Origin of the sequence: Paraherbaspirillum soli, from assembly GCF_042654985.1 — a bacterium.
GTDB lineage: Bacteria > Pseudomonadota > Gammaproteobacteria > Burkholderiales > Burkholderiaceae_D > Paraherbaspirillum > Paraherbaspirillum soli.
The window spans coordinates 473,473-588,815 of record NZ_JBHSMT010000013.1; the positions used below are offsets into that span (position 1 = coordinate 473,473).

Genomic DNA, 115,343 nt, shown 5'->3' on the forward strand with positions numbered 1-115,343 from the left:
GCAGGTTACGCCGCAGCTGACGCGCTTGCTGCCGGGCTGCGCGGTCGAGTTATTGCTGCCCGCGGCGTATTTCGCTGCTTGCCGCGAGGCCGACCTGCAGATCCGACCTGCGTCGCTGCGCGCCGCAAGCTATTACCTGTCACACACGCTGGGGATCGAGTCGAAAGATTTACACGCCAGCATCGGCCGTTTTAGCGAACAACCGGAAAGCGGCCGGGTCGATGAATATCGCATCGGTTTCTCTGTCGGCCAGACTGACGATGTCATCTATGGCGTGGTGTGGCCGCTGTACGGGCCGGAAGACGCTGCGGAAGAAGTCATCTCCCAAACCGGCAGCCGCAACACCGGCGCAACCGAACCGGAGACGCCGCTGGAACAGATTCTGAGCTTGTTGCGCGAGTGCGGCATCAGCGACATTCAGCGTCACGCCGAACTGTATGCGATGGAGTTTTGCGACGACTGCGGCACCCCGCTCTACCCGGATCGGGAAGGCGACCTGGTGCATCCGGAAATGCCTGAAGACACGCCGAACGAGCCAGCCCATTTCCATTAAAGCCGCGTTCTTTAAACCAGGGCTGCACTGAGTGGCAGCCCTGGTCTTCAAGCTAACAACTATTCAACCGCGGCCAAAATCGGCTGCAACACAACCGCCCCCAGGCGAGCGCTGCGCGCGCCATCCCATCCGGTTTGCTGATCGGGCAGATTGGCATTGTCCTTGAACGGCAACTCCAGTGTCAGCGACACGCATTTGAAAGTATGGCCAATGTATTTGGATGCCAGCGTCAACACGTCGCTACTGTATTTGCTTGCGGCATAACCGAACTCGGTTTGGAAATCAGGGCTGGCGCGCTGAAAATTGTCGATGAATGCTTGCTGCTCGACCGCCTGCTGCGGACTGAAGTCTTCCAGCATTTCAGAACCCGCCACGAACACGTACGGCAATGCTTCGTCGCCATGCACGTCCAGGAACAGATCGCAGCCGATTTCGTGGATCTTGTTTTTGACCGCGAACACTTCCGGACTGCGTTCCATCGACGGCGTCATCCATTCGCGATTCAGGTTGGCGCCGGCTGCGTTGGTACGCAGATTGCCGCGCACCGAACCGTCCGGATTCATATTCGGCACAATATAAAACACAGCATGTTGCAATACCCGCGTAGCCAGTGGATTGGCGCGGTCGAGCAACGCATCGATCATGCCCTCGACAAACCATTCCGCCATGGTCTCGCCCGGGTGCTGCCGCGCAATGACCCAGACTTTCTTTTTGGCGGCCGGATTGCCGATCACCACCAGATTCATATCGCGGCCGTCGACCGTGCTTCCGATGTCCTGCACCCGCGCCAATGGTGAGTTTTCCACACGTCCCAACAGCGACAAATGACGCTCCCACGAATACGGCTCGAAATAGGCGTAATACACGCTATCGCGCTCCGGCGTATGGTTTATTGTCATTACCTCGCCGTCATAGCTGGTAGGCACGCGAAACCAGTTTTCGCGATCGTAACTGGCAACCGCCTGATAATCCACCCAGCCCTTGGGATAGGTAGTCGCACCCGCATTCACAAAACGAATACGGCATGCCTCTCCGCGCGCGCCCTGCAAACGGAAATAAAACCACTGCGTGAAGTCCGCATGAGAATCGGCGCGAATTTTTAACTCAATATGCTGGGGATCATCGGCGCGCAACACTTCTATCGCTGCGGCATCAAACTGCTGGCTAATTTTTATCGACATAAGATTATTTGGTGGAGGATTGCGGTCAAGCTGAACAGCACGCTCATTGCAAACTTGCGAACCTGAGCGCGCCGTCACCGGGCAGGCAATCGGTGGACGATTTTTATGCAATTCTCTGTATCCGGACGGAAGCAAAGTAATTTTGCTCTGCTATAATATCAGGCTTGTCGGGGCGTAGCGCAGCCTGGTAGCGTACTTGCATGGGGTGCAAGGGGTCGGAAGTTCGAATCTTCTCGCCCCGACCAATTGAATCAAAGACTTACGGCGCGAGCTGTATGTATGAACAGCACTGTATATTATAGAATCTGTAATATTAATGAAGAAGCCCACTTGTACTGTGGGCTTTTTTGTATCTGCTCAATACGTCGAAACGTGATCGAGACGCCTCACTTCATTGCGTCAAGCAGCCCACGGACGATTGCGGGCGAAGTGAACGGGTAACGGATACCCCCGACTATTCCGGACGAACTGGCCGGACGCCAAAGACAGTTCGATGCAACAACGGATTATGCCTCTGCGTCGCACCCTACCCTTTTTCTGGCATCGCAGATGAATGGTGAGTCGTGATTAACCACTGTCTTCCGTCCCATTTATACGTAAACGTATACCGAGCCTTCACCGGGAGGCCAGTCGTCCCAAAAGTGAATGTGTATAGCCCTATGTCAATCGCCGTAGTGCAGTCGATTTTGATCGTTCGTGAATCAATACGCCCGAACGGCTTGTTCTCCAGGAAATGGTGAAAGTAATCTTCCTGCTCTTCGGGGGTTACTCGCGGTTTGTTCGACAGCGTGGGCAGCAATACGGATTTCGCTGCGTAGTTGGTGACGACTACTTTATGAGGATCACCAGTCTGCAATGAGCTATTCCAACGATCGAACAACGACGCGATTTCTTGTTCGCGGACCGCAACGCAGACTTCCGTGCGGTGCGGGTTTGAGATTTCGGCCATTTCCGGACTCGTTGCGCAGCCCGAGACGGCAAGAGCAATAGCCGTAAGCAGGAAAGTAGAGCCTTTTATCATGATCACTCCTCAGTGGTGGTTTCGAAAGTAAAACCAAGCAACTGTAATTTCCTTATATCAATATGTGTACCTGCACACTGATACAGGGGAGCTGATCACAACTATCCGCATGTTCGATGCTCAATGGCATGCCGGTATGGAGCATGCGACCGTCAAATCATTCTATTTTGATGCGATCAGCAGGTGATGTGACTGCTAACCGGTACACCCGAACATTTCCCTGTTGTTAAAAATCGTGTATGACGAAAATCAAATTTCGGCCGGGTTCTTTGGTCGGCTGGCGCGGATTGCGCGGGTACATCAGGAGGACTCGTGAATGAGACCTGCGCCACTTTTGCAGATCCTGTACCATTAAAAAATTATCCAACTGCAACATTCTTCTTACATATGAATACACAAGCAGATCTGGTTAAAGCAAATCTACGGCCTCCGCTCTCGTTTTTTTTCAAGCGATACGCGTTGACCATTGCGATATCCGGCCTGTTAAGCACAGCGATTGCCGTCGGCATTGCCGTCATGCTGCCAAAGCAATGGCCCGCTACCTTGTTATTCCAAATTGGCCAAGTTGGTCCGAACCAACTGGTCGACCCTAATAATGTCGTTCAGCGCATTAGATTTCCTGGATTTGCCCTGCAGGTTATCCAGGCGCGAAATTTACCGACGGAAGCTACGGATAGCGAGCGCGCAAGACTTATCAGGACCTCGCTTTCCGCGAGCATTGCAAAGGGCAGCAATCTGATAGAGATGTCGGTAAAAGGATATTCGCCGGAAGAAGCCGTCGCCAATTTGGACACTGCATTCAAGATTCTCGAAAACGAACACGCGCAACTTCTGACGCCGTCCATCACCAGATTGAAGAAGAATTTGGATGATACCGCCAGCTCACTAAAAAAAATCGAAGACGAACGGCTGGCAATTCTGGAACCGATTGCCAAAGCGAACAGCGCCACTAATATCGAGAAAAAGTTTTCTGAAAGCATACTGCTGACCAGCATGCTGAAATCAAACGATTCCGAAGCACGCAGCTTGAAGGACCAGAAAACCGCTATTGAAGAGCAATTGAGTCCCTATCGCACTTTCAATACACAAGCCGTTACCTCAATCTATGTCCCAAAAAAACCAAGCTATCCAAACAAAATCAGCGCTGCGATCTTAGGGTTCATGCTTGGCGTATTGGGCGCCGGAATCTGGGCCATGCGTCGCGATGAAGAATTGAGATCGACGTTTGGTCATTTTTTTAAATAGTTCGAATAATCAAAGAAAAAGCCGCTAATGACTATATTCACTAGCGGCTTTTTTACATCTGAGGCGGCAAATAACAATTGCCGTCTCTTGCCTTGATCAGATTTAAAACGCCTTCTTCAAACCGACTTGGAACGAGTGCGATTTATTGCTGCCGCCAAATTGTCCGCTATAGCCGGCATAGGCGCTGAAATCGGTTGCCAATGCAATATTGGCACCGAGATCGAGACGAGCACTGTTGTCCGGCGCCCGATACGCAGGTAAGCCGAAACTCCCTGCCATGTCGAGAACGTGGGCACGCACATCGCGTTCATCATTCTCGTACTCTTTTTCCCATGCGAGCTTGGCAAAAGGCTGAACCGTATATTTGCCGACCGGTAGCGAGGTGGTCATTTGCACGCCCAGGCTGGAAATCAGGGATTTGCGGGTCTGCTGATCGAAATGCATGGTGGTGCTATTGCTGTCTTGCTCAGTGTAAGCGTCGACATTCACTTTCTGCCAGGCCAGGCTTGCCACCGGGCCGGCGGTGATCGCGCCAAGATTGAAGTCATATTGACCACCAACGCGGAACAGCAGTTGATGGCCGTTGCTGTCGCCTTGCTCGGTACGGATGGTCTGGCCCAAGGTGATGTTGCGCTTGACGTCGTCGAAGGCAAGCGAACCGGCGAGCGCCACACCGTTGATCGCCCATGCTCCGTTGCGATACTGGGTGTACGCAGAAATCATGGCCTGGTTCATCTTGAAGCCGCCGGTGTTGCCGCCAAAATCGGTCTTGTTATGGCCGTACCCAAACGCGCCGCCGACCAGCCAGTTTTGATTCATCGCATAATCGACGCCGATCGCAACGCTATTGGTGGAACCGTCCAGGCCCGGGTTGTTGTTGCCGTGATCGAATTTGAGTTCGGTGTTGTTCAGCACGGCATAAGCTTCCGCCTTCCCTGCCTGCGGGCTGGAACGGAAACGGTTATCCACCACCCGGGTCAATGCTTGCGCGCCGGACAACGGCGCTTCTGCCAGCAGGCCGATTTGCCCCGGCGCTTGCAGTACCGATCGCACGTATTGCGCGAGAATCGCGTGACCGGCGCCAGTAGGATGAACGCCATCGGCAAACAGATAAGTTTGATAGGCGTTCGGCGCCACCAGCGTCGCGCGAGTGCACAACGAAGAGGTGAGATTGTTACCGGCATCTCTCGAGGTACATGCCGGGGTGGTCACGTTGGTAAAGCCATACGGGGTTGGATTGGCAATCACCTCATTCAGCAGACCGAAGGCATTGAGCGCGACGATATTGCCGCCAAGGCTATTTAAGCCGGCATTCAGGGCCAGGTTGAAATTGCTCGAAGCAGCCGTCCACAAAGTCCCCAGGCCGGTTGCCGCAGCCTGTGGCGTATGGCCGACGTCGGGCAAATTCACCACCATGACGGTGCCGGCTCCGGCCTGTTGCAAGCGTTTGACAAGGCCGACCACATTGGCTGCCTCGCCGACCACTTGCAGCACGGTTTGCTGCGCGGTGGCGGCTTGCGTCGCCGGATTCATCAAGCCGGCGATATTCGCCTGGGTGTAGCCAAGGATATCGTTGGCGCCGGCCCAGACTGAATACAGCGCTTTGCTATCCAGCTTGGGATTCGCGGCCAGGTAGCCGTTGACCTGGTTCGACACAGTGGGGATGAATCCCGCTATAGCCGGGCTGGGAAAGCCATTTTGGTTGCTGACGCGGGCGCCGCCCACCGCGTAATCGGTACCGCCGGCAGCTTGTACGCCGGTCGGTGTCAGCACTGCCGCCGGGTTCGCATGCAAGCCATAGCCGCTGGCCAGGATTTGCGCCCAGACCGGATCCGGATTGGTGGTGAACGAAGCTTGCTGACCGATGCCGCGGAAATAACCGCTATCCGTCAGCGAGTCGCCAAAAAACACCATTTGCGAGAAATTGGCCGCGGTCGCCGGCAGGCTGACGCCAAGGCTTGCGCTAACAGCGGCTACCGCTAGTGCGTGCGCCATAGGGCGCAAACGAAATCTCTTAGGTGAAAGTGTCAAAATTAAATCTCCTCTAACAGTTATATGTGTTGTGTTTCGTTAATATCTGTCACATAAGCAACAATGTCAATCGAATACAACCGACCATTCAGTCAAATAACTGCAGAGGCTCTATAACGAAGCTTTAATCACCCATCACCAGCTTCGTTGACACTTTTACCGGGCTTGTGGACGCCTCTAGAAACCGTAGCGAGCGGCCCAAGGTCGGGGAGAGAAGCGCAGCCGTACGGAGGTACGGTGAGCATCGCAGCCCCGAGATTGAGCCGCGCAGTAGGTTTCTAGAGGCGTCCCCGCGGCATCAAGAGATTTCGGCTACCCGATGACAGGCAACCATGCGGCCGTCGAATGGCTGCAGCGCGGGAACCTCTTGGCGGCAACGTTCGATCGCATACGGGCAGCGATTATTGAAGCTGCAGCCCGGCGGCGGCGCCAGCGGTGAAGGCAATTCGCCGGGCAGCATCATCTTTTGCTGGCGTTGTGCCGGGTCGATGCGCGGCGTACTGGCCAATAGCGCCTTGGTGTACGGATGCAGCGGACGGCTGAAGACTTGCTGCTTGCTGCCGTGCTCCACCGTTTTCCCGAGATACATCACCAGCACGTCGTCGGCGATGTGTTCGACCACGGACAGGTTATGCGAGATGAACAGATAGGCGACCCCGCTAGCCTCTTGCAGATCCATCAGCAGGTTCAAGACCTGCGCCTGGATCGATACGTCCAGCGCCGACACCGGCTCGTCGGCGACGATCACTTTAGGATCGAGCATCAAGGCCCGGGCAATCGCCACCCGTTGCCGCTGTCCGCCTGAAAACATGTGCGGATAGCGGCCGTAGTGCTCGGGTCGCAAGCCGACCTTGGCCATCATCGCCCGTGCTTTTTCAGCTCGTTCCACCCGGCTCAGGGCGGTATTGATGATCAGCGGTTCTTCCAGCATCTCGCCCACTTTCTTGCGCGGGTTCAAGCTGGCGTAGGGATTCTGGAACACCATTTGCACCAGCGGCCGCACGCGCTTCAGGGTTGCTTTGTCGGCTTCCGCGATATTGACGCCGTCCATCCACAGCTCGCCGCCGGTCGGCGGTTCGATCATCGTGATCTGGCGCGCCAGGGTAGATTTGCCGCAGCCCGACTCGCCCACCACCGCCAGGGTTTTGCCTGGATTCAGGATGAACGAAACGCCATCCAGCGCACGTGCCGTCGCTTTAGGCTTGAGCCAGCCTTGCGCTACGCTGTAATGTTTGATCAGGTTCTTGGCTTCGAGTAAAACTTTCGGGGTAACGCTTGGACTCACGCTGGGGCTCACATTAGGGTTCGTCATCATGCAGCCTCGCTACTCAAGGTTGCGTTGGGCGACTGTTTGGCTATTTTTGACCAGCCGTTGGTCGGCTGCCCTGCCTGGTCGAGCGGGAAATGGCAGCGCACTTGTGCGGTGGCAGCGCCGATCAGCGCCGGCCGCTCCTGGCGGCAACGATCAACCGCATAGGCGCAACGCGGGCTCAACAGGCAACCGCTCGGACGATCGTACTGGCCGGGCACGACGCCAGGGATGGTTTGCAAGCGAGCGCGACCGATATTGTGCTCGGGCAGTGCCGCCAACAGGGCTTGGGTGTACGGATGCTGCGGTGCGTTGAAGATGTCCGGCACGCGGCCGGTCTCCACCACTTGCCCCGCATACATCACGACCACCCTTTGCGCGGTCTGGGCCACCACGCTCAGGTCATGCGTAATTAACATTAGCGCCATGCCTCGATCGCGCTGCAATTGCAGCAGCAGCTCCAGCATTTGCGCCTGCACCGTGACATCGAGTGCGGTGGTCGGTTCATCGGCAATCAGCAGGCGCGGGTTGCAGGCGATCGCAATCGCCACCATCACCCGCTGGCTCATGCCGCCTGACAGTTGGTGCGGGTAAGCGTCAAGCCGGCGTTCCGGGTCGGGAATGTCGACCTGCTTCAACAGCTCCAGCGCGCGTGCCCGCAGCTCCTTGGTGGAGCCGCCCTGATGCACGCGCAGGGTTTCGATCAGCTGATAGGCGACGGTGAAAGACGGATTCAGGCTGGTCATCGGATCTTGAAAAATCATCGCGATATCTTTGCCCAGCAAACTGCGCCGTTCTTTCTCCGACATCGACAGCAGATCGCGGCCATCGAACGCCATGCGCTCGCCTTTGACCCGGCCGGGATAATCGATCAAGCCCATCAACGCCAGCGAGGTAACGCTTTTGCCGGAACCGGATTCGCCGACGATGCCGACCACTTCACCGACCTCGACATTGAGATCGAGCCCATCTACCGCGGTAAAAGGCGATGCGGTCGAGCCGAACTCAACGCGCAGGTTTTTAATTTCTAGCAGTGCCATAGTTTTATCGCTTCAGTTTGGGGTCCAGCGCATCGCGCAAGCCGTCGCCCATCAAGTTGAACGCCAGTACCGAGATCAGAATCGCCAAGCCGGGAAAAGTCACTACCCACCAGGCGCTTTGGATGAATTCCATCGCACTGGCCAGCATCGATCCCCATTCCGGAGTCGGCGGTTGTGCGCCGAGGCCAAGAAAGCCGAGCGCAGCAGCATCCAGGATCGCGGTGGAGAAACCCAGCGTGGCTTGCACGATCAACGGCGCCAGGCAGTTCGGCAACACGCAGTTGAACATGATGCGCAGCGTGCCGGCGCCGGCGATCCGCGAAGCACTGACGTAATCGCGCGACATCTCGCCGATCACCGCGGCCCGCGTCTGCCGTGCATAGTGCGGCACCATCACAATCGCAATCGCGTACATCGCATTCATCAAGCCAGGGCCGAGGATCGCCACCACCGCGACTGCCAGCAACAGGCTGGGCAAGGCCAGCATGATGTCCATCAGGCGCATGATCGCGATCTCGACCATGCCGCGAAAATAGCCGGACAGCAGGCCGAGCAAGATACCGATGGCGAGCGAAAGCGTGACCGACACCAGGCCGATGATCAGCGACAGGCGGGCGCCGTGGATCAGGCGCGATAGCATGTCGCGTCCGACCGGATCGGTGCCCAACAGGAATTTGCTGCTGCCGCCAGCCTGCCATACCGGCGGCACCAGGGTCGCGTCGCGGAATTGTTCGATCGCGGAATGCGGCGCGATGAAATCGGCCAGCAGCGCCGTCAACACCATCAGGATGATGATGGCGAGGCCGATCACGGCGCCGCGATTCTGGCGAAAATAGGACCACAGTTCGAGCGCCGGATGCGGCGGCGCGCTGGGTGTACCGGCGCTTGCGGCCGCCGGACTGATTGGGGTGGAAGTGGCGTTATTCATGAGCTGTGCCGAATACGAGGATTGATCACGCCGTACAACACGTCGACGATCAGGTTGACGAAAATGATGATGGTGGCCGACAACAGAATGCCGCCCTGCACTACCGGATAATCACGGCGCTGGATTGCCGCCACCAGCCACTTGCCGATGCCCGGCCAGGAAAAAATGGTCTCGGTCAGGATCGCGCCGGCCAGCATCACGCCGACCTGCAAGCCGACCACCGTGACCACCGGGATCAAGGCATTGCGCAGCGCATGCACGGCAATCACCCGCGCCCGCGACAAGCCCTTGGCGCGCGCGGTACGCACATAATCCTCACGCAACACTTCCAGCATCGCCGAACGCGTCATACGGGCGATCACCGCCAGCGGAATCGTGCCGAGCGCAATGGTCGGCAATATCAGATGCGAGGCGGCCGATTTGAAGGCATCGGCATCGCCCGCCAGCAGGGTGTCAATCAGCATGAAGCCGGTCACCGGCGGCACATCGAACAGGATATCGATACGGCCCGACACCGGGGTCCAGCCCAAGGTCACCGAAAACAGCAGAATCAGCAACAGCGCCCACCAGAAGATCGGCATCGAGTAACCAGTCAGCGAGGCGCCCATCACAGAGTAATCCAGCACCGTGTTGCGTTTTAGCGCAGCCAGTATGCCGGCCGGCAAGCCGATCGCCAGCGCAAACAACATGGCGCAGAAAGACAGTTCCAGCGTGGCCGGGAACAATGTCTTGAATTCGGTCAGCACCGACTCGTGGGTCATGATCGACAGGCCGAGATCGCCTTTGAAGACGTTGCCCAGATAGTGCAGATACTGCATGTACAGCGGCTGATCGAGACCCAGGTCATGGACCAGTTGGGCGTATTGCGCGGCACCCATGCCGCGCTCGCCGGACATCGCCTCGACGGCGTTGCCAGGAATGAGGTGAATCAACAAAAACACCAGCAGCGTGATGCCGAGAAAGGTCGGAATGACCAATGCCACACGGCGCAGGAGGAATCCAAACATGGGGAAATACCTGTTAGAGGTTAAGCGGTGCGGCGGTCTGTGCGACCGCCGCGGATGCAGTCGGCTTGCGGCTGGCGACTTCGCCAACCGCGGGCAGCCTTACTTTGCCAAGTCAACCTTTTCAAAGTGGTGATGCGCGAACACGCCCATCTTGAAGCCGATCACTTCCTTGCGTACCGGTGTAAAACGTACCGAGTGCGCCAGGTTGATCCACGGTGCTTCTTCGTGTGCGATCACTTGCGCCTGCTCATACAGCTTGGCGCGTTCCGGCTGCTTCGGCGTCAGCTTGGCTTTCTGGATCAGGTCCTCGAATTTCTTATCGCACCAGCGTGAGACATTGGCGCCGCCTTTGACCGCTTCGCAACCCATCAAAGTCGCAAAGAAGTTATCCGGATCGCCGTTGTCGCCGGACCAGCCGAACATCATCGACTGTTGATCGCCCTGCTTGCTGCGCTTCAGGTATTCGGTCCATTCGTAAGTGGTGAGCTTGGTCTTGACGCCGATTTTTTCCCAGTCGGCCTGGATCAGCTCTGCCATCCGCTTGCCGTCCGGGTTATACGGACGGGTGACCGGCAGATACCACAGTTCAACCTCGACGCCATTCGGATAGCCGGCCTTGGCCAGCAAGGCCTTGGCTTTCACCGGGTCGTACACATAATCCTGGACCTTGTCGTTATAGGACCAGAGGGTCGGTGGAATCGGATTTTTTGCGAGCTGGCCTGCGCCTTGATAGACCGTCTTCAGGATGTTCTGCTTGTCCACCGCCATGTTGAGCGCCTGCCGCACCAGCTTATTGTCGAACGGCTTCTTCTCGACGTTAAAGGCGATATAGCCGATGTTCAAGCCTTCCTTGGTCAGCATGTTGATGCTCTTGTCGGCTTTCATCAACTCGATATCGGCCGGTTTCGGGAACGCCATGACCTGGCATTCGTTGGCCTTGAGCTTGGCGTAACGCACCGACGCATCAGGCGTAATCGCGAAAATCAGGTTATCCAGCTTGGGGCGGCCGCCCCAGTAGGCGTCGAACGCCTTGTAGCGAATGATCGCGTCTTTTTGGTAAGAGACAAACTGGAACGGACCGGTGCCGATCGCGTCGCGATCAACCACTTCCGGCGTGCCGGCGGCCTTCATTTTGTCGGCATATTCGGCCGACAGGATAGAGGCGAATTCCATCGCCACGTTGGCGATGAACGGCGCTTCCGGATGTTTCAATTTGAAGACCACGGTATGGTCGTCGACCTTTTCCACCTTGTCGATGATTTTATCCATGCCCATATCCAGGAAATAGCTGAATTTCTGGCCTGCTGGGAGCTTATGGAAAGGATGGTTGACATCCATCATGCGGTTGAACGTAAACAGCACGTCGTCGGCATTGAAGTCGCGGGTCGGCTTGAATTTGGCGCTGCTGTGGAATTTGACGCCCTTGCGCAACTTGAAGGTGTAGCTGAGGCCGTCGTCGGACGCGGTCCACGACTCTGCCAGCGCAGGAATCACCTTGGTGGTGCCGAGTTCAAACTCGACCAGGCGGTTGTACATCGGGATCGCCGACGCATCGAATGTGGTGCCGGTGGTGAACAGCTGCGGATTGAAACCCTCCGGGCTGCCTTCCGAGCAAAACACCAGTGTTTTAGCCGCTACCGCAAAGCCGGCAGTAGCGCATAAAACAGCGGCCAGTCCAACCTTGGCAATCAATTTTCTTTTCATCATTAGTCTCTTTCTTGATATCTATTAGGGTGTCGTGAAACTGATTTCATACTGATGCATCTCTCACATTGAGTGACAAAACGATCTCTCTTCAATCCGTCTGTACGCCACCTCCCTTTTCAGCGCCAGCCATCAACGCTTCAATCTCGGCACAAGTTTTTGGAATTGCCGGGCCCAACACACGTGCTGCCGACTCTGTCACCAGCACATTATCTTCAATCCGGATGCCGCCGAAATCCATGAATTCGGCAAACCGGGCGTAATCGATCAGCTCGCTGTGGCGGCCCTCAGTTTGCCAGCGTTTGATCAGTTCCGGGATAAAGTAAATTCCCGGCTCGACCGTCACCACCATACCGGCGCGCAAGGTTTTTGCCAGCCGCAGATTGCGCAGGCCGAACAGGTCGCTACGCTTAACGTGGACATCGTAGCCGACCTGGTTCTCGCCCAATGCTTCCATATCGTGGACGTCCAGACCCATTTGGTGACCAAGCCCGTGCGGGAAGCAGATGGCGTAAGCCCCCGACTCGACCACCTGCTCCGGCGTGCCGTGAAAGAAACCCAGTTCGGACATGCCGGCCACCAGGTACGCCGCGGCCAGCTTATGTATCTGCAAATATGGGACGCCAGGCCGCATGGCGTTAATCGCGTGTTGCTGCGCGCCTAAAACGATCTCATACAAAGCGCGCTGCAGCTCGCTGAAGCGGCCGCCGACCGGGATGGTGCGCGTAATGTCGCTGGCATAGCCGAGCGCGCTGGACGCTCCCGAGTCGTTCACCACCAGGTCGCCCGCACGCAGGCGTTGATGGTGGTCGCGGTTATGCAGGATTTCGCCGCTGCGGGAAAAAATCATCGGATAAGCGCTCTGCAAATCGTGGCTGCGCATGATGCCTTCCATCGCGGCCACGATCTGGTATTCAAACGCATCGGGCTTTGCCAGCCGCATGGCGGCAATATGCATGTCCCTGGTCACGGCCAGGGTGCGCTCTATCTCGTTGATTTCCTGCGCGCTTTTTATCTCGCGCAAAGCGACCACGGCTTGAATGAAACTTTGTGAAATGCCGGGTTTGATTTGCTCCGGCGCACAAGCGAACAGGCGCGCCAGTTCGAGTACCGATTCCCCGCGATACGGAGGCAGATAGTGAATAGTGCGATTCTGGCGTTGCGCCGCTGTGATCACAGCGGCTAGCTCCTGGTAAGGCTTGACCGTGTCGACGCCGACGGTACTGGCGCGCTCGGCAAAGGAAACTTGCGGGCCGACCCAAATCACGTCGTCGAGGCTGGCGTCATCGCCGAACAGGGTATCGAGATCGGCGTCGATATCGATTACCGCCGCCAGATCGGGTTGATTCAAGCCGAAAAAGTAAGAGAACGATGAATCCTGGCGGAACCAGTAATGATTATGCGGATAGTTGATGGAAACGTCGGTATTCCCCAATAGCAGCAGCAAGCCGGAGGAAAATTGCCGCTTCAGCTGGCGCCGGCGTTCCGCATAGGCTGCGCGCTCAAACATGGCGGCTCCCCGGATAGGAAGCGGATGGCAGGTCGCCGTTTACACCTTGACCGATTAAACCTGGATACAACGTGATTTGATACATAGTGAGTCCATCGCTCCGTCGTTACTGACAGCCATGCATTGAGGCCCATGATCCGCATGCCTCACTCCGTGGCGCATTTGAATTCGATCAAATTCTGCACATTAAAACACCGCTGCTTGGGTATTTCTGCGTCTTTTAACAAGCGCAAAAATCATGCCATGTATTTAATGCAAAACCAAACGCGATTTCTTTATTTATTGATGCGTTAATTGCTGCTTGATATCTACCTCCGACTACCAATGTGCCGGTTGCGAAATCAAGTTTTCAGTAAATGCGTCAATGGCTTTCCCGATGACTATCGGCGAGGTAAGCGACGTAATGGGCAGGCTGCGCTCCAGCTGTGAATGGAATGCCGCGCTCAGTCCGGTTTCCGCGATTGTGTGCATTCGCATCTTTTTAATCGCATGGCGACGCGCGGATGGCATTCTCCAGCTGTGGCATTGCCGTCGATCTGTCTCCTGCCTACCTGATATCAATCGTTCTCAAATTGATGTGCGTCTATCAATTCGACGATAACTTTTTATTTTTAATGTCATTACTTCATCGGTAAAGCGTGCGAGATTATAGTCAGACTAAAATCGTAGTCAAGCTTTATGGCCGCCAAGATCGGAAACCGGTGCATGGCGTTCAGTGCGGCTAGCTCCGCAAGCAACACTTGATTTCAACAGTTATTTCTTGCCGGCATTCCTATCCAATTCTCTTAGCCAGGCAAGTTTGTCGCCGATCTTGATTTCCATTCCGCGCGGCACCGGCCGGTACCAGCCAGGCTCCTGCATGCCGTCCGGAATATAAGACTCGCCGGCAGCGTAGGCATCCGGCTCGTCATGCGCATAACGGTAGGCATGGCCATAACCTAATTCTTTCATCAGCTTGGTCGGGGCGTTTCTCAAATGGACCGGCACCTCCCTTGACTTGTCTTTCCTGACGAACGCCATGGCCTGATTGAAGGCGTTGTAACCGGCATTGCTCTTGGGCGCCATCGCCAGGTAAATCACCGCTTGCCCAAGCGCCAGCTCCCCTTCCGGCGAACCCAGACGCTCGAACGTTGCCGCGGCATCGTTGGCAATCTGCATCGCCCGCGGATCGGCCAGGCCGATGTCTTCCCATGCCATTCTGACGATGCGGCGCGACAGGTATTTGGGATCCGCCCCGCCGTCCAGCATCCGGCACAACCAGTACAGCGCACCATCCGGGCTGGAGCCGCGCACCGATTTGTGCAGGGCCGAAATCTGGTCGTAGAAATTGTCGCCGCCTTTATCGAAGCGGCGCGCATTCAGGGTCAGTGCGTTCTGCAAAAACTCGGCGCTGACGGTAGTGGTGCCGGATGAGCTCAGCGCGCTGGCGCTCTGCTCCAGCAAGTTAAGCAGCCGGCGCGCGTCGCCATCCGCATAGCCGATCAGGGTATCGACCGCTGCATCGTCGAACCGGAGATGGGACAGCACCTGCTCTTGCGCCCGCGCCAGCAACTGCTTCAGCTCCGCCTCGGTCAGCGCCTGCAACACATACACTTGCGCCCGCGACAGCAGCGCCGAATTGACTTCGAACGAAGGATTTTCGGTAGTCGCCCCGATGAACGTCACCAACCCGGACTCGGCATACGGCAGCAAGGCATCTTGCTGCGACTTGTTGAAGCGATGAATTTCGTCCACAAACAGGATAGTGTGCTTGCCCTGCGCCAGATTCTGCTCGGCCTGCTCCATCGCCGCGCGTATGTCCTTGACCCCAGAAAACACCGCAGACAGTGCGATGAATTCGCAGTTGAATGCATTTGCCGTCAACCGCGCCAGCGTGGTCTTGCCGACGCCGGGCGGCCCCCACAGAATCATCGAGTGCGGCTTGCCCGACTCGAAAGCCAGCCTGAGCGGCTTGCCCGGACCCAGCAAGTGGCTTTGACCGATCACTTCATCCAGCGTAGTCGGACGCAATGCCTCGGCCAGTGGCGGGGTGGGCTCTACTTTGAAGAGATCGGACATGGCGGGAAAATCAAGTTGTTTGAAGAATAGATGCAGCGAGAGCTTTCAAGCCGCCAGTCCGAGCGCTAAAAACCGTACCGAACTGCCTAAGGCCAGGACGGCGATGTTGCAAATCTCCGCCGCAGATTTTTAGAGGTCGCCTCAATTTGAATTGAACACGTCCGCCCCTTTGGGCGCCACGAATTTAAAGTGGTTAGCCGGCAACGGCGGGTTCTTGACGATGTGCTTGAACGACAGTTGCGACACTTGACCGAACGAATCGCGCAACTCCATCGCTTCCGGCAAGCCATTGCGCAAGCCGATGCCGATGTGGTCGAAGGTCGTGTCCTTGGCTTTGGGAGTCGCTTCCAGCCACTCCACACCGTCCTTGGCCTTGCCCTCTTTCAGCGTGAAATTCTTTTCCAGGTCGTTGCTGCCGAACAGGATCGCCGCCGGTGAGGAGCCGAGCGCATTGCCCAGGCTTTTGGTCGTGACCTGGTTCAGGTCCTTGTCGTAGATATACAGTTTGTCGCCATCCGCCTGCAACACCTGTTCATACGGCTGCTGATAGGTCCAGATGAACTTGCCGGGCCGGGCAAAGATAAAGCTGCCGCTGGAATCGCTAGGCACTTTGGCGGTCTTGCTGGCGCTATCGGATTTAACCAGATGCTGGGTAAACTCGCCCTTGGCCGACTGCGTGCTGCTGACGAACGATTTGAATTGTTCCAGCGCACTGGCGTTGGCCAGCGACGGCAGCATCGCGATCGACAACGCCAGACCGGTTATTTTCACTGTAATTTTCTTTTGCATTTTTACTCCGTATTGGCATTGCCAGCCGGCACCAGGATCTCCCGGTTGCCGTTGGATTGCATGGTTGAGACCAGCCCGCTTTGTTCCATTTGCTCCAATAAGCGGGCCGCGCGGTTGTAGCCGATCCGCAGATGACGCTGCACCAGCGAGATCGAAGCCCGGCGATTTTTGAGCACCACGGCGACCGCCTGATCGTACAGCTCGTCGCCCTCGGTGCCGCCGGTAGCAGCGCCGCCGGCGCCATCGCCGCCCTCTTCGGCAACTCCGCCTTGCAGGATACCTTCGATGTAATTCGGCTCGCCTTGTTCCTTCAGGTAATCGACCACTCTATGCACTTCTTCATCCGACACAAAGGCGCCGTGGACCCGGATCGGCAGCCCGGTGCCGGGCGGCATGTACAGCATATCGCCCATGCCCAGCAAGGCTTCCGCCCCCATCTGGTCGAGAATCGTGCGCGAGTCGATCTTGCTGCTGACCTGGAACGCGATCCGGGTCGGCACGTTGGCCTTGATCAGGCCGGTAATCACATCCACCGACGGCCGCTGGGTCGCCAGGATCAGGTGGATCCCGGCAGCGCGCGCCTTTTGCGCAATACGGGCAATCAGTTCTTCCACCTTTTTGCCGACCACCATCATCAAGTCGGCCAGCTCGTCGATGATGATGACGATGGTCGGCAATTTTTCCAGCGGCTCCGGCGCGTCCGGCGTCAAGCTGAACGGATTCGGGATTTTTTCTTCGCGCTTCTCGGCATCGGCGATCTTCTGGTTATAGCCGGTCAGATTGCGCACGCCCATTTTCGACATCAGCTTGTAGCGGCGCTCCATCTCATTCACCGCCCAGTTCAGCGCATGACCGGCCTGCTGCATATCGGTCACTACCGGCGCCAGCAAATGCGGGATGCCTTCGTAAATCGACAGCTCCAGCATTTTCGGATCGATCAGGATCAGGCGCACCTGTTTGGGATCCGACTTGTACAGCAGCGACAGGATGGTGGCATTAATCCCCACCGACTTACCCGAGCCGGTGGTACCGGCGACCAGCAAATGCGGCATTTTGGCGAGATCGGCCACCACCGGATGACCGGCGATATCCTTGCCGAGCGCGATGGTCAGGCTGGACACGCCGTCGTTATAGACCTTGGAACCGAGGATTTCGGTCAGGCGAACTATTTGCCGCTTCGGGTTCGGCAGCTCCAGGCCCATATAGGTTTTGCCTGGAATCACTTCGACCACACGGATCGAAGTCAGCGACAAGGAGCGCGCCAGATCGCGCGCCAGGCCGACAATCTGGCTGCCTTTGACGCCTGTTGCCGGCTCGATTTCATAGCGCGTAATCACCGGCCCCGGATAGGCCGCCACCACCTTCACCTGGACCCCGAAATCGGACAGTTTCTTTTCGATCAGGCGGCTGGTGAATTCCAGCGTTTCGACGCTGACTGTTTCCTGCGCCGGCGGTGCTTCATCCAGCAAGCCCAGCGGCGGCAGATTGGTATCCGGCAAATCCTGGAACAAGGTGCTTTGCCTTTCTTTTTCGACCCGCTCCGACTTTTGTACCGCCACGATTTGCGGCTCGATCCTGATCGGCGGCGCGACCACGATTTTGGCGCGCTCCTGCACCACCACCTCTTCCCGCTTGACGGCGGCGACCTGTCCGGCTTTACGGTCTTCGCGCGCCAGATACAAATTCTTGAGCCACAGGGCGACGTTTTCCAGACCGGCGCCGATGCGCTCAGCCACCGTCAGCCACGACACATGAAAAAACAGGCTGATGCCGAGCGCAAACAGCAACAGCAGCAGCATGGTGGCGCCGGTGAATCCCAACGCGGTTTGCGCGCCGCTACCGATCAATTGCCCCAGCACGCCGCCCGGCGCCCGCGGCAACTGCATATGCCACGAATACATGCGGGTGTATTCGATCCCCATGCTGCCGACCAGGATCAATACAAAACCGATGCCGCGAATCCAGCTTTCGTGACGATGTTCCGGCTCCGCATCCTGCTCGACCAAAAAGCGATGCGAAATACGCTGGTAACCATTCCACAACGTGCGCAACAGCAGTACGCACCACCACCAGGTCGATGCGCCGAACACGAACAACATCAAGTCGGATACCCAGGCGCCAATCCGCCCGCCCCAATTGTGCAGGCGCGGCACCACGCTGGCATGCGACCAGCCCGGGTCGGTTTTGGAATAACTGGCAAAAATGATGATCAGGTAGACGGTCAGCACCGCAAAGACGATCCAGCGCGCCTCGTACAGCAGTCGAACCAGACGGCTCGGCAACGGCTGCGCGTCTCGCGGCTTGGTATTGCGGGTATAGGCTTCGGTGGTTTTAGTCATAAATTTGGTTGGCGATGCGTGTTTGATATTGCAATGCCAAGATGGTTGGCGTCGCTACAAACACAAGGCGAAATTATGCACTGAATCTCAGGCCAAACAGCTAAGTTCTTTACTTTGTCTTGCAGCGTGGTTTTTATATTAAAGACAGAAATCCGGTTCGCGATGGCGATAGTATTTTGCCCTGATTCGCACGCCTGGCCGGCAGCTCGTCTATAATCTTACGGAGTTTTTGGGCCTTATTTTGATGTTCCCGACCGTATTTATCCTCCGCAATTGACGATACAACCACATCAGACGCCCGCCCCAACATCTGTTCACCCGAGGCACTAATGACCACTACCAAACCCGCCAAGCATGCTCATGTATTAATTCTCGGTTCCGGCCCGGCCGGCTACAGCGCCGCTGTATATGCCGCGCGCGCCAACCTGAAACCGGTGTTGATTACCGGCGTCGAGCAAGGCGGTCAACTGATGACCACCACCGATGTCGAAAACTGGCCTGGCGATCCGCACGGGGTGCAAGGACCGGAACTGATGCAGCGCCTGCTGAAGCACGCGGAAGAGTTCAAGACTGAAATCATTTTCGACCATATCCACACCACCAAGCTGTCGGAAAAGCCATTCCGCCTGATCGGCGATTCCGGCGAATACACCTGCGACGCGCTGATCATCGCGACCGGCGCCTCGGCCCAGTACCTCGGTCTGCCGTCGGAAGAAGCCTTCATGGGCAAAGGCGTCTCGGCCTGCGCCACCTGCGACGGCTTCTTTTACCGCGGCCAGGAAGTAGCGGTGGTCGGCGGCGGCAACACCGCGGTCGAAGAAGCGCTGTATCTATCCAATATCGCCACCAAGGTCACGCTGATCCACCGCCGCGAGAAGTTCCGCGCCGAACCGATCCTGGTCGACCGCCTCAACGCCAAAGTGGCGGAAGGCAAGATCGAAATCAAATACAACCATACGCTGGATGAAGTGACCGGCGACGATAGCGGCGTCACCGGCATCAACATCAAGTCGGCCGTCGATGGCCGCATCACCCCGATCAAGCTGCATGGCGTTTTCATTGCCATCGGCCACAAGCCGAACACCGGCATTTTCGAGGGCCAACTCGAGATGCACAACGGCTACATCAAGACCAAGACCGGCCTCGAAGGCATGGCCACCGCCACCAGCGTGCCAGGCGTGTTCGCCGCCGGCGACGTTCAGGACCATGTCTATCGCCAGGCGATCACCAGCGCCGGCACCGGCTGCATGGCGGCACTGGATGCGCAACGCTTCCTGGAAGACTGAGTTTTCCGGCTTAAATGACGCGCTGATCAGGGGCAGAGTTTTTCGCAGCCTATTAACCCTGCCCCTGGTTATCGCCTAACGAAGCAAACCGGCCGCTCTCCAGAATTCATCGTCAATCAAGAAGATCCCCCATGTCCGGCCCGATCAAGGATTTCAGCGCCCTCAAATCGCTGCGCAAGGATTTAAAAGCGCAGGATGAAGCGCGCCAGGCTGCTGCCGCCGAACGCCAACGCCGCGAACAGGAAGCGCGGCGCGAAGCCGACCTGTTCCGCAGCAGCATCGGCGCGGTCAAACCGCTGACGCCGCCCGACAAACTCACGCCCAGCGTCCCACGCCCGCAACCCATTGCGCGCCAGCATCTGGCCGACGAACAAGCGGCCTTGCAGGAATCGCTGTCGGATGAATTCACCATCGACACCCTGCTCGACAGCGACGCGTCGCTCAGTTTTGCCCGCAGCGGCATCGGTCCCGACGTATTGCGCAAATTGCGGCGCGGCCATTGGGTGATCCAGCAAGAACTCGACCTGCACGGCATGCGCCGCGACGAAGCACGCGAAGCGCTCGCCGAATTCCTCCGGCTGGCCGCCAAACGCGGCTGGCGCTGCGTGCGCATCATTCACGGCAAGGGGCTCGGCTCGATCAACAAGGAGCCGGTCTTGAAAGCCAAGGTGCGTAACTGGCTGGTGCAAAAGGAAGAGGTGCTGGCCTTTTGCCAGGCGACTGCGGCCGAGGGTGGCGCCGGGGCATTGGTGGTGTTGCTGAAGGGACAGACTTAAGGCCGCCCTGAGGCAAGCTGCCGGCCCTCCTCCCGGGCAATATCAAACGCTTGCTGAAGCACGCCCAGATCGCCAATATGGTTGGCAAGCAGCAGGATCAAGGCCGCGTTTGCCGCCGCACTTTGCTGCGGCGAGAAATCACGATGCATGTCGATCAGTTGCGCATAGAAATCATCAGCTTGGTCGATGTTGGGGCGCGTATTTAATTCGGGTTTTGACATTTTTTCCTCACGCTACCGAAGTTTCTACCAGGTTTCGGGTTGCGCGCATGACGGCATCCCGCACCAATCCCGCGTCAAACTGCCGCCACCGCGCACATACGTGCTGGTCCGGACGAAGCAGGTAATAAGTCCCGGGAACGGCATCAAATCTTTTTGCCAGCAGTCCTTCGACATCTACTATCACGTCAAACCCTTCCAGCTTGAGTCCTGCCGATTGCGGCGGCACCACCACCAATTGTTTCAGGTGAATATCGCGGAAATCGAAAGAGGACAGCCTTGCGACACTGGCGGAATCGTAAAAATAGATGCCGGCAAACTCGTTGCCGACACAGGCGCTAAACCAGTGCGATTGGCCTTGAACAATGACAGGAGCGTCAGCGATAGCGGCCCCAGGCACCATCGCGCCATTGAACACATCCCGATCCTTGGTATTGAGCGAACTATCAAACAGCGTCGCCGGTTTTGAAAGACGGCCGCTGTTCACCAGTTGCCGGGCAAAATCGTATTTCTTCGCCAGTCGCAGCGTCGCATCCCGGAAGCTGCGGCTGATGTCGCTTTTTGGCGTGATGAAATCGGTCGCCCGGGTCGAATGCAGAATGTTTTCGTCGGCTGCGTATTCGCGCTCTTCCGCATAGCTGTCCAGCAGCGTCTGCGGAGCTTTGTTCTGCAGCACCAGCTTCAGCTTCCAGGCCAGGTTTTCGGCATCTTGCACGCCGCTATTGGCGCCGCGCGCGCCGAATGGCGATACGCCGTGGGCGGCGTCGCCGGCAAAGAAAACACGCCCGTGGCGAAACTTATCCATGCGCAAACAAGAGAAGGTATAGACGCTCACCCACACCAGCTCGAATTCGACATCGTTGCCAAGCAGCGCTTGCACGCGAGGAATGACTTTTTCCGCTTGTTTTTCCGCAATCGGATCGGCATCCCACCCAAGCTGGAAATCGATGCGCCACATATTGTCCGGCTGGCGGTGCAGCAACACCGATTGATTCGGATGAAACGGCGGATCAAACCAGAACCAGCGCTCGCTCGGAAAATCCGCTGTCATTCTGATGTCGACAATCAGGAAGCGATCACGAAAGGTGCGTCCCTTGCTTTCCAATCCGGATAAATGGCGTACAGAACTGCGTGCGCCGTCGGCAGCAACGACATAGTCGCATTGCAATTGATACGGGCCGTTCGGTGTTTCGATTGTCAGTTCGGCGTGCTCTTCGTTTTGCACTATGCCGGAGACTTTATTTTTCCAGCGCAAATCGATATTGGGCAATTCCTGAGCCCGATCCAACAGATATCCCTCAACGTAATACTGCTGGAGGTTAATGAAGGCAGGCCTCCGATGCCCGGATTCCGGCAGCAGATCAAAGGAATACACCATCTGATCCTGGAAAAAGACCTTCCCGACATTCCAGGAAACCCCTTTCTCAGCCATGCGGTCACCGCATCCCAAGCGATCAAAAATCTCCAGCGAACGCTTGGCAAAGCAAATCGCCCGCGACCCGGTCGACAGCGTGCAATCGTCATCCAGCACCACCGTTGCCACCCCTTGCTGCGCCAGGTCGATCGCGGTCGCCAGGCCGACCGGGCCGGCGCCGACGATAACGACCGGATGGTGCACAGGCGGTACCGGCGGCATGACATCCTCATCGGGCGATTTCACGTATGCAAACGACAGCTGCTGATATTCCTTTTCCATGGTCTCGCTCCGCATCGAAGAAATAAGTATTTTGCTGGTGTGGCTAACCCGGATCAGTCCTGCAACGCATGCCACATTTCCTGGTCCCGCTCCGCAGTCCAGATGCGCGGATGCTTGATGCCGCTGGCTTCATCCACCGCACGCGCCACATCGAACGGCAGACAATGCTCGTAAATAAACACATGACCGAACTTGGGGTCCATCTTGCTGCGGGTATGCGCCATCGCCTCTTTCAGCGATTTGCCGGCGGCAACCGCTTCCTTTGCGCTTTGCAGCAAGGTGGTGACGAAATCCTTGGTGTAATCGAGGCCCTGCTTGACCTGTTCCGGATTCATCAGCGCCGGACCGCGGCCCGGCACCAGTTTTTCCGCGCCCAGTGCGCGCAGCGCTTCCAATGTGGCAGGCCATTCTTCCAGCTGGGCGTCGCCGGTATAGGCAGCGGCTTCGTACTCGACCAGGTCGCCGGAGAAGCAAATCTTTTGCGAAGGAATCCAGGCAATCGTGTCGCCCTTGGTGTGTCCCATGCCGATGTGCATCAGCTTCACTTCCAGCCGCCCCATGAAAATGCTCATTTCTTTCTCGAACACCATGCTGGGCCAGGTCAGCCCCGGCACCGATTCGACACCCGCGAACAGACGTGGAAAGCGTTCGATCTCCGACTGCATGTCCTGCGCCCCGCGCTCGACGATCATTTCGTAGGTGCCGCGCGATGCGATCACCTGTTCGCAGCCCTCGTTGAAATACGCCGAAGCCCCCAGTACACGCACCGCGTGATAGTGGCTGAGTACGACATATTTGATCGGCAGATCGGTCACGCTACGGATATGTTTGATCAGCTCTTGCGCCATCAGCGGCGTGGCGGTGGTGTCAATCACCATCACACTGTCGTCACCGATGATGACGCCGGAATTGGGATCGCCTTCGGCGGTGTAGGCATAGGCGTTATCGGACAGCTTGATGAAGCTGGTTTTCTTCTGTTCGAGGTCGGCCTGTGAAGCAAATTTCTTTTCGCTAGTCATAATTTCCTTGAGAGTAGATCAACAAAATGTGTGAGTGGCAAAGGTCGCTTGCCTTATCTTCGTCCCCGGCAAAGCGATTGAAGAATACCATGATATTTAAACAATAATGAATCCGTTAGTTTATATCTAAATCCAATAATAGATGAATATCGGATATAAAATTGCCCAGGATATTTATGGAGTACGCATTGGAAAAACCGCAACGCAATATTCAGTCAATCGAAGTCGGCGGGCAACTCTTGCTCGCATTATTGAGGAACGGGGGCCAGATGCTATTGCGGGATCTTGCGCATGAAGCGGGAATGCCGCCGGGCAAAGCCCATCCTTACCTGGTGAGCTTCGGCAATTTGGGACTGGTGCAGCAGGATGACGTCACCGGTCAATACGAACTGGGGCCGCTGGCCTTGCAACTCGGCCTGGCCAGCCTGCGCCGACTCAATCCGCTCAAGGAAGCCGAAGCCGATGTCAAGGCGCTGGCGGCAAAGACAGGACAAGGCATTTTCATCTCGATTTGGGGCAATCTGGGGCCAACCGTGGTGCGGCTGGAAGAGTCCAATTATCCGATCCATGTGAGCATCCGCAACGGTACGGTCATGTCCTTGGCCAACACAGCCACCGGACAAATTTTCTCGGCCTTCATGCCCCTCAAATTAATCGAAAAAATGATGCTGGATGACTTGCCACGACTGGCGGGCGGCGCCAGCGTCACCCATGAAACCGTCAAGAAATTCGAGCAATCGTTAATTGATGTGCGGCGCCGAGGACTGGCACGGGTGGTCGGCCATCCGATCCCCGGCGTCAATGCGCTGAGCGCCCCGGTGTTCGACCACAACGGCAATATCGTTCTCGCCATTACAGCGATGGGGATCACAGGCGTCTTTGATCCCGCATGGAAAGGCGACATGGCGACGGCGCTGCGTGCCTGCGCCGGCAACATTTCCGCCAGACTGGGATACACCTCGACAGCCGGGAAATCCGACCGTTTAAAACCGTGAGACGAGCTGCCAAATGCCTACCCAAATGCGCCGGACCTGTCTGATTGCGGTAATGGGCTGCCTGCTGGCAGCCTGCGTTCCGCGCCTTCCTTCGCCCGCTCCTGTACAGATACCTGCCGGTTTTCCCGAGTCCGCTTACCGGCAAGCCGAAGCGCGCGGGATCAAGGTGCTGCGCGTGGATCCCGACAGATCGCTGGTCACCATCGAGGTGCGTCGCGCCGGCGCGCTGGCGCGCCTGGGTCACGACCATGTCGTCGCCAGCCATAACGTGAGAGGCTATGTCTCGCTAGAGGAAGGACGGGCCGACCTGTACCTGCCGCTCGATCGCCTGGTGGTCGACGAACCTGCCCTGCGCGCCGAAGCCGGGTTCGACACCCACCCGTCGGCTGAAGCAATCGAAGGCACGCGCAGCAATATGCTGGAGAAAGTCCTGGAGTCCGAACGCTTTCCATACGTGCTGATTCATGCCGCTCGCAGCGCTGGCGATCCGTCGAAGTTGAGCGTAGCTATCACACTCCACGGCACCACGCGGACGTTTGAGATTCCGGCGCAGATTGAAACCGTTGCGGGCGGAATCGCGGCAAGCGGACGAATGACGTTCAATCAAAGCGATTTCGGGATCGCCCCCTACTCCATTCTCAATGGCGCGCTCCAGGTGCAGGATCGTTTGGATTTGCATTTCCGGATTCTGGCTGGAGACAAATAGCGCCGCCGGATGCAGGAATATCCCCCCAACAAAAAACGCTCTCAATTTAGAGAGCGTTTTTTTATCTCCGCGTGAAATCAGACGTTTTGGATTGCACAAAAACTAAATGTTAAAGCAAGTTAAAAATTCCCTGTGAGCAACACATAGTTGAGATATATTTACATACAGAAACATTTCTATCTCGCAATTAACCGCGAGATAGAGGACAAAACTATTCAGATTCGACAACACGCATTGCAGTAACAGATTCAAAACTCAGTGAAGTATCCCTAGGGTTCATACATTCATAAGGAAGATTCGTCATGCAAGTGAAGGTCAAAAGTGTTTTTCTGGGTTTCTTGTTTTCAGTGTTTTGCCTGCCTGTCCTGGCTGAAGAAGGAGTGACCGCTACCGAGATCAAATTGGGGCAATCAACGTATCTGACAGGCGCAATGGCAGAGTTGGGCAACGACTTTAAAGTTGGCGCGGAGTTGTATTTCAATGAAGTGAACCAGGCCGGCGGCGTTTTCGGCAGAAGAATCCAGCTCACCACCTTGGACGATGCCTATGATCCGAAGCGCGCATTGGACAACGCGAAACAACTCCAGCAGTCCGGCGTCTTCGCCCTATTCCAGTTCGCCGGAACCGGCTCAGTGCTGGCGGTGGCTCCTTTTGCGGCAGCACAGAAAATCCCGCTGGTCGCCGCCATTGCGACCGGTCCGAAATTGCGTGCCAGCTTGAATCCGTACACGTTTTATGTGCGGCCTGGTAACTCGGAAGAGTACGAAGGCATCGTCAAAAACCTGGCCACCATCGGCGTCAAGAACGTCGCCATCGTCTATATCGATGAGGCGTATGGAGAAGAGGGATTGGACGCGATCACGTCCATCATGAAAAAGTACCAGCTCAAACCCTACGTAGCGGCATCGCTGAAAAAGAATGGCGACGGCGCCGAAGCTGCAGTCAAAACAATCATTGAAAAGGCGCCGCAGGCCATCATCCTGGTGACCTTGCCGCAGTCAACCAAAGCATTCATGCAGTCTTACGCCAAATCGCGCCCAGTCACCCAAATTTACACGCCCTCCGCAGGCCTTCCTCCCGGCTTGATCAAGGAGTTGGGAACCAGTGCTTCCGGCATCGCCATGACGCGCGGCATGCCCTACGAGATGAACGATACCGTGCGCATAGTCAAGGAGTACCAAACTGCGGCGAAGCGCGCCAACTTGGCTGGTTTTACCGGCAACCAACTGGAAGGATATTTGAATGCAAAGGTGCTGGTCGAAGCCTTGCACAGAGCAGGGAAAAATCTGACGCGCGAAGGACTGGTTCAAGCCTTGGAAAGCATGTCGGCGTATGACGCAGGCGGGTTTTCCGTAAAGTTCTCCAAAACCAATCACGCCGCATCTTCTTCTATCGATTTAGTTGTTGTTGGAAAGTCGGGGCGCATCATTTATTAATTGCCTCATGCATCAGTAGCCTTTTGTATTAGTCGTCTTATTGATTAGCCGCTCATTTTACAAGGTGAACATTTTGAAAAATCTATCCATGTCGTTGTTGCTGTGTTCATGCGCTGCTTTGGTCCAGGCACAGCAGGTGCCTGAACCAAAAGCATTTCAGTATTCGACTATCGACGCGCTGCTGGACGGCGCTTACGAGGGAAGTTATACGGTCGACCAGCTCAAGCAGAAAGGGAATTTCGGGATTGGCACATTTAATCGCGTGGATGGCGAACTGGTCTTGGTCGATGGCGAGGTCTACAAGGCGAAATCGGATGGGACCGTGGAACTGGCGGCCGCATCCGAGATGACACCGTTTGCGGTGGTCACCACTTTCCCTACTGCGGGGGAGGTCAAATACACGGTGACCACTCCGACCACGCTGAAGGAGCTGGAAGACTTATTAGACAAGGGGCTGGAAAATAAAAACGTCTTCTATGCGATACGGATAGAAGGTGATTTCAAGCAAATGACCGCGCGCGCCATTTCACCGCAGGACAAACCGTATAAGCCGCTGGCTGAAGTTGCGAAGACACAATCCGTATTTCACTATTCGGATACCAATGGCGTATTGGTCGCTTTCCGCAGCCCCAACTTCAGCAAGGGCTTCAATGTCACCGGTTATCACTGGCATTTTCTTTCCGGCGACAAGAAAACCGGCGGTCATGTCCTGAACCTGGCCATGACCAAAGGCGTTATCAAGATCACGCCGGTATCGGACATCGAAATTAAAATCCCGACCAGCGACATGTTTGCAAACACCAATCAATCCATCGACCGTTCAAGCGAACTGAAAATGGTCGAGGGCCTGCGCAAGAATTAAGAATTTGCTGATGCCTTGATATGTTGACCGTTGCACTAAACAAGATCGGCACGGGAGTGGTGCGATGGCAAAAATACTCCTCCTTATAACAAAAAACGCCACCGATCACGGTGGCGTTTTTTGTTTCCATGCCCTGATGCGCAGAACTGGGGCTAGTGGACTGTTACAGTCCACTAATTAACTAAAGAATCAAGCTTTGGTGCCGGCACGATGACTAGGCGCGTCGCAGGGTCTGTTTTTTGTAAAAATTGAGCAATTGAATCGACCGTAACCGTGTCAATTTTGTCTGCAAAACGCCGTTCGTTCGGATGGTCATCGAACGCGATATTTGCACGAAACATGCGACCGCCTAAGCGGGTCGCTGGACCGAGTTTGAGAGTGGTTGGCTGATAATCCATCAACTTTAACCACTGCTGCGCTTTTTCCCGCGTATCCATCTTGATTTTCTCGGACAACGCAGATGCTAATACCTCAAGTACCCATTGATTCGAGTTTTCATAACGTGTCGAGAACGGATATGCCAGCATGTTGTAGTTAGGCGAAAACAAAGTCAGATATTGAGTCCGGTCCGAGAGCTTCGCCATGAGACTACTTTGAATCTCTTTCGACGGAATAATCAATAACGATTCATAGGTAAAGGGGCTGTCCAAGAAAAAATTGGCCAAGCCTTCCTGCCACAAATCCGAATGGGCTGTACCGCATGCGTTGAGCAAATGCATGGTGCGCCAATTGCCTGTAACTGGATCCTTGCGCACAAATCCAACGTGCGAATAACGCAGGCCGTATTTTGAAAGGTCTTGCCCTACGCGTGCGACCAGGGCTACCTGAGGCTGTTCTTTGTCCAATGCTGCCAACAGTTCGTTAGCGCTGCTAAAGGCCATGCGTGCAGACTCTGGGCTGGGAGCGATTTCTTCGCAAGTTTGCCCGGCAAAAACAGTGCCATGTAGGGCCATGCCAAGAGCAATGCTGCATAAAGAGGTACGTAAAGCACGCAACATGCAGACCTCCCTTATTGCGAAAGCTTGGATTGATGTAGTAGCGCCTCACCTGCGGCATTTGGTACAAATGCCAACATCTTTCCCGAGGCAACCAAGGCATAGCCTGTCGACTCGGCGACCACCTTAACGCTGGTACCGACCGACACACCAAGCTGCTTCACCAAGGAGGCGCTTGTTTTAAGCACCGCCTTGCTGCCATTAACCGTATTTTCCACAACGATCTCAACGCTATTGCCGGCAACCATTGTCACGCCTGCGATAATAAATGCCGCCCCTGTAACAAAGAAGGCGCTAGCTGCAATAGGCCCGCCTTTGACGGATGCGAGTGGTGATCCCGCAATGCTGGCGGCTCCACTGCCAATGGCTTTACTACCGTCTTGTATATCAGCGTGTGATGCCAGTGGGATAAGTGAAACAAATATCGCAATTGCAAAACGCATGTTGTTAAGGGTCATATTTATTCTCAAATGGGTAAGGTACGAGGCTTCTTAGTCGAAAGGAAATTTACTGCTGACTACTTTTAGGCTTGAGAAATTTACGACGTACAAAGAAAGCCACTCCGACACTCACGCCAAAGATAATTATTTGGAATACCCAGGCCAATAAAAAGGGCCGCTGGGAGAGCATCGCGCTTATGGCATAGGTATTCAATACAAGCACACAGCCCACACTTGCAAATGCAACCAGAAAAAATCCGATTAGCATCCAAAATAATCTGTTTTTCTCAGCCGATCGAGCAGATCTGAAATACCAAACAGCTACGAACAAGCCCGTGATTGCATACAGCATATGATTCTTCTTCCGTGCGCCAACCGCTTTCCTAAACTAAGCAATTAACCGCGCAACAAAAAAGCCCGCCGAAGCGAGCTTTGATAATTACCAATACAGGAGCTGATTCTCGGGACCCAGTTCTATTTGAAAAGTGGCCCCTACGAGAAGCGAATCAACTCTTGTATTGGCAGTCACGTCTTGCATGGACGTAACAGACGACGAACGCATCATATGCTGAGCTTACATGCAGCGCAAGAATTTATTTTTGCCCCTTGCTGATTACAAGCAGCAGATCGATCTGTCCGCGCCTGGCCACTGTTAGCCGTTGCACGCCCGACTGAAGGAGGAATTAGGTAGGTTTCTCAGCATACGTTCGTAACTCCCAAGTTCCGCAACGATCCGCCTCACGAAGCGATTAGGGGAGCTTGTTCAGTGAATTTTTATTGCGGAATTAACCTGCACACCCTACTGCCGGCCGCGTACCCGGTCATAACGACTCGCACAGCAATAGCCATTGGGTGATCGATACGTACAGCGCTGGGGAAAATCGGCAAACGATCAGCCTGATGTCAAAAAAATCCCCTCAGAAAAGAAAAACGCCACCGATTAGGGTGGCGTTTAATTTTTTACTGCTCGCTAAAATCACATATAACTGATGGATCTTAAGCGTGATTCTTGGCGGAGAGGGTGGGATTCGAACCCACGGTACGATTTAACGTACGCTTGATTTCGAGTCAAGTACATTCGACCACTCTGCCACCTCTCCGGTTTTCGGTCGACTTGCTGAAGTTACTGCAGCAAAGCGCAAGATTGTAGCAGACTCTTTTTAATTTTGGAATCCCTTTTTTATCACGCAATGCTGCAACAATCGGCGGCATCAAATACTTAGGCGCTCAACCGGGTAATGCCGCCCATATAGGGATGCAGCACTGCCGGAATTTCTACGCTGCCGTCGGCTTGCTGATAATTCTCCAGCAGCGCGACCAGTGTCCGCCCTACCGCCAGACCGGAGCCATTGAGGGTGTGGACCAACTCAGGCTTGCCCTGGGCATTGCGGAAGCGGGCTTGCATGCGGCGTGCCTGGAATGCTTCGCAATTGGATACCGACGAAATCTCGCGGTAAGTGTTTTGTGCCGGCAGCCACACTTCGAGATCGTAAGTTTTGGCGGCGCCGAATCCCATGTCGCCAGTGCATAGCGAAACCACGCGGTATGGCAGCCCGAGCTTCTTCAAAATGTTTTCGGCGTGAGCGACCATTTCTTCCAGCGCTTCATACGATTTCTCCGGATGCACGATTTGCACCATTTCAACCTTGTCGAACTGGTGCTGGCGAATCATGCCGCGCGTATCGCGGCCGTAGCTGCCGGCTTCCGAACGGAAGCATGGCGAATGTGCGGTCATTTTGAGCGGCAGGGTTTCGCCGGCGACGATTTCATCGCGCACGGTATTGGTCAACGGCACTTCGGCGGTCGGGATCAAATACAACGCCGCACTGTCGGCAACTTGCTCAGCCTCCTGGCCGCCTTTTTTTACCGCGAACAAATCTTCTTCAAACTTCGGCAACTGGCCGGTGCCGCGCAGCGAATCGGCATTCACGATGTAAGGCGTATAGCACTCGGTGTAACCGTGCTCGGCGGTATGCGTGTCCAGCATGAATTGCGCCAGCGCCCGGTGCAGGCGGGCGATGCCACCTTTCAGCACGGCGAAACGCGAACCGGTCAATTTGGCAGCGACGTCGAAATCCAGGCCCAGCGCGCCGCCGACATCGACGTGATCGCGCACTTCGAAATCGAAGCTGCGCGGGGTGCCAACTTTGCGTACTTCGATGTTGCCGGATTCATCCTGGCCGACCGGGACCGATTCATGCGGCAGATTCGGCACTGCCAGCAGGAACGCGCTGACCTGCTCCTGCACCTGGTCCAGCCGGCTTGCCGATGCCTTCAGCTCGTCGCCGATGCCGGCGACTTCCGCCATCACCGCGGAGGCATCTTCGCCCTTCCCTTTCAGCATGCCGATCTGTTTGGATAGCGTATTGCGCCGGCCTTGCAGTTCTTCAGTACGGGTCTGGATTTGCTTGCGCTCGGCTTCCAATGCATTAAAGCCGTTGACGTCGAGCTGGAATTTGCGCGTAGCCAGACGGTCGGCAACGGAGGCGATGTCTTTGCGAAGAAGTTGAATATCGATCATGGGCTTAATTGGACAAATAAATAAGCCGCCATTGTACCAAGCTCAATGGGCATTACGACGACCGCCGCCGGTTCGGATTTCAACATTCGATGGCAAGACCGTATGATGGCGATTGTGCGAACCTGTAGGCACTCCTTAATCAAGCCAATCATGGACAAAATAGACAAACAAATCCTCGCCATCCTGCAAGAGGATGCGAACGTACCGGTCGCAGAAATCGCCGAGAAAGTTAACCTTTCATCTACGCCATGCTGGCGCCGCATTCAGAAACTGGAAGAAGACGGGGTCATCATGCGCAGAGTCGCGCTGCTCGACGCCGACAAGTTGAACGTCGGCGTCACGGTGTTCGTGCTGATCAAGACCAATCAGCACAACGCCACCTGGTATGAACAATTCAGCAATACGGTAAAGATGATTCCCGAGGTGGTCGAGTTTTACCGAATGAGCGGCAACATTGATTATCTGCTGCGGGTGGTGGTGCCGAATATCGCCGGCTACGATGCGGTGTATCAAAAACTGACCCAATCGAGCGCCCTGTTCGACGTCAATGCAAGCTTCGCAATGGAGCAAATCAAACACACCACCGCCCTGCCGCTGGGCTATGCCAATCTCACATGAAAAAACGGATCAAGATCGGCAATGATCTTGATCCGTTTTGGTCGGTTTTGATCCGGCAAATTGCGTCGCGTAAAACTACAGCGCCTGCCCCATCTTCTCGAATGCCTGCCCCATGTCGCTGATCAGATCGTCAATATTTTCAAGACCGACATGGACCCTGATCAACGGGTTTTGATAAGTCGTGGCTGAAGCAACACGGGTTGGCGGTTTATCCAGCGGCAGCGCCAGGCTTTCGAAACCGCCCCATGACAAGCCGATGCCGAACAATTGCAGGCTGTCGAAAAACTTGCACAGCGCGGCACGGCCGACCGGCTTCAATTCAATCGTGAACAGGCCGCTGGCGCCAAGGAAGTCGCGCGACCACAAGCGATATCCCGGGTCGGACGGCAACGCCGGATGCAGCACGCTTTCGACCAGCGGCTGGGTGCGCAGATATTCGGCCAGCTGGATCCCGCTTTCCCAATGCTGACGCAGGCGCACCGCCATGCTGCGCATACCGCGCAAGGCCAGATAGATATCGTCGGGACCGGCAGTTTGACCGAAATCATGGGCACCCTGCTTCAGGATCGGCCAGCTGCGCTCGTTGGCGCTGGCCACGCCCAGCAATGCGTCCGAGTGGCCGACGATGTATTTGGTGGCGGCGTGGATCGAGACATCGACGCCATGTTCGAACGGTTTGAAATACAGCGGCGTGGCCCAGGTGTTATCCAGCAGCACAAAGGCGCCGGCCTTATGCGCCTCCTCGGCAATTGCCGGAATATCCTGCACTTCAAAAGTCCATGACCCCGGCGACTCGACAAACACCACGCGGGTGTTCGGCCGCATCAGGGTCCGGATCTCGCCGCCGATCAAGGGATCGAAAAACTCGACCTCGATTCCCATCCGCCGCAATACATGATCGGCAAAAGTACGGGTCGGGCCATAGACACTGTCGGTCATCAGCACGTGATCGCCGCTTTTGACAAAGGCCATCAGGCTATGGGTGCAGGCCGACAGCCCGGACGGAAATACCAGCGCGTTGTGACCGCCTTCGAGGGTGGTGATCGCCTGCTCGAACGAGCGCGTGGTCGGAGTGCCGAAACGGCCATAGTTCGCCATCGGATTGTCCACCTGGCGGCTGGCTTCCCAATCCTCCAGATTGTCGGCAATGATGGTCGAGCCGCGGAATACCGGCGTATTCACCATCCCGCTAAAACGCGACGGCTCGCGTCCGGCGTGCACCAGCTGGGTGTCGGCATGGGTGCTCGCAGCTTGCGCTGGAGACGAAACTGAAGAAATATCGGAAGACATGAAAAGCACCCCATCTGAACTGCACGGCGACATTGCCAAGCTCTAGTTTAATAATGGTGGAGCGAAAAATTATCGCAATTTGTGCTGAAAATTCGCATATCCATAGAATATTTTTCCAATGTTTCACAAGATCAAGCAATTTCAATGTCAAATAACTATCAACTGATAACTTTAAGCAATACTCCTCTTTCCCGCCGACTAATATGCAATGCATATTAATATCCAACAAATCATATATTTGACATGGCGTTATGGCCAAGGCACTCTAGCAGCCTGTCGGGCTTAGGAGTAATCGGCTGCAAAAACGCCTGAGCGGTCCATATTTCACCAATATTTTTTCCAATAGTCCCGCTATTGGAAAAAATATCGGCAAAATCTGTCCTCGCCCAGCCATTTTTTCGCTTCGATTCCCTAAGTCCGACAGGCTGCTAGCCACAGCGTTCAAGCCCATCATTCTGGAGAAGTCGATCATGCCGCAATATCGTTCCCGCACCACCACCCACGGCCGCAACATGGCTGGCGCTCGCGCACTGTGGCGCGCCACCGGCATGAAGGACGGCGACTTCGATAAGCCGATCATTGCGGTGGTCAATTCGTTTACTCAATTCGTCCCCGGCCACGTCCACCTGAAGGATCTGGGCCAAATGGTGGCACGCGAAATCGAAGCCGCAGGCGGCGTCGCCAAGGAGTTCAACACCATTGCGGTGGACGACGGCATTGCGATGGGTCACGGCGGCATGCTGTACTCGCTGCCGTCGCGCGAGCTGATCGCCGATTCGGTCGAATACATGGTCAACGCGCACTGTGCCGATGCCATGGTGTGCATCTCCAATTGCGACAAAATCACCCCCGGCATGTTGATGGCGGCGATGCGGCTGAACATCCCGGTGGTATTCGTTTCCGGCGGTCCGATGGAAGCCGGGAAATATCTCGACAAGTCAGCCGGACTGGCGGCCGGCGAACAAAAGATCGTCAAGATCGACCTGGTCGACGCCATGATCAAGGCCGGCGATTCCTCCGTCAGCGATGCCGACATTGCCGAAATCGAACGCTCGGCCTGTCCGACTTGCGGCTCCTGCTCCGGCATGTTTACCGCCAACTCGATGAATTGCCTGACCGAAGCGCTGGGGCTGGCACTGCCCGGCAACGGCACCATCCTCGCCACCCATGCCGACCGCAAGGAACTGTTCCTGCGCGCCGGACGGCTGATCGTCGAACTGGCCAAGCGCTATTACGAGCAGGACGACGTCTCGGTCCTGCCGCGCAGCATCGCCACCAAAGCTTCGTTTGAAAATGCAATGACTCTGGACGTCGCGATGGGCGGTTCGACCAACACGGTCCTGCATTTGCTGGCCGCGGCACAAGAAGCCGAAGTCGAATTCAAGATGGTCGACATCGACCGCATCTCGCGCCACGTGCCTTGCCTGTGCAAGGTGGCGCCGATGACCGACAAATATCATATCGAAGACGTGCATCGCGCCGGCGGCATCATCAGCATCCTGGGCGAGCTGGCCCGCGCAGACTTGCTAGACACCAGCCGGCCAACTATCCACAGCAAGACCCTGGCCGACGCCATCGCCGATAACGACATCACCCAAACCCGGAATCCTGCCGCCCACAAACTGTTTAGCGCCGCTCCCGGCGGCGTGCCGACACAGGTCGCGTTTTCGCAAGAAAAACGCTTCGCCAGTCTGGACATGGACCGCAGCAACGGCTGCATCCGCGACAAGGCCCATGCGTACTCGCAGGACGGCGGTTTGGCGGTGTTGCATGGCAATCTGGCGGAGAACGGCTGCATCGTCAAAACCGCCGGCGTCGACGAAAGCATCCTCAAGTTCACCGGCCGCGCCCGCGTGTTCGAAAGCCAGGACGATGCAGTGGAAGCCATCTTGGGCGACGTGGTCCAGGCCGGCGACGTCATCATCATTCGCTACGAAGGCCCGAAAGGCGGCCCCGGCATGCAGGAAATGCTGTACCCGACTTCCTACATCAAATCCAAGGGACTGGGCAAATCCTGCGCGTTGTTTACCGATGGCCGCTTCTCCGGTGGCTCATCGGGTCTGGTGATCGGTCACGCCTCGCCGGAAGCGGCCGAAGGCGGCGCGATCGGTCTGGTCGAAAACGGCGATACGATCGAGATCGACATCCCCGAACGCCGGATACACCTGAAAATCAGCGATGCAGAGCTGGCGCAACGGCGCGCCGCGATGGAAGCCAAAGGCAAGCACGCCTGGAAGCCGGTCGACCGCCAGCGTTACGTGTCACAGGCCTTGCAAGCCTATGCGGCGATGGCGACCTCGGCCGACCGCGGAGCGGTGCGCGATATCAGCCAGTTGAAGCGTTAATTGTCGTCATTGCAAACGTTGTCGCAGCGTTTGCAGACGCATCAAAGAGGCCGGAGCAATTCCGGCCTCTTTTTTATTGGGATGCACGCCAAGTAGGGCGGAAAAGCTCAGCGTTATCCGCCGTTTCAGCAATTTCAGCCACGGGAGGCACATCAAACGGCGGATAAGTTGGCAACTAAGGCTACGCTCATCCGCCCTACCCGATATGTTAAAGTTGCAAACCAATTTCCCGACCATCCCAATCACTTTAGTAGCGAATAGTTATGGCAGTTCCTGCAACGCCCTCCCTGGATCAGGCTTTCCCAGCAGTCAAAAAGGTAGTCGTCATCGGCGGCGGTCCCGCCGGCCTGATGGCGGCCGAGATATTGGCTGGCGGCGGCGTGCAGGTTGATCTGTTCGATGCCATGCCGTCGGTCGGCCGCAAGTTTTTGCTGGCCGGGAAAGGCGGCATGAACCTGACCCACTCCGAACCGTATGACGCGTTTCTATCCCGCTACGGCGCGCGCAGCCCGCAAATAGCGCCGTTGCTGGACCAGTTCGGACCGGATGCGCTGCGCGACTGGGTGCATGCACTGGGAATCGCCACTTTCATCGGCTCCTCGGGCCGGGTATTTCCGACCGATATGAAAGCGGCGCCTTTGCTGCGGGCCTGGCTGCAACGGTTGCGCCAGGCCGGGGTGCGTTTTCATATGCGGCATCGCTGGCAGGGCTGGACTGAAGATGGCGCACTGTCCTTTATCGCGCCGCAAGGACCGCAATCGGTGGATGCCGACGCGGTGCTGCTGGCGCTCGGCGGCGGCAGCTGGGCGCGGCTGGGTTCGGATGCCAAATGGGTGCCGCTGCTGACGCAACGTGCGATACCGGTGGCGCCGCTGTTAGCGAGCAATTGCGGTTTCGATGTCGGCTGGAGCGCGCATTTTCAAAGCCGCTTTGCCGGTCATTACCTGAAGTCGGTCGCCGTAACATGCACTCAAGCCTATGGCAGCGAATTACGCAAGCAAGGCGAATTCGTCATCAGCGCCGCCGGCATCGAAGGCAGTCTGGTGTATGCCTTGTCAGCCGGTTTGCGCGATCGCATCGTGGCGCACGGCAGCGCCGAGATCCATATCGATCTGCTGCCGGACTGGTCCTTGCAACGCGTGACCGATGAAGTGTCGCACCCGCGCGGCGCCCGCTCCTGGTCCAGCCATCTGCAAAGCCGTCTGGGATTGAAAGGCGTCAAAACCGGTTTGCTAAGGGAATTGGTTGCGGCCGCCGATTTTACCGATCCGGCACGGCTGGCCAAGGCCATCAAAGCCTTGCCGTTAACACTAGTCGCAACCCGTCCCATCGACGAAGCCATCAGCAGTGCCGGCGGCGTGCGCTTCGACGGCCTGGACCAACAATTAATGCTGCGTGCCATGCCTGGCGTATTTTGCGCCGGCGAGATGCTTGACTGGGAAGCGCCGACCGGCGGTTATTTGCTGACCGCGTGCTTTGCGTCCGGCCGCGCCGCCGCCAACGGCGTTTTAAGCTGGTTGCGGCAATGTGAGCGACGCTAGTAGCATGACGCCATCAACCATTTTGCAAGACAAGGCCGACACGATGACGGAAAGGAGTGCAAATCCTGGAATCGCTCAACGCACCAGCGATCGCCATCAGCCTCGCCGTCGCACTCCGGCCATTGTCGGCGCGCTGCTGACTGTCGCCATCCACGCGATCGGCATTTGGTATCTGCTCACCCAATTGCCGCAAGATATCAACTTGTCCCCAGCCGGAAATCAAGGGCAAGTAACCACCATCACCTTGACGCCGCAAGCTGCCAGCGCACCACAACAAACAAAATCGGCGCCGCCGGCAAAACCGAAACCGCAGCCACGCGCAAGGAGTGCACGCAGCGCACCTTCGAAGCCGTCCGCGATTCGCAAGCCGGTGGTCGCAGTCGCCCCGGAAACCGCCAGCGCAGTGCAACCGGACAGCGCCAAAAACACGCCGTCGCTGGAGGAAGATTTTTCCGCTCACGTCGACGCGGCACGCCGCCGCAGGGCCGCCGCCGAGGCGCAGGAGCGTTCATTGCAAGCCGACGAGACGCCAGCGGAAGAAGGCCAGGCGCCGGCATCCAATAGCATCGCGCTGGCCAATATCGCGGCGCAAAAGCGTTCGATGGGCATGGGTCCGGGCGAAACCGGCGGCCTGTTCAACCTGCGTCACATGGGCGCGCATGACGCCGAGTTCAGCTTCCAGGGATGGAGCCCGGATTACAGCAGGCGCGCGCTGCAAGTCATCCCGGTCGAACAAGGCAGCGAAGACAGCATTGAAATGGCCGTCGTCAATAAAATGATCGAGGTCATCCGCAAGATCAAGAAGCGGGATTTCATCTTCAAGTCAAACCGCCGCGACCGCGAATTTACGCTCAGTGCCAGACCGGAAGATACGGCCGAACTGCAACGTTTCCTGATGCGCGAATTCTTTCCTGACTATGCCCCCCAGCCGCGGCGATAAATTATTTATCCGTTGACACAATTGACGGCAGCGGAGCGGATTTAGCCTGATCTTCGACATACAATATCGCCTTTGTATGCGCAGGCGATTCAGCAATCACTTTGCAAAAAACATCCAATAATCAGACGCAATTCGAGGCGCAATTCGCCCCAGAAAGAAAATATCCAATGCAATCCATCATCAGCAAGCGAGTCGTTCAATGACGGCAGCCCCCCAAAAAGTTTCACCCGGCATGCAGCAGTATCTCGGCATCAAGGCCGACTATCCGGACACACTGGTGTTCTATCGGATGGGCGATTTTTACGAACTGTTTTTCGACGATGCCGAAAAAGCCGCGCGCCTGCTCGGCATCACGCTGACCTCGCGCGGCACCTATAACAACGCGCCGATCAAGATGTGCGGCGTGCCGTTTCATTCAGCCGATCAATATCTGGCAAAACTGATCAAGCTCGGCGAGTCGGTCGCGCTGTGCGAACAGATTGGCGACCCCGCCACCAGCAAAGGACCGGTCGACAGAAAAGTGCTGCGCGTGGTCACCCCCGGCACCTTGACCGACTCCAACCTGCTGCCGGAAAAATCCGACCAGCCGCTGCTGGCCCTGTACATCACACAACAACGCAAGACCGTGACGTTAGGGATGGCGTGGTTGTCGATGGCGAGCGGCGCGCTGAAAATGATGGAAACCAGTTGCGATCCGCAAACCCTGGACGCCCAGCTGAAGCAAGCGCTGGAACGGATTGCGCCAGCGGAAATCCTGGTGGCCGACATGGTCGACGCGATGCTGGCGAACGCCCTGGTGAATAAAGCCACCACCGTGCCCGAATGGCATTTCGACATCGCCCACGGCCAAAAGTCGCTGCTCGAACAACTGGCGGCCAGCACTTTGAGCGGCTTTGGCGCGGAAGGCCTGAGCGCCGCCATCGGCGCCGCCGGCGCCCTGTTGCGCTACGCCCAATCGACGCAGGGTAAGGGCTTGCAGCATGTGCGCGCGCTCACCGTCGAAACCGAAAATGAATTCATCGGCCTGGACGCCGCGACCCGCCGCAATCTCGAACTGACCGAAACGATACGCGGCCAGGACGCATCGTCCGGCGCGCCGACTTTGTTCTCCTTGCTGGACCACTGCCGTACCGCGATGGGCTCGCGTTTTTTACGGCATTGCCTGCATCACGCCAAACGCGATCAAGCCGTCGCCCGCGGCCGTCACGCCGCGATCGGCGCGTTGATCGCCGCCGATGCCGGCGCCGGGCTATCGAGCACGCTGGCCTCGGTACCGGATATCGAACGCATCACCGCACGGATCGCATTGCTGTCGGCCCGCCCGCGCGATCTAGCCGGTTTGCGCGACGGCTTGTTGCAGCTGGACGCTTTGCGCGCCGACCTTGCCATGTGCGGCAGCGACTCGCAAGCGCCGTTGTTGCAGGAGCTGCAAAATGCGCTGACGACGCCGGAGGACTGCCTGCAATTGATTCAAAGCGCGATTGCGGCCGAGCCTTCAACCATGGTGCGCGACGGCGGCGTGATTGCCACCGGCTACGACGCCGAGCTGGACGAGTTGCGCGCCTTGTCAGAAAACGCCGGGCAATTCCTGGTCGACCTGGAAACCCGCGAACGCGCCCGCACCGGCATCGCCAATCTGCGCGTCGAATACAACAAGGTGCACGGTTTTTATATCGAAGTCACGCACGGTCAGACCGACAAGGTGCCGGACGATTATCGCCGCCGCCAAACCCTGAAAAATGCCGAGCGCTACATCACACCAGAACTGAAAGCGTTTGAAGACAAGGCATTGTCGGCGCAGGAACGCGCGCTGATTCGGGAAAAATATCTTTACGAGCAAATACTGCAAGCACTGGCGCCGCATATCGGCACGCTGCAAAGCATCGCGCAGGCACTGGCGCAACTCGATACGCTGGTGGCATTGGCCGACCATGCGGCACGCCACGATTGGTGCGAACCGCAACTGGTGGCCGAACCGGCGCTGCGGATCGAGCAAGGACGCCATCCGGTGGTCGAGAAACAGATCGAACGCTTCATCGCCAACGACTGCCAGCTGTCGACCGAACGCAAGCTGCTGCTGATCACCGGCCCCAACATGGGCGGTAAATCGACCTTCATGCGGCAGGTTGCGCTGATCACCTTGCTGGCCTACGTCGGCAGCTATGTGCCGGCCGCCAGCGCAACCATCGGCCCGATCGACCGCATCTTTACCCGCATCGGCGCGGCCGACGATCTGGCCGGCGGCCGTTCGACCTTCATGGTCGAAATGACCGAGTCGGCGGCGATTCTGAACGGCGCCAGCGAGAACTCGCTGGTGCTGATGGATGAGGTGGGACGCGGCACCTCGACTTTCGACGGCCTGGCGCTGGCCTGGGCGATTGCCCGCCATTTGATTGAAGTCAGCCGCAGCTTCACGCTGTTTGCCACCCATTACTTCGAACTGACCCAACTGCCCGAACTGCACCCTTCCGCCGCCAACGTCCATTTGTCGGCGGTGGAACACAAGGACAGTATCGTGTTCCTGCACGCGGTGCAGGTCGGACCGGCCTCGCAAAGCTACGGTTTGCAAGTGGCGCAACTGGCCGGCGTGCCGTCGCCGGTGATTCGCGCCGCGCGCAAGCATCTGGCTTTGCTGGAGTCGCAATCGGTGCAGGCATCGCCGCAGTTCGATCTGTTTTCCCATCCGGTTGTAGATGCTACTGATGGCTTTAATCCTGCGGCCATGGATGGCGCTGCCGCTGCGCTGTCAAGCGAACTGATCGACGCCCTGGCGACGATTGATCCGGACGCGCTGACGCCGCGCGAAGCATTGGAACAGCTGTACCGGCTAAAGAAACTCACTGACGCACACGCATGAACGTTTTTTTTCGACTTGCTGCTAGCCGCACATTCGGACGCCCGGCGGCGGTCCGGATGGCCCTTTGGCTGGCGTTGGCCGCAGGTTCGGGCTGCGCTTTGGCCGACACCGGCAACTTCAGTTTCGGCGTGATCGGGCACGCGTTCCAAACCACGTCGGACGAGACCGCGTTGCGCAATGCGATCGCCGAAAGCGATGCCGACAACCTGGCGTTTGTGGTTGCCAACGGCATCAAATCGAGCAGCGAGCCATGCTCGGACAAGCTATATAGTCAACGCAAAGCATTATTGAGCAGCGCAAAAAACGGCCTGATCCTGTCGCTGACAGCCAGCGACTGGGTCTATTGCAAAACGGCTGGCGACCGTTCCGCCGCGATCGAGCGCCTGAACCGACTGCGCGAACTTTTCTTTGTCGATGATTTTTCATTTGGCGACAGCAAAATTCCGCTGATACGGCAGTCGACCTCGCCCAAGTTCCGCAGTTACGTCGAGAATGCGCGGTGGGAAATCGGCAACGTACTATTCGCCACGATCAATCTGCCCGCCAGCAATAATCATTATTTGTCCGAGGGTGGCCGCAACAGCGAATTTGAAGATCGGCAGATTGCCAATCGAGAGTGGTTGCAGCGGATCTTTTTGAATGCGATGCAGAAAAAATCGGATGCCATCGTCTTGTTTTGCGATGGCGATCCACTGGTGGCGCAGCGTCATCGCGTCTTTGACTTTAACGTCAAGCGCGACGGCTTTACCGAAATTCGTCAAAGAATCAACACGCTGGCATCCAGATTCAACGGCAAGGTATTGGTGATCCACGGACGTCCGGCCGGGCACGCCGCTACCGCGTCCGCGATCGTCTGGCAGCGCAATCTGGGCGATCTCGAAGTCGCCGGCGGCTGGATCAAACTGACCGTGGACACAGCGAATCCGCAGCTGTTCGAACTCGACAAGACTGCCGAGCAGACCAAGATTTCACGCAAGTAATATCTTTTCGCAGGATAAAAAAAGCCGCAGGCGATAAATTGCCTGCGGCTTTTTCATTTTCACGGTGCGCCGGAAAAAACTTATCCGGCGCATGCCGAAATTTTAGTGCAGCGGCTGGCTGCGGAAATGATCGTCGGCAGCTTCGTCGTCCAGATCGTCGTGGTGATGACCGTGGGCGCCATGCACGTGCTGATGGGCGATCTCTTCTTCGGAAGCTTCGCGCACTTCGGCAACTTCGAGATTGAAGCGCAAAGCAACGCCAGCCAGTGGGTGATTTCCATCCAGCACGACTTTGTCGTCAGCAATGTCAGTCACGGTAAAAATCAATCCATGCTCTTCATCTTCGTCATCGCCATCCGGCGCACCTTCAAATTGCATGCCCACTTCCAGCGGCGTCGGCAAGCGATTACGCGGCTCGATCTTGACCAGGTTCGCGTCGTACTCGCCAAATGCGTCTTCCGGCTCGACTTGCAGCTCGGTTTTGTAACCGGCTTCCTTGCCTTCCAGCGCTTCTTCGATTTTCGGCAGCGTGTTTTCGTAGCCGCCGTGCAAATACACCATAGGCTCGCTACCTTCTTCGATCAGATTGCCTTGGGCATCCGACAACTTGTAGCGCACGGTCACTACCGTATTTTTGGCAATCTTCATGATCATTCCTTTCATTTAACGGGCGTTCGGATTATACGCTGCCGCGCGGACGCTCTTTGCGGCAAATTTGAAATTTATCCCGGCTACAAGGTGATAACACTGACACAAGGACGCCCCTAAAACCGTAGCGAGCGGCCCAAGGTCGGGGCGAGAAGCGCAGCCGTACGACTGTACGGTGAGCATCACAGCCCCGAGATTGGGCCGCGCAGTAGGTTCTTAGGGGTGTCCACAATTCGATTCGCGATTTTGCTGCAAGCAAACCGATATAATTGCGGCATGAAAAATTCCACACTCCTTGGCGGCTTAACGCCCGCACAATTTCTCCGCGATTACTGGCATAAAAAGCCGCTACTGATTCGTCAAGCCTTGCCCGGCTTCAAGCCGCTTTTATCAGCCGACGCCTTGTTTGAACTGGCATCCAGAGACGACGTCGAATCGCGCCTGGTGACCCATTTCAAGCAGCAATGGCAAATGCAAAACGGTCCGTTCGACAGCCTGCCAAGCGTGCGCCAAAAAGATTGGACGCTGCTGGTGCAAGGCGTCAATCTGCACCACGATGCAGCCGACGCGTTGCTGCGTCAATTCCGCTTCATTCCGGACGCACGGCTGGACGATTTGCAGATCAGTTACGCGACCGACACCGGCGGAGTCGGCCCGCATTTTGATTCTTATGATGTGTTCTTATTACAGGCGCACGGCCAGCGCCATTGGAAGATCGGCGCTAGCCAGGACCTGACGCTGGTTGAAGGCAGTCCGCTCAAGATCCTGAAAAATTTTGAACCCGAGCAGGAATTCGTTCTTGAGCCGGGCGACATGCTTTACCTGCCGCCGCAATACGCGCACGACGGCATTGCAGTCGGCGAGTGCATGACTTACTCGATTGGCTTCCGGGCTCCGGCTTTTCAAGAACTGGGTGAAGCATTTTTGCAATTCATGGCCGACTCGATCGACCTGCCGGGCCGTTACGCCGACGCCGACCTCAAGCCGTCGTCACACCCGGCGGAAATCAGCCGCGGCATGCTGACGCAAATTTCGGACGAACTGAACAAAGTTCGCTTCACCGACGACGATATCGCCATCTTCGTCGGCCAATATCTGTCGGAGCCGAAAGCCAACGTGTTTTTTGAATCCCCGGCACGACCGCTTACCTTGCCTCGCTTTACCGCAGCGCTCGCCAAACGCGGCGTAGCGCTGTCGCGCAAAACCCAGATGCTGTACCGCGGCAAACATGTGTTCATCAATGGCGAATCGTTCGCCGCCGGACGTGCGGACAAGGAATCATTGACGCTGCTGGCAGACCAGCGACGACTGGACCCCGATGCCGCCAGCAAAGTGTCGAACGACGTGCTGGAGGCGCTTTACACCTGGTATGAAGACGGCTGGGTAGTTCTTGCTTGATTCCAGTTGGCTTGAAAGGGTGACTGCCCTGCTGCGCCCACCCTTGCCAAAACAATATAGCGCCAAATAAAGCCGCGTTATTTGACGCAATTTCTGTAATTTGCCGGTGTACCCCGGACATTTAGACCAAGGCATATATAATCCCTGTTGCATTGATACAAATTCTTACCAAATAGCAAACCGTCAATGCCATATTTAACAAAACCCGGCTATAATCCTGTCCTGGAAAGTTTTTGTTGCATCGCGATGCGTAATTAAAGCAGAGCACTGCGAAAACATCCTGTAGAGCGATAATTACCGGTAATTATTCATCGCAAAACTTTTGATTACTACTGAAGGAACATTCATGAAAAAAACACTTTTGATCGCATCCCTGTTGGCATTGACTCTGGCTGCTTGCGGCAAAAAAGAAGAAGCTGCTGCTCCAGCACCAGCTGCTGAAGCTTCGGCACCAGCTATGGCTGCTCCTGCTGCTCCAGCAGCTGAAGCTCCTGCTGCTGCTCCAGCACCAGCTGCTGAAGCATCGACACCAGCAGCTCCTGCTGCTGAAGCAACTGCACCAGCTGCTGCTCCAGCCGCTGAAGCATCTGCTGCTGCTCCTGCTGCTTCCAAGTAATCTTTGGTTGCTTAAAAAAAGCCGACCCATGGGTCGGCTTTTTTATTGCCTGACTGCTGGGCTTTTAACCGGCATCCGCTTACTTTTCTCAATCGAGCGCATTGCTGATTCAAAAATCGAAATCATGGGTGCCTCTAAGAACCGTAGCGAGCGGTTCAAGGTCGGGGCGAGAAGCGGAGCCGTACAACTGTACGGTGACGATTTTGTCACCCCTGCAGCCCCGAGATTGGCGGGCTTGCCAAACCCTGCAGTAGGTTTTTAGATGTGCCCTCATATTTCGATCCAGCCGAATCCCTCTTCCTGGCACGCGATTATCACCTCCACCTGCTCGCTGTGACGACCACTGCAAAGCGCTGAATACGCCAGTTCAGACGTATTGTTGCGCAGACTCAGATGCGCGCCGACAACCTTGCGCAAGCGCGACTGATCCAGCGCAGCCAGGATCTCGGATGCAGCATCATTCGATAGATGACCGTACTGTCCGCCGATCCGGCGCTTGAGTGAAGCCGGATAATTGGAATTGCTTAACATCTGGCGATCATGATTGCACTCCAGAACCAATGCATCACATCCACCCAGGGCATTCACCAGATGGTCGGTAGATTTACCGGCATCGGTCAGGACACCGAGCTTGTACTCGCCATCAGTAGCCACGTATTGAACCGGTTCCCGCGCATCGTGCGGAACCGTATAAGGCGTTAATTCGAGATTGCCGATAACCAGAGGTTCGCCGTCGCGGCAAAACTGCAGCGCAACATCGCTGCAATCTTTGCGCAAGGCTTGATAAGTGCCGAATGTCAGCCAGACTGGCAGACGGTGGCGTCGGGCGAATTTGAAAACGCCACCGACATGATCCTGATGCTCATGGGTGACGACGATGGCCGATAGCGCAGCGCCGTCCATTTCCAGCCGGGCCAGGCGCCGCTCGGTTTCACGGATGCCGAATCCGCAATCCAGCATGACGTTGGTGGTAGTGCCGCCGGATGCGGCGGAAATCAGCAATGCATTGCCCTCACTACCGCTGCCAAGACTGGCGAATTTCAACGGAAATCCCGGTGGCTAAGGGCAAAACACATTGCTGTCCTGCTTACTGGTTTTATGCCGAGCGATTACTTGAGTTGCTCGTTCAGCAGCGCGAGAATTTTATCGGAAGTCTGCGATGCCTCTGGCTTTCCGTCTTTATTCAACACGGAAATCTGACTGGCGGATTCCGAGCCTTTCACGAAAATCCGATATCCGACTGCGGATTTTGCCTTGTCGCTATCCGAGCTGGAGAACAATTTGGAGAAGAAGCCCTGTTCGGATTTTTTGTCCTTGGCATCCGCATTTTGATCGACGTAACGGACGAAATACAATCCTTGGCTACGATCACGGTCTTCGACCGTGAAGCCGACGCGGTCAAGCGCCAGGCCAACACGACGCCAGGCGCGGTCGAAACCTTCGTCAACCTGGACATAAGCACCGTTGGCATCTTTAACCAGCTTGGAGCGCGACTGTAACGATGGCGTATTGGCCACGGCTGCCTTGGCCTTGACTTCGTCTGCCCCCAAACGTGCCATCAGGCGCGACAGGAACTCTGCTTCGAGTTGCGGGTCGGGTGCACGAGCAGTCCAGATGCTGGATTCCTTTTGCGCGCCGGACAACACCTCTTCGGCACCGCGATGGCTGATATAAATCTCGGTGGTGCCGTTTTGGCCGCGCTCCAAGCGGGTGCGGAATTTATCGCGCTCGCCGGTCGAATACAGCGAATCAAATACTTTGCCGAGCGTGTTGCGCACGAAATCTTGCGGGATCTTGGCGCGGTTTTCGGCCCAGTCGGTTTCCATCACGCCAGCTTCGGAGTTCTCGATATTGATCAAGAAACCCGAGTCTTGCCAAAAATCCTTGACCTTGGGCCACAGGCTTTCAGGGGCTGCTTTGACCACCAGCCAGCGCTGCGAACCATCGCGCTCGATATGCATGTCGGGCGCGGCATTCGGTGCGATTGCCGCTGCCGCAGCGGCCGGCCGCGCACCTTGCTCCAGGTTATAGCCGGACGCTGTTGCCGTACCTTGATTGGCTTCAGGAATCGCATAACGATTTTCGCGCTGCAACTGCGTCAGATCGGGCGGGATATCCAACTTTGGCGCTTTAATCTTGTCGGCGCTTTTGTAATCAATCCGGTCCGGTTCCAAGATCGACCCGACCGAACTGCATCCTGCCAGGCTGGCTAGCGCTAAACCGATAACAAGACTACGTTGTGTAAGACTGAATTGAATCGAAGGAATGTTCTTGCGAATAGTCATGTGGATACAGGATGAAAGAAATGAGGGAAATTCAAGCGGACACGCCTGGCAGCGCGCTTATTTTAATACACCCGATTCACGCAATGCCTCGCGTACGGTCGCATGATATTCAGCGGATAAGGGCACCAGCGGCAAACGTATGCCGTCGGCCATCATGCCCATTTCGGTCAGCGCCCATTTAACGGGCAGCGGGTTGGGCTCTATGAACAGCTTGTTATGCAGCGGCAGAAGTTTGTTATTGAGTTTGACTGCTTCGGCGACATTCCCGCTCATGGCAGCGACGCACAGCAAATGCATGTCGCGCGGCGCAACGTTCGCAGTGACTGAAATATTGCCCTTGCCGCCACAGAACATCAGCGCCATGGCCGTAGCATCGTCGCCGGAATATACGGCAAACGATGCGGGCGCCAGTCGAATAAGATCGGAGCCGCGCCCGATGTTGCCGGTTGCATCCTTGACGCCGATAATCCCCGGCACTTGCGCCAGACGGAGAATCGTCTCATTGCTCATATCGGCTACGGTGCGGCCGGGAACGTTGTACAGAATGACCGGCAGATCGACCGCTTCGGCAATCTTCTTGAAATGCTGGTACATCCCTTCTTGCGTCGGCCGGTTGTAGTAAGGCACCACTTGCAGCGAGGCGTCGGCACCCGCTTCCTTGGCATAACGGGTCAGTTCAATCGCTTCGGCGGTGGAGTTGCCGCCGGTACCGGCAATGATGGGAATACGTTTGGCGGCGTGCTCAACCGCGACTTTGATCAATTCACAATGTTCCTCAACCGATACCGTTGGGGACTCGCCCGAAGTACCGACGATGACGATGGCATCGGTGCCTTCTGCGATATGCCAGTCGATCAACTTTCGCAAACCCGGCAAGTCGAGGCTGCCGTCAGAATGCATGGGAGTAACGATTGCAACAATGCTGCCCTGGATCATGATAAATAAGTGCGAAGAAATAAAAGTCTGATTGTAGCGGATCGCCGTGCCGATGGGGAAATTCCACTTGTAAAACAAGTTACGCCTGACATGCCATCAACCTTATTGGAGCACCAATAGATCCAATAAAATTTAAGCAATACGCAGACTGGCTGCGGCCCCGTCTTGTCCTTTTACGGCGCAAAGCCGCTGCACCATTGCCGGTTTCGGCTGCTCCACATAACCGTCTTCGAACGCCAGCACCCGCCAGGAATCAGCACGGTCGGCCGACAGCACCGACAGCAGCTCGCCGGGTTGCAGCAAAAAATCGGGGTTGGATGGTTTGCCGAATTGCGCGTTGCCGGCAGCGAAGGTTTCATACAGCAGGACGCCCTGCTCCGCCACGCTACGCAAGATCAACGGGAATAAAGCACGATGCAAATAATTGGTGACCACGACAGCGGTAAATCGCTGAGGCTGGAACAGCATGTCGAGCGCATCCGAACTGCCCGCCTCCAGATCGATTTGCTGTGTCGAGATGCCTGGCGCGCCGATTCCGGCCAGCGCTGCCGGATCCCGATCGACCGCCAACACATCCAGGCCCTGCGCCGCCAGCAACACGGCATGACGCCCTCCTCCGCAAGCCAGATCGAGTACTTGCCCAGGCGGTATCAAGCCGCTAAAGCGACTGATCCAGGTCGATGCAGCAGTCATCTCGGCAACAGTCATTTGAAACGCGGCGGGCATGAATTCATTCGCGCTCAGCTATAGCTCAAGCCCATCGCTTCACGCACGTCGCGCATCGTGTCCTGCGCCAATTTGCGGGCGTGGTCGCAACCATCCGCAACAATCGCGCGCACTAGCGATGGATCGTCGAGATATTGCTGGGCCCGTTCGTGCATCGGTTCCTGTTCCTTGATGATGGCGTCGATCACAGGCTGTTTGCATTCGAGACAGCCGATGCCGGCTGAACGGCAGCCTTTGGCAACCCAGGTTTTGGTAGCGTCGTCGGAATACACCAGGTGGAATTGCCATACCGGGCATTTGTCGGGATCGCCCGGATCGGTGCGGCGCACCCGTGCCGGATCGGTCGGCATGGTGCGTATTTTCTTGGTCACCACGTCCTTGTCTTCACGCAAGGCAATCGCATTGCCATAGCTCTTCGACATCTTCTGCCCGTCCAGGCCCGGCAAGCGCGATGCTTCGGTCAATAGCGCATGCGGCTCGGACAGAATCAGTTTGCGGCTGCCTTCCAGGAAGCCGAACAAGCGCTCGCGGTCTATCATCGACAGATTCTGGGCATCGTCCAACATCGCCTTGGCTTGTTCCAGCGCGTCCTCACTGCCCTTCTGCTGGAACTCGGTACGCAATTCGTGATACAGCTTGGCGCGCTTGCTGCCGAGCTTCTTGACGGCTTCCAGCGCTTTCTCTTCAAAGCCTTTTTCCTTGCCGTACAGATGATTAAAGCGGCGCGCGATTTCGCGCATCATCTCGATATGCGGCACCTGATCGTCGCCGACCGGTACCTGAGTGGCGCGATAAATCAACACGTCGGCCGCCTGCAACAGCGGATAACCGAGGAAGCCATAGGTCGCCAGATCGCGGTCCGCGAGTTTTTCCTGTTGATCCTTATAGGTCGGCACCCGCTCCAGCCACCCCAATGGAGTCGCCATCGACAACAGCAAATGGAGCTCGGCATGCTCCGGCACTTTCGACTGAATGAACAAGGTCGCCTGTGATGGATCGACGCCTGCCGCCAACCAGTCGATCAGCATCTCCCAGGTGCTGTTCTCGATCGTGCTGGGATCGTCGTAATGGGTCGTCAGCGCATGCCAGTCGGCGACAAAAAACAGGCAAGGCAATTCGGATTGCAGTCGAATCCAATTTTTCAATGCGCCGTGATAATGGCCAAGATGCAGTGCGCCAGTCGGACGCATACCAGAAACAACGCGGTCAGGATACATGGTTGGTTAATTTAATGGGGGATGGGAAACAGCGGCGAAACAATCAAACGAAGCACCACGAAAGTCGCTTGCCGTACAGGATCGACCCAAATGTACAGCAAAGGCACATTGCCAATCTTGATGAGAATCAAGGCCAATATGATGAAAAAACCGTAGGGCTCGATTTTCGCAAACTGCCAAGACAATTTATTAGGTAGCAAACTAGTCAGTATTCGGCCGCCGTCCAAGGGCGGAAGCGGCAACAGATTTAACGCGAACAGGGCTAGATTAATCCCCACGCCTGCTTTCGCCATCAGCACGAAAAAATTGTGCTCTCCTTGAGAAGGAGACAAGAGGAGAAAAAGCAAAAGCCAGCCTAAAGCCATCACAAAGTTTGCGGCAGGGCCAGCCAGCGCCACCCACGCCATATCGCGCTTTGGCTTGCGCAGTTGGTTGAAATTGATCGGCACCGGCTTGGCATAGCCAATCAGAAATGAACCGCCGGTGGCGATAAAAAGCAATATCGGAATCAGGATGGTCCCGAATGGATCGATATGCTTAACCGGGTTGAGGCTCATGCGGCCCAGCATATAGGCGGTGTTATCGCCGAAATACTTGGCTGCATAGGCATGCGCGGCTTCATGCAGCGTGATCGCGAAAAGCACGGGTAATGCCGATACTGCGATGATTTGAATAAGTTCGTTCATGGGCGGGATTTTATCAGAGGGGCCACGAATACTCGGACCAGCAAGCAGAAATAGCTCACAGGCCGAACAGGCTGGCGTCGCCGCGTCCCTGCCGTATCAACTGCGGCGCATCGTCGGTCAGATCGAGCACCGTGGTTGGCTCCAGGCTACAGGCGCCGCCATCGATCACCAGCTCGACTTGCTTCTCCAGTTGGTCGCGCACCTCCTCCGGATCGGTCAACGCATCTTCTTGCCCCGGCAAAATCAGGGTGGTGCCGATTAACGGCTGCCCCAGTTCTTCCAGCAACGCCTGCGCGATGCCGTGTTGCGGCACCCGCAGGCCTATCGTTTTGCGGGACGGATGACTGAGGCGGCGCGGCACTTCCTTGGTCGCTTCGAGAATAAAAGTGAAAGCGCCCGGGGTTGCGGTTTTCAGCAGGCGGTACTGACGATTGTCCACTTTGGCGTAGAGCGCGATTTCGCTCAAATCGCGGCACAGCATGGTCAAATGATGCTTATCGTCGACGCCGCGGATGCGCCGCACGCGCTCGACCGCATCCTTGTTGTCGAGTTGACAAACCAGCGCATAGCAACAATCGGTCGGCAATGCGACGATGCCTCCGGCCTGGATGATTTGCGCCGCCTGCTTGATCAGCCGCAGTTGCGGATTATCGGGATGAATTTGAAAAAACTGGCTCATGGTTCAGCAACTTTATTGGAAATGAAAAACGGCGGCAGCCGTTTGGCTACCGCCGCCCTAATGGGTCATTTGGACAAATTCCAAATGATATTTACATGCTGGTAACTTGCGGATTACGCAACGCGGCAATCCGTTGTTCAAGCGGAGGATGACTGGAGAACAGCGCCATGAAACCCGGCTTGTCATTAATACCCATTGCCGCCATTGACTCCGGCAGTTGCGCAATCGGGACCCCGCCCAGCCGCGCCAGCGCTTTTTGCATCGGCAACGCACTTCCCAGCAATTTGGCCGAGCCTGCGTCGGCACGGAATTCGCGGTGCCGCGAAAACCAGGCAACGATCAGCGAGGCGCCGATCCCCAGCACGATCTGCGACACGATCACCGTCACCATATAGCCGATACCGGGGCCGCTGTTTTCGTCACGCGACAAGGCGCGGTCGACGGCGTAGCCGATCACCCGCGACAGGAACACGACAAAGGTATTCACGACGCCCTGGATCAGCGTCATGGTAACCATGTCGCCATTTGCAATGTGGGCGATTTCGTGGCCCAGTACCGCTTCGACCTCTTCCTGCGTCATGCTTTCCAGCAGACCGGTGGACACCGCTACCAGCGCGGAATTCTTGAACGCGCCGGTGGCAAACGCGTTCGGCTCGCCCTGATACACCGCCACTTCCGGCATGCCGATTCCGGCACGCTGCGCCAGTTTGCCGACCGTATTCAGCAGCCAGGTCTCGGTTGCATTGGACGGGCTAGCGATGACATGGGCGCCGGTTGACCATTTGGCCATCTGTTTGCTGATTAACAGCGAAAAGATCGCTCCGGTAAAACCGACCACCAGCGAAAACACCATCAGCATCGGCAAATTCAAGCCGCTGCGCGTCAGAAAACGATCCACGCCCAGCAGCGACAGGACGATGCTCATCACAACCATCACTGCGATATTGGTAGCGAGGAACAGGAAAATTCGTTTCATTGAAAAGCTCCAAAATGGGAAGAAAGTGTCTTTAAAATAAGTCCGCCGCCTCAAATTTCAAGAGCGGGCCAGAAGCGCACTAAAACCTCGGCAGATCGCTCAACGTTCTTCCTGGCATATCGTGACCAACCGTTGCAATCCCTTCGACACCGTGCTCATGGATGACAACTTGCACCCTGGGGCCCAATACCGTGCCGGGTCCGACCGCAAAAACCGTTAAAACCTCATCGCCGAAGTTAAGCGCATCGACCACCAGACTCACATCTTGTTCGGAAGTTTTGGCATCCCAGGCAAGCGGTCCGCCGTTCGTGGGAATCACCCTGCCCCAGCGCACTTGTTCAACACGGTCACCGGCAGCATTGAATCGCACCGCTTCAATTACATGAGTCGACATGATTATCTCCACTAAGAAATTGGCAATTGTTCATGGTACCCGCATTATTGTTTAGCAGTAATACGTACCTGCGTGAACTACCAGTCGTGCCAGACCGGCACCACGCCAGCAGGCAGCGGCGGCAGCGCGCCGAGATCGACCCGGGATTCGCCGGGGCTATGAAAGTCCGAGCCGCGCGATGCCATAAAGCCGTAGTCGGCGGCCACCTTTGCGTACACCGCATATTGGTCGATGGTGTGGCTGCCGGTCATGACTTCGATGGCGGCGCCGCCTAATTGCTTGAATTCGTTGAAGAAAGCATCGAACGCCAGATCGCTCAATTTGTACCGCCCCGGATGCGCCACCACGGCCACGCCGCCGGCGCCGCGGATCCAGCTCACCGCCTGCTCCAGAGATGCCCAACGGTGCGGCACATAACCAGGATTGCCTTCGGTCAGAAAATTGCGAAACACTTCCGGGGTATCCGCACAGCGGCCGATTTCCACCAGGTAGCGGGCAAAATGCGTACGGGAAATCAGGTCAGGGTTGCCGACATGCTTCAACGCCCCTTCAAACGCATCCGGGATGCCCACTGCCGCCAGTTGCGCCGCCATTTCACGCGCCCGCCGTTCGCGGCCGCCGCGGGTAGCGGCGAGTCCTTGCACCAGTTGCGGGTTAGTCTCGTCGATTTGCAAACCAACAATGTGAATCGTGTGGCCGGCCCAGGTAATCGAGATTTCAACCCCAGGCACGTAACGCAAAGCTAGCATCGCCGCTGCCGCCCGGGCTTCGGCAATGCCATCCACTTCGTCGTGATCGGTCAAGGCCCATATATCGACGCCGTTAAGCTTGGCACGGGTGGCGACCGCCGTCGGGGTCAAGGTACCGTCGGAAACATTCGAGTGGCAATGGAGATCAACATTCAACATCATTAGTCAGTACCGCAAGGCAAGCAAAAAGTCATCACTCCGAGATTGTACGCCCCTTGCCGTTGCATGCTGCGTATGCACATTTTGGCCTCGGCAAAATTTTCAATTTGGTTAGACGCCCTGCTCAGCCAGGAATCGTTCAATCATTCGCGCCAGCAATTGCGGTTGATCGTGATGCAGCATATGGCCGGCATCCGGGATGACCTCTGCTTTCGCATTCGGCAGGCAGGCAATGCGCCGGTCGATTTCACTGCGCATCAACTCCTTGCCCCCCATCCACTGCCACATATTGGTGTCCGCCGCTTCGACGCACAGCACCGGGGCGCTGATACGCCGCCAGCAGGCGATCAGTTCCTCCACCCTCGGCAATACCGGGTTGATGATCTTGTGTGCCGGGTCGCCCAGAATTTCCCAGTGTCCTTGCGCATTCTGCCGCGACCAATGCTGCGCCAGGAATGCCGCTCGCAAATCGTTTAAGCGTGGATTGGTTTTTTGCAGGCGCGCCGCCACCGCCGCTTGCGTGGGATAAGTGTTCAACGGCGGCGGCGTCCGCAGTTGATCCAGCCATTTTGCATAACGCGCTGGCGCCAAGTCAGGCGAAAACTGCTCGCCGCCAAAACCCTCCAGATTGATCAAGGTCCTGATCCGTTCTGGACGCGCCCCGGCATACAGGCCAAGCGCATAGCCGCCCATGCTGTGACCAAGCAGATTGACCGGCTCGGCCGCCGAATAATGCTGCAAAATACCGTCCAGGTCCGCCAGATAATCCGGGAACCAATACGTATCCACAGGCGGCCCTTCGGTCAGGCCGAAGCCGCGCCAATCCGCCGCGATCACATGCCAGTCGCGCTCCAGGCAGTCGACCACAAACTGAAACGAAGCCGACACATCCATCCAGCCGTGCAGCATGAAAAATTTAGGCGCATCCTCGCGCCCCCAATGGCGCAGGTGGTAGCGCAGGCCGCGTAGCGGGATGAATTCTGAACGTGATGGTTTCATAAGCAGGAAAAATCTTTCTAGCGACTAAACAAAAACTGTTAAGGCAAAAACTGGTCCAGATCGAAAGACGAATGCAATCCGATGCCGTCAAATTCCTCGGCTAGCCACTGATCCGCGCGTTCGCGGCCGGCGTCGCGCAGCGCATTGATGAACGATGCCTTGGTATTCAATTTGCTGGCGACAGTCAGCTGGCTCATCAAGGCATTGGCGTCGATCACGTGCATGTGAAGATCTTTCAAGCGCTGATGCAGTTTGCCGCGCGCCTCGGGATCATTTTCAGCCTCGCGCTTGGCCAGCGCCAGGCCGCCCATCTCGGTAAAAAAGGTCGAACTGAAACTGATCTCGCTCAAGCGCTGGCCGATGTCGTCAGTGGTGGTCGGCGTCTCCGGCCGCCGGAACGGATGCAACAGTACCGCCACGATATCGGGCGCGGTGCATAAATGCAGCAAAGGAAAAATCGGCGGATTGGCGGTCAGGCCGCCATCCCAATATGCTTCGCCGTCAATCTCGACCGCGTGCTGGATGGATGGCAAACAGGCCGATGCCAGCAGCACATCCTGCGTCAACTCGCGGTTGCGAAAGATCCTCAGCGTGCCGGTACTGACCTGGGTCGCGGCGATGAACAATTTGACTTTTCCGGCTGCGCGCAAGCGATCGAAATCAATCTGCGCGGCCAGGATGTCGCGCAGCGGATTCATGTCGAACGGATTGAACTGATATGGCGAGAACATGCGCGTCATCGAAAACATACCTTTCAATAGCGCCGCCGAAGTTGCCTGCGAAGCGATCCCGGCATCGCTCAACGCATCGGGCCGCATGAAATTGAATAGCTCCTTGGTGCTGACGCTGCCCCAGAAATCCGCCAGCGCCTGGCGACCGCCATCGCGCCCGCCGACCGCCAGGCCATGACCCAGCACCACCGCGTTCATCGCACCGGCGCTGGCGCCGCTGATTCCTTCGATCTCGATCCGCGGCTCTTCCAGCAAGCGGTCCAGCACACCCCAGGTGAACGCGCCGTGCGAACCGCCGCCTTGCAATGCCAAAGTCACTATCTTGTTTTGCATGATCAATCGCTCCAGGTCTTTATTAGCTATCGAAATACCAAATCCTGTCCGGCTGTTCGCAACAAAGTTGATTTCAGCAATGTTCAACTTTGGAACAGCGGCGCGCTACCAGCGATCCAATTTGACACAATTCTTGGTCAACTCGCGCCGCGCTGTCAACGCCCTGCCTCACGCTTTATTCCCGGTCTCTCTTTATACAGCAGCCATTGCGATGTTTTCAGCGTCGCCTGCTCACATCATTGGCATGCCGTTTGCGTATTGGCGTCAGTGCTTGTTGCATCTATTCCAAAGCTACCCACACACTCAAAGAGGATGACATGAATCTGGCAGACATCAGCAAACTGGGAATCCGCAATCCGTTCAAGCAGCGTTACGACAATTTCATCGGCGGCAAATTTGTGCCGCCGGTGAAGGGTGAATATTTCGAAAATATCAGCCCCGTGATCGGCAAGACCTTCTGCGAAGTCGCCCGCTCCAGTGCCGAAGATGTCGAACTGGCGCTGGATGCGGCCCATGCCGCAAAAGCAAGCTGGGGCAAGACTTCGCCTGCCGAGCGCGCCAACATCCTGAACAAGATCGCCGATCGGATGGAGGCCAATCTGGCAATGCTGGCGACCGCCGAAACCATCGACAACGGCAAGCCGATCCGCGAAACCATGGCGGCCGACATCCCATTGGCGATCGATCATTTTCGCTATTTTGCCGGCTGCATCCGGGCCCAGGAAGGCTCGGTGGCTACCATCGATGCCGACACCTACGCCTATCATTTCCATGAACCGCTGGGCGTGGTCGGCCAAATCATCCCATGGAATTTCCCGATCCTGATGGCGGTCTGGAAACTGGCGCCGGCGCTGGCTGCCGGCAATTGCGTGGTCTTGAAACCGGCCGAGCAAACGCCAGCTTCGATCATGGTATGGATCGAGCTGGTGCATGACCTGCTGCCGCCCGGCGTGCTCAATATCGTGCAGGGTTTCGGACTGGAAGCCGGCAAGCCGCTGGCGTCCAGCAAGCGGATCGCGAAGATCGCATTCACCGGCGAGACCACCACCGGCCGCATGATCATGCAATACGCATCGCAAAACATCATCCCGGTCACGCTAGAACTGGGCGGCAAATCGCCGAATGTGTTTTTTGCCGATGTGATGGAGCAGGACGATGCGTTTTTCGACAAATGCCTCGAAGGCTTCGCCATGTTCGCATTGAATCAGGGCGAGGTTTGCACCTGTCCATCGCGGGCACTGGTTCAAGAGTCGATCTACGAGCGCTTCATGGAGCGCGCACTGCAGCGGGTCAAAGCCATCAAGCAAGGCAATCCGCTGGACAACAACACCATGATCGGCGCCCAGGCATCGCAGGAACAGCTGGAAAAAATCCTGTCCTACATCGACATCGGCCAGCAGGAAGGCGCCAAGCTGCTGATCGGCGGCGGCCGCAAGCAGCTGGCCGGCGATTTTGAGACGGGTTATTACGTCGAGCCGACTGTATTCCAGGGCCATAACAAGATGCGCATCTTCCAGGAAGAAATCTTCGGCCCGGTGTTGTCGGTGACCACCTTCAAGGACGAGGAAGAGGCGCTGGCGCTGGCCAACGACACCTTGTACGGCTTGGGCGCCGGCGTATGGACGCGCGACGGTTCGCGCGCGTTCCGGATGGGACGCGGGATCCAGGCCGGCCGGGTCTGGACCAATTGCTACCACCTGTATCCGGCGCATGCCGCATTCGGCGGCTACAAGCAATCCGGCATCGGCCGCGAAAACCACAAGATGATGCTGGAGCATTATCAGCAGACCAAGAATCTGCTGGTCAGCTATAGCCCCAACGCATTAGGGTTTTTCTAGGGGTCTGTTCTGCCTCGTTGTCCAACGGGGCAGAACGCAGCAACCCACGCCCTCCGTCCATCATCAACAGGAAAAATCATGTCAACCACCACAGCCCGAGTCATCGCCACCGACGCCGCACTAGAACTGCTGCAGACACTCCGGCAACAACATGGCGCATTGATGTTCTTCCAGTCCGGCGGCTGCTGCGACGGCAGTTCGCCGATGTGTTACGCACGCGATGAATTCCAGGTCGGCGACGCGGATGTATATCTGGGCGATCTGGATGGCGTGCCGTTTTATATCGGTGCGGAGCAGTTCGAATACTGGAAACACACCCAGCTGATCATCGACGTGGTGCATGGCAACGGCGGCATGTTCTCGCTGGAGAACGGCTCCGGCAAACGGTTCCTGACACGCTCGCGGCTGTTCAGCGACGACGAGTACGCGCAACTGCCCGGCAAGTAGGTCGGAAAAGCGCAGCGTCTTCCGACGCCGCGCACCAACTACCTGTGAGCAGGAACAACCGATTTTGATAGCCAAGCACTTGGCCCGCGTATCAGCTGCACCATGTCGGAAGGGTGGAGCAGGGGTTTCAGATGGCATGCCATCTGCCTGCGCAACGGTATCCGCTTGCAAGCGGATACGCGCCCTGCAAGGGCTGCGCTTTTCCGACCTACGACACCTGGCAGCACGATAAGGCATGCATTTTGCTGATCACATCTGCAACGCCAGCATGTCTTCGTTTCGCGGCGATCGACATGAGTCGGCGTGCACCATCTTCATCCGCGGCCGCTCCAACGTGGGGCATCGGATAAGTTTTTTTTGCATCAGCACCAATCATTCCAGTGGAGAAGTCGAATGAATGCAGCGAACCCATCCGGCGCGGCGCCAGCGCTCAAACAAACCCTGGGGACCGTTCAACTGTGGGGAATTGCGGTCGGCCTGGTGATTTCGGGTGAATATTTCGGCTGGAGTTACGGCTGGGCCTCGGCCGGCACTCTCGGTTTTACAGTGACGGCACTATTCGTGGCCGCGATGTATACCACCTTCATTTTCAGTTTCACCGAATTGACCACCGCTATCCCGCATGCCGGCGGCCCGTTCGCCTACAGCAAAAAAGCCTTCGGCGCGTTGGGCGGCTATCTGGCCGGCGCCGCCACCCTGATCGAATTCGTCTTCGCACCGCCTGCCATTGCCTTGGCGATCGGCGCTTACCTCAACGTCCAGTTCCCGGCGCTGGATCCTAAGACCGCGGCGGTGGGTGCGTATCTGGTCTTCATGACGCTCAATATCGTAGGCGTGCAAATCGCCGCCGCGTTTGAGTTATGCGTGACCTTGCTGGCGATTTTCGAATTGCTGGTTTTCATGGGCGTGGTATCGCCGGGATTTTCGGTGGCTCACTTCGTCAAGGGCGGTTGGTCGGGCCAGGACAGCTTCAGCCTGGCGTCGATTCCCGGCATGTTTGCGGCGATCCCGTTTGCCATCTGGTTCTTCCTGGCGATCGAAGGCGTGGCGATGGCGGCGGAAGAAGCCAAGGATCCCAAACGCTCGATTCCGATTGCCTACATCACCGGCATCATCACGCTGGTGTTGCTGGCGATCGGCGTGATGGTGTTTGCCGGCGGCGCCGGCGACTGGAGCAAGCTGGCCAACATCAACGATCCGCTGCCGCAAGCGATGAAATTGATTGTCGGCGAACACAGCGGCTGGCTGCACATGCTGGTGTGGCTCGGCCTGTTCGGTTTGATCGCCTCGTTCCACGGCATCATTCTCGGCTATTCCCGTCAAATTTTTGCACTGGCGCGCGATGCCTATTTGCCGGCTTATTTTGCAAAAATCCATCCCCGCTTCAACACCCCTCACCGTGCGATTCTGGCGGGCGGCGCAATCGGCATCGCCGCCATCTATAGCGATCAACTGATTACCCTCGGCGGTCAGACCTTGACCGCCAACATCGTCACCATGTCGGTCTTTGGCGCCATCACGATGTACATCATCAGCATGTTGAGCTTGTTCAAATTGCGCCGCAGCGCACCGCATATGGTGCGCCCGTTCCGGGCGCCGTTTTACCCGTGGTTTCCGGCTTGTGCGCTGGCCGGTGCATGCGTCTGCATGGCGACCATGATTTATTACAACCCATTGATCTTCGGCATTTTTGCGGCCTTCCTGGCATTCGGCTACGGCGTGTTCCTGATGACCAGCCATGAAGCCGCCAGTCCGGCGATCCCCGCCGCGACCCTGCAAGGTGGAGGACCGGAACAGTGAAACGCCATCAATTCACGCATATTGTCGGCACCAAAACCTATCAGTTCCGCGACCTGAAAGACTTGATGGCCAAGGCCACGCCAGCGCGTTCCGGCGATTATCTGGCGGGGTTGGCGGCAGGCAGCGCGGAAGAACGGGTGGCGGCGCAAATGGCGCTGGCCGCCCTGCCGCTGAGCATCTTCCTCAACGATCTGCTGGTGCCCTATGAAAAGGATGAAATAAGCCGCCTGATTATCGACGAGCACGATGCCGTCGCCTTTGCCCCGATCAAGCATCTGACCGTGGGCGATTTCCGCAACTGGCTGTTGAGCGACGAAGTCGATGCCGGCGTGCTCGCCGCGGCGGCGCCCGGCATCACGCCGGAGATGGCGGCGGCGGTATCGAAAATCATGCGCGTGCAAGACTTGATCCTGACCGCCAGGAAGTGCCGTGTCGTGACCCGCTTCCGGAACACGATCGGACTGGCAAACAGCCTCTCCACCCGCTTGCAACCCAACCATCCGACCGACGACGCCAGCGGCATCGCCGCCAGCATCCTGGATGGCTTGTTATACGGCAGCGGCGATGCGGTGATCGGCATCAATCCCGCCACCGACAATGTGCCGCAAGTGATCAAGATCGTTTCGATGTTGAACGAGGTCATTGATCAATATCAAATCCCAACCCAATCGTGCGTGCTGACGCATGTCACCAATACGATTGCAGCGATCGAGCGCGGCGCTCCGGTCGACCTGGTATTTCAGTCGATTGCCGGTACCGAAGCCGCCAATCTCGGCTTCGGCATCAATCTCAATTTGCTGGATGAGGCCCGCAACGCCGCCCTATCGCTAAAACGCGGCACCGTCGGCAATAACGTGATGTATTTCGAAACCGGCCAGGGCAGCGCCTTGTCGGCCAATGCGCACCACGGCGTCGATCAGCAAACGTGCGAGGCGCGCGCCTATGCGGTAGCCCGTAAGTTCAAGCCGCTGCTGGTCAATTCGGTGGTCGGCTTCATCGGCCCCGAATATTTATACGACGGCAAACAAATTATCCGGGCCGGACTGGAGGATCATTTTTGCGCCAAATTGCTCGGCCTGCCGATGGGCTGCGACGTCTGCTACACCAATCATGCGGAAGCCGACCAGAACGACATGGATATTTTGCTGACCTTGCTTGGCACTGCCGGCTGCACCTTCGTGATGGGCATCCCGGGATCGGATGACATCATGCTCAACTACCAGACCACCTCGTTCCATGATGCGCTGTATGCGCGTCGCGTTTTGGGATTGAAACCGGCGCCGGAATTCGAGGCCTGGCTGAAGCAAATGCAGATCTTTGGCGACGGCGATGAAGTCAGGCTGGCCGCTGGACTGCCTGCGCCCTTTCAACAGGCTTTGCGGCGCTTGTCTTGAGCAATTGATGACCGATTGATTTGGAGAATTTGAATCGCATGAGCAAAATAAATCCAACCGTTATCACGAATCCATGGCAGGCATTGCGGCAATTCACGGCGGCTCGCATAGCGCTTGGCCGTGCCGGAATCAGCCTGCCGACCGCGGCGCAACTGGAATTTCAATTGGCGCACGCCAGGGCGCGGGATGCGGTGCATCTGGCCTTGGACGCGAAACTGCTGGCGCATCAGTTGAGCAGTTTTGCTGCAGCGGCCGACGGCGTCTGCATCAAGCTATGCAGCGCGGCGGAAAACCGCGACATCTATTTGCAGCGTCCGGACTTGGGCCGAAAACTCAATTCCGATTCACGCCAGATACTGCGAGAGTGGAGCCAGTTGCGGCAGGAAAGCGAAGCGCACGAAGGAGGTCTGAAACCACGTCCTTATGACCTCGCCTTGGTGATCGCGGATGGCCTGTCGGCACTCGCGATCGAGCAAAACGCGCAGCCATTTCTGCGCACCCTGATACCGAGAATGGCATCGGAAAACTGGTCGCTGGCGCCGATCACGATTGTGCGCCAGGGCCGGGTGGCGGTCGGCGACGAGGTCGGTCAGCTGCTGGGCGCCAGAGCGGTCGTGGTCCTGATCGGCGAACGTCCCGGCCTCAGTTCGCCGGATAGCATGGGTCTGTACCTGACCTGGAAACCGGGAGTCGGCTTGACGGATGCAAACCGGAATTGCATTTCGAATGTGCGACCGGCAGGCTTGTCGTATGAAGAGGCCGCATTCAAGTTGCACTATCTACTGTCCGAATCGCGCAGACGGCAATTGTCGGGCGTGCAGCTCAAGGATGAAACCGCGGCAGCGGATACTCAGATCAATCTGTCTGAACGTAATTTTTTGTTGGGCAGTCATTAAGGCTTGCAACCCTTACGCTCCCGACCTACGGCACCACTTTAATCGGTCTGCCTCAACGTAACTTCAGCTTGCGATACACCGTATTGCGCGACACACCCAATGCCTTGGCGGTTGCGGAAATATTGCCGCCATGGGCGTCCAGCGTTTTCCTGATCGCGGTCAGCGCCAGATCGTCCAGCCGGGGTGACATAAGGTCTTCGGTAGCTTCTTCGACCGCAGCAGGCGGCGCCTGCCCGACGGCATGCAAATCATCCAGAAAATCATCCGGCAGATGCTCCAGTCGAATCTGCCGATCGGCGCCAGCCATGACCGCTGCGGTCCGCAACAAATTGTTCAGTTGACGAAAATTTCCCGGCCAGTAATGGCGTCGGAAGAACGCCATGACATCCGGCGCCACGGTGCAGCATCGAGCGCCGTTGGCCTCTTCCGCCAGCAATTTTTCGACGATGATGTCCAGATCGCTGCGCTCGCGCAGAGCCGGCAGTTTGACCACCAGGCCGTTCAGGCGGTAATACAGGTCTTCCCGAAATAAATTCCTGGCGATCAGGTCGCGCAGATCGCGATTGGTGGCGCAAATCAACGCCACATTGACCGCGATCGACTTGGTGCTGCCGAGCGGCGTCACCATGCGCTCCTGCAGCACCCGCAACAGTCGTGCTTGCAGGCTCAGCGGCATATCGCCGATTTCATCCAGGAAAAGCGTGCCGCCGTTTGCCTGCACAATCTTCCCCACCCCGCCTTTCTTTCTGGCGCCGGTAAATGCCCCTTCTTCATAGCCGAACAACTCGGATTCAATCAGCGTCTCAGGAATCGAGGCGCAATTGACGGCGACAAAGGCGCCGTTCTTTCGCGGCGAATCGTTGTGTATCGCCTGCGCCAGCAATTCTTTGCCGGTGCCGGTTTCACCGGTAATCAGGATGGCAATATCCCGCCCGATCACTCTGTTGAGCTTGTCGATCAAGGCCGCCATCCGGGGATCGCCGGTGTTCAGGTAACGCAAGCTGGACAAGCGTCGCGGCGCCGGCAGCGGCGATGTTGCGGTGACCGCATCCGATGCCACGTGCGGCACCTCGTTGACGTGCTGAAAGACACTTTTCGACAGGCGCAACTCGGCCCGCGCAAACACCCGGACACCGCTGTGCAGACAAAGATTGAGCAAGCCCGGCGCGGCAGTCCGGCAATGGTCGAACAAGGCCGATAGCGGCCAACCGAACAGCGAGTTGAACGTATGCGAATGCAATGCCGCCAGTGGCAAACCGAGCTGGAACAAAGCGCTGCGATTGGCCGACAGAAAGCGGCCGCCCGGGGTAAAACAAGCGATGCCCTCCACCAGCGTCCCGATGAATTCTGCACGGCTGTGAAAATGCAGGGTGACGGCATCGTCGAACGCGGCAGTCAACAACTGGTTCTCAATCATTTGCGCCGACATCCGGACCAGGGCCATGGTGTGCTTGTGATAGCTGCCGCGGTCGCCGCTGACGTCCAGCACTCCGAGAATCTTGCTCTGATGGTCGAAAATCGGCGCCGCCGAACAGGTCAGGAAATGGTTCGCCGACAGATAGTGGGCATCGGCGTGGATCGTGGTCGGCGCCCCTTCTGCAAGCGCGGTACCGATCGCATTGGTGCCCTTGCTTTGCTCCGACCATGTGACACCAGGATTCAGCGCGACCCGATCCGCCTTTGCCAGAAAATCGTCGTCACCCAGCGCATGCACGATGACGCCGTTGGCATCGGTCAGGATCACCATGTTGTGAGTGTTGACGATCTGGTCGTACAGCGTTTCCATCACCGGCAGCGCATAGGTATGCAGCACCTGATTCTGCTCCAGCAACAAGGACAACTCAGCGCGATCAAGCGGCGCGATTTCCGGCTTGCCATTTCTTTTTAAGCCGTAAGCAGTCGAGCGCCGGTGCGATTGTTCGATCATGGATAGTGCGGAAGCAGGTGATTCAGCCGAAAAAGCAGGATCCGGCCCTTTCAATGACATCCCATTCATCTTGTCTCCTTGGATCGCCGCCATTCTCTGGCGCTCGAAATACTGTTTTTTTTTGTAGTCTACCGATGAACGACGATGGTGGTAACCGGACGGTGCTTGCGCCTGCAATATATGTCAGGGTCGGCATCCGTAATCGTCGATCGCACCGATTCAGAGTTACCCACAGAAATTGTGGACAGTCCTGTGGATAACTTCGATGCGACTCAGTTAAGTATTTGATCCATATAGAGTTTATCCCGCTGCACACTGTTGGGCACCTCTACAAACCTACTGCAGGGTTTGGCAAACCCGCCAATCTCGGGGCTGCAGGGGTGACATATTCGTCGCCGTACAGTCGTACGACTGCAGTTGTTGCAACATCGTCGCCCCGACCTTGGGCCGCTCGCTACGGTTTTTAGAGGTGCCCTGTTGACGCGTTAGGCGCTGACGCGCGCCTTGACAGAGCTTGGGACGATGAGGAATCGAGGCTGGCGAGAGCTTGAAGCAAAGCCACGTTCGATCAACGTGGCTTTGCCTGCGGGGGCTTACTTGAACTGAGTTCGCACCTTCATTGCTGCGGTATTAAAGCCGCTCACATTGGCGTTGAGGTAACCGGTGATCTGGTCCGCCAACAATTTGTGCGTGTGGGTTGTCGGATGCAGCGTATCCCAGAACACGAAGGTATCGGGATCGGTGCACTGGGAGCGCGGTGTCTGCGTCTTAAGATAATTGAGGCTGGAATCCGCGTTGATATTCAGGCACGACTCAACGGTGTTGCTGACGTTGTACTTGGCCGGATTGTTCAATAGATCATTGAACAAGGCGTAGGTGTCAAACAACCGGATATTGAGGCTGGATCCGTATTGCGCCTGCAAGCTGCTGACCAGGCTGGCCAAGCGCTTGTTCAAATCGAGGACCTGCGCCGCCACCTTGCTGCCGTTGGTCCGGTACTTGAAAATCGGCGCCGCCGACACATTAGGCAGCGTCAACACCAGGATGTTCTTGCCGCCGGCCTTGATCAGGTTTTGCAGGGCCTGCGTTTCGCCGCTGATGACGTCATCGACAGTGCGGTTGTAATTGACCAGGTCATTGGCGCCGATCAGCAGCGTAAACAGCGTATTTTGCGGCTGGTAGTTCTGCGCCTTCTGCATGTATTGCGTGAACGATTGCACTTGCTGAATCACGCCCGGAATCACCACGTTCTGCGTCGTCACCCCGGCACCGCCGATCGCCCAGTTATAGAGCGGCAGGTTCAGGTTGCCTGACAGATATTCCACCCAATTCTTGTTATTGCTGAAACGTCCGAGAAACCAGCTATTGGAGTTCGGCAGTTTCCACATCGATGCGTTGTACATGTTCTGGGTGTCGGAAAGGCTATCGCCAAAGGCCACGATCTTGTTGATCGTGCCGTCCTGCGCGACGCTATCGGTACTCCACACGGTGTAGTTGAACGACAGTGCATTGTCGGCCGCGGCAACCATCGCCACCGGCTGGTCAATGCCCTGGCTGCTGAGCGTGCTCTGGCACGCCGCTTTGAGCGCGTCCTGCGAGACATCGCTATAGAACATGTTCTCCCAGTTCATGAGCCCGCCCGCCCACCAATAGCCGTTGATGCGGTAATAGTCGCCGCTTGCCGGGTCTATCCCCCATACATAACTAGTCGTAGGGCTGGTGGGGTCGCTGCTGGTCTGGTAGTAGCAGCGCAGATAAGTGTAGGTGCTGCTGCTGGCAGTTGCAGCGGCCTGCGCGGCCATGGTTTTTGCAGCCACATGCCTGGGTTGCAGTTTGAGCAGCTCCGCCTTGGAGAGCGGGCCGGACGACGATAGGTAATGGGTGAAACGGGGGTCTGGTTTTACATCGGCGGGTTCTGCCGCCGATGCTACGGTCGAACACAAAGCGCAAAGCAAGAATAAATTTTTCATTACTTGTTTCCTCGTTATGTTTGCTACCAAAGGTCAGTTGGTGGATGTGAATGCAGGGTGCGTTCACGTTCAGGTAATGACGAGGCGATCCCGGCCCTGGTCAGCCCCGGAAACCGCCGCCGATATACCGGCGCCAATATTGACACAAAGAAACAAACTAAAGGAAGGGGCTTTGCGTTAAATCCGAGTTTTCCGAATCTGGCTCGGACAAGCGACAACATCCCCGAAATATTCTGGGGACATCGCAAATCGTACTAAGTAATTGATTTAAAGCAGGAATTTGGTGGGAAGTACAAGTTTCGAACTTGTGACCTATCGCGTGTGAGGCGATCGCTCTACCCCTGAGCTAACCTCCCGGAGAGGCCGCTATTATTACATAAAACTTTCGGCGAATAAAGTCATGGTGATGCAGAAAACCAAGGGATTTGGAATTATTGCCGTTTGGCGTCCAACACGCCCTTCACTTCGCGTATCACAGCCAAGGCTTTCTGCAATTGCGCGGTGGAGGCGATTTCGGCGGTAAAGGCCATCCGCGCATGCGCCTTGGCGCTTTGCGTGCTGACGCCGATGACGTTGATTTTTTCGCGCAAGAAAACTTCTGAAATGTCCCGCAGCAAGCCCTGCCGGTCGCTGGCCAGCACAAAGATATCGACCGGGTAAACGGTCTCCCCCTCCGATGCGCCCCAGGTGGTCTGAATAATCCGCTCAGGCGCTTTGCTCCGCATTTCCGCAAAATTCTTGCAATTTTCACGATGGATGGAGATGCCTTTGCCGCGCGTGATGAAGCCGACAATCGGATCGGGCGGCGCCGGTTTGCAGCACTTGGCCAGTTGCGTCAGCAAGCCGTCGGTGCCGACCACCAGCACGCCCGACTTGGCGCCGTGCGCCACACTGGATGCCCGACTCTTGTGTGTAATCGCGGCTTCTTCGAGTTCGATATCGTGCTCGGCGCTCTTACTGCCATGGTCGTCATGCAGCGCCTGCTCGACGTGACGCAGACTGAATTCATCCTTGCCGAGCGACAGCAACAAATCATCCAGCTTGGCAAATGCGAGTTTGCGCGCCAGTTCTTCCAGGTTGACCGCAGTTTTGCCTTCGCGCTGCAGCGCCTTGTCCAGCAAGGCGCGACCGGTTGCCAGCGTTTCCTGTTGCTCGATAGCGTTGAACCAGGCCCGTACCTTGGAACGGGTGCGGGCGCTGGCGGCATAGCCCGGCGTCAGCCAGTCGCGCGACGGGCCGGCGGCGCCCGGGGTATTTTTCGCGGTGATGATTTCCACCGTCTGACCGTTTTTCAGCGGTGTATTCAACGGCACCATGCTGCCGTCAACCCGCGCTCCGCGGCAGCGATGGCCAATATCGGTATGCAGGTAGTAAGCAAAATCAATCGGTGTCGCGCCGTTCGGCAATTCGATCACGCGCGCTTGCGGCGTCAGCACATAGATATGGTCGCTCAGCGTTGCCTGCTTAAGCTTTTCCAGCCACTCGCGCCGGCTGTCCTGATGTTCGACGACGGCATCCACCACTTCGCTTTTCCAGGCCAGCAATTGCCGCAGCCAGGCGATTTTTTCGTCGTATTTTTGCGCCGCGAATTGAGACCCGCCGGTCTCCTTGTAACGCCAGTGAGCGGCGACGCCGTACTCGGCGAAATGATGCATGTCCTTGGTGCGAATCTGCACTTCCAGGGCCCGGTCGTCCTCGGCCAGCACCACGGTGTGCAGCGATTGATAGCCGTTTTGTTTAGGCCGCGAAATGTAATCGTCGAATTCCTTCGGGATCGGCACCCAGATGTTGTGAACAATGCCGAGCACCGTGTAGCAGGTCTTGACGTCGTCGACGATCACCCGAAAAGCGCGGACGTCATACAGCTCCGAAAAATCGAGCTCCTTGCCTTGCATCTTGTTCCAGATGCTGTAGATGTGTTTCGGTCGTCCGGATACTTCGGCCTTGATGCCGGCCGCCGCCAGTTCGCTGCGCAAGCGCGTGATGGCCGCATCGACGAAGCTTTCACGTTCGATGCGCCGCTCTTCCAGCATTTTGGCGATGCGTTTATAGCTGGCCGGATCAATGAAGCGAAACGACAGGTCTTCCAGTTCCCACTTCAATTGCCAGATGCCGAGCCGGTTGGCCAGCGGCGCATACAGATCGAGCGTCTCCCGCGCGTACTGGCGGGTAGTTTCGTTTTCCAGCTTGTTCTCGGCAAAGTAACGCAGCGCCGCCACGCGCGATGCCAATCGCACCAGCACCACCCGCATGTCGCTCGCCATCGCCAGCAACATCTTGCGCAGGGTTTCAACCTGGGTGGCGGCCTGTTGTGCGGCATTTTTACCGCGCATGACTTCCTGCGGCAGGCTGAAAGTAAAACCGTGCAGGCGCATCAATTGCCGGACACCGGCCACCAGATCGGCGATCTCCTTGCCGAAACGCTTTTCAATCGCTTCGGTATAGCTTGAGTCGAGCAGCGGCAATTCGAACAGCAATCCCGCCAGCCGGGTTTCGACATCGGTATCCAGCAACGCCAATATGCTTGCCACACATTGCGAAAAATCGAGCGTGCTCTGGCCGGTAGCAATCACATTATCGGCATAGATGGGTTCGACGAACGCCAACGCGTCCAGCACCCGAGCGCTATCTTCCGCACTCAAGCCGGTGGTGCAAAGCTGAACCTGGGTGGCGCGTTGTGTGGCAGTGAGCGAAACCATGCGATGTTTACTTTTCCAATTACTTTTGCGCAGCGACCACGATAATTTCTATCAGTATTTCCGGACGCGCCAGTTTCGCCTCGACCGTCGCCCGCGGCGGCGAATTGTCGGCGGCGACCCACTCGTCCCAGACCGCATTCATGCCGGCAAAATCCTTGATGTCGGCCAGGTAGATCTGGCATGACAGGATGTGTGCCTTGTCGCTGCCGGCTTCCGCCAGCAGACGGTCAATGTGCCCCAAGGTTTCGCGCGTCTGGCCTTCGATGTTTTGCGTGACGTCTTCGGCCAGTTGGCCTGCAAGATAGACGGTGCCGTTATGAATCGCGACTTCCGACAATCTTTTGCCGACATGTAAGCGTTTGATAGCCATGATTTTTATTTCCTTTAGAAGTGGAACAGCGACAAATCACCCGATCAGGAAATCAGCGACGATTTCGATTTGATCGGCATGCAACAGGGTTGGCGCATGGCCGACACCGGCCAGCTCCACCAGTTTGGCTTTCGGACCGCACTGCGTCATTGCCAATGCGACATCGAGCGACAGCAGGTCGGATTCGGCGCCGCGCACCAGCAAGGTGGGACAAGTGATCGAGTTATATGCCTTCCACAGCAACATTTCCGAGATCTTGAATGCTTCGCCGGTCGTCGTTTTGTATGGCATCGCCAGCCCCAGATCGTAATGACGGATCCACTGCCCCTCTTTATTCTGGCGCAGCACATCGGCCGCCAGCTTGTGCCACTCGGCATCGGTATGCTCGCCGAAGGGTGCGGAAATGGCGCGAACGTAGGCGGCGCCGTCCTCAAAAGTCGGGAACCGCATGTCGGCGCCGATATAGTCGCCGATGCGATCCAGCGCGCCTTGATTCAAGCTTGGACCGACATCGTTCAGGACCAGTTTGCGGATTGGATTTCCTTCCAATGAAGCCAGTCCGATACCGATCAGCCCTCCCATTGAAGTGCCGACCAAATCGACCGTTTCGGCATTCAGCCGGGCCAGCAATGTCACCATGTCGCTGAGGTACTGCGGCACCACATAATATTGCGGATCGCGCAGCCAACCGGAGCGTCCGCGCCCCACCACATCAGGACAAACGACCCGGTAGGTATCGCACAATGCGCGCGCCAGCTGGTCGAAATCGTCGGACACCCTGGTCAGGCCATGCAGGCATAGCAACACGTTGGGATTCTCTGGATCGCCCCACTCCTTGTAAGCCATCGTGTGCAATCCGGCGGGTGAAATACACTGGACGGTTTTGAGCGTGGGTGTGGTCATGGGTAGTAGCGGGAGTGTGCTTGCACTAAGGAATGGCTGCAAAACGATTATTTGTGTCGCTTGCAAGCAACATCTTATCGCATACGGCACTGTTCTTGCACTATACGCCAAAGATGTCGGCTTAAAAACCCGACGGCGATAGCGGCGCCCTCGTCAATTTACTGCGCTCATAAAAAAAAAAGCGCTTGAGACAAACCTCATCGGGTTTGCCTCAAGCGCGGTATGAGCTGCGAAAATTTAATGCAATTCGCTGAAATCCAGCTTGCTGCCGGTTTTCTCGATCATTTCTTGCTGGCTGACGCCGGGCGCCAACTCCAGCACTTTCAATCCTGTCGGCGTCACATCCATCACGCCCAGATCGGTGATGATGCGATTGACCACGCCGACACCGGTCAACGGCAAAGTGCAGGCATCCAGGATCTTGTGCGAAGTCGTACCGTCCTTGGCTTTGGCCACATGTTCCATCAGCACCACGACCCGGCCGACTCCGGCCACCAGATCCATCGCGCCGCCCATGCCCTTGACCAATTTGCCGGGAATCATCCAGTTCGCCAGATCGCCGTTGCTGGCAACCTGCATCGCCCCCAGCACTGCGAGATTGATTTTGCCGCCGCGAATCATCGCGAACGAATCCGCCGAGCTGAAAAACGACGATCCGGGCAATGACGTCACCGTCTGCTTGCCGGCGTTAATCAGGTCGGGATCGATCTCGCCTTCAGTCGGGAACGGGCCGATGCCGAGCAAACCGTTTTCCGATTGCAGCCAGACTTCGATGTCCTTCGGCACATAATTGGCGACCAGCGTCGGCAGGCCGATACCAAGATTGACGTAAAAGCCATCCTGCAATTCTTTTGCCGCCCGCGCGGCCATTTCATCACGAGTCCATGCCATGGTGTTCTCCGTTTTATAAGTGCTTGTAGAAGCTGTTGAATTGAATTAACAGGTTCTTATGTACGTATGGTGCGTTGTTCGATCCGCTTTTCCGGTGTCGGGTTGACCACGATACGGTGCACAAAAATGCCCGGCGTATGTACTTGATCCGGATCGATTTCACCCACCTCAACCAGATGCTCGACTTCCACCACGGTGATTTTTCCGGCCATTGCGGCGTTCGGGTTGAAATTGCGGGCGGTCTTGTTATAGACCAAGTTGCCGCTGCGGTCGGCTTTATACGCTTTGACCAACGACACATCCGACACCAGCGAACGTTCCATCACATATTTGGCGCCATCGAATTCGCGAATCTCCTTGCCTTCCGCGACAAGTGTGCCGACTCCGGTTTTTGTGAAAAAAGCGGGGATGCCGGCACCGCCGGCGCGTAGTTTTTCAGCCAATGTGCCCTGCGGCGTAAATTCCAGTTCCAGCTCGCCGGACAGATATTGACGCTCGAATTCCTTGTTCTCGCCAACGTAAGAAGCAATCATTTTCTTGATTTGACGGGTCGTCAGCAACTGTCCAAGGCCGAAATTATCGACGCCGGCATTATTGGAAATCACCGTCAGATTCTGTACCGCGGAATCGCGCAGCGCCAGGATCAGCGCCTCCGGAATTCCGCACAGTCCGAAACCGCCGACGGCAATCGTCTGGCCGTCCTTGACAATGCCAGCCAGCGCGCTGGCTGCGTCAGGATAAACTTTGTTCATTACCATCTCCTCTTTGTGTAAACTCCGACTATTGGGCGCCTCGAAAAACCTACTGCGCGACCCAATCTCGGGCCTGTGATGCTCGCCGTACCTCCGTACGGCTGCGCTTCTCAACCCGACCTTGGCCCGCTCGCTACGGTTTTTCGGAGCGCCCTATTATTGCCGTGAAGTGCGTCTGCAAGCATATGATGAAGAGTTTGATCCCACAATACCGTAAAAATACGAATTTCGAGACGCGCCCAGATCGCCGGACGAGCATGCGCCATCACGAAAATCACCAACCGGCCACTGCCTAATTCGTTGAATAACTCATTGATCGACTATCAAGCCATTTTTGCGCATGCGCCGATCGGCATGTGCGTCTCCGAGCGGCGCATCATGCAAGTCTGCAATCTGGCGTTGACGCGCATGTTCGGCTATCAGCCCGCGGAGTTGAATGGTCAGTCATTCCAGGTGCTGTATCCGACTCAGGACGAGTTTGAACGTACCGGCGCCCGCATCGTGCCGATCATGAATGCCAAAGGCTTGTATTCCGATGAACGGATCATGCGGCGCGCCAATGGCGAATTGTTCTGGTGTCATGTGACCGGCCACTCGCTGGTGCCGGACGACACCCACGCAGCCGGTATCTGGACCTTCGAGGATTTGAGCGAAAAGCGCAGCGTATCGGCAGAACTTTCGCCGCGCGAGCGGGAAATCGCTGCCTTGCTGGTGGAGGGGAAGACCAGCAAGCTGATCGGCAAGCAGATCGGCCTGAGCCCGCGCACGGTGGAAATGCATAGAGCCAATCTGATGAAGAAATTTGCTGCGGCGACCTCCAGCGAACTGGTGCACCGCTTGCTCGGCGTCAGGCAATAAGGCGGCTTTAAACACCGCAGCCCCTGCAGCTAGCTATTACTCTGCGGAATAATTGTTCAGCAATTGACGCACATCGTCCGGCAACGGCACTGATTTTTCCAGCTTGAAGTCGACCCATACGATTTTCGCCGAGCCTTCTGCAAAAACCGCGTCGGGCGCATCGACCCGGCAGATTTCATAAGTGGTCTCGAAACTGGAACGACCAACTGCGCCTATGTAAGAACGGACTTCGATGTCCCCCGGATATTTCAACTGACGCAAAAAACTGCATTGCGCATTGATCAGCACCGGTCCCTGCTGGGAATCAAAGGTGCCGCCAATCAGGTGCAGCCATTCGATCCGCGCTTGCTCCATGTACCTGAAATAAACGGTGTTGTTGACATGCCCGAGCGCGTCCATGTCGCCCCATCGAATTGCCATACGACTGCTATGGACGAGTTTCTTCGTTTCCATTATTTCAATTTTCCCGAACCAAAAATATTGGGGTTTTCATCAGAATAAATTCCCGATTTACGCCCCTGCCTCAACTACACTGTTTGATCGCGACAGCTGCCTTGAGCACGAGGCGCCAAAGTGCGAGGAACAATACTAACCGCCGACGAAACCTAGCATTCTGCCGCAAAATCCCCGACAATTAGCACATTCGTTCGAAAATTAAATATAGGTAAAGAGACCATGACCCCAACCCAGACGCAGAACTTCCTAGAGCAATACGGCCCGCGAGAAGCGATGGAATATGACGTGGTGGTGGTCGGTGGCGGGCCGGCCGGATTGGCCGCTGCGATCCGGCTGAAACAATTGGCGGCAGAAAAAGGAAAGGAAGTTTCGGTCTGCGTGCTGGAAAAAGGCAGCGAGGTCGGCGCCCACATCCTGTCCGGCGCCGTGATGGATCCGCAGGCGATCACCGAGCTGTTCCCCAACTGGAAAGAGTTGGGCGCACCATTGAACACCGAAGTCAGCGAAGACCGTTTCCTGTTCCTGACCGCGACCAAAGCCTACAAGACGCCTAACTGGATGCTGCCTTCCTGCTTCCAGAATCACGGCAATTATGTGATCTCGCTGGCAAACGTCGTACGTTGGCTGGGACAGCAAGCCGAAGCGCTTGGCGTAGAAATCTTCCCTGGCTTTCCGGCTGCCGAAGTGCTGTATAACGAAGACGGCTCGGTCAAGGGCGTCGCCACCGGCAATATGGGCGTCGACCGGCATGGACAGCCGACGGACGCGTTCCAGCTCGGGATGGAATTGCATGCCAAATACACCTTGTTCGCGGAAGGTTCGCGCGGTCACCTGGGCAAGCAAGTCATCGCCAAATTCGATCTGAACAAGGGCAAAGACCCGCAAACCTACGGCATCGGCATCAAGGAATTATGGGAAATCGATCCGGCGCTGCATAAACCCGGCCTGGTCATCCACACCGCCGGCTGGCCGCTGGATACCCAGACTTACGGCGGCTCGTTCCTGTATCACCTGGAAAACAACCAGGTCGCGGTCGGTTACGTGGTCGGCCTCTCGTACGAGAATCCCTACCTGTCGCCGTACGAAGAATTCCAGCGCTACAAGACCCACCCGGAAATCCGCAAATTCTTTGAAGGCGGCAAACGCATTTCCTACGGCGCGCGCGCAATTACCGCCGGCGGTCTGCAGTCGCTGCCCAAGCTGACCTTTGCCGGCGGCGCGCTGATCGGCTGCGATGCCGGATTCCTGAACGCCAGCCGCATCAAAGGTAGTCACGCCGCGATCAAAAGCGGCATGCTAGCCGCAGACGCCGCTTTCGATGCCCTCGGCAATAGCCGCCAGCATGACGAACTGAGCGCCTACGGCCAGGCATTCGAACAATCCTGGCTGCATCAGGAATTGCACAAAGCGCGCAATTTCAAGCCATGGATGAGCAAGGGGCTGTATCTCGGCACGCTGATGGTGGGCATCGATCAAGTGGTATTCGGCGGCAAGGCGCCGTGGACGCTGCATCACACCCATGCCGACCATGAATGCCTGAAACCGGCCGCCAATTATTCGCCGATCAAGTATCCGAAACCGGATGGCAAGCTGACTTTCGATCGTCTGTCGTCGGTGTTCATATCGAACACCAATCACGCCGAAGACCAGCCTATCCACCTGACGCTGAAAGATCCAAACGTACCGGTGAATATCAACCTGGAGAAGTACGCCGGACCGGAAACACGCTACTGCCCTGCCGGCGTCTACGAATTCGTCACCAACGAAGACAATACCGAGCGCCTGCAAATCAATGCGCAGAACTGCGTGCATTGCAAAACCTGCGACATCAAGGATCCGACGCAGAATATTGTGTGGGTGACGCCTGAAGGCGGCGGCGGTCCGAATTATCCGAACATGTAATCAAACTCAAAGGCTGCGTATGCAGCCTTTCTTATTTTGGCTCGATGACAAACTGGCGCGGAAAACACAACTATCTTGCTCGCCGCGTGGGCGAAAGAGCGCTCGACCGGCTTTTACTCGGCGGCTGGTTCGCGAAGTGGAGCTATCGGTTTGGCTTGCACGGCAAGCTGGGCGTGACGCACTATGCAGTGGAATTAGCGCCGCACAAAAAATTGTCGACGCCGCTGAAAATCGCTTTTGCGTCCGACTTCCATGCCGGCCCCACTACGCATCCGCAAATCTTTGACGACCTTTTCGACGAAATTGATCGTCAACAAGCGGACCTGCTGTTACTTGGCGGAGATTTCGTGTCGTGCCAGGCCCGCTACACAGAGGAGTTCAGCGCACGGCTCAGTTGCCTCAATCCGCGCTTCGGAAAGTACGCGGTATTGGGCAATCACGATTTATGGGTGAGTGAAGTTGAGCTATCAAAAGCCTTGAAGGAAGCTGGCGTAGAGGTGCTGATCAACCAAAACTGCGCGTTGCCCGCCCCCTATGATTCGGTCTCGATTTGCGGTCTGGACGACCCTTGGACCGGCACCCCGGACCCGCACCAGACTTTTCACAATGCGGGTGAAGTGCGAATACTTTTAATGCATGCACCCGACGGATTACTGCTGCTGGATGGCCATTGCTTCGACTTCAGCCTGGCAGGCCACACGCATGGCGGACAGGTAGCGCTGGCGGACGGGACGCCGATAGTCGTGCCGCACGGGCCGCTTTGCAGGAAATATTGGTTTGGACGACATGCAATAGAAAACAACGGCAGCCTGATCGTCAGCCGCGGGATCGGATGCAGTACCTTGCCTATCCGGTTAAATGCCGATCCGGAGTTGGTGATCTGTACTGTCAGCTAGGGCAGTTGCCAATTGCCGGACAATATTTTCTCCAGCCAGAAGGTCCCGATCACCGTCTTGACGTCGGTAATCTTCCCTTCCCTGACCCAGGCCAGCACCTCTTCCAACGGCGCTTTGAAGACATCCAGGAATTCGCCTTCATCAAGTTGGCTATCCCCCGCAACCAGGCCGCGCGCCAGGTAAATTTCCAGATGCTCATCGGCATAGGCAATCGCATTGTGAATCGTGCAGACATGTTGCCAGTCGCTGGCGGTATAGCCGGTTTCTTCCTGCAGCTCACGTTTGGCACACGCCAAATGATCTTCGCCGGCATCGATTTTACCGGCGGGGAATTCGATGAACACGCGCTCCAGAGGATAACGATATTGCCGCTCAAGCAGCACCGTGCCGTCTTCAAACACCGGCAAAATCACCACCGCGCCGGGATGCTTGATGTATTCACGCGTCGCAGCCTTACCATTCGGTAACGCAACCGTATCGCGCTGCACCTTGAGAAAATGGCCGTCGTAAGCCAAGGCGCTATCGATCTGGGTTTCTTTCAGGTGGCGATCCATGCGGACACTCCGGGCAAGTTGTGAAGGGAAGCGATGATGCTGGCGGTCAGGAGAGTTGAATCCTAGCAGCCCGTCGAGTGGCGCTTAAAGAATTCGGATAGGGAGAAAAGCGGTTCAGCGATAACAATCAGCGATGCTTCTTTTTCAGATAGCGCAACACGTAACCAGGGTAGGCAAACACCAGAAACATGCAGCCGGTAACCGCATAAAATTGCCAGCCCTGAGCAAAGGCATTGCCGATCTTCGATTCCAGGGCATAGCCAATCGCACCGACTATTGCGTACATGACCAACAATTCCAGCAAGCGCAACCAGATCGGCTTTGTCGCTGCCTGTTCGCCTGACTTGAGGGGAATCAAGGCAAACAGGCGTTCGTTAAGGAAAGGCAAGTTGGCGGCGAACAGCGCCAACAGGATCACAAACAAACTGGAAAATGAGACGTTCACCAGATTAGGAAACTACTCGGGCCAGGAACGAGGTCATGGTGCGGACGATCGCCGCCGCAGTTGCATTCATCAGCAAGCCAGGCCACAGACCCAATACCAATACCGCCAATCCATTCAAGCTAAGCAGGACGCGCACATCGGCATGCGCCACGATCTTGGCGCTATCTTGCGGCTCGTCGAAATACATCAGCTTGATAACGCGCAAGTAATAATATGCGCCGATCAATGAGAACAGCACCGCGACCACCGCCAGCCAGATTTGATGGCTGCCGAGCACCGCCTGCAACACCGACAATTTGGCGTAAAAGCCCATCAGCGGTGGAATCCCTGCCAGCGACAGCATCAGGACCAGCATCACGCCCGCGAACCATGGGCTGCGTTGATTCAAGCCCTTGAAGTCTTCCAGGTTTTCCGCCTCGAAGCCGGAGCGTGCCAGCAGCATGATGACGCCGAAAGTGCCCAATGTCGTCATGACATAGGTGATCGAATAAAACATGGCGGAGCTATAGGCATTGGCTGCCGAGTACAGATTGCCGTCGACGACGCCGGCCAGCAAGCCGAGCAGCATGAAGCCCATATGCGAAATGGTCGAGTACGCCAGCATCCGCTTGATATTGGTTTGTGCAATCGCGGTGATGTTACCGATCGCCATCGACAGCACTGCCAACACCGTCAACATTTGTTGCCAGTCGAACGCCAGCGGCAACAAGCCCTCGATCAGCAAGCGGAAGCAGATGGCAAAGGCAGCCAGCTTAGGCGCGCCGCCAAGCAACAAGGTGACGGAAGTCGGTGCGCCCTGGTAGACGTCGGGAATCCACATATGAAATGGCACCACGCCTAATTTGAACGCCAGACCGGCAACCACGAATACCACGCCGAACACCAGTACCGTCGGATTGACGCCGCCGGATGCCGCTACGCGAGTTACTTCAATCAGATCGAGCGAACCGGTCGCGCCATACAACATCGACATGCCGTACAACAGGAAGCCGGACGCCATCGCACCCAAGGCAAAATATTTCATCGCCGCTTCGGTGGCAACCGCGTTGTCGCGACGCAATGCAACCAATGCATACAGCGACAACGACATCAATTCCAGACCGAGGTAGATGCTGAGGAAGTTACTGCCGGAGATCATCACCATCTGACCGAGCAGTGCGAACAGCGCCAGCGCGTAAAATTCGCCGCCCAGATGCGCGCCCACCATGCCACGCTCGCTGACGTAGCGGCGCGAATAGACCAGGGTCATGCCGACGGCCGCATAAGAAACCAGTTTCAGCAAATCGCTCAACGGATCCGACACGAACATGTTGTGGAAGGTATAGACGGTTTCTCCGGCGTTGAAAGAACCCAGCGTCAACGCGAAACACACAGCCAGCACTGCCAGCGACAGATAGTAAGTGATGTGCCGTTTGGCATCCGCAACGAACATATCGATCAGCAAGACGGCGGAGGTCGCAATCAGCAGAAAGATTTCCGGATAAACAGGGATCAGATTCATGTTATTCATTTATTTGCCGCTTATTTTTGTGCACTTGCTTGCTGCCGCATTGCACTCGTGTTCGGTTCAACTCAATTTAACTTTGTGATGGCAACCTGCTTCAGCAGGTCTGTTACCGACACTTGCATCGCATCGGTGAACGGCGCCGGATACACACCCATCACGATGACTGCAATCGCTAGCACGCCCAGGATCAGGAACTCACGCTTGTTGAGATCCAGCATTTCCTTGACATGGTGATTAGTGATCTCGCCAAACACCACCCGCTTGACCAGCCATAAGGAATACGCTGCGCCCAGGATCAATGCGGTGGCAGCCAGCAAGCCGATCCAGAAATTGAACTTGACCGCGCCCAGAATCACCATGAACTCGCCGACAAAACCGGAAGTCGCCGGCAAGCCGCAATTGGCCAACGAAAACAATACGAACAATGTCGCAAAACGCGGCATCACGTGGACCAGGCCGCCGTACTCGGCGATCTGACGGGTGTGCAAACGGTCGTACATCACGCCGATGCACAGAAACATCGCGCCGGAGACAAAGCCGTGTGAAATCATTTGCGCGATACCGCCCTGCACGCCGATGTCATTGAAGATAAAGAAGCCGAGAGTGGCAAAGCCCATATGCGCAATCGACGAATACGCAACCAGTTTCTTCATGTCGGTTTGGACCAGGGCCACAAAGCCGATGTAAATCACCGCGATCAGCGACAGCGTAATCATGAAGCCTGACAGGTAGTGGCTCGCATCTGGCGTGATCGGCAGCGAGAAGCGCAGGAAACCGTAACCGCCCAGCTTCAGCATGATCGCCGCCAGCACCACCGAACCGCCGGTTGGCGCTTCGACGTGTGCATCCGGCAACCAGGTATGCACCGGCCACATCGGCACCTTAACTGCAAACGCAAACAGGAACGCCAGGAAAATCAGGATCTGCGCCGTCATCGTCAGCGGCATCTGATGCCAGCTCTGAATATCAAAGCTGCCGCCCGATTCAAAGTACAGGTACAGCAAAGCAACCAGCATCAGCAGCGAGCCCATCAGCGTGTACAGGAAGAACTTGACCGCAGCATAAACACGGTTAGCTCCGCCCCAGACGCCGACGATGATGAACATCGGAATCAGCGTCGCTTCGAAGAACACGTAGAACAACATACCGTCGAGTGCGCAAAAGACGCCGATCATCAAGCCCGACAGGATCAGGAACGCGCCCATATATTGGGCAACCTTCTTTTCGATGACTTGCCAGGCAGCGATCACCACCAGCACCGTGATCAGCGCCGTCAATGGGATGAACCACAGCGAAATGCCGTCAATACCCAAAAAGTAATTGATGTTGAAGCGGTCGATCCAGGGTGCTTTTTCGACAAACTGAAAGCCGTGGGCAGCGTTATCGAAATGCTGCACCAGCGGCAGCGTGGCCGCAAAACTGACCAGCGAGCCAAACAAGGAAAGCCAGCGCACCAAAGTAGGATTATCGTCGCGGCCAATTGCCAGGACGAGCACACCGAACGCGACCGGGCACCAGATCGCGAGACTGAGAAGAGGGAAAGTTGACTGCATCATGGTTGTTATTTACTTTGCTTAGCCAACTTACTTGGCAAACGGAGACGGCATGAACCAAACCAGGAAACCCAGCACCCCGACAATCATCACAAACGCATAGTGATAGATATATCCGGACTGCCAGAGACGGGTAATTTTCGAGAACCAGCTGACTGCCTTGGCGCTGCCATTGACAATCAAACCATCGATCAGGCTGCGGTCGCCGACGTTCCACAAGCCGCGGCCCAGCAAACGGGCGCCACCGGCAAAGACCACATCGTTGAATTTATCCATATAGTATTTGTTGTCGAGCAGCGCAAAGATCGGGCTGAATTTCTGCTTGATCGCTGCCGGCACGCGTGGATTGACCATATAGAAATAGTACGCAGCCGCCACCCCCGCGATTGCCAGCCACAGCGGCGCCGAACTCAGCGCATGCACCACCATCGTGACCGGGTCATGGAATTCATTGCGCAATTCTTCCATCGCGTGATGGGCTTCGTTGACCGCAATCACATCGGTGAAAAAGCTGCCGTACAGCATAGGCTTGATCGCGAAGAAACCGATGACCGCAGAAGGAATCGCCAGCAGAACCAGCGGCAAGGTCACCACCCAAGGCGACTCGTGCGGCTTTTGCCCTGGCGCCAGGCCGTGATGGCCGTGGTCTTCTTCCACCTCATGATGAGCATCATGGTGATCGTGATGTTTGCCGAACTGCTCTTCGCCATGGAACACCATGAAGTACATGCGGAACGAATAGAAGGCCGTGACAAACACGCCTGCCAACACTGCGAAATAAGCAAACCCGGCGCCAAACAGATGGGTAGCATGGACCGCTTCGATAATGCTGTCCTTCGAATAAAAACCGGAGAAGAACGGCGTACCGATCAAGGCCAGCGAACCGATCAGCGAAGTGATCCAGGTAATCGGCATGTATTTGCGCAGACCGCCCATATTGCGCATGTCTTGATCGTGGTGCATGCCGATGATCACCGAGCCGGCGCCAAGGAACAGCAAGGCTTTGAAGAAAGCATGCGTCATCAGGTGGAATACCGCAACCGAATAAGCCGACGCGCCCAGCGCCACGGTCATGTAGCCCAGCTGCGACAATGTGGAATACGCAACCACGCGCTTGATATCGGTCTGGACGATGCCCAGGAAGCCCATGAACAGCGCGGTGATCGCGCCGATGATCATAATGAACGACAACGCGGTGTCCGACAGCTCAAACAACGGCGACATGCGCGACACCATGAAAATACCGGCGGTCACCATGGTCGCAGCGTGGATCAGTGCGGAAATCGGAGTTGGGCCTTCCATCGAATCGGGCAGCCAGACGTGCAGCGGAAACTGCGCCGATTTACCCATCGCACCGATGAACAGGCAGATACAGGCCACGGTCAGCAGCATCCAGTCGCTGCCAGGCAAGGTCAATTGGGCCAGCGCACCTTTTTGCGCGAACACTTCGGCGTAATTCATCGAACCCGAATAAGCCAGCAACAAACCGATACCGAGGATGAAGCCGAAGTCGCCGACACGGTTGACCAGGAAGGCTTTCATGTTGGCGAAAATCGCTGTCGGCCGGGTGTACCAGAAGCCGATCAGCAAATACGAGACCAAGCCCACAGCTTCCCAACCGAAGAACAATTGCAGGAAGTTGTTGCTCATGACCAGCATCAGCATCGAGAACGTGAACAGCGAGATATATGAGAAGAAGCGGTTGTAGCCCTCATCCTCTTGCATGTAGCCGATCGTATAGATATGCACCATCAGCGACACAAAGGTCACCACGCACATCATCATCGCGGTCAGGCTGTCGACCAGAAAGCCGATTTCCAGCTTGATGCCGCCGACCGTCATCCAGGTGTACAGGGTGCCGTTAAACGAGGCGCCGTCTAGCACCGCCAGCAAGGTTTGCATGGAGATGATGAAAGCGACCAGCACGCCGAGGATGGTGACCGTGTGCGAAGTCTTGCGACCGATCAGGTTACCGAAGAATTTGGTACCGAATAAACCTGCGATCGCCGCACCAGCCAATGGTGCCAGCGGTACAGCAAGAAGTAATTGTGGGTTAAGTTGCCCCGCCATGATGAACCTTATCTTTATCCGTTATTCGTTGTCTACGTTGTTCTTTACCTGCTTGTTCCAAAGGCATCCGCCTCTGGAATAAGCATCACTTAGCCTTTGAGACTGTCCAGGTCTTCCACATTGATGGTGTCCAGATTACGGAACAGCGCCACCAGAATGGCCAGACCGATCGCCGATTCGGCAGCGGCCACGGTCAGGATAAAGAAAACGAAAATCTGTCCAGCTGCATCACCCAGGTAATACGAAAAGGCGATGAAGTTCATATTGACAGCCAGCAGTATCAATTCAATTGCCATCAGCAAGACGATCAGGTTTTTCCGATTCAGGAAAATGCCGACGATCCCGATCGCGAACAGGATCGCGCCAAGGATCAGATAATGTGCGAGCGATAATGCCATGATGCGTCCCTCTTATTTTTGTTGGGCCGCTGGCGCAGCTGGGTTAACCGATGGAACCGACTCGACTTTGGCTTCGGCAGGCATCTTGACAATCCGAACCCGGTCGGTGCTCTTGACCTTGACTGCATCGGACGCGGAGAAATATTTGGTGTCTTTACGACGACGCAAGGTCAGCGCGACTGCAGCGACGATCGCCACCAGCAAAATCACCGCAGCAATTTCGAATGCATAGACATACTGGGTGTAGATCAGCTTGCCCAGCTCTTTGGTATTGCCGATGTTGGCCGAAACCGCCGGGATATCTGCATCCGAGCCTTGAAAGCCATGAAATATCACTCCGGCCATTTCCACCACGATCAGCGTACCGACCGTCGCCGCCAGCGGGAAGTACCCCCAGAAGCCGTCTCGCATCTTGTCCAGATTAATATCCAGCATCATCACCACGAACAAGAACAGCACCATCACCGCGCCGACGTAGACCAGCACCAGCACGATCGACAAAAACTCGGCTTTCAGCAGCATCCAGATGCCGGCTGCGGAGAAGAACGACAGCACCAGGAACAAGGCGGCATGCACCGAATTGCGTGCTGTGATAACGCGTAATGCGGCGATGACCAGCACCACCGAAAACGCGTAGAACAAGAATGTCTTGAATTCCATAATGACCTATAACAAATTGTGAAAGTCAGCTATTTGCGGGACAGAGTTTAAGAGGCGCCGCCGCGCGCCGAATTACTCTGTCCCCAACTGACTAAACAAAAACGGCTAAATTGCAAAGAGTCGTTGCAAGGTAGGCATTGGGATCGCATCACCATACCCACCTTATTTACAATAATTAACGGTACGCAGCATCCGCCGCACGCGCCGCCGCAATCTCAGGCTCGTAGCGGTCACCAACTGCCAGCAACATTTCCTTGGTGTAGTACAGGTCGCCGCGCTTTTCGCCGTGGTATTCCAGGATATGGGTCTCGACGATCGAGTCGACCGGGCAGGATTCTTCGCAGAACCCGCAGAAAATGCACTTGGTCAGGTCGATGTCGTAGCGTGTGGTACGACGGGAACCGTCGGCACGCTGTTCCGATTCGATCGTGATTGCCATCGCCGGGCAAACCGCTTCGCACAATTTACAGGCGATGCAGCGTTCTTCGCCGTTCGGATAGCGACGCAGCGCATGCAAACCGCGAAAGCGCGGCGACATCGGCGTCTTCTCTTCCGGATACAGCACCGTAATCTTGCGTGCAAACAGGTAGCGGCCGGTCAGCCGCAAACCCTTGAGCAACTCCAGCAGCATCAAGCTACCGAAAAAATCCTTGATCGCGTTCATTTACACTAACCTTCCCATTACTTCCAGATATTCCATGGACTTTGGATCCATGCAGCGACGATCACCAGGTAGGCGAGCACCAGCGGGATAAATACTTTCCAGCCCAGACGCATGATCTGGTCGTAGCGATAACGTGGGAACGATGCACGCACCCAGATGAATATCGAGACCATGAAGAACGTCTTGGCGCCGAGCCAGATCCAGCCCGGGACCCAGTCCAGGAAGGACACCGGCGAGGCCCAGCCACCCAGGAACATCAAGGTTGCCAGGATCGAGATCAAGATCATGTTGGCGTATTCGGCCAGGAAGAACATCGCGAACGACATGCCCGAGTATTCGATCATGTGACCGGCCACGATTTCCGACTCGCCTTCAACCACGTCAAATGGATGACGGTTGGTTTCGGCAATACCCGAGATAAAGTAGATGACGAAAATCGGCAGCAGCGACAACCAGTTCCAGGACAGGAATCCCAGGCCGTGGTCATAGAAGTAGCCCTTGCTTTGCCCCATCACGATATCGGTCAGGTTCAGGCTGCCGGACACCATCAGCACCACGACCAGCGCGAAGCCCATCGAGATCTCGTAGGAAACCATCTGCGCCGAGGCGCGCATCGCACCGAGGAATGCATACTTGGAGTTGGAGGCCCAGCCGGCGATGATCACGCCGTAGACTTCCATCGAAGTGATTGCCATCACGAACAACAAGCCGGCATTCACATTGGCCAGCACCGTTTCCGGACCGAACGGCACCACCGCCCATGCGGCCAGAGCCGGCATGATGGTCATGATAGGTGCGATGAAAAACAGGACTTTGTTGGCACGCGCCGGTGTTGTCACTTCTTTCAACAGCAGCTTGAGCGCGTCGGCGATCGGTTGTAACAGCCCGGCCGGACCCACCCGGTTCGGTCCCAGACGGATATGCATCCAGCCGATCAGCTTGCGTTCCCAGTAGGTCAGGTAGGCCACGCACAGCAGCAGCGGCACCACCACGATGACGATCTTGACGACGTTCCAGATCAGCGGCCAGATAGCACCGAAGAAGTCCAGACCAAGCGCATTGATGGTCGCGATGAAATGAGCCATCATGCTTTCTCCACTACGATAGAACCAAACATTGCGCCCAGTGCCGCGGTCGACGCATGCGCCGCGGCGACACGCACCACGTTATCCGGCAACTGACGATCAATCGCGGCAAGCAGCTGCGCTGCGCCCTGCCCTTGCTTGACATTGACGCGGTCGCCGTGGGCGACGCCCAATTTCTCAGCCAGCACTGCCGACAACCAGGCCTGCGGCGCTTGTCCGTCGACAGTGTCCTGGAGCGACGGCGCGCGACGAACCACGGCGTCGGTAAAGTAAATAGGCACATCGGCAATCCGTTCCAGCGCGCCGTTGGCCACTTGGGATACGTTTTGCGGTTGCAGATCGGACAGATTATTCAAGCGCGCTTGCAAATTGGCTTCAGCGACATTATCGGTACCCAATACTTCGGCGCGAATCGCTTCCGAAGTGTCGTAATCGAAGCCAGGCAAGCTCAGCAAATTGCCGAGCACACGCAATACTTTCCATGCCGGACGTGCATCGCCCAGCGGCTTGACAGTGCCGTTGAAGCTTTGCGCACGACCTTCGCAATTGACGAAAGTACCGGAGGTTTCGGTAAATGGGGCAATCGGCAACAACACGTCGGCATAGTCGCTACCGTGTTTATAGGCCGACAGCGCCACCACCATCTCGGCTTGATTCAGTGCAGCGCGCGCCTGTTGCGGATCGAAACTATCGAATTCCGGCTCGGCGTTCAGCAATACATAAGCCTTGCGCGGTTGCGCGAACAGCTGCTGCGCGTTGGCGCCCTTGCCGGCGGTTGGCACCGCGTTCGCAAGGTAGCCGCCGACGGTGTTGCCGGCTTCGGTCAGGTAGCCGAACTTGGCATCGGTTTGCTGTGCGATCCATTGCGCCAGCGCGTGCAATTGCGACGCTTGCGGATGTTGTGCGGCAGCGTTGCCGAGCAACACGGCTTTGGCATCGCCCGACAGCAGGCTGGCGGCGGTTTGCTTGGCAGCCGCCGATGGCACGACCTGTTCGAAACCTGCCGGAGCAGCAACGCTCTTGGCTTGCGCCACGGCCACAGCTACCTCGCCCAAAGCAGCCAGCCAGGCCGAAGGCGCCGCAATCATCTTGTTAGCAACCGGCATCAGCAAATCGTCGTCGGTCGCGTGCAGGATGCTCAGCTTGCCGCCGCGCTTGACGCTCAAACGCAGACGTGCCGACAACAGCGGATGATCCTTGCGCAGGAACGAGCCGATGATGAAGGCACGGTCCAGTTGCGCAAATTCATTGATCGACATGCCAAGCCACGGCGTGACCTTGCCATCCAGTGCAAAGTCCGATTGACGCAGGCGGAAATCGACGTTCTCGGAGCCCAGGCCGCGCACCACTTTTTGCAGCAGCGACAGTTCTTCCAATGTCGAATACGGCGTACCCAGCGCAGCAATCGCGTCGGCGCCGTGCTCGTGGCGGATGTTACGCAAACCATGGGCGACGTATTCCAGCGCGGTTTGCCATTCGACTTCCTGCCATTTGCCGTCTTGCTTCAACATCGGCTTGGTCAAGCGCTCGGCGCTGTTCAAACCTTCGTAGGCGAAACGATCCTTGTCGGACAGCCAGCATTCGTTGACATCGTTATTTTCCAGCGGCAATACGCGCATCACTTTGCCGGCTTTGACCTGAACCACCAGGTTGGCGCCAAGGCCGTCATGCGGGCTGACCGACTTGCGGCGCGACAGTTCCCAGGTACGGGCGCTGTAACGGAACGGCTTCGAGGTCAGTGCGCCGACCGGGCACAGATCGATCATGTTGCCGGACAGTTCGGAGTTGACGGTCTTGCCGACGAAGGTAGTGATCTCGGAATGCTCACCGCGACCGACCATGCCGAATTCCATCACGCCGGCGATTTCCTGACCGAAGCGAACGCAGCGGGTGCATTGGATGCAACGGCTCATTTCCTGCATCGAGATCAGCGGGCCGGCATCTTTCGGTGCCACCACGCGCTTTTCTTCTTCGTAGCGGGAAGACGATTTACCGTAGCCAACCGCCAGGTCCTGCAATTGGCATTCGCCGCCCTGATCGCAGATCGGGCAATCGAGCGGATGATTGATCAACAGGAATTCCATCACGCTCTTTTGCGCGGTGACGGCCTTGTCGCTGCTGGTGCGCACGATCATGCCCGCGGTCACCGGCGTGGCGCAGGCAGGCAGGGCCTTAGGCGCTTTTTCCACCTCGACCAGGCACATGCGGCAATTGGCCGCGATGGAGAGTTTTTTGTGATAGCAAAAATGGGGAATGTAAGTGCCAATCTTGTTGGCAGCATCCATTACCATGCTGCCCTCTTGGACTTCCACTTTCTTGCCGTCTATTTCGATTTCAACCATGGCTTTTACTTTTCTTGCCTAAGCATTCTTGGTTACGCAGTCACTGATGCAAATGATTGCGTTGGCTTAAATATAAGCGGGCACCAAGCAATGCTTATGCTCGATGTGATATTCAAATTCTTCGCGAAAATTCTTCAGGAAGCCGCGCACCGGCATCGCTGCCGCATCGCCGAGCGCACAAATGGTGCGGCCCATGATGTTGCCGGCAACCGTGTCCAGCAGGTCCATGTCTTCAGGCCGGCCGTGCCCGGTTTCAATCCGGTGCACCAGACGATACAGCCAGCCGGTGCCTTCCCGGCACGGCGTGCATTGACCGCAGGACTCTTCAAAATAAAAGTACGACAGGCGCAACAGCGATTTGACCATGCAACGCGTGTCGTCCATCACGATCACCGCGCCGGAACCGAGCATCGAGCCGGCCTTGGCAATCGAGTCGTAATCCAGGTCGGTATCCATCATGACGTCGCCCTTGATCACCGGCGCGGAAGAACCGCCAGGGATCACGGCCTTGATCTTTTTGCCGCCGCGCATGCCGCCGGCCAGTTCCATCAGCTTGGCAAATGGCGTACCCAATGGCACTTCATAATTGCCCGGTTTTTCAACGTCGCCGGAGATCGAGAAAATCTTGGTGCCGCCGTTATTCGGCTTGCCCAGCGCGGCATAGGCTTCGCCGCCCATGTTCAGCAGGAACGGCACTGCCGCGAATGTCTCGGTATTGTTGATCGTGGTTGGCTTGCCATACAGACCAAAGCTGGCAGGAAACGGCGGCTTGAAGCGCGGCTGGCCCTTCTTGCCTTCCAGCGACTCCAGCAGCGCGGTTTCTTCGCCGCAGATGTAGGCGCCATAACCGTGGAACGCGTGCAACTGGAAGTTGAATGCGCTGCCGAAAATCTTGTCGCCCAGTGCACCGGCAGCACGCGCTTCTTCCAGCGCTTCTTCAAAGCGCTCGTAGCCGGACCAGATTTCGCCGTGAATGTAGTTGTAGCCGACCGAAATACCCATCGCATAAGCGCCGATGGCCATCCCTTCAATCAGCGCGTGCGGATTGTAGCGGATGATGTCGCGATCCTTGAATGTGCCAGGCTCGCCTTCGTCGGTATTGCAGACCAGGTATTTTTGACCGGGGAACTGACGCGGCATGAAGCTCCACTTCAGGCCGGTCGGGAAGCCCGCGCCGCCGCGGCCGCGCAGCGAGCCGGCTTTCAGTTCGGCGATGATTTGTTCCGGCGTAATGCCTTCGGTCAGGATGCGTTTCAGCGCAGAGTAACCGCCGCGCTTGACGTAATCTTCGTAATGCCAGTTGTTGCCGTCCAGGTTAGCCAGGATCAGCGGGTTGATATGACGATCGTGCAGGCAGGTCATTTCTTCAGTTCCTCCAGCAAGCCGTCAATCTTTTCGTTCGACATCCAGCTACACATGCGTTTGTTATCGACCAGCAGCACCGGCGCGTCGCCGCAAGCTCCCATGCACTCGCCCTCGACCAGCGTGAACTGGCCATCGGCGGTAGTTTCACGGAAACCGATGCCGAGCTTGTGCTTCAGATGTTCAGCCGCGCGCTCGCCGCCAGACAATTGGCATGGCAAATTGGTGCAGATGCTGATCTTGTGCTTGCCGACCGGCTTGGTGTTGTACATGTTGTAAAAGGTCGCGACTTCCTGCACCGCGATCGCCGGCATGCCGAGATAATCCGCGACATCCTGCATGGTTTCCGGCGCCAGCCAGCCTTTTTCATCCTGCGCGATCGCCAATGCGGCCATCACTGCCGACTGCTTCTGGTCGGCAGGAAATTTCGCCACTTCGCGATCAATCTTTTTGTATGTATCTTGACTTAACAACATGTTGTCGGCCATTCGTGCGCGGTGCTCTGCGCTAGTTATTGGTAAATTTACCATCTGCATTGCCGCGTCAATTCGCGGCAAATTCATACTCGTTTTACTTTTTCAAGCTGCTCGGATTAACGATCAATTTCACCGAACACGATATCTTGCGTACCGATGATGGTGACGGCATCGGCAATCATGTGGCCCTTGGCCATTTCGTTCAAACCTTGCAGATGCGGAAAGCCAGGTGCCCGGATTTTCAGACGGTACGGCTTGTTGGCCCCATCCGAAATCAGGTACACGCCAAACTCGCCCTTCGGATGCTCCACCGCTGCGTAGGCTTCGCCCGGCGGCACGTGGAAACCTTCGGTGAAGAGTTTGAAGTGATGGATCAGCTCTTCCATGTTCGACTTCATGTCGACTCGCGACGACGGCGCCACTTTATGGTTATCCGTCATGACCGGACCGCCATTGTTGCGCAGCCACTCCACGCACTGCTTGATGATGCGATTCGACTGGCGCATTTCTTCCACGCGAACCAGATAGCGGTCGTAGCAATCGCCGTTCTTACCAACCGGGATATCGAAATCCAGCAAGTCATACACTTCGTACGGCTGCTTTTTACGCAAATCCCACTCGACGCCGGAACCGCGCAGCATCGGACCGGTGAAGCCCATGGCCTTGGCGCGCTCTGGCGAGACCACGCCGATGCCGACCAGACGCTGTTTCCAGATCCGGTTATCGGTCAGCAGGGTTTCGTATTCGTCGACGTATTTAGGGAAGCGAACGGTGAAGTCTTCGATGAAGTCCAGCAACGAGCCCTGGCGGTTTTCGTTCAATGCGTTGATTGCCTTGGCATTGCGCACCAGCGAAGCCTTATGCTGCGGCATGGTATCCGGCAGATCGCGATAAACGCCGCCCGGACGATAGTAAGCCGCATGCATACGGGCGCCGGACACAGCCTCGTAGCAGTCCATCAAATCTTCGCGCTCGCGGAATGCGTACAGCAACACCGCCATCGCGCCGACGTCCAGTGCATGCGCGCCAATCCACATCAGGTGGTTCAGCAGACGGGTGATCTCATCGAACATCACGCGGATGTATTGCGCCCGCAACGGCACTTCGAGGCCCAACAGGCGTTCGATCGCCATCACATAGCCGTGCTCATTGCACATCATCGACACGTAGTCGAGACGATCCATGTACGGCACGGATTGCAAATAGGTTTTTTGTTCGGCCAGTTTTTCGGTTGCACGATGCAACAGGCCGATATGCGGGTCGGCACGCTGGATCACTTCACCATCCAATTCCAGCACCAGGCGCAAAACACCATGCGCAGCCGGATGTTGCGGACCGAAGTTCAGCGTGTAATTTTTAATCTCTGCCATTATTTGATCCCGTAATGTTCTTCACGAATCACGCGCGGCGTAATTTCACGCGGTTCAATCGTCACGGGTTGATAAATCACGCGTTTTTGTTCCGGGTCATAGCGCATCTCGACATAGCCCGACACCGGGAAGTCCTTGCGGAACGGATGACCGATAAAACCATAGTCGGTCAAAATACGACGCAAGTCGTTATGCCCTTCGAACAGGATGCCGAAGAAATCGAATGCTTCGCGCTCATACCAATTGGCAGAGGCCCAGATGTCCGTCACCGAAGCCAGTAACGGCATATCGTCATCCGGGGCAAACACGCGGACCCGCAGGCGCCAGTTATGCTCGATCGACAGCAAATGGGAAACCGCGGCAAAGCGCGCGCCTTCCCATACACCGTCGCCATACGTCGAATAATCGACGCCGCACAGATCTATCAATTCTTCAAAGCGGGTATCGGCGTGATCGCGCAGCACGCGCATGGCCGACAAATAGTTAGCTGCCTTGACTACGATTGCGACCTCACCGAGGGCAACAGTCAGACTTTGAAGATCATCGCCCAATGCATTGCGCACGGCGGCTTCAAGGATTTCCAGTTTCGTCGTCATTCTGTTCTCTTAACGCGCAATCGTATTGGTACGGCGGATCTTGTTTTGCAACTGTATGATCCCGTACAGCAGCGCCTCAGCGGTCGGCGGACAACCCGGCACGTAGATATCGACCGGCACAATGCGATCGCAGCCGCGCACTACCGAATACGAATAATGATAGTAACCGCCGCCATTAGCGCAAGAGCCCATGGAAATCACCCAGCGCGGCTCAGGCATTTGGTCGTAAACCTTGCGCAGGGCCGGCGCCATCTTGTTGCACAGAGTGCCGGCGACGATCATCACGTCGGACTGACGTGGCGACGGCCGGAAAATCACGCCGAAACGGTCCATGTCGTAACGCGACGCTCCGGCGTGCATCATCTCAACCGCGCAGCAAGCCAGACCAAACGTCATCGGCCATAGCGACCCGGTACGGGTCCAGTTGATCAGCTTGTCGGCCGTGGTGGTAACAAAACCTTCGTTCAATACACCTTCAATAGACATGACTTACTCCCAATCCAGGGCGCCTTTCTTCCAGATGTACCAGAAGCCAACCACGAATTCGGCGATAAACACCATCATCGTGATAAAGCCCTGCCAACCGAGGTCGCGCATCGCAACCCCCCACGGGAAGAAAAAAGCGGTTTCCAGATCGAACAAAATGAACAAAATGGCGACAAGGTAATAGCGCACATCAAACTTCATGCGCGCATCTTCGAATGCTTCAAAGCCGCATTCGTAAGGGGAAGTCTTTTGGGAATCAGGCCGGTGCGGCCCAAGGATTCGACCGAGCAATTGCGGTGCAATACCAACCGCGATACCGATCAGAATAAACAACAGGACGGGAAAATAGTTTTCGAGGTTCACGATTATGCGCTAGTAGTTTGAGCGATTAGCAGAATGATTCACAGAACAAAAACACATCAAAGCCGATGCATCCAATCCCGAAAACCATACAACAAGCTCCTCGACAAAAAGCCAGCGCGGGGGCAACCTTTGCTGGCCTTGATATTGTTTGATGCAACTGCTTGGTGCCGACGGCGAGACTCGAACTCGCACAGCTTTCGCCACTACCCCCTCAAGATAGCGTGTCTACCAATTTCACCACGTCGGCATAAGGGCTTATTTTAACCTGATTTGGTACATTTATTCAATGCACTATTAGATTAAAAGTCAGCAATTTCACTCGGAAAAGGGTTTTATTTAGGGATTTGATTCGATTGCGCGGCACCAGTCGCTGCCGACGCCGAATTAGCCGATGCAGCAGGAGTTGCAGCCGATGGTGCAGCCGGAGTTGCAGGCGCCGATTGCGTTGCCGGGATCGCCGCTGCGGGAGTCGATGCCGGCGGCAGATTCTCCATCACGCCACCGCTCGAAACCGTACGATGATTTCCCAGATAAACCAGGGTCAAAGTCGCGATAAAGAAAATCGCAGCCGCCAGACCGGTCGACTTCGACAAGAAATTTGAAGAGCCGGTGGCGCCGAACAAACTGCCGGAAGCGCCGGAGCCGAAAGCAGCACCCATATCAGCGCCCTTGCCATGCTGCAGCAACACGAGACCGATGATCGCCAGCGCCGCCAGAACCTGAACGATCATGATGATGTTAAATACTGTGTTCATTTAATTATTTCCAATGAGGGTTAATTCTTTAAATTCTTATTTGCCACGCCTTGACTAGCAAGCTTCAGTCACTTCAATACCCACAACAATTACTTAATACTCTTCCGGCTGCGCCGACTTGATTCCAAACCTGCAAATCGACACCTGGAACAGCACTCACGCCGCAGCAATAATCGCCAGAAAATCGGCCGCCTTTAAAGCTGCACCACCAATCAAGCCGCCATCGATATCCGGCATTGCCAGCAATTCGCCAGCGTTGTCCGGCTTCATGCTGCCACCATACAAAATCTTTACCACGTTCGCAGCACCGGCATTTTTAGCGGACAGCTTGGCGCGCAATGCAGCGTGCACGTCTTGCGCCATCTGCGGCGTCGCCGTCTTGCCGGTGCCGATAGCCCAAACCGGCTCATACGCCACGACAATCTTTGCCAGCTCGGCGCCATCCAGCAATTGCAATACTGCGTCGAGCTGCTGGCCGACAACCTCATCGGTCCGACCAGCTTCGCGCTCGGCCAGGGTTTCGCCAACACACACGATAGGCGTCAATCCAGTCTGCAACGCGCGCAGCGCTTTCTGCGCCACCAATTCGTTGCTCTCAGCGTGATATGCACGTCGCTCAGAGTGACCGACAATGACGTACTGACAAGAGAAATCCTGCAACATCGATGCCGCAACTTCACCTGTATAAGCACCGGCAGCATGCGCCGACAGATCCTGCCCGCCCCAGCCAATTGGCGTCCCGGCAAGTTCGGACTGACATTGCGCCAGGTAAGGCGCAGGCGCGCAGAGCGCCACATCGCAATCGACTTGCTTCAGACCGGCCTTGATTTCAGCCAGTAATGCAGCATTGAAAGCCAGGCCGCCATTCATTTTCCAGTTCCCGGCTACAAGTTTGCGACGCATATCTAAACAAGCCCACATTTTTAATAACCCGGCATTCTAACGCGCCGTGGCGGAGGCGGTCAAACCGAAGCAACAAATGACGCCGAAGTCCGGCTGGCAACGGATGCCAGCCAAGTTGCCCCTCCCTACTCCGCCAGCCGTCGCCTGAACATCCAGCGCCCGGCATTCGATGCTTCGGCATCGTATTGATAACCATCCACATCAAAGTTCTTGAGCCGCTCCGGATCGGCTATCTTGTGCTGCGCTGCATAACGCGCCATCAATCCGCGAGCGCGCTTGGCGTAGAACGAGATTATTTTGTACTTGCCATTTTTCCAGTCTTCAAACACGGGAGTGACGATGGCGGCATCCAGCACTGACGGCCGGACCACCTTGAAGTATTCCTCCGAGGCCAGATTGACCAGCGTCTGCGACTTTTGCTGCTGCAGCTGCCGCTTCAACGCCAGGGTCACCGCATCGCCCCAAAACGCATACAGATTTTTTCCGCGCGGATTGACCAGGCTGGTGCCCATTTCAAGCCGATACGGCTGCATCCGGTCCAACGGTCGCAACACGCCATACAAACCCGACAGGATACGAACATGCGTTTGCGCATAAGTCAGCTGCGCGCTGCTGAGCGAGGCCGCATCCAGGCCTTCGTAGACATCGCCATTGAAAGCCATGATTGCCTGCTTCGAATTGGCGCTGGTGAATTTTGTTGACCAAGAGGAAAAACGCGTGGCGTTCAACTGCGCCAGCGGATCGGATATCTTCATCAAGCTGCCGATCTGTGCCGGCGACAATTCTTTCAATACATCAATCAGCTCGGCCGAATGCTCAATAAAATCCGGCGTGGTATGTATTTCGGTCGTGCTTGGGGTGGTGTAATCGAGGGATTTTGCAGGCGATAAAACAATCAGCATGTGAACATCCAAATAGGCATCCGAAGGAGAAGTTCGCCATCATACCGAAAGCCACCGGCACTCGCCTGAGCTTACCCCTCCCCTTTCAACCGCTTTCAGCCGAACACGCCTGCCGCCACATCCCTCTCGAATTCAGCAACCCATATCGAGCCATCGCCGATCGGATATTGTTGTTTGCGGCCGGAGGATTTCCGCGTCACCGTAACAAACCCGGTCAGCGCAAATACCTCGTCCGTCTTGGGGTCCGTCGTATCAAGCTCCCTCAGCTCGAAATCGTCGGCAGCAAGCTTGTGCCTGACCAGCACAGCATTGAAGTCATTCAATTCATCCGGTTCGATCAATTTCATGTTCGCCTCCAGGTGTGATGCCGCGAAGGACCAACCTTAGCACAGCGCTTATTCCGGCGTCATACCAGCAATATGATGAAAAGACTCGCGGAAATCACACGCAAACAAACTGGTCGGCCGTCCATCGCTCCTAAACAACGGCAGCATTTGCTCGAATTTCAGACCGATCTTCTCGATAAGTTTGATTGAACTGTGATTGTCAGGCGACGCGATCGCGACTATCCGGTCGAAGCCGAAAGTATTTCTGCCGTACGCCATCACCGCAGATGCCGCCTCATACGCATATCCCTTGCCCCAGAACCTTGGAAGAAAGGCGAAGCCGATATCGACATCGTCCAGGCTGTCCCTTTTGACTAAGCCGCAGATGCCAATCGGGACGCCGCCTTCTTTCAACTCGGTCAAATAAAAACTGAAGCCCATACGCTCATGCATCGCCACCGGTCCACTCAAGATGGCCTCGCGTGCCGCGTCCAGGGTTTTCACCCCTTTATCGCCGATGAACCGCAACCACGAAGGATCGTTCACCAGCTCAAGATAAAATTCCGCATCGTCGCAAGTCAGCCTGCGCAGGATCAGGCGGTCGGTCTCAAGAATGATCGTCAAAGTAATTCGCTCCTCGAAAAAGGGCACAAGGTAAAATGCTTCACGAATTTTGCACGAATTACGGAATCCCGCATGAACCAAGGTTTAAATCAGCAGCGCATCGTCCTCGATACCAATGTATGTCTCGATTTATTTGTATTTCGCGACCCGCGCTGGGCGGCATTGATGGCAGCCCTGCAAGCCGGCGAGATAGAGGCCGTGACCCGTGCCGACTGCCGCAACGAATGGCAGAGAGTGCTGCATTACCAGCACCTGCCAATCAGCGATGAAACGCGGACCGGCATCAATGCCGAATTCGACTCTTTGATCCATTGCCTGGCAGCCGATGCCTTGTCGCCGCGCACCGATATTCGTTTGCCGCTGTGCAGCGATACGGACGACCAGAAATTCCTGGAGCTGGCGTTGGGCGCGCGAGCTGCGACCCTGGTCACCAAGGACAAGGCGCTGCTGAAACTGGCGCGCAAGACTGCCAAGGCCGGGCTGTTTTCGATTGTCACGCCGCAGGCATGGCGCCTTCCATCTCTTGCCGACTCTTGATTTCTGGCCGCTGTACAGTCGTCGACAAAACGCTAAAATGCCAAATTCACACTTTAGCCAGAATCGATTCAGATGACCACGCAGCGACATTCCTTTGTGCCGACGACCAGCCCCGAGGCATCCCGGACCATCAACCCGACCCAACTCCGCTCCAAACTTCCGAAGGTCGGCACCACCATTTTTAGCGTCATGTCGGCGCTCGCCAGCGAAAAGAATGCGGTCAACCTGGGCCAGGGATTTCCCGATTTCGACTGCGATCCGACACTGGTCGAGCTGGTCGCCGGCGCCATGAAAAGCGGCTTCAATCAATATCCGCCCATGCCCGGCGTGCCCGCTTTGCGGCAAGCCATCGCCGGCAAAATCGAACACCTGTATGGGCATCGCTACGATCCGGCCACCGAAATCACCGTCACCGCCGGCGCCACGCAGGGCTTGCTGACAGCCATCATGTGCACGGTGCACCCGGGCGACGAAGTGATTGTGATCGAACCGGCCTATGACAGTTATGTGCCGGCGATCGAACTGGCCGGCGGCACGCCGGTGCTGGTGCAAATGGAATTGGACGCCAATGGCTACAGCGTACCGTGGCACAAGATAGCGGCAGCGGTCAACGCACGCACCCGCATGATCCTGGTCAATACCCCGCACAATCCGACCGGCACAGTGCTGACCGCGACCGACATCCAGGCACTGGCCGACATCGTGCGCGGCACCGACATCCTGATCCTGGCGGACGAAGTCTACGAACACATGATCTACGACGGCGCGCGCCATGAGTCGATTTGTCGCCACCCCGAACTCGCGGCGCGTGCCTTTATCGTCTCCAGTTTCGGCAAGACCTATCACGTCACCGGCTGGAAAATCGGCTACGTCGCAGCACCGGCAGCGCTGTCGGCAGAATTCCGCAAAGTGCATCAATACAGTGTTTTCACCGTCAATACCGCGGTGCAGCACGGGATCGCCAATTACATGCAAAATCCCGCACCCTATCTGGAACTACCCGCGTTTTACCAACGCAAGCGCGACCTGTTTCGCGCCGGCCTGGAAAACTCGCGCTTCAAGTTATTGCCGGCCGACGGCACTTATTTTATTTGCGTCGATTACTCGGCAATCTCTTCCTTGAGCGAAGCCGACTTTGCGATCTGGCTGACCAGCGAGATCGGGGTCGCCGCGATTCCCGTGTCGGCGTTCTATCAATCGCCGCGTGAATCCGGCATCGTGCGATTTTGCTTCGCCAAGCAAGACCAGACCTTGCAGCAGGCGCTACAACGGCTGGCAACAATTTAATCCCGCACACAGACAGCGTCACCAAACAGAGAAAGGAAAAAATCATGATCGACGTCTATAGCTGGGCGACACCGAATGGCCACAAAGTTCACATCATGCTGGAAGAATGCGGCTTGCCGTACCGCGTGCACGGGGTCGACATCGGCGCCGGCGACCAGTTCAAGCCCGATTTCCTGTCGATTTCGCCGAACAACAAAATCCCTGCCATCGTCGATGCCGACGGCCCGGATGGACAGCCTATTTCGCTGTATGAGTCGGGCGCGATCCTGGTTTACCTGGCGAGCAAGGCCGGCAAGCTCCTCGGCGACACCGACCGCGAGAAGTTCAACACGCTGCAATGGCTGATGTTCCAGATGGGCGGCGTGGGCCCGATGCTGGGACAAGCCCACCATTTCCGCATCTACGCGCCGGAACAAATCGAGTACGCGGTCAACCGCTATACCAATGAAGCCAAGCGACTGTACGGCGTGATCGACAAACAGCTGTCGCAACACCCGTATCTGGCAGGCAATCAGTACACGATTGCCGATATCGCCACCTTTCCATGGATACGCTCATGGAAAAACCAGGGCGTCGAGCTAAGCGACTTTCCCTATTTGAAAAACTGGTTTGACACTATCAGCGAACGTCCGGCAGTCAAGCGCGGAGTCGAAGTGCTGGCCTCTGCGCGCAGGCCGCTGACGGGTGACAAGGAGAGGGAGATCCTGTTTGGCAGCCAGCAGTATCAAAGACGTTGATCTGTGGCAGGCAAATGAAAAGATGGGGGACATCCCCCCATCCCAAGTGATTTATGAACACTCCATAAGAATTGCGCTGACAACACGCTTACGATTCCGGATAACTGACGCTCAATACTTCCAGCTCATCCAACCCGGCAGGCGTCATCAGCGTCACCATCTCCCCTTCATGCGCCTTGGTCAAGGCCCGTGCAACCGGCGAAATCCAGCTGATTTTTCCATGCAGCGGATCAAGCTCGTCAATCCCCACAATCGTCACCGTGTGTTCTTCGCCTGCATGATTCTGGTAAGTGACAGTGGCACCGAAAAATATCTGGTCGCGGCCATGATGCACGCTCGGATCGACCACCTCGGCCAAATCCAGGCGCTTGGTCAAAAAGCGGATGCGGCGGTCGATTTCACGCAGCCGTCGCTTGCCATAGATGTAATCCCCATTTTCCGAGCGATCGCCGTTCGATGCCGCCCATGAAACGATGCGCACCACCTCCGGCCTATCGGTGTCGATCAGTTGCAACAACTCATCTTTCATGCGTTGATAGCCGGCCGGCGTCATGTAGTTCTTGGTGCCGGCAGGGATAGGCGGCAATCCGAACTCCAGATCGTCGTCATCGCCTTCAGGTTCTTTGACAAATGCTTTATTCATAGACGGCATTGTAGATCCATTTTTATCGTTATTGCAGATCCGCCCAGCGCTGGAAACAGCATGGCGGTATGGTAAAGTCAGTGCCGCGCAATGTTGCCCATGTCGACTTTTCCCTGCTTTCATATGCCCGCCAACTCCCCCCATTTCCGCATCGGCCTGGCCACCAGCCGCAGTCATCAGGGCGCGCCTGATTCGGCGCTCGCTCAGTTGCTCAACGGCAGCCGCAATGTCATCGAACAACACTTGAAACCTCAGCTGATCGTGGTCGGACGCACTCTGGATGCAATGGAACAACTTGGCTTGCTCAAGAATTATCCGCACATCGAACGCTTTCCCTATGGCCGTCAGGGCGGCTTGATGAAACTGGTCTCGCGCGTGGTCGACGCCGATCCGGCGCGCACGCTGGACGCGGTCATTTACCTGATGGATCCGGTCGATCCGTCATCGACCTTTCCGGAGGCGGTGGCGCTGAAGCGGCAATGCGTGATTCATGGCAAACCCTTTTTGTCGACCCTGGCCGGCGCCCGCGAATGGCTGGAACTGGAGGCATGCGCGCTGGGCGCCGCACCCAATCCGCAACTCGATCCGACGTTCGATCTGGCCAATGAAGGCATCGCGCTGATTGCCCACGATGCAATGAAAGATCGCATGCTGGATATCGCGGAGCGCCATTTCCAGCTGCTGGATCAATTTGCATTCCGCTGCGCCACCGGCACCACCGGCAGCCTGTTGAACAAACTGGCGCAAAAGATCAAAGGCGAAGAAGCCGGACGCAACTGGGTCAAACCGTTCTTGAGCGGCCCGCTGGGCGGCGATGCCCAAATTGCCGAATTGATCCTGGACCGCCAGCAATGCCGCCGCGTATTGTTCCTGGAAGACCCGCACGTCGCACGCCAGCACGAAGCGGATATTCAGTTGCTGGAACGCGCCGCCAGAACCGTGACCGACTACGCGCTATGTATCAGCGATGCCGAATGCGGCGAGCGCTGGTTGACCCTGTTGCAGCAGCGCGCCGTTCAAGTGTCGGCCAGTTGAAGCAGCCGCTTGGCGCAAGCCTTCAACGCGTCGCGCAATTCGGCCGGGCGTCGTATCTCGAACGCGAAAGGTAGCCGCGCCAGCTGGCGCGCAAACCAGTCCAGATCATCGGATTGGTTGCGGATCAGCACCCCCTCCGCGGTTTGCTCGAATACCCCGATAGCTTCGAACAGGTGGCTGCGCGCACTGTCGAGATCGGCTTTCAGCAACACTTCAACCGTGAACGCACGCGGCAAAGTCGCCACCGACAAGCTCAAATAAGCGAGCGCGTCGAAATCGGCCGGACGCATAAAGCTTACTTCCAGCAGATCGACCTGCCGGATCCGGTCCAGCCGGAACGAGCGCAGGCCATGGCGCAAGTGGCACATCCCCACCACATACCAGCAGCCGTCGCGATAAGCCAAACCATAGGGATCGAACTCGCGCTCGCTATCGTTTTGCTGCGCGCTGCGATAGTACAGGCGCACCCGTTGCCGGGCTTGGGCGGCTGCACTCAAGGCCAGCAGCGCAGCGTTGTTACCGGGGGCGGTGGCGCGCGACAGGTCCAGTTTCACCGTCTGGTCGATGGCGCTGACGCGGCGCTTCAAGTTGGCCGGCATGATGCGCTCCAGCTTGGACTGGGCGCTGGCCACCGCCGGCGCCGCCTCGGCCAGACCCAGACCGCGCGCCGCCAGCAGTCCGATAGCCAATGCCAACGCCTCGTCATCGGTAAACATCATCGGCGGCAGCTTGAAGCCGGCCATCAGCGCGTAGCCGCCATGACGGCCGCGTTCGGTCGTGATCGGTATACCCATTTCTTCCAACATGACGATATAACGGCGCAAGGTGCGGCCATCGATTTGCAGACGCGCCGCCAGCTCCGTACCGCTGATGCGGTCATGGGTTTGCAGCAGTTCCAGCACTGCCAGCACGCGTGTGGTCGGGTGGTACATGGCTCAAAGGTATTCGATAAATAGGGCGAATTATGTCCTAAATCTGCCTTAAGCTCATTTCCCATGCGCAACACGCTACCTAAGCAAATGAAAACAAGGAAATCGCGACCATGAACCAATCCGTCAATCTGTGGCTGTACTTTCTGGTGGTATTCGGGGTCATCGTGCTGCCCGGGCTGGACATGGCTTTCGTCCTCGCCAGCGCACTGGTCGGGGGACGCCGCTCCGGCTTCGCCGCGGTGGCCGGGATCATCGCCGGCGGCGTGTGCCACGTCACCATGGGCGCTTTGGGCATCGCCGTGGTGCTGAAACTATGGCCGGCCTTATTCAACCTGGTGCTGCTGGCCGGCGCCTTTTATATCGCCTGGATCGGCTGGTCGCTGTGGCGCAGCGAGATGGCGTTCCGGTTCTCGCGGCACACGGACGCGCGGGCGCCGGCGACCACTTTTGGCCAGGCGATGCTGACCAGCCTGCTCAACCCCAAGGCTTACGTCTTCATGCTGGCGATATTTCCGCAATTCCTGAAAGTCGGGCAAGGCCCGATCTGGAGCCAGGCGGCGGTGCTGGGTGTCATCACTGCGCTCACCCAGGCCGGGGTGTACGGCGCAATCGCGCTACTGTCCATCCGCGCCAGCGGCTGGTTTGAAACCAACCCCGCTGCCACCACCACTGCCGCACGCGCGGTGGGCATGCTGTTGATTGCCGCCGCGGTATTTACCGGGGTCCAGGGCTGGCAGGCGCTGTAAGACGATCTTTTTACAACAGCGGTGAAATCACGGAACACATTACCTTTCGCAAATAGTTTCGCCACGGTACGATAGCGGCCTTTGTTGATATCGAGCAATGCAAATCGTTGCGACAATCCAGTCGCAGCAAAAAGGAGAACCGTGATGCGTACCCGTATTAAAAATCAAATTCTTAAGTTGACCGCATTGTCCTTGATGGCGGCCGCCATCAGTGCCGCCGTAGTCAATACCGCCAATGCCGCCAGTGACATTAATGTGCAAATTCTGAGCGCCACCATCAAAGATAGAAAAATTGACGGCGCGACAGTTACCCTGCAAAAAAATGGCGAACAATCCGCCACTGCAACCACCAATGCGCAAGGTCAGGTCAGCCTGAACACTGCCTTTGCCGACGATCCTTCAGTGCTGCTGATCGTCAAGAAAAGCGGCTATTCCAACCTGGTCGTGAAGTGCCCATGCTCCGGCACCACCTATGCGATCAGCCCGGTGATGAACAATCTGGATGGCATGCGTGTGGTGTTGAACTGGGGCGCCGAGCCGCGCGATCTGGATTCCCACATCGTCTATCCCGCCAATCACGTTTATTTCATGAACATGAAGGGCACCGATGCCCTGCTCGATGTCGACAACACCACCGGTTTCGGTCCTGAAACCATCACCATTAACCGCAAGCACGACGGCGAGCGCTACGTTTACGCCGTCCATAATTTCTCCGACGGCAGCAACCCGAATTCAGACCGCTTGTCGAAAAGCGGCGCCAAGGTATTTGTATATGTCGGTCAAACGCTGATCAAAACCTACTATGTGCCGACCAATAAGGTGGGTAATTTGTGGACGGTATTCGCCGTTACCGAAGCCGGTGAATTCCAGGACTTCAACACGATCAAGGGCGTCACCAGCCACGACCGTCTGCAAACTTCCGAGTTCCAGGGCGTGATCAACCACAGCGAAGTGCAGACCGTCAGCTACAGCGCCAGCAATCAGGATGACGCCAAGAGTTTGAACAAACAGGGCGAGGACGCCTATCACGCCGGCAATTACGACGAATCGATCCGCTTGTATCAAGCCGCGATTGAACTCAACGGCAACTACGGCCAGGCGTATAGCAATCTGGGATTGGTCTTTCAAAAAGCCGGCCGGGTAGCGGAAGCCATGTGGGCCAACCGTAAAGCGATCGCCTTGGCCAATGGCCCGACGGCTGCCACGGTGCGCGCCAGCTCGCATTACAACAACGCCAAAATATACGAAGCGGCCGAGCAATGGAACGACGCTTTGCGCGAGTATAAATACGCCAACGGCGAGAAAAACAATCCCGTCTACGACAAAGCGATTCAGCGCATGCAACAAAAGGGAGCGAAATAATGCAGCGCGGGACCATGCGAAAAACGCTAGTCGCGATGCTGCCATTGGCAGTATCCGCCGCCTTGTGCCTGACTTCATTGCCGGCGCTTGCCGATGCTGCTGGTCCCGCTGTTGTTGCCAAGGCGGATCAGCGCCTTTGGCCGGAGCCGGTCAACACGCAAAACGGTTTCGATAAAGCATCAAGAGCATCGCTGCTCTCGTATGTCCTGGTGCTGCAGGGGATGCAGAAGCTCTCCGATGCCGACATGCTGACCTCGTTCAAGATCAAAAGTCTTAACCGTGTGTCGGTTGAAAAATGGCTTAAAAAAGAATTCGAGTTTTCCCTGTTGAACTATCAACGCGCCTCGAAAACCTGCGTCAGCACGGATTGGACTTGCGTAGGCAACCCGGGCAATACCTCGGATTTGCTTAAAAAAGCCGCGGACTGGAACCAGAATATCCCGCAGGATTTGCTGCCCTGGCGCGACAACCTGAGCCGCTTCTCGCACGCCTATATCGCCGAGCAATTGCGGCTGGCCGCCCTGTTCCCCAAGGTGAGCAGCGAAATCGATCGCTTCAACGACCGCGAATGGAACGGCGACGCATTCGAAGACCGGCAGTTCTTGCTGACCTTTGACGATGGCCCGACCGCAGGCAATGGCACCACGGACGACACCTTGCGCATGCTGGAAACCAACAAGAGAAGCGCGATCTTTTTTGTGCTTGGCGAGAATTTTCAAAACCGGTCAAGCAAGTCCAGCGCCGCGGCGATGGCCGGCCTCTACCAAAACCAATGCGTCGCCTCGCACGGCTGGGAGCATCAATCCCACGCAAAATGGGAGCAATGGCAAGACTCCATCAAACGCACCCACGCTCTGTTGAACACCACTTTTGCCAAGGACACCGTCTATCCCTACTTCCGTCCGCCCTATGGTCAGCGCAAAGCGGATAGCGGGACATTCTTCCAGGAGCAGGGACTGCAAGTGGCCTTATGGAATCTTGATTCGCAAGACTGGAACAGCCACGTCACGCCCGACGACATCATCAATCGCATGATCACGCTGATGCTGATCAAGCGTCACGGCATCATGCTGTTCCACGACATACACCCGAAAGCCAAAAGCGCATTGCCTGTGATGTTCGATGCGCTCGGCAAAGCGGTCGATTGGCGCGATTGTCATAAAGCACCTTAAGCGCGCATCCCAGCGCGATTTTTGCTGCGCCGTAAACTGAAAAAGCGACCGTTCACGGTCGCTTTTCTTTTTCTGCGGCGCAGGATGACTGCCCTGTTACACCCGCCGGGTGCCGGTATTGACCGCGGCGGTTTGCCCCGACTCCAGCGTAAAGCCGGCGCCGCTATCGGTGCCGAGTGTCTTCACCAGATACGGCATCAACTCTTTCAGCAGCGGCTCCAGGGTCCACGGCGGATTGATCACAAACATGCCGCTGCTATGCAGACCGAAACCGTCCGGCGACGGCGTCTTGACGGTCAGCGTCACATTCAGCCAGCCGTTGGCCTTCATGCGCTTCAGCTTGTCCGGCAACTGGCGCGATTCCATCCGGTTCAGCACCGGATACCAGACGGCGTAGGTGCCGGTGGAGAAGCGGATCAGCGCATCTTCCAGGGTTTTTTTGACGTGCTGATAATCCTCCTTGACCTCGTAAGGCGGGTCGATCAGCACCAGGCCGCGCCGCGACGGCGGCGGCAACAGCGCCTTCAGGCCGACAAAGCCGTCGCCCTGCTGGATCATCACGCGCTTGCCGCGGCTGTTGCTGCGTTCGCGCTGGGCTTCGAGCCGGCGGAAATTGTCGGTCAGGATCTTGCCGTCGCTCGGATGCAGTTCAAACAAGCGCAAACGGTCTTGCTCACGCATCGTCGCATCGGCGCAATACGGCGAACCGGGGTAGTAGCGCAGCTTGCCGTCAGGGTTCAGCTCGCGCACCACCTGCACATAGTCGGCAATCGCCGGCGGCAAATCCTTGCGATCCCAAAGCCGGCTGATGCCGCTTTCGTACTCGGCGTTTTTCGCCGCATAGCCGCCGTCGAGCGCATACACGCCGGCCCCGGCGTGGGTGTCGATCACCATGTAGGAGGTGTCCTTCTGGCCGAGGTAACGCAGCAATTGGATGGTCACAAGGTGCTTCAGCACGTCGGCATGATTGCCTGCGTGGAAGGCGTGGCGGTAACTCAACATAAGAAACTCTATCGTGGTGAAGGGTGATTCCACACTCTACATCAACAGCTCGGTTAGCAGCGATAGCTACGAGCGCGTGCGTGGCGGATGCAGAATGGATAAGGTCCGTTGCGAACAGGCGGCTGAGGGGGCAGATCCCGCTTCGCAATGGAAGAAGACCCGCATTTTAACAATTCCAGGCAACGGATGGCGCATATCGATGAAAACCGCTGCCAGATCGGCAATAACTTCACCTCTGAACGCCTGCCTCATGCGAACGATCCAGGCGGAAATACGCATCCAGCAGCGAAGTCTTGTAGACCGCCCCCAGCAACTCCGGATCGGCGAGGCTGCGCACCACCGGCAGGCGTTCGCCCTGATGTTCGAGGAACGACTGCAAGGCCTCGCCCAGCGACATCCCCGGCGTCACCACCTGCAGGAAATCCTTGCGCAAAAAATCCGCTGCCAGCCGGTTTTCGGTGTCGGTCTTGTCCAGCAGGCAGGAGGTAATGTCCTGCAGCGCCACCACCCCGCAATAACGATTGTGCTGGTCGACGATGTAAATGTATTTGACCGGGTATTTCAGGAACAGGCGGCTGATCTCGGCGAACGGCGCACTGATATTCAGTACCGTTTCGGCCGGCCGGATCAGCTCGCTCATGTGGATGCCGCGCAGCCGGATCCGCTCCTGCGCATCGCGATTGCGCTTGATGGTGATCTCGTACATCGAGGCGCCATCCAGGCTGCGGGCGACAAAATACGCCACCACGCAAGACAGCATCAGCGGCAACACCACCTGATAACTCAGCGTCATCTCGAAAATCATCAAAATCGCCATCAGCGGCGCGCTGGTCGCCGCCGCCAGAAACGCCCCCATGCCCACCATCGCATAGGCAAACGGGGCCGAGATCGCACCCGGCCAGATCCCCTGCAGCACCTGTCCGAACAGGCAGCCGATGGCGGCGCCGACAAACAGCGTCGGCGTAAAAATGCCGCCGACTGCACCGGAGCCGGTGGTCAGCGCGGTTGCCGTCACCTTCAGCGCCAGCACCAGCAACACGCTCCACCACAGCCAGGGCGTGTGCAGCAGCGAATTCACGACGCTGTAGCCGTTGCCCCACACCTCCGGCACCCACACCGAGATCACCCCCAGCAACAAACCGCCCAGCCCCAGCCGCAACGGCAGCGGCAGTCCGGTTTTTTTGAACTGCCGTTTGGAAAACGCCAGCAAGTGCAGGAACTGCGGCGCGGCGATCCCGGCCAGGATGCCCAGCAGCACAAACCACAACACCTCGGGCCCGGCAATCGGCGGGAACGGCGGCATTTCGTAGGTCGGCCGATAGCCCGGCAACTCGCGCATGGCGATATTGGCGACCACCGAGGCCACCACCACCGGCCCGAAACTTTCCATCACAATCGCGCCCAGCACGATTTCGGTCACAAAAAAAGCACCGGCAATCGGCGCGTTATACGCCGAAGTAATCCCCGCCGCCGCACCGCAGGCGACCAGCAGCCGCAGACGGGACGGGCTGAAATGGGTAAAGCGGCCGACCAGCGAGGCCGCCAGCGCCGCCAACTGCACCATCGAACCTTCGCGCCCGATCGAGCCGCCGGAGGCAATCGTCGCCAGCGACGACAAGCTGCGCAGCAGGCTGTGCCGCACCGGGATATGGCCGTCGCCGATCGCCACCGCCTCCATGTAATCCGAAGCGGCGGCGGCAGGCATGCGCTTCGACCACAGCAGAATCGCTCCCGCCAGCACGCCGCCTGCGGTCGGCAACAGCACCCGCATCTGCCATGGCAAGCCTTTGGCCATCGCCACAAAGCTGCCGCTATGGCCGCTCAACAGCAACTGCAGTCCGGCAATGCATTCACGGAACAACAGGGTCGCCAACGCCCCCAGCAGGCCGACCACCGCCGCCCATAGCAACATCGAATGACTTTCGGAAAAGCGCAGCAGGCGCTGCAGGCGAATCCGGTAGCGGAGAAGAGTGGTTCGTATGCGCATGGAGGGATAATTTTCGAGAATGACGAATTGTAGGGCGGAAAAGCGTAGCGCATTCCGCCGTTTTGGATGCGTCAAACACTTGTGGCACATCCGACGGCGGATAACGCTACGCTCATCCGCCCTACTTGCACGATTCGGCGTCGACAGAACGTAGGGCGGAAAAGCGCAGCGCCTTCCGCCGCTCTGGATGCGTCAACCATATGCGGCACATCCATCGGCGGATAACGCTGCGCTCATCCGCCCTACTCTCTGGTAATGAACAAGCAGCCTCGCCTCACCTGCACCCGGATCGGGGTCTGGGGCGTGAAGCCTGCTGCCAACAACCATCTGCCGCGCAGCCGAATCCAAGGAGTTCTGAGCTTACCTTCCGGACACACGCCGACGGTCAAATGCCGGTCCGGCAGGTTGTTGCCGGTGGATGTGGAGATGGAACTGTCTTGCGTGGATGAAGTGCATTTGCCTGTTTGGTCTGGCTTGTTTGCGTAGCTCATGCGGTCTCCTTTTGCGGTAGATTTTCCGCCCTTCATCGGCTGACGAAGGAGGCGGGCACAAAGCAGGGGTAAGAGACCGGGAGAGTTACCAGTGAACCGGCAGGGCCGAAGCCCTCCCTACCAAGGCCCGCCATAGAAGGCGCACATTGATAGGGGCAGGCGAAAAAAAACCGCCCGGGAGCGGCTGCCTGCCCGGTAACTCTAAATACTGGCTCTTACACCAGGTCGCTCTTTCTCACGACGTAAGGACGATAGCGTAGATTTTATTGAAGTTCAAACACTATTTTCGCCGTCTCTGCGCTGTTCAATTCTTTAATGACCACGCATCAGGAGCGTAGGTTGGGCTGGAAAGCCCAACGTTTCGTTAATCACGACCAAACGTTGGGCTTCGCCTACGGCTCAACCGCATCCTACGCGCCCCGCATGCCTGGCAACCAGCGCCGGGAGTCCAATTGACTATCGTTATATCCTGCCCTATATTCCGTTGTCCAAATTCGGCTCAGGAGCACCGCAATGTTGATCGGTTTTAAACGTCTCATCCTGGCTAGCGCCATCCTGTGCGGCCTGCCATCGGCGCACGCTGCCGACCTGGTGGTGTCCGCCGCGTCCAGCCTGACCAACGCCTTCAAGGACCTGGGGCAAGCTTTCGAAGCGCAAAATCCCGATACCAAGGTGATCCTGAACTTTGCCGCGTCGGACGTATTGCTGCAGCAAATCCTCAAGGGCGCGCCGGCGGATGTGTTTGCCTCGGCCGACCAGGAAGCGATGAACAAGGCGGAAGCCGAAAAAGCCGTGCAGCCGGCCAGCCGCAAAAATTTCGCCAACAACCAGCTGGTCCTGATCGTGCCCGCCGATAGCAAGCTGAAGCTGCACCAACTGAGCGACCTGACGCAGCCGGCGGTCAAACGCATCGCCTACGGCAATCCGGCGTCGGTGCCGGTCGGGCGCTACACCAAGGCCGCACTGGAGCACGAAAAATTGTGGGACGCGGTCGCGGCCAAAGGCATCCCGGCGCAGAACGTGCGCCAGAGCCTGGACTACGTGGCGCGCGGCGAAGTCGATGCCGGCTTCGTCTTTTCGACCGATGCCGCAGTGATGCCGGACAAGGTCAGCGTGGTGTTACAGGTGCCGTCGCCAACCCCGGTCACCTACCCGATTGCCGTGACCAGCCATACCCGGCAAAACGACGCCGCCGCAAAATTCGTCAACTACGTGCTATCGCCGGCAGGACAGGCGACATTGGCGCGCTACGGTTTCCTGAAGCCTTGATCACGCAAAATTAATGATCTCCATCGGCAACCTCGGCAGCGTCTGGGTCCCGCTCGCGCTATCGCTGAAAGTCGCCGGCTGGGCCACCCTGCTCAATTTGCTGCTCGGCGTCAGCGTCGCCTACGGCCTGACGCGCTGGCGCTCGCCGGCGCGCGACCTGCTGGATGCGATCCTGACCCTGCCGCTGGTGCTGCCGCCGACCGTGCTCGGCTACTACCTGCTGGTGCTGCTGGGCCAGCACGGTGTGTTCGGCGCGTGGCTGGCGAAGTGGGATATCCAGTTGATATTTACCTGGCAGGGAGCGGTCATCGCCTCCACCATCGTCGCCTTCCCGCTGGTGCTGAAATCGGCCCGCGCCGCTTTTGACAACGTCAATCCGCAGCTGGAAAGCGCGGCCCGCGTGCTGGGCGTGTCGGAGTTCGGCGTGTTTTTCCGCGTGACATTGCCGCTGGCCTCGAAAGGGATTGCCGCCGGCGTTCTGCTGGCATTCGCCCGCGCGCTCGGCGAGTTCGGCGCCACGCTGATGGTCGCCGGCAATCTGCCGGGGCGCACCCAGACCCTGTCGGTTGCGATTTACGAGGCGGTGCAAGCCGGCGACGACCACACCGCCACCCTGCTGGTGCTGATCACTTCAGTGACCTGCATCATCGTCTTGCTGGCCGCCGGCCGCCTGGTGCCGAAAAGCCAGCGCACCCGACATCCATGAAGGCCGCCTGATGAGCATCGAAATCCGGATCCGCACGCATTTACAGGCTGAGGAGCGCAGCTTCGATCTCGATATCGCCTTGCGCACCGATTGTAACCGGGTGGTCCTGTACGGCCCGTCCGGCGCCGGCAAGAGCCTGACCTTGCAAGCCATTGCCGGTTTGCTGACCCCGGACCAAGGCCTGATCCGGCTCAAGCAGCGCTCGCTGTTCGACCGCGATGCCGGCATCTGCCTGCCGCCGCAGCAGCGCAGGGTCGCCTATCTATTCCAGGATTACGCGCTGTTCCCGCACCTGACCGTGGCGCACAACGTCGCTTTCGGCTTGCGCTCCGGCAGCTTCAACCTGCGTCGCCCGCTGGCGCATCCGGCGGTACAAAAATGGCTGACCGCATTCGAGCTGAGCGCCACCGCCAACAGCTATCCGCACCAGCTTTCCGGCGGCCAGCGCCAGCGCGTCGCGCTGGCCCGGGCGCTGGTGCTGGAGCCCGATATCTTGCTGCTGGACGAACCGTTTTCCGCGCTCGATCACAGCTTGCGCGAACGCATGCGGCACGAGCTGAGCGAGCTGCAACAGCAATTGGACGTACCGATGATGGTCATCACGCACGACCCGGCCGATGTCGAATTACTGGGCGATGCAATATTCGAGATCCGGGATGGACGCATTGCGTCCAGCACGATTTCACCTTTACAGAATCCGCTTTAAGCGCGCCTCTAAAATTTAAAAAGCCGCATCCTTGTGGGATGCGGCCTTCTAACAATACGACTGAAGAGATAACAACAATCGTCTGCCGGTCGCCCGGCATTCGGGTAACTTTACATCGCGGAATTAAGCAACTTTCGGTTCGAAGAACTGTTCATCTTCGGTCGAACCGTGCAAAGCGGTGGTCGACGACTGGCCTTGCTGGATCGCCTGGGTCACCGCATCGAAATAACCGGTGCCGACTTCGCGCTGGTGCTTGACGGCGGTAAAGCCCTTGTCCGCCGCGGCGAATTCCGCTTCCTGCAATTCGACGAAAGCCGACATCTGGTTGCGTGCATAGCCGTGCGCCAGATTGAACATCGAGTAGTTCAATGCGTGGAAACCCGCCAGCGTGATGAACTGGAACTTGTAACCCATGGCGCCCAGTTCCTTCTGGAATTTGGCGATGGTGGCATCGTCCAGGTTCTTCTTCCAGTTGAACGACGGCGAGCAGTTGTACGCCAGCATTTTTCCCGGGAACTTGGCGTGCACCGCTTCCGCGAATTTCTTGGCGAAAGCCAGGTCCGGCTTGCCGGTTTCACACCACACCAGATCCGCATACGGCGAGTAAGCCAGCGCGCGCGAGATCGCCTGGTCGATGCCGGGACGGGTTTTAAAGAAGCCTTCGACGGTGCGTTCGCCGGTCAGGAACGGCTTGTCGTTGTCGTCCACGTCCGAAGTCAGCAAATCGGCGGCTTCCGCGTCGGTACGCGCAATCACCAGGGTCGAGGTGCCGGAAACGTCGGCCGCCAGACGCGCAGCGTTCAATTTTTCGACCGCTTCGCGGCTCGGCACCAGCACCTTGCCGCCCATGTGGCCGCACTTCTTGACGGAGGCCAGTTGATCTTCGAAGTGCACCCCGGCAGCGCCGGCGTCGATCATCGACTTCATCAATTCGTAGGCGTTCAGCACGCCGCCGAAACCGGCTTCCGCATCGGCTACGATCGGTGCGAAAAAGTCGATATCGTTTTTGCCTTCCGACCATTGAATCTGGTCGGCGCGCTGGAATGTGTTGTTGATGCGCTTGACCACCATCGGCACCGAGTTGGCTGGGTACAGCGATTGGTCAGGATACATTTCACCGGCCAGGTTGGCGTCGCCGGCGACTTGCCAGCCGGACAGGTAAATCGCCTTCAAACCCGCTTTGACTTGCTGCATCGCCTGATTGCCGGTCAAGGCGCCGAGCGCGTTGACGAATGGCTCGTTATTCACCAGGTTCCACAATTTTTCAGCGCCGCGCTTGGCCAGGGTGTGCTCGATCTGTACCGAGCCACGCAGACGCACCACGTCTTCCGCCGAATAATTGCGGGTAACGCCCTTCCAGCGCGGATTCTCAGCCCAGTCCTTGGCCAATGCTGCTACTTGCTGTTCACGTGTTGTCATCGTCGTTCTCCTGTAAAAGTCATCAAGCAAAATCAAAATCAATGACTAAATAGTAGGCGCATCTGTGCGTGGCAGCAATGTCTTATATAAGACATATAAGTATTTTTATTTCCTTATAAATCAACGTGTTAACAATCAATTTTCGCGATGCGGAATAAAATTTCTACAAATGAAAAATCCAAATGGTGCTCTGCACACGCCAATTTCATATTGCGAAATAATAATTCCGCATTATGGGATTTGTGCCGCTTGGCCTTGTTTTCTGCCATCTCTTCTAAAGGGCACCTCGAAAAACCGTAGCGAGCGGCCCAAGGTCGGGGCGACGAAGTTGCAACACCTGCAGCCGTACGGAGCGGGTGAGCATCACAGGCCCGAGATTGGCGGGCTTGCCAAACCCTGCAGTAGGTTTTTCGAGGTGCCCTGAATACAGATACAACTTGTTGCAGGCATTACTGATTTGTATTGGTCGTTTGGATGGCATTGACTAGAGTGAAAGCGGGAGGCAAATAATTAATTGATTGAGTGGCGCAGGAAGTAGTAGGCGTTATATGAAAAAGCTGATGTTTTTATGGTGTGCAGCAGTCGCGCTGATATTGTCGGCGGGTACTGAGTTAGCTTGGGCGAACGATGGCGGGGGTTTTCATGGCAATTCCGGAGGCGGCTTCCACGGCAATTCCGGGGGCAACTTCCATGGCGGCCGCGGAAATTCCGTGGGCAGTTTTCATGGGAATTCAATGGGCAGCTTCCACGGCAATAGATCTGGCGGCTTTCGCGTGAATTCAGTAGGCACTTTTCATGGCAATGCGGGTGGCTTTCATGGCAATGCGGGCGCCATGCAGGCGCATCCTGGACAGAACCATTTCCATGGCAGGTTCCACGATTTTCATGGGCGTGGCAGAGTCTTTATCGTCGATCCATTCTTCTGGCCAGGCTATTACCATTACCCGACTTACATCTACGGGGAATTGCCGATGATGTATGTGGAACCGGGTTCCGGTTACACCTTTTACTGCACCGACCCGGCTGGTTATTACCCGGACGTCCAATATTGCCCGTCGGGATGGACGCGGGTTGTACCAGACAACTCGCCAGACTCCGACGAGTAATTGCCGATGCTCCCAACATCGCGCCTACTAACCAGGTGCGGTGTCGGGGGCATTGCGTCCAGCGGGGAGCCAGCTCCCCGCCTTTCAATCCATCAAAACGATTTGGTCATGGCGAGATAAAACCCACGGCGCTGCCCAAACTGCGGTGCGCCGACGCCAATCCCCGAGCCGTCCCGGATTTCATACACCTTGTCGAACAGATTGATCACGCTCAAACGCGTGGTCAATTTGCCGACCGGGGTTTCGTTGAAAACATGGCTGGCTCCCAGGTTCACTTCGGTATAAGCAGGCAAATGCTCGGTATTGGCAAAGCCGCGGCGCAAGCCGCTGCCGAAAATGGCATCGGCGCTCCATGTCGTGCCCTGCCACAGATAGGAGATCCCGGTCGATGCGCTCAGGCTCTGGTCGTGATCCAGATGCACCCAATGGTCGGAGATATAGTCGAGCTTGTCCTGGCTGAAGTTGTACTGGCTGGACACGATGTTTTTGCCGAGCGCGGTGGAACGGGCCAGGTTCAGGTAGGCGGATAAATTGTCCTTGCGGTAGTTCAAGGTCAGCTCAAGGCCATAGACCTTGCCCTGCGCGTAGTTAAACGGCGTGAACAACAGCGCCGAACCGAACTGCCCTTCGTCCAGCAGGTTTTTCACCTTCTTGTAATAGCCATCCAGTCCCAGCGTCAGATGCGGCGCCAGTTCGTGGTTAACCCCGAGGTCGAAATAATCGGCGCTCTCGGCTTGCACCGGATCGTTGCGGCTGCTGGGCGAGGCATTGGTGGTGCCGTCGAAGCTGGCGATGGTATTGGCGCCGACCAACTCGCTGGCCGGCGGCGTGAAGTATTTGGCGTAACCGGCGTGAAACGTGGTCTGCGGCGTCATCTGATATACCACGCCTATCCTCGGACTAAACTGGCTGGCGCTGACATAAGCATTGACCCAGTCGGCGCGCGCACCGTAGTTGACGGTCAGTTTGTCGCTCAGCTTCCATTCATCCTGTAAATACACGCCGGTCTGGTTGGTGGTCTTGCGGCTGCTGTCGGCGATCTCGAACGGCTGGGTGGCGAGCTGGTTGCCTCTGGCATCGGCAGTGAACGTCAGCGAATCGTTGCTGTTTTTCAGGTTTTCACGGGTGTAAGTTAGCCCGACGCGCACGGTGTGGTTGTGATTGAGCCGGTAGCTGCCGTCCGCCTGCAAGCCATTCGCCAGGCCGGTGCGCAGCACGCGCGAGGCGACTCCGGTGTAGAGCAGATCGCCGACCGGGTCGGGTTCGAACAAGACCTTGGTATAGCGGCTGAATGCAGCCAGCTGATAATCGAAATCGGTGCCGATGCTGCCCTGCAAAGCCAGGATGCCGTAGCGATTGGTCTCGCGCTGGCGTTCATTCAGATTGGCCGACGGGAAGTCGGTCACGCCATCCAGCTGGAAACCCGGGGTCTGGCCGGGTTGGTTCGGAATCTGGAAACGTCCGTCCGAATTACCCAGGATCAGACTGACTCTGGTGTCGGCGTCCAACAGATATGAAAAGTAACCGAATGCCTTGCTTTGCAACGCGCGGTCATGCAAGGCGGTGGAAGCGCCGGTCGGGTTTTCAATGCCCAGATTGTTGCTCTGGAAAGAGCCGTTGAAATAGTAACTGAACGCATCTTTGCTGCCGCTGACGTCGCCGCTGATCTCGCGCGTATTGTTGCTGCCGATCTGCACGCCGATATTGCCGCCGTTGGCCAGCTCGCCGGTCTTGGTATGGATATCGACTACGCCGGCGGTCCGATAGCCGTATTGCGCTGGCAAAGCCCCGGTCAGGACACTGACGTTATCGACAAAACGGGTATCCAGGGTTTGCCCGAAGCCGGAAATGCTTTCCGGCAGAATGATGCCGTTGAGGCGGTATTGCAGGTTGGCATGGTCGCCGCGCACATGCAGCTGGCCGAACGAATCCTGCGCCACCCCGGGCGCCCGCAACAACACCTGGTTAAACGAGGTGTCCTCTCCCAGCGGCATGGCGGCAATGTCCTTGCGCCCTATGCGATAGATGCTGCTGCCGGTTTCCACCGAAATGCCGTTCCTGGCGCGATCCAGGCGCTGTGCGGTGACCACCAGTTTCTGGCTATTGCTCAGTTCAACGGCAGCATCCGGCTTCGCTCCGGTGGTATCTATCGGCGCATCTTCCGCATAAGCGCCAGGGATGACAAAGCCATAGGCAAGCGCAATCATGGCGCTTAGCCGCAACAAACGTGTTTTCATTCTCAAACTCCGATAAGGCGAACAAACACAAAGACGGCTTCGAGCCTGTCTTTGGTCGACTAAATAATTAAAACGGGAGAGTCAAGCAGCAGAGAAAACACGCGGCGGGGGCTGGGAGTATGGGAGCAGGTAGTTGTTTTGCCCGGGGACAAATAAATAAGCCGGTTGCAGTGCCGAGCGATAGGCAAATACCAGCAGCGGCGCCAAAGCCGGCATCGACACTGAAGGTACTGCGGAAGGAAAACTGCTCGCCAGGTTGCAACTGATGCAATCGGAAGATGTTTCGGATAGCGCATGCTTATGGAAGGCGGTGCCGACCAGTTGCAGCACCAGGATGGCCATCGCCAGCCAGAGCGCTACCTGATAAAAGCGCAAGCGGCGCTTGCGCCGGTCGCTGAAATGGTCTTCGGCGATCAGTTGCATGGCGCGTCCGCTTCAGCCGCAAATTTGCCGCCATGAACGATCCCCCGCCCTGCACACGGCAGATGCGGCAACTGGATTGATCGTATTGGCTGGCTGCTCATTGTGCTTCGGGTTGATCCGGAAAAATAAAACGCGCGCTAATCAGCCCCGGAGTGTAATCGCGATCGACTATTAACGGCAAGCAAAATGCAACCGGGTTGCAACGCGCCCTGAAAATGCACAATGCGCGATCGTCGACGCCACATTTTGGTGCATTCCGTAGTGCATTCCCGCACATCAAAAACATTTCTAAACATCAATAAAAACGCGGCCAGTTCATACATAATATGGCACTGCAT

At 56.8% G+C, this 115,343-nt stretch carries 105 protein-coding genes and 4 tRNA genes (1 of these 109 running past the window's edge); 36 read left to right on the forward strand and 73 right to left on the reverse strand.

The genetic code is table 11. From position 1 onward, the window contains the following. Window positions 1–553: the 3' end of a DUF2863 family protein gene (locus tag ACFPM8_RS09765; protein ID WP_378997313.1), read on the forward strand. The gene continues 698 nt to the left of window position 1, outside the view; 553 of the gene's 1,251 nt are visible here — the last part of the coding sequence; its start codon lies beyond the left edge, outside the window; it ends in the stop codon at window positions 551–553. 59 nt (window positions 554–612) lie between these two features. Here the strand turns inward: ACFPM8_RS09765 and ACFPM8_RS09770 are convergent, their stop codons facing one another. Next, on the reverse strand, window positions 613–1,734 hold the full coding sequence (locus tag ACFPM8_RS09770; protein WP_378997314.1) for a M14 family metallopeptidase: 1,122 nt from the start codon (window positions 1,732–1,734) through the stop codon (window positions 613–615). 168 nt (window positions 1,735–1,902) lie between these two features. On the opposite strand from ACFPM8_RS09770, the gene ACFPM8_RS09775 reads away from it, so the two are divergent. Next, window positions 1,903–1,979: transfer RNA gene (locus ACFPM8_RS09775), tRNA-Pro, on the forward strand. Between the two features lie 281 nt (window positions 1,980–2,260). Here the strand turns inward: ACFPM8_RS09775 and ACFPM8_RS09780 are convergent. Next, window positions 2,261–2,755 carry a DUF4440 domain-containing protein gene (locus tag ACFPM8_RS09780; RefSeq protein WP_378997315.1) on the reverse strand — a complete coding sequence of 165 codons (495 nt, stop codon included), beginning with the start codon at window positions 2,753–2,755 and terminating at the stop codon, window positions 2,261–2,263. A gap of 312 nt (window positions 2,756–3,067) precedes the next feature. Between ACFPM8_RS09780 and ACFPM8_RS09785 the strand changes: the two genes are divergently transcribed. Beyond that, on the forward strand, window positions 3,068–4,000 hold the full coding sequence (locus tag ACFPM8_RS09785; protein WP_378997316.1) for a GumC domain-containing protein: 933 nt from the start codon (window positions 3,068–3,070) through the stop codon (window positions 3,998–4,000). 102 nt (window positions 4,001–4,102) lie between these two features. On the opposite strand, the gene ACFPM8_RS09790 is transcribed toward ACFPM8_RS09785, so the two are convergent. The 10 genes from ACFPM8_RS09790 to ACFPM8_RS09835 all read right to left on the reverse strand — a co-directional run bounded on the left by ACFPM8_RS09790 (window position 4,103) and on the right by ACFPM8_RS09835 (window position 18,715). Beyond that, the gene (locus tag ACFPM8_RS09790; protein WP_378997317.1) at window positions 4,103–5,995 is read right to left on the reverse strand and encodes an autotransporter outer membrane beta-barrel domain-containing protein; all 1,893 of its coding nucleotides are present in this window, start codon (window positions 5,993–5,995) and stop codon (window positions 4,103–4,105) included. A gap of 334 nt (window positions 5,996–6,329) precedes the next feature. After that, window positions 6,330–7,346 carry a peptide ABC transporter ATP-binding protein gene (locus ACFPM8_RS09795; protein WP_378997318.1) on the reverse strand — a complete coding sequence of 339 codons (1,017 nt, stop codon included), beginning with the start codon at window positions 7,344–7,346 and terminating at the stop codon, window positions 6,330–6,332. Continuing rightward, entirely contained in the window at window positions 7,343–8,380 is a 1,038-nt protein-coding gene (dppD, locus tag ACFPM8_RS09800; protein ID WP_378997319.1) for a dipeptide ABC transporter ATP-binding protein, read from the reverse strand. The genes ACFPM8_RS09795 and dppD overlap by 4 nt, the downstream gene beginning before the upstream one ends. A gap of 4 nt (window positions 8,381–8,384) precedes the next feature. Continuing rightward, on the reverse strand, window positions 8,385–9,308 hold the full coding sequence (locus ACFPM8_RS09805) for an ABC transporter permease subunit (RefSeq protein ID WP_378997320.1): 924 nt from the start codon (window positions 9,306–9,308) through the stop codon (window positions 8,385–8,387). Beyond that, window positions 9,305–10,315, reverse strand: coding sequence for an ABC transporter permease subunit (locus ACFPM8_RS09810; RefSeq protein ID WP_378997321.1), 1,011 nt, complete (start codon window positions 10,313–10,315; stop codon window positions 9,305–9,307). The genes ACFPM8_RS09805 and ACFPM8_RS09810 overlap by 4 nt, the downstream gene beginning before the upstream one ends. Before the next feature lie 99 nt (window positions 10,316–10,414). Beyond that, on the reverse strand, window positions 10,415–12,022 hold the full coding sequence (locus ACFPM8_RS09815; protein WP_378997322.1) for an ABC transporter substrate-binding protein: 1,608 nt from the start codon (window positions 12,020–12,022) through the stop codon (window positions 10,415–10,417). Window positions 12,023–12,110: 88 nt separating this feature from the next. Continuing rightward, complete coding sequence (locus ACFPM8_RS09820) at window positions 12,111–13,529, reverse strand: aminopeptidase P family protein (protein ID WP_378997323.1); 1,419 nt, start codon at window positions 13,527–13,529, stop codon at window positions 12,111–12,113. Between the two features lie 753 nt (window positions 13,530–14,282). After that, complete coding sequence (locus tag ACFPM8_RS09825) at window positions 14,283–15,587, reverse strand: replication-associated recombination protein A (protein ID WP_378997325.1); 1,305 nt, start codon at window positions 15,585–15,587, stop codon at window positions 14,283–14,285. Window positions 15,588–15,728: 141 nt separating this feature from the next. Beyond that, on the reverse strand, window positions 15,729–16,376 hold the full coding sequence (lolA, locus tag ACFPM8_RS09830; protein ID WP_378997326.1) for an outer membrane lipoprotein chaperone LolA: 648 nt from the start codon (window positions 16,374–16,376) through the stop codon (window positions 15,729–15,731). 2 nt (window positions 16,377–16,378) lie between these two features. Continuing rightward, complete coding sequence (locus ACFPM8_RS09835) at window positions 16,379–18,715, reverse strand: DNA translocase FtsK (RefSeq protein ID WP_378997327.1); 2,337 nt, start codon at window positions 18,713–18,715, stop codon at window positions 16,379–16,381. 329 nt (window positions 18,716–19,044) lie between these two features. Between ACFPM8_RS09835 and trxB the strand changes: the two genes are divergently transcribed. Continuing rightward, window positions 19,045–20,001, forward strand: coding sequence for a thioredoxin-disulfide reductase (gene trxB, locus ACFPM8_RS09840; protein WP_378997329.1), 957 nt, complete (start codon window positions 19,045–19,047; stop codon window positions 19,999–20,001). Window positions 20,002–20,132: 131 nt separating this feature from the next. Further along, on the forward strand, window positions 20,133–20,777 hold the full coding sequence (locus ACFPM8_RS09845) for a Smr/MutS family protein (protein ID WP_378997330.1): 645 nt from the start codon (window positions 20,133–20,135) through the stop codon (window positions 20,775–20,777). Here ACFPM8_RS09845 and ACFPM8_RS09850 read toward each other — a convergent pair. Genes ACFPM8_RS09850 through ACFPM8_RS09860 form a run of 3 tightly spaced genes read right to left on the reverse strand, consistent with a single transcriptional unit; the run spans window position 20,774 to window position 23,710 of the window. Continuing rightward, window positions 20,774–20,998: a DUF2783 domain-containing protein gene (locus ACFPM8_RS09850; RefSeq protein ID WP_378997331.1), complete on the reverse strand. Its 225-nt coding sequence runs from the start codon at window positions 20,996–20,998 to the stop codon at window positions 20,774–20,776. The two genes, ACFPM8_RS09845 and ACFPM8_RS09850, sit on opposite strands and share 4 nt — an antisense overlap. A gap of 7 nt (window positions 20,999–21,005) precedes the next feature. Continuing rightward, a complete protein-coding gene (locus ACFPM8_RS09855; RefSeq protein ID WP_378997332.1) occupies window positions 21,006–22,691 on the reverse strand; it encodes an FAD-dependent oxidoreductase in 1,686 nt (561 codons plus the stop codon). A gap of 53 nt (window positions 22,692–22,744) precedes the next feature. Beyond that, the gene (locus tag ACFPM8_RS09860; protein ID WP_378997333.1) at window positions 22,745–23,710 is read right to left on the reverse strand and encodes an MBL fold metallo-hydrolase; all 966 of its coding nucleotides are present in this window, start codon (window positions 23,708–23,710) and stop codon (window positions 22,745–22,747) included. Between the two features lie 176 nt (window positions 23,711–23,886). Between ACFPM8_RS09860 and ACFPM8_RS09865 the strand changes: the two genes are divergently transcribed. The 4 genes from ACFPM8_RS09865 (at window position 23,887) to budA (ending at window position 27,709) form a co-directional block, all read left to right on the forward strand. Further along, entirely contained in the window at window positions 23,887–24,705 is an 819-nt protein-coding gene (locus ACFPM8_RS09865) for an IclR family transcriptional regulator (RefSeq protein WP_378997334.1), read from the forward strand. A 13-nt stretch (window positions 24,706–24,718) separates the two neighbouring features. Beyond that, window positions 24,719–25,411 (forward strand): YceI family protein, encoded by a 693-nt coding sequence (locus ACFPM8_RS09870; protein WP_378997336.1) that lies wholly within the window; start codon window positions 24,719–24,721, stop codon window positions 25,409–25,411. Between the two features lie 302 nt (window positions 25,412–25,713). Further along, a complete protein-coding gene (locus ACFPM8_RS09875) occupies window positions 25,714–26,847 on the forward strand; it encodes an ABC transporter substrate-binding protein (RefSeq protein ID WP_378997337.1) in 1,134 nt (377 codons plus the stop codon). 136 nt (window positions 26,848–26,983) lie between these two features. After that, window positions 26,984–27,709: an acetolactate decarboxylase gene (gene budA / locus ACFPM8_RS09880; protein WP_378997338.1), complete on the forward strand. Its 726-nt coding sequence runs from the start codon at window positions 26,984–26,986 to the stop codon at window positions 27,707–27,709. A 173-nt stretch (window positions 27,710–27,882) separates the two neighbouring features. On the opposite strand, the gene ACFPM8_RS09885 is transcribed toward budA, so the two are convergent. The 5 genes from ACFPM8_RS09885 to serS form a co-directional block, all read right to left on the reverse strand. After that, window positions 27,883–28,707 (reverse strand): DUF2145 domain-containing protein, encoded by an 825-nt coding sequence (locus ACFPM8_RS09885; RefSeq protein ID WP_378997339.1) that lies wholly within the window; start codon window positions 28,705–28,707, stop codon window positions 27,883–27,885. A gap of 11 nt (window positions 28,708–28,718) precedes the next feature. After that, on the reverse strand, window positions 28,719–29,162 hold the full coding sequence (locus ACFPM8_RS09890; protein ID WP_378997340.1) for a hypothetical protein: 444 nt from the start codon (window positions 29,160–29,162) through the stop codon (window positions 28,719–28,721). 49 nt (window positions 29,163–29,211) lie between these two features. Further along, the gene (locus ACFPM8_RS09895) at window positions 29,212–29,496 is read right to left on the reverse strand and encodes a hypothetical protein (RefSeq protein WP_378997341.1); all 285 of its coding nucleotides are present in this window, start codon (window positions 29,494–29,496) and stop codon (window positions 29,212–29,214) included. A gap of 658 nt (window positions 29,497–30,154) precedes the next feature. Further along, window positions 30,155–30,244, reverse strand: a tRNA-Ser gene (locus ACFPM8_RS09900). A 119-nt stretch (window positions 30,245–30,363) separates the two neighbouring features. Continuing rightward, window positions 30,364–31,665: a serine--tRNA ligase gene (gene serS, locus ACFPM8_RS09905; RefSeq protein ID WP_378997342.1), complete on the reverse strand. Its 1,302-nt coding sequence runs from the start codon at window positions 31,663–31,665 to the stop codon at window positions 30,364–30,366. Between the two features lie 150 nt (window positions 31,666–31,815). Here serS and ACFPM8_RS09910 point away from each other — a divergent pair, with 150 nt between their 5' ends. Then, window positions 31,816–32,283, forward strand: a complete 468-nt coding sequence (locus tag ACFPM8_RS09910; protein WP_378997343.1) for an Lrp/AsnC family transcriptional regulator — start codon at window positions 31,816–31,818, stop codon at window positions 32,281–32,283. Window positions 32,284–32,358: 75 nt separating this feature from the next. Here the strand turns inward: ACFPM8_RS09910 and metC are convergent, their stop codons facing one another. Beyond that, window positions 32,359–33,573: a cystathionine beta-lyase gene (gene metC / locus ACFPM8_RS09915; RefSeq protein ID WP_378997344.1), complete on the reverse strand. Its 1,215-nt coding sequence runs from the start codon at window positions 33,571–33,573 to the stop codon at window positions 32,359–32,361. Between the two features lie 470 nt (window positions 33,574–34,043). Here metC and ilvD point away from each other — a divergent pair, with 470 nt between their 5' ends. The 5 genes from ilvD to ACFPM8_RS09940 all read left to right on the forward strand — a co-directional run bounded on the left by ilvD (window position 34,044) and on the right by ACFPM8_RS09940 (window position 42,236). Beyond that, entirely contained in the window at window positions 34,044–35,918 is a 1,875-nt protein-coding gene (gene ilvD, locus ACFPM8_RS09920) for a dihydroxy-acid dehydratase (protein ID WP_378997345.1), read from the forward strand. Window positions 35,919–36,181: 263 nt separating this feature from the next. Continuing rightward, on the forward strand, window positions 36,182–37,459 hold the full coding sequence (locus ACFPM8_RS09925; protein ID WP_378997346.1) for a TIGR03862 family flavoprotein: 1,278 nt from the start codon (window positions 36,182–36,184) through the stop codon (window positions 37,457–37,459). Between the two features lie 4 nt (window positions 37,460–37,463). Continuing rightward, window positions 37,464–38,399 carry a hypothetical protein gene (locus ACFPM8_RS09930; RefSeq protein ID WP_378997347.1) on the forward strand — a complete coding sequence of 312 codons (936 nt, stop codon included), beginning with the start codon at window positions 37,464–37,466 and terminating at the stop codon, window positions 38,397–38,399. A gap of 199 nt (window positions 38,400–38,598) precedes the next feature. Next, window positions 38,599–41,256, forward strand: a complete 2,658-nt coding sequence (mutS, locus tag ACFPM8_RS09935; RefSeq protein WP_378997348.1) for a DNA mismatch repair protein MutS — start codon at window positions 38,599–38,601, stop codon at window positions 41,254–41,256. 56 nt (window positions 41,257–41,312) lie between these two features. Beyond that, window positions 41,313–42,236, forward strand: a complete 924-nt coding sequence (locus ACFPM8_RS09940) for a hypothetical protein (protein ID WP_378997349.1) — start codon at window positions 41,313–41,315, stop codon at window positions 42,234–42,236. A 102-nt stretch (window positions 42,237–42,338) separates the two neighbouring features. On the opposite strand, the gene ACFPM8_RS09945 is transcribed toward ACFPM8_RS09940, so the two are convergent. Continuing rightward, window positions 42,339–42,884 (reverse strand): FKBP-type peptidyl-prolyl cis-trans isomerase, encoded by a 546-nt coding sequence (locus tag ACFPM8_RS09945; RefSeq protein WP_378997350.1) that lies wholly within the window; start codon window positions 42,882–42,884, stop codon window positions 42,339–42,341. 276 nt (window positions 42,885–43,160) lie between these two features. Here ACFPM8_RS09945 and ACFPM8_RS09950 point away from each other — a divergent pair, with 276 nt between their 5' ends. Both ACFPM8_RS09950 and ACFPM8_RS09955 read left to right on the forward strand, forming a co-directional pair. Then, window positions 43,161–44,282: a JmjC domain-containing protein gene (locus ACFPM8_RS09950; RefSeq protein WP_378997351.1), complete on the forward strand. Its 1,122-nt coding sequence runs from the start codon at window positions 43,161–43,163 to the stop codon at window positions 44,280–44,282. Window positions 44,283–44,628: 346 nt separating this feature from the next. After that, window positions 44,629–44,898, forward strand: a complete 270-nt coding sequence (locus ACFPM8_RS09955) for a hypothetical protein (RefSeq protein WP_378997352.1) — start codon at window positions 44,629–44,631, stop codon at window positions 44,896–44,898. Window positions 44,899–45,168: 270 nt separating this feature from the next. On the opposite strand, the gene ACFPM8_RS09960 is transcribed toward ACFPM8_RS09955, so the two are convergent. The 12 genes from ACFPM8_RS09960 to ACFPM8_RS10015 form a co-directional block, all read right to left on the reverse strand. After that, the gene (locus ACFPM8_RS09960; protein WP_378997353.1) at window positions 45,169–45,942 is read right to left on the reverse strand and encodes an MBL fold metallo-hydrolase; all 774 of its coding nucleotides are present in this window, start codon (window positions 45,940–45,942) and stop codon (window positions 45,169–45,171) included. 65 nt (window positions 45,943–46,007) lie between these two features. Then, window positions 46,008–47,183 (reverse strand): outer membrane protein assembly factor BamC, encoded by a 1,176-nt coding sequence (gene bamC, locus ACFPM8_RS09965; protein ID WP_378997354.1) that lies wholly within the window; start codon window positions 47,181–47,183, stop codon window positions 46,008–46,010. A gap of 57 nt (window positions 47,184–47,240) precedes the next feature. Then, a complete protein-coding gene (gene dapA / locus ACFPM8_RS09970) occupies window positions 47,241–48,119 on the reverse strand; it encodes a 4-hydroxy-tetrahydrodipicolinate synthase (RefSeq protein ID WP_378997447.1) in 879 nt (292 codons plus the stop codon). A 132-nt stretch (window positions 48,120–48,251) separates the two neighbouring features. Next, on the reverse strand, window positions 48,252–48,845 hold the full coding sequence (locus tag ACFPM8_RS09975; protein WP_378997355.1) for a class I SAM-dependent methyltransferase: 594 nt from the start codon (window positions 48,843–48,845) through the stop codon (window positions 48,252–48,254). Window positions 48,846–48,859: 14 nt separating this feature from the next. Then, the gene (locus ACFPM8_RS09980) at window positions 48,860–50,062 is read right to left on the reverse strand and encodes a tryptophan--tRNA ligase (RefSeq protein ID WP_378997356.1); all 1,203 of its coding nucleotides are present in this window, start codon (window positions 50,060–50,062) and stop codon (window positions 48,860–48,862) included. Window positions 50,063–50,073: 11 nt separating this feature from the next. Then, on the reverse strand, window positions 50,074–50,748 hold the full coding sequence (locus ACFPM8_RS09985; RefSeq protein WP_378997357.1) for a site-2 protease family protein: 675 nt from the start codon (window positions 50,746–50,748) through the stop codon (window positions 50,074–50,076). Window positions 50,749–50,803: 55 nt separating this feature from the next. Then, a complete protein-coding gene (locus ACFPM8_RS09990) occupies window positions 50,804–51,427 on the reverse strand; it encodes an L-threonylcarbamoyladenylate synthase (protein ID WP_378997359.1) in 624 nt (207 codons plus the stop codon). A 91-nt stretch (window positions 51,428–51,518) separates the two neighbouring features. Continuing rightward, the gene (gene htpX, locus ACFPM8_RS09995) at window positions 51,519–52,403 is read right to left on the reverse strand and encodes a protease HtpX (protein ID WP_378997360.1); all 885 of its coding nucleotides are present in this window, start codon (window positions 52,401–52,403) and stop codon (window positions 51,519–51,521) included. 79 nt (window positions 52,404–52,482) lie between these two features. Continuing rightward, complete coding sequence (locus tag ACFPM8_RS10000) at window positions 52,483–52,797, reverse strand: hypothetical protein (RefSeq protein ID WP_378997361.1); 315 nt, start codon at window positions 52,795–52,797, stop codon at window positions 52,483–52,485. A gap of 77 nt (window positions 52,798–52,874) precedes the next feature. Next, window positions 52,875–53,705 (reverse strand): 3',5'-nucleoside bisphosphate phosphatase, encoded by an 831-nt coding sequence (locus ACFPM8_RS10005; protein ID WP_378997449.1) that lies wholly within the window; start codon window positions 53,703–53,705, stop codon window positions 52,875–52,877. A gap of 111 nt (window positions 53,706–53,816) precedes the next feature. Then, window positions 53,817–54,704: an alpha/beta fold hydrolase gene (locus tag ACFPM8_RS10010; protein WP_378997362.1), complete on the reverse strand. Its 888-nt coding sequence runs from the start codon at window positions 54,702–54,704 to the stop codon at window positions 53,817–53,819. Between the two features lie 38 nt (window positions 54,705–54,742). Then, a complete protein-coding gene (locus tag ACFPM8_RS10015) occupies window positions 54,743–55,768 on the reverse strand; it encodes a patatin-like phospholipase family protein (protein WP_378997363.1) in 1,026 nt (341 codons plus the stop codon). 317 nt (window positions 55,769–56,085) lie between these two features. Here ACFPM8_RS10015 and adh point away from each other — a divergent pair, with 317 nt between their 5' ends. The 5 genes from adh to eutC all read left to right on the forward strand — a co-directional run bounded on the left by adh (window position 56,086) and on the right by eutC (window position 62,143). Beyond that, window positions 56,086–57,606: an aldehyde dehydrogenase gene (adh, locus tag ACFPM8_RS10020; protein WP_378997364.1), complete on the forward strand. Its 1,521-nt coding sequence runs from the start codon at window positions 56,086–56,088 to the stop codon at window positions 57,604–57,606. A 78-nt stretch (window positions 57,607–57,684) separates the two neighbouring features. Beyond that, on the forward strand, window positions 57,685–58,053 hold the full coding sequence (locus tag ACFPM8_RS10025) for a DUF779 domain-containing protein (RefSeq protein ID WP_378997365.1): 369 nt from the start codon (window positions 57,685–57,687) through the stop codon (window positions 58,051–58,053). A gap of 393 nt (window positions 58,054–58,446) precedes the next feature. Next, window positions 58,447–59,853: an ethanolamine permease gene (gene eat, locus ACFPM8_RS10030; protein WP_378997366.1), complete on the forward strand. Its 1,407-nt coding sequence runs from the start codon at window positions 58,447–58,449 to the stop codon at window positions 59,851–59,853. Further along, on the forward strand, window positions 59,850–61,247 hold the full coding sequence (locus ACFPM8_RS10035) for an ethanolamine ammonia-lyase subunit EutB (protein ID WP_378997367.1): 1,398 nt from the start codon (window positions 59,850–59,852) through the stop codon (window positions 61,245–61,247). Before eat ends, ACFPM8_RS10035 begins: the two co-directional genes overlap by 4 nt. 38 nt (window positions 61,248–61,285) lie before the next feature. After that, window positions 61,286–62,143, forward strand: a complete 858-nt coding sequence (gene eutC, locus ACFPM8_RS10040) for an ethanolamine ammonia-lyase subunit EutC (protein WP_378997368.1) — start codon at window positions 61,286–61,288, stop codon at window positions 62,141–62,143. Window positions 62,144–62,195: 52 nt separating this feature from the next. Here the strand turns inward: eutC and ACFPM8_RS10045 are convergent, their stop codons facing one another. The 8 genes from ACFPM8_RS10045 to ACFPM8_RS10080 all read right to left on the reverse strand — a co-directional run bounded on the left by ACFPM8_RS10045 (window position 62,196) and on the right by ACFPM8_RS10080 (window position 71,655). After that, window positions 62,196–64,130 (reverse strand): sigma-54-dependent Fis family transcriptional regulator, encoded by a 1,935-nt coding sequence (locus ACFPM8_RS10045; protein ID WP_378997451.1) that lies wholly within the window; start codon window positions 64,128–64,130, stop codon window positions 62,196–62,198. A gap of 533 nt (window positions 64,131–64,663) precedes the next feature. Beyond that, complete coding sequence (locus tag ACFPM8_RS10050) at window positions 64,664–66,040, reverse strand: SGNH/GDSL hydrolase family protein (protein WP_378997369.1); 1,377 nt, start codon at window positions 66,038–66,040, stop codon at window positions 64,664–64,666. A 281-nt stretch (window positions 66,041–66,321) separates the two neighbouring features. Further along, a tRNA-Val gene (locus tag ACFPM8_RS10055) sits at window positions 66,322–66,396 on the reverse strand. A 75-nt stretch (window positions 66,397–66,471) separates the two neighbouring features. Next, entirely contained in the window at window positions 66,472–68,739 is a 2,268-nt protein-coding gene (locus ACFPM8_RS10060; RefSeq protein ID WP_378997370.1) for a RelA/SpoT family protein, read from the reverse strand. A 19-nt stretch (window positions 68,740–68,758) separates the two neighbouring features. Next, window positions 68,759–69,109 carry a RidA family protein gene (locus ACFPM8_RS10065; protein ID WP_378997371.1) on the reverse strand — a complete coding sequence of 117 codons (351 nt, stop codon included), beginning with the start codon at window positions 69,107–69,109 and terminating at the stop codon, window positions 68,759–68,761. Between the two features lie 36 nt (window positions 69,110–69,145). Further along, entirely contained in the window at window positions 69,146–70,012 is an 867-nt protein-coding gene (locus ACFPM8_RS10070) for an alpha/beta fold hydrolase (RefSeq protein ID WP_378997372.1), read from the reverse strand. A 237-nt stretch (window positions 70,013–70,249) separates the two neighbouring features. Then, entirely contained in the window at window positions 70,250–70,903 is a 654-nt protein-coding gene (locus tag ACFPM8_RS10075; RefSeq protein WP_378997373.1) for a 3-oxoacid CoA-transferase subunit B, read from the reverse strand. 56 nt (window positions 70,904–70,959) lie between these two features. After that, window positions 70,960–71,655 carry a CoA transferase subunit A gene (locus ACFPM8_RS10080; protein WP_378997374.1) on the reverse strand — a complete coding sequence of 232 codons (696 nt, stop codon included), beginning with the start codon at window positions 71,653–71,655 and terminating at the stop codon, window positions 70,960–70,962. Window positions 71,656–71,955: 300 nt separating this feature from the next. On the opposite strand from ACFPM8_RS10080, the gene ACFPM8_RS10085 reads away from it, so the two are divergent. After that, window positions 71,956–72,513, forward strand: a complete 558-nt coding sequence (locus ACFPM8_RS10085; RefSeq protein ID WP_378997375.1) for a LuxR C-terminal-related transcriptional regulator — start codon at window positions 71,956–71,958, stop codon at window positions 72,511–72,513. A 36-nt stretch (window positions 72,514–72,549) separates the two neighbouring features. On the opposite strand, the gene ACFPM8_RS10090 is transcribed toward ACFPM8_RS10085, so the two are convergent. Beyond that, a complete protein-coding gene (locus tag ACFPM8_RS10090; protein ID WP_378997376.1) occupies window positions 72,550–72,966 on the reverse strand; it encodes an acyl-CoA thioesterase in 417 nt (138 codons plus the stop codon). 222 nt (window positions 72,967–73,188) lie between these two features. Here ACFPM8_RS10090 and ACFPM8_RS10095 point away from each other — a divergent pair, with 222 nt between their 5' ends. Both ACFPM8_RS10095 and ACFPM8_RS10100 read left to right on the forward strand, forming a co-directional pair. Beyond that, window positions 73,189–74,871 carry an electron transfer flavoprotein-ubiquinone oxidoreductase gene (locus ACFPM8_RS10095; protein ID WP_378997377.1) on the forward strand — a complete coding sequence of 561 codons (1,683 nt, stop codon included), beginning with the start codon at window positions 73,189–73,191 and terminating at the stop codon, window positions 74,869–74,871. Between the two features lie 44 nt (window positions 74,872–74,915). Further along, entirely contained in the window at window positions 74,916–75,767 is an 852-nt protein-coding gene (locus tag ACFPM8_RS10100) for a metallophosphoesterase (RefSeq protein WP_378997378.1), read from the forward strand. On the opposite strand, the gene ACFPM8_RS10105 is transcribed toward ACFPM8_RS10100, so the two are convergent. The 22 genes from ACFPM8_RS10105 to ACFPM8_RS10210 form a co-directional block, all read right to left on the reverse strand. Further along, window positions 75,764–76,321 carry an NUDIX domain-containing protein gene (locus ACFPM8_RS10105; protein ID WP_378997379.1) on the reverse strand — a complete coding sequence of 186 codons (558 nt, stop codon included), beginning with the start codon at window positions 76,319–76,321 and terminating at the stop codon, window positions 75,764–75,766. The genes ACFPM8_RS10100 and ACFPM8_RS10105 overlap by 4 nt on opposite strands. A 127-nt stretch (window positions 76,322–76,448) precedes the next feature. Beyond that, entirely contained in the window at window positions 76,449–76,766 is a 318-nt protein-coding gene (locus tag ACFPM8_RS10110) for a DUF2818 family protein (RefSeq protein ID WP_378997381.1), read from the reverse strand. Window positions 76,767–76,770: 4 nt separating this feature from the next. Next, entirely contained in the window at window positions 76,771–78,276 is a 1,506-nt protein-coding gene (gene nuoN, locus ACFPM8_RS10115) for an NADH-quinone oxidoreductase subunit NuoN (protein WP_378997382.1), read from the reverse strand. A gap of 62 nt (window positions 78,277–78,338) precedes the next feature. Then, entirely contained in the window at window positions 78,339–79,829 is a 1,491-nt protein-coding gene (locus tag ACFPM8_RS10120; RefSeq protein WP_378997383.1) for an NADH-quinone oxidoreductase subunit M, read from the reverse strand. A gap of 27 nt (window positions 79,830–79,856) precedes the next feature. After that, window positions 79,857–81,896 carry an NADH-quinone oxidoreductase subunit L gene (nuoL, locus tag ACFPM8_RS10125; protein ID WP_378997384.1) on the reverse strand — a complete coding sequence of 680 codons (2,040 nt, stop codon included), beginning with the start codon at window positions 81,894–81,896 and terminating at the stop codon, window positions 79,857–79,859. An 89-nt stretch (window positions 81,897–81,985) separates the two neighbouring features. Continuing rightward, entirely contained in the window at window positions 81,986–82,294 is a 309-nt protein-coding gene (gene nuoK / locus ACFPM8_RS10130) for an NADH-quinone oxidoreductase subunit NuoK (RefSeq protein ID WP_378997385.1), read from the reverse strand. Window positions 82,295–82,306: 12 nt separating this feature from the next. After that, entirely contained in the window at window positions 82,307–82,954 is a 648-nt protein-coding gene (locus ACFPM8_RS10135; RefSeq protein ID WP_378997386.1) for an NADH-quinone oxidoreductase subunit J, read from the reverse strand. A 175-nt stretch (window positions 82,955–83,129) separates the two neighbouring features. Beyond that, on the reverse strand, window positions 83,130–83,618 hold the full coding sequence (nuoI, locus tag ACFPM8_RS10140; RefSeq protein WP_378997387.1) for an NADH-quinone oxidoreductase subunit NuoI: 489 nt from the start codon (window positions 83,616–83,618) through the stop codon (window positions 83,130–83,132). Between the two features lie 17 nt (window positions 83,619–83,635). Beyond that, window positions 83,636–84,703, reverse strand: a complete 1,068-nt coding sequence (gene nuoH, locus ACFPM8_RS10145) for an NADH-quinone oxidoreductase subunit NuoH (protein ID WP_378997452.1) — start codon at window positions 84,701–84,703, stop codon at window positions 83,636–83,638. Continuing rightward, window positions 84,703–87,045, reverse strand: a complete 2,343-nt coding sequence (gene nuoG / locus ACFPM8_RS10150; RefSeq protein WP_378997388.1) for an NADH-quinone oxidoreductase subunit NuoG — start codon at window positions 87,043–87,045, stop codon at window positions 84,703–84,705. Before nuoG ends, nuoH begins: the two co-directional genes overlap by 1 nt. A 66-nt stretch (window positions 87,046–87,111) precedes the next feature. Beyond that, window positions 87,112–88,407 carry an NADH-quinone oxidoreductase subunit NuoF gene (nuoF, locus tag ACFPM8_RS10155; RefSeq protein ID WP_378997389.1) on the reverse strand — a complete coding sequence of 432 codons (1,296 nt, stop codon included), beginning with the start codon at window positions 88,405–88,407 and terminating at the stop codon, window positions 87,112–87,114. Beyond that, a complete protein-coding gene (gene nuoE, locus ACFPM8_RS10160; protein WP_378997390.1) occupies window positions 88,404–88,895 on the reverse strand; it encodes an NADH-quinone oxidoreductase subunit NuoE in 492 nt (163 codons plus the stop codon). The genes nuoF and nuoE overlap by 4 nt, the downstream gene beginning before the upstream one ends. A 104-nt stretch (window positions 88,896–88,999) precedes the next feature. Continuing rightward, window positions 89,000–90,253 (reverse strand): NADH-quinone oxidoreductase subunit D, encoded by a 1,254-nt coding sequence (locus tag ACFPM8_RS10165; protein ID WP_378997391.1) that lies wholly within the window; start codon window positions 90,251–90,253, stop codon window positions 89,000–89,002. After that, the gene (locus ACFPM8_RS10170; protein WP_378997392.1) at window positions 90,253–90,849 is read right to left on the reverse strand and encodes an NADH-quinone oxidoreductase subunit C; all 597 of its coding nucleotides are present in this window, start codon (window positions 90,847–90,849) and stop codon (window positions 90,253–90,255) included. Before ACFPM8_RS10170 ends, ACFPM8_RS10165 begins: the two co-directional genes overlap by 1 nt. A 9-nt stretch (window positions 90,850–90,858) precedes the next feature. Next, complete coding sequence (locus tag ACFPM8_RS10175) at window positions 90,859–91,335, reverse strand: NuoB/complex I 20 kDa subunit family protein (RefSeq protein ID WP_014005578.1); 477 nt, start codon at window positions 91,333–91,335, stop codon at window positions 90,859–90,861. 3 nt (window positions 91,336–91,338) lie between these two features. Next, window positions 91,339–91,698, reverse strand: a complete 360-nt coding sequence (locus ACFPM8_RS10180; protein WP_378997393.1) for an NADH-quinone oxidoreductase subunit A — start codon at window positions 91,696–91,698, stop codon at window positions 91,339–91,341. A gap of 162 nt (window positions 91,699–91,860) precedes the next feature. Beyond that, window positions 91,861–91,945 (reverse strand) — tRNA-Leu (locus tag ACFPM8_RS10185). An 85-nt stretch (window positions 91,946–92,030) separates the two neighbouring features. Beyond that, the gene (secG, locus tag ACFPM8_RS10190) at window positions 92,031–92,453 is read right to left on the reverse strand and encodes a preprotein translocase subunit SecG (RefSeq protein WP_378997394.1); all 423 of its coding nucleotides are present in this window, start codon (window positions 92,451–92,453) and stop codon (window positions 92,031–92,033) included. Window positions 92,454–92,609: 156 nt separating this feature from the next. Then, window positions 92,610–93,356, reverse strand: coding sequence for a triose-phosphate isomerase (gene tpiA, locus ACFPM8_RS10195; RefSeq protein ID WP_378997395.1), 747 nt, complete (start codon window positions 93,354–93,356; stop codon window positions 92,610–92,612). 125 nt (window positions 93,357–93,481) lie between these two features. Next, the gene (gene yaaA / locus ACFPM8_RS10200; protein ID WP_378997396.1) at window positions 93,482–94,258 is read right to left on the reverse strand and encodes a peroxide stress protein YaaA; all 777 of its coding nucleotides are present in this window, start codon (window positions 94,256–94,258) and stop codon (window positions 93,482–93,484) included. 95 nt (window positions 94,259–94,353) lie between these two features. Beyond that, window positions 94,354–94,605, reverse strand: a complete 252-nt coding sequence (locus tag ACFPM8_RS10205; RefSeq protein WP_378997397.1) for a transcriptional regulator — start codon at window positions 94,603–94,605, stop codon at window positions 94,354–94,356. A gap of 48 nt (window positions 94,606–94,653) precedes the next feature. Beyond that, window positions 94,654–95,208 carry a GNAT family N-acetyltransferase gene (locus ACFPM8_RS10210; RefSeq protein WP_378997398.1) on the reverse strand — a complete coding sequence of 185 codons (555 nt, stop codon included), beginning with the start codon at window positions 95,206–95,208 and terminating at the stop codon, window positions 94,654–94,656. Window positions 95,209–95,280: 72 nt separating this feature from the next. Between ACFPM8_RS10210 and ACFPM8_RS10215 the strand changes: the two genes are divergently transcribed. From ACFPM8_RS10215 to ACFPM8_RS10225, 3 genes are all read left to right on the forward strand, one after another. Next, window positions 95,281–95,745, forward strand: a complete 465-nt coding sequence (locus ACFPM8_RS10215; RefSeq protein WP_378997399.1) for a putative toxin-antitoxin system toxin component, PIN family — start codon at window positions 95,281–95,283, stop codon at window positions 95,743–95,745. A 72-nt stretch (window positions 95,746–95,817) separates the two neighbouring features. After that, window positions 95,818–97,032: a pyridoxal phosphate-dependent aminotransferase gene (locus ACFPM8_RS10220; RefSeq protein ID WP_378997400.1), complete on the forward strand. Its 1,215-nt coding sequence runs from the start codon at window positions 95,818–95,820 to the stop codon at window positions 97,030–97,032. 44 nt (window positions 97,033–97,076) lie between these two features. Next, window positions 97,077–97,769 carry a glutathione binding-like protein gene (locus ACFPM8_RS10225; RefSeq protein ID WP_378997401.1) on the forward strand — a complete coding sequence of 231 codons (693 nt, stop codon included), beginning with the start codon at window positions 97,077–97,079 and terminating at the stop codon, window positions 97,767–97,769. An 88-nt stretch (window positions 97,770–97,857) separates the two neighbouring features. Here the strand turns inward: ACFPM8_RS10225 and greB are convergent, their stop codons facing one another. Next, on the reverse strand, window positions 97,858–98,412 hold the full coding sequence (gene greB / locus ACFPM8_RS10230) for a transcription elongation factor GreB (RefSeq protein ID WP_378997402.1): 555 nt from the start codon (window positions 98,410–98,412) through the stop codon (window positions 97,858–97,860). A gap of 123 nt (window positions 98,413–98,535) precedes the next feature. Between greB and ACFPM8_RS10235 the strand changes: the two genes are divergently transcribed. Beyond that, window positions 98,536–99,447 carry a methylglyoxal synthase gene (locus ACFPM8_RS10235; RefSeq protein WP_378997453.1) on the forward strand — a complete coding sequence of 304 codons (912 nt, stop codon included), beginning with the start codon at window positions 98,536–98,538 and terminating at the stop codon, window positions 99,445–99,447. On the opposite strand, the gene ACFPM8_RS10240 is transcribed toward ACFPM8_RS10235, so the two are convergent. Then, window positions 99,429–100,379: a helix-turn-helix transcriptional regulator gene (locus tag ACFPM8_RS10240; RefSeq protein WP_378997403.1), complete on the reverse strand. Its 951-nt coding sequence runs from the start codon at window positions 100,377–100,379 to the stop codon at window positions 99,429–99,431. The two genes, ACFPM8_RS10235 and ACFPM8_RS10240, sit on opposite strands and share 19 nt — an antisense overlap. A gap of 110 nt (window positions 100,380–100,489) precedes the next feature. Between ACFPM8_RS10240 and ACFPM8_RS10245 the strand changes: the two genes are divergently transcribed. The 3 genes from ACFPM8_RS10245 to ACFPM8_RS10255 all read left to right on the forward strand — a co-directional run bounded on the left by ACFPM8_RS10245 (window position 100,490) and on the right by ACFPM8_RS10255 (window position 103,659). Beyond that, window positions 100,490–101,125 (forward strand): LysE family translocator, encoded by a 636-nt coding sequence (locus tag ACFPM8_RS10245; RefSeq protein ID WP_378997405.1) that lies wholly within the window; start codon window positions 100,490–100,492, stop codon window positions 101,123–101,125. A 144-nt stretch (window positions 101,126–101,269) separates the two neighbouring features. Next, a complete protein-coding gene (locus ACFPM8_RS10250; RefSeq protein WP_378997407.1) occupies window positions 101,270–102,487 on the forward strand; it encodes a tetratricopeptide repeat protein in 1,218 nt (405 codons plus the stop codon). A gap of 14 nt (window positions 102,488–102,501) precedes the next feature. Then, the gene (locus ACFPM8_RS10255) at window positions 102,502–103,659 is read left to right on the forward strand and encodes a polysaccharide deacetylase family protein (protein ID WP_378997408.1); all 1,158 of its coding nucleotides are present in this window, start codon (window positions 102,502–102,504) and stop codon (window positions 103,657–103,659) included. A 96-nt stretch (window positions 103,660–103,755) separates the two neighbouring features. On the opposite strand, the gene ACFPM8_RS10260 is transcribed toward ACFPM8_RS10255, so the two are convergent. The 3 genes from ACFPM8_RS10260 to ACFPM8_RS10270 all read right to left on the reverse strand — a co-directional run bounded on the left by ACFPM8_RS10260 (window position 103,756) and on the right by ACFPM8_RS10270 (window position 107,175). Beyond that, a complete protein-coding gene (locus ACFPM8_RS10260) occupies window positions 103,756–104,661 on the reverse strand; it encodes a 23S rRNA (adenine(2030)-N(6))-methyltransferase RlmJ (RefSeq protein WP_378997409.1) in 906 nt (301 codons plus the stop codon). 229 nt (window positions 104,662–104,890) lie between these two features. Then, window positions 104,891–106,648, reverse strand: a complete 1,758-nt coding sequence (locus ACFPM8_RS10265; protein ID WP_378997410.1) for a ClcB-like voltage-gated chloride channel protein — start codon at window positions 106,646–106,648, stop codon at window positions 104,891–104,893. A 242-nt stretch (window positions 106,649–106,890) separates the two neighbouring features. Continuing rightward, window positions 106,891–107,175 carry a SymE family type I addiction module toxin gene (locus ACFPM8_RS10270; RefSeq protein ID WP_378997412.1) on the reverse strand — a complete coding sequence of 95 codons (285 nt, stop codon included), beginning with the start codon at window positions 107,173–107,175 and terminating at the stop codon, window positions 106,891–106,893. 477 nt (window positions 107,176–107,652) lie between these two features. Between ACFPM8_RS10270 and modA the strand changes: the two genes are divergently transcribed. Genes modA through ACFPM8_RS10285 form a run of 3 tightly spaced genes read left to right on the forward strand, consistent with a single transcriptional unit; the run spans window position 107,653 to window position 109,820 of the window. Continuing rightward, window positions 107,653–108,408, forward strand: a complete 756-nt coding sequence (gene modA / locus ACFPM8_RS10275; RefSeq protein ID WP_378997413.1) for a molybdate ABC transporter substrate-binding protein — start codon at window positions 107,653–107,655, stop codon at window positions 108,406–108,408. 13 nt (window positions 108,409–108,421) lie between these two features. Further along, on the forward strand, window positions 108,422–109,114 hold the full coding sequence (gene modB, locus ACFPM8_RS10280) for a molybdate ABC transporter permease subunit (RefSeq protein ID WP_378997414.1): 693 nt from the start codon (window positions 108,422–108,424) through the stop codon (window positions 109,112–109,114). Between the two features lie 10 nt (window positions 109,115–109,124). After that, entirely contained in the window at window positions 109,125–109,820 is a 696-nt protein-coding gene (locus tag ACFPM8_RS10285) for an ABC transporter ATP-binding protein (RefSeq protein WP_378997415.1), read from the forward strand. A gap of 123 nt (window positions 109,821–109,943) precedes the next feature. On the opposite strand, the gene aceA is transcribed toward ACFPM8_RS10285, so the two are convergent. Next, the gene (gene aceA / locus ACFPM8_RS10290) at window positions 109,944–111,239 is read right to left on the reverse strand and encodes an isocitrate lyase (RefSeq protein WP_378997416.1); all 1,296 of its coding nucleotides are present in this window, start codon (window positions 111,237–111,239) and stop codon (window positions 109,944–109,946) included. Between the two features lie 548 nt (window positions 111,240–111,787). On the opposite strand from aceA, the gene ACFPM8_RS10295 reads away from it, so the two are divergent. Beyond that, window positions 111,788–112,345 carry a hypothetical protein gene (locus ACFPM8_RS10295; RefSeq protein ID WP_378997417.1) on the forward strand — a complete coding sequence of 186 codons (558 nt, stop codon included), beginning with the start codon at window positions 111,788–111,790 and terminating at the stop codon, window positions 112,343–112,345. A 92-nt stretch (window positions 112,346–112,437) separates the two neighbouring features. Here the strand turns inward: ACFPM8_RS10295 and ACFPM8_RS10300 are convergent, their stop codons facing one another. Next, window positions 112,438–114,582 (reverse strand): TonB-dependent receptor, encoded by a 2,145-nt coding sequence (locus ACFPM8_RS10300; protein ID WP_378997418.1) that lies wholly within the window; start codon window positions 114,580–114,582, stop codon window positions 112,438–112,440. Between the two features lie 81 nt (window positions 114,583–114,663). After that, a complete protein-coding gene (locus tag ACFPM8_RS10305) occupies window positions 114,664–115,005 on the reverse strand; it encodes a hypothetical protein (RefSeq protein ID WP_378997419.1) in 342 nt (113 codons plus the stop codon). Window positions 115,006–115,343: the final 338 nt, after the last annotated feature.

Coding starts and splice junctions, on each gene's coding strand:
- ACFPM8_RS09770 (WP_378997314.1), bottom strand. CDS start 1,734: ATGTCGATAAAAATTAGCCAGCAGTTTGATGCCGCAGCGATAGAAGTG.
- ACFPM8_RS10205 (WP_378997397.1), bottom strand. CDS start 94,605: ATGAAATTGATCGAACCGGATGAATTGAATGACTTCAATGCTGTGCTG.
- ACFPM8_RS09870 (WP_378997336.1), top strand. CDS start 24,719: ATGCCTACCCAAATGCGCCGGACCTGTCTGATTGCGGTAATGGGCTGC.
- metC (WP_378997344.1), bottom strand. CDS start 33,573: ATGTCTTCCGATATTTCTTCAGTTTCGTCTCCAGCGCAAGCTGCGAGC.
- ACFPM8_RS10225 (WP_378997401.1), top strand. CDS start 97,077: ATGATCGACGTCTATAGCTGGGCGACACCGAATGGCCACAAAGTTCAC.
- htpX (WP_378997360.1), bottom strand. CDS start 52,403: ATGAAACGAATTTTCCTGTTCCTCGCTACCAATATCGCAGTGATGGTT.
- ACFPM8_RS09875 (WP_378997337.1), top strand. CDS start 25,714: ATGCAAGTGAAGGTCAAAAGTGTTTTTCTGGGTTTCTTGTTTTCAGTG.
- modA (WP_378997413.1), top strand. CDS start 107,653: ATGTTGATCGGTTTTAAACGTCTCATCCTGGCTAGCGCCATCCTGTGC.
- ACFPM8_RS10095 (WP_378997377.1), top strand. CDS start 73,189: ATGACCCCAACCCAGACGCAGAACTTCCTAGAGCAATACGGCCCGCGA.
- ACFPM8_RS09945 (WP_378997350.1), bottom strand. CDS start 42,884: ATGAAGATTGCCAAAAATACGGTAGTGACCGTGCGCTACAAGTTGTCG.
- ACFPM8_RS09925 (WP_378997346.1), top strand. CDS start 36,182: ATGGCAGTTCCTGCAACGCCCTCCCTGGATCAGGCTTTCCCAGCAGTC.
- ACFPM8_RS10120 (WP_378997383.1), bottom strand. CDS start 79,829: ATGATGCAGTCAACTTTCCCTCTTCTCAGTCTCGCGATCTGGTGCCCG.
- ACFPM8_RS10175 (WP_014005578.1), bottom strand. CDS start 91,335: ATGTCTATTGAAGGTGTATTGAACGAAGGTTTTGTTACCACCACGGCC.
- ACFPM8_RS09950 (WP_378997351.1), top strand. CDS start 43,161: ATGAAAAATTCCACACTCCTTGGCGGCTTAACGCCCGCACAATTTCTC.
- dapA (WP_378997447.1), bottom strand. CDS start 48,119: ATGATCCAGGGCAGCATTGTTGCAATCGTTACTCCCATGCATTCTGAC.
- yaaA (WP_378997396.1), bottom strand. CDS start 94,258: ATGCTGATTGTTTTATCGCCTGCAAAATCCCTCGATTACACCACCCCA.
- nuoF (WP_378997389.1), bottom strand. CDS start 88,407: ATGACCTGCCTGCACGATCGTCATATCAACCCGCTGATCCTGGCTAAC.
- ACFPM8_RS09885 (WP_378997339.1), bottom strand. CDS start 28,707: ATGTTGCGTGCTTTACGTACCTCTTTATGCAGCATTGCTCTTGGCATG.
- ACFPM8_RS10070 (WP_378997372.1), bottom strand. CDS start 70,012: ATGACCACACCCACGCTCAAAACCGTCCAGTGTATTTCACCCGCCGGA.
- ACFPM8_RS10170 (WP_378997392.1), bottom strand. CDS start 90,849: ATGACGACGAAACTGGAAATCCTTGAAGCCGCCGTGCGCAATGCATTG.
- ACFPM8_RS10090 (WP_378997376.1), bottom strand. CDS start 72,966: ATGGAAACGAAGAAACTCGTCCATAGCAGTCGTATGGCAATTCGATGG.
- tpiA (WP_378997395.1), bottom strand. CDS start 93,356: ATGCGTCGCAAACTTGTAGCCGGGAACTGGAAAATGAATGGCGGCCTG.
- aceA (WP_378997416.1), bottom strand. CDS start 111,239: ATGACAACACGTGAACAGCAAGTAGCAGCATTGGCCAAGGACTGGGCT.
- ACFPM8_RS10000 (WP_378997361.1), bottom strand. CDS start 52,797: ATGTCGACTCATGTAATTGAAGCGGTGCGATTCAATGCTGCCGGTGAC.
- ACFPM8_RS10245 (WP_378997405.1), top strand. CDS start 100,490: ATGAACCAATCCGTCAATCTGTGGCTGTACTTTCTGGTGGTATTCGGG.
- ilvD (WP_378997345.1), top strand. CDS start 34,044: ATGCCGCAATATCGTTCCCGCACCACCACCCACGGCCGCAACATGGCT.
- ACFPM8_RS10250 (WP_378997407.1), top strand. CDS start 101,270: ATGCGTACCCGTATTAAAAATCAAATTCTTAAGTTGACCGCATTGTCC.
- ACFPM8_RS10235 (WP_378997453.1), top strand. CDS start 98,536: ATGCCCGCCAACTCCCCCCATTTCCGCATCGGCCTGGCCACCAGCCGC.
- eutC (WP_378997368.1), top strand. CDS start 61,286: ATGAGCAAAATAAATCCAACCGTTATCACGAATCCATGGCAGGCATTG.
- ACFPM8_RS10010 (WP_378997362.1), bottom strand. CDS start 54,704: ATGAAACCATCACGTTCAGAATTCATCCCGCTACGCGGCCTGCGCTAC.
- nuoK (WP_378997385.1), bottom strand. CDS start 82,294: ATGGCATTATCGCTCGCACATTATCTGATCCTTGGCGCGATCCTGTTC.
- ACFPM8_RS09810 (WP_378997321.1), bottom strand. CDS start 10,315: ATGTTTGGATTCCTCCTGCGCCGTGTGGCATTGGTCATTCCGACCTTT.
- ACFPM8_RS09835 (WP_378997327.1), bottom strand. CDS start 18,715: ATGACTAAAACCACCGAAGCCTATACCCGCAATACCAAGCCGCGAGAC.
- ACFPM8_RS10080 (WP_378997374.1), bottom strand. CDS start 71,655: ATGAACAAAGTTTATCCTGACGCAGCCAGCGCGCTGGCTGGCATTGTC.
- ACFPM8_RS09895 (WP_378997341.1), bottom strand. CDS start 29,496: ATGCTGTATGCAATCACGGGCTTGTTCGTAGCTGTTTGGTATTTCAGA.
- ACFPM8_RS09805 (WP_378997320.1), bottom strand. CDS start 9,308: ATGAATAACGCCACTTCCACCCCAATCAGTCCGGCGGCCGCAAGCGCC.
- ACFPM8_RS09985 (WP_378997357.1), bottom strand. CDS start 50,748: ATGAACGAACTTATTCAAATCATCGCAGTATCGGCATTACCCGTGCTT.
- secG (WP_378997394.1), bottom strand. CDS start 92,453: ATGAACACAGTATTTAACATCATCATGATCGTTCAGGTTCTGGCGGCG.
- bamC (WP_378997354.1), bottom strand. CDS start 47,183: ATGACTATTCGCAAGAACATTCCTTCGATTCAATTCAGTCTTACACAA.
- trxB (WP_378997329.1), top strand. CDS start 19,045: ATGACCACTACCAAACCCGCCAAGCATGCTCATGTATTAATTCTCGGT.
- ACFPM8_RS10220 (WP_378997400.1), top strand. CDS start 95,818: ATGACCACGCAGCGACATTCCTTTGTGCCGACGACCAGCCCCGAGGCA.
- mutS (WP_378997348.1), top strand. CDS start 38,599: ATGACGGCAGCCCCCCAAAAAGTTTCACCCGGCATGCAGCAGTATCTC.
- ACFPM8_RS10025 (WP_378997365.1), top strand. CDS start 57,685: ATGTCAACCACCACAGCCCGAGTCATCGCCACCGACGCCGCACTAGAA.
- ACFPM8_RS09825 (WP_378997325.1), bottom strand. CDS start 15,587: ATGTCCGATCTCTTCAAAGTAGAGCCCACCCCGCCACTGGCCGAGGCA.
- ACFPM8_RS10045 (WP_378997451.1), bottom strand. CDS start 64,130: ATGTCATTGAAAGGGCCGGATCCTGCTTTTTCGGCTGAATCACCTGCT.
- ACFPM8_RS10285 (WP_378997415.1), top strand. CDS start 109,125: ATGAGCATCGAAATCCGGATCCGCACGCATTTACAGGCTGAGGAGCGC.
- nuoN (WP_378997382.1), bottom strand. CDS start 78,276: ATGAATAACATGAATCTGATCCCTGTTTATCCGGAAATCTTTCTGCTG.
- ACFPM8_RS09850 (WP_378997331.1), bottom strand. CDS start 20,998: ATGTCAAAACCCGAATTAAATACGCGCCCCAACATCGACCAAGCTGAT.
- ACFPM8_RS10165 (WP_378997391.1), bottom strand. CDS start 90,253: ATGGCAGAGATTAAAAATTACACGCTGAACTTCGGTCCGCAACATCCG.
- ACFPM8_RS10255 (WP_378997408.1), top strand. CDS start 102,502: ATGCGAAAAACGCTAGTCGCGATGCTGCCATTGGCAGTATCCGCCGCC.
- ACFPM8_RS09910 (WP_378997343.1), top strand. CDS start 31,816: ATGGACAAAATAGACAAACAAATCCTCGCCATCCTGCAAGAGGATGCG.
- ACFPM8_RS10300 (WP_378997418.1), bottom strand. CDS start 114,582: ATGAAAACACGTTTGTTGCGGCTAAGCGCCATGATTGCGCTTGCCTAT.
- nuoL (WP_378997384.1), bottom strand. CDS start 81,896: ATGGCGGGGCAACTTAACCCACAATTACTTCTTGCTGTACCGCTGGCA.
- ACFPM8_RS10015 (WP_378997363.1), bottom strand. CDS start 55,768: ATGCAAAACAAGATAGTGACTTTGGCATTGCAAGGCGGCGGTTCGCAC.
- serS (WP_378997342.1), bottom strand. CDS start 31,665: ATGATCGATATTCAACTTCTTCGCAAAGACATCGCCTCCGTTGCCGAC.
- ACFPM8_RS09975 (WP_378997355.1), bottom strand. CDS start 48,845: ATGCCCGCCGCGTTTCAAATGACTGTTGCCGAGATGACTGCTGCATCG.
- ACFPM8_RS10240 (WP_378997403.1), bottom strand. CDS start 100,379: ATGTACCACCCGACCACACGCGTGCTGGCAGTGCTGGAACTGCTGCAA.
- ACFPM8_RS10215 (WP_378997399.1), top strand. CDS start 95,281: ATGAACCAAGGTTTAAATCAGCAGCGCATCGTCCTCGATACCAATGTA.
- adh (WP_378997364.1), top strand. CDS start 56,086: ATGAATCTGGCAGACATCAGCAAACTGGGAATCCGCAATCCGTTCAAG.
- nuoG (WP_378997388.1), bottom strand. CDS start 87,045: ATGGTTGAAATCGAAATAGACGGCAAGAAAGTGGAAGTCCAAGAGGGC.
- dppD (WP_378997319.1), bottom strand. CDS start 8,380: ATGGCACTGCTAGAAATTAAAAACCTGCGCGTTGAGTTCGGCTCGACC.
- ACFPM8_RS09940 (WP_378997349.1), top strand. CDS start 41,313: ATGGCCCTTTGGCTGGCGTTGGCCGCAGGTTCGGGCTGCGCTTTGGCC.
- ACFPM8_RS10050 (WP_378997369.1), bottom strand. CDS start 66,040: ATGAAAAATTTATTCTTGCTTTGCGCTTTGTGTTCGACCGTAGCATCG.
- ACFPM8_RS09855 (WP_378997332.1), bottom strand. CDS start 22,691: ATGGAAAAGGAATATCAGCAGCTGTCGTTTGCATACGTGAAATCGCCC.
- ACFPM8_RS10135 (WP_378997386.1), bottom strand. CDS start 82,954: ATGGAATTCAAGACATTCTTGTTCTACGCGTTTTCGGTGGTGCTGGTC.
- ACFPM8_RS10100 (WP_378997378.1), top strand. CDS start 74,916: ATGACAAACTGGCGCGGAAAACACAACTATCTTGCTCGCCGCGTGGGC.
- ACFPM8_RS10270 (WP_378997412.1), bottom strand. CDS start 107,175: ATGAAGGGCGGAAAATCTACCGCAAAAGGAGACCGCATGAGCTACGCA.
- greB (WP_378997402.1), bottom strand. CDS start 98,412: ATGAATAAAGCATTTGTCAAAGAACCTGAAGGCGATGACGACGATCTG.
- nuoE (WP_378997390.1), bottom strand. CDS start 88,895: ATGGCCGACAACATGTTGTTAAGTCAAGATACATACAAAAAGATTGAT.
- ACFPM8_RS10295 (WP_378997417.1), top strand. CDS start 111,788: ATGAAAAAGCTGATGTTTTTATGGTGTGCAGCAGTCGCGCTGATATTG.
- ACFPM8_RS09820 (WP_378997323.1), bottom strand. CDS start 13,529: ATGTTTGAGCGCGCAGCCTATGCGGAACGCCGGCGCCAGCTGAAGCGG.
- ACFPM8_RS10105 (WP_378997379.1), bottom strand. CDS start 76,321: ATGGATCGCCACCTGAAAGAAACCCAGATCGATAGCGCCTTGGCTTAC.
- ACFPM8_RS10305 (WP_378997419.1), bottom strand. CDS start 115,005: ATGCAACTGATCGCCGAAGACCATTTCAGCGACCGGCGCAAGCGCCGC.
- eat (WP_378997366.1), top strand. CDS start 58,447: ATGAATGCAGCGAACCCATCCGGCGCGGCGCCAGCGCTCAAACAAACC.
- ACFPM8_RS10265 (WP_378997410.1), bottom strand. CDS start 106,648: ATGCGCATACGAACCACTCTTCTCCGCTACCGGATTCGCCTGCAGCGC.
- ACFPM8_RS09790 (WP_378997317.1), bottom strand. CDS start 5,995: ATGGCGCACGCACTAGCGGTAGCCGCTGTTAGCGCAAGCCTTGGCGTC.
- lolA (WP_378997326.1), bottom strand. CDS start 16,376: ATGCAAAAGAAAATTACAGTGAAAATAACCGGTCTGGCGTTGTCGATC.
- ACFPM8_RS09860 (WP_378997333.1), bottom strand. CDS start 23,710: ATGACTAGCGAAAAGAAATTTGCTTCACAGGCCGACCTCGAACAGAAG.
- ACFPM8_RS10075 (WP_378997373.1), bottom strand. CDS start 70,903: ATGGCATGGACTCGTGATGAAATGGCCGCGCGGGCGGCAAAAGAATTG.
- ACFPM8_RS09795 (WP_378997318.1), bottom strand. CDS start 7,346: ATGATGACGAACCCTAATGTGAGCCCCAGCGTGAGTCCAAGCGTTACC.
- ACFPM8_RS10060 (WP_378997370.1), bottom strand. CDS start 68,739: ATGGTTTCGCTCACTGCCACACAACGCGCCACCCAGGTTCAGCTTTGC.
- ACFPM8_RS09865 (WP_378997334.1), top strand. CDS start 23,887: ATGGAGTACGCATTGGAAAAACCGCAACGCAATATTCAGTCAATCGAA.
- ACFPM8_RS09980 (WP_378997356.1), bottom strand. CDS start 50,062: ATGTATCCTGACCGCGTTGTTTCTGGTATGCGTCCGACTGGCGCACTG.
- ACFPM8_RS09845 (WP_378997330.1), top strand. CDS start 20,133: ATGTCCGGCCCGATCAAGGATTTCAGCGCCCTCAAATCGCTGCGCAAG.
- modB (WP_378997414.1), top strand. CDS start 108,422: ATGATCTCCATCGGCAACCTCGGCAGCGTCTGGGTCCCGCTCGCGCTA.
- ACFPM8_RS09930 (WP_378997347.1), top strand. CDS start 37,464: ATGACGCCATCAACCATTTTGCAAGACAAGGCCGACACGATGACGGAA.
- nuoI (WP_378997387.1), bottom strand. CDS start 83,618: ATGAACGCGATCAAGGATTTTTTCGGTAGCTTGATGCTGCTGGAGTTG.
- ACFPM8_RS10005 (WP_378997449.1), bottom strand. CDS start 53,705: ATGTTGAATGTTGATCTCCATTGCCACTCGAATGTTTCCGACGGTACC.
- ACFPM8_RS10065 (WP_378997371.1), bottom strand. CDS start 69,109: ATGGCTATCAAACGCTTACATGTCGGCAAAAGATTGTCGGAAGTCGCG.
- ACFPM8_RS09815 (WP_378997322.1), bottom strand. CDS start 12,022: ATGATGAAAAGAAAATTGATTGCCAAGGTTGGACTGGCCGCTGTTTTA.
- ACFPM8_RS09990 (WP_378997359.1), bottom strand. CDS start 51,427: ATGAGCCAGTTTTTTCAAATTCATCCCGATAATCCGCAACTGCGGCTG.
- ACFPM8_RS09780 (WP_378997315.1), bottom strand. CDS start 2,755: ATGATAAAAGGCTCTACTTTCCTGCTTACGGCTATTGCTCTTGCCGTC.
- ACFPM8_RS10260 (WP_378997409.1), bottom strand. CDS start 104,661: ATGTTGAGTTACCGCCACGCCTTCCACGCAGGCAATCATGCCGACGTG.
- ACFPM8_RS09890 (WP_378997340.1), bottom strand. CDS start 29,162: ATGACCCTTAACAACATGCGTTTTGCAATTGCGATATTTGTTTCACTT.
- nuoH (WP_378997452.1), bottom strand. CDS start 84,703: ATGGCTCATTTCATCGCGACCATCAATGCGCTTGGTCTGGACTTCTTC.
- ACFPM8_RS09955 (WP_378997352.1), top strand. CDS start 44,629: ATGAAAAAAACACTTTTGATCGCATCCCTGTTGGCATTGACTCTGGCT.